General features: G+C 64.7%; 107 protein-coding genes (2 of these 107 running past the window's edge). 59 read left to right on the plus strand and 48 right to left on the minus strand.

Annotation, left to right across the window (positions count from 1 at the left end; genetic code table 11):
- The 9 genes from N2602_RS05590 to N2602_RS05630 form a co-directional block, all read right to left on the minus strand.
- Positions 1-19, minus strand: the 5' portion of a protein-coding gene (locus N2602_RS05590; protein WP_172784956.1) for an ABC transporter substrate-binding protein. Its footprint begins 1,211 nt before the window's first position; the window shows 19 of its 1,230 coding nt (coding positions 1-19); it begins with the start codon at positions 17-19; the stop codon falls past the left edge of the window.
- A gap of 182 nt (positions 20-201) precedes the next feature.
- Positions 202-1,428 (minus strand): ABC transporter substrate-binding protein, encoded by a 1,227-nt coding sequence (locus N2602_RS05595; protein ID WP_260382015.1) that lies wholly within the window; start codon positions 1,426-1,428, stop codon positions 202-204.
- A gap of 254 nt (positions 1,429-1,682) precedes the next feature.
- Positions 1,683-2,909 (minus strand): ABC transporter substrate-binding protein, encoded by a 1,227-nt coding sequence (locus tag N2602_RS05600; RefSeq protein WP_260382016.1) that lies wholly within the window; start codon positions 2,907-2,909, stop codon positions 1,683-1,685.
- Positions 2,910-3,026: 117 nt separating this feature from the next.
- Positions 3,027-4,262, minus strand: a complete 1,236-nt coding sequence (locus N2602_RS05605) for an ABC transporter substrate-binding protein (protein ID WP_260382017.1) — start codon at positions 4,260-4,262, stop codon at positions 3,027-3,029.
- 30 nt (positions 4,263-4,292) lie between these two features.
- A complete protein-coding gene (locus tag N2602_RS05610; protein WP_172784952.1) occupies positions 4,293-5,312 on the minus strand; it encodes a branched-chain amino acid ABC transporter permease in 1,020 nt (339 codons plus the stop codon).
- 2 nt (positions 5,313-5,314) lie between these two features.
- Positions 5,315-6,193, minus strand: coding sequence for a branched-chain amino acid ABC transporter permease (locus tag N2602_RS05615; RefSeq protein WP_172784951.1), 879 nt, complete (start codon positions 6,191-6,193; stop codon positions 5,315-5,317).
- Positions 6,194-6,206: 13 nt separating this feature from the next.
- The gene (locus N2602_RS05620; protein WP_035711291.1) at positions 6,207-6,920 is read right to left on the minus strand and encodes an ABC transporter ATP-binding protein; all 714 of its coding nucleotides are present in this window, start codon (positions 6,918-6,920) and stop codon (positions 6,207-6,209) included.
- On the minus strand, positions 6,917-7,714 hold the full coding sequence (locus N2602_RS05625; RefSeq protein ID WP_172784949.1) for an ABC transporter ATP-binding protein: 798 nt from the start codon (positions 7,712-7,714) through the stop codon (positions 6,917-6,919). Before N2602_RS05625 ends, N2602_RS05620 begins: the two co-directional genes overlap by 4 nt.
- 66 nt (positions 7,715-7,780) lie before the next feature.
- Positions 7,781-8,647 carry an IclR family transcriptional regulator gene (locus N2602_RS05630; RefSeq protein ID WP_172784948.1) on the minus strand — a complete coding sequence of 289 codons (867 nt, stop codon included), beginning with the start codon at positions 8,645-8,647 and terminating at the stop codon, positions 7,781-7,783.
- A 130-nt stretch (positions 8,648-8,777) separates the two neighbouring features.
- Here N2602_RS05630 and N2602_RS05635 point away from each other — a divergent pair, with 130 nt between their 5' ends.
- From N2602_RS05635 to N2602_RS05660, 6 genes are all read left to right on the plus strand, one after another.
- Entirely contained in the window at positions 8,778-10,874 is a 2,097-nt protein-coding gene (locus N2602_RS05635) for a 3-hydroxyacyl-CoA dehydrogenase NAD-binding domain-containing protein (protein WP_260382018.1), read from the plus strand.
- Between the two features lie 118 nt (positions 10,875-10,992).
- Entirely contained in the window at positions 10,993-12,675 is a 1,683-nt protein-coding gene (gene pimA / locus N2602_RS05640) for a dicarboxylate--CoA ligase PimA (RefSeq protein WP_260383613.1), read from the plus strand.
- The gene (locus tag N2602_RS05645; protein WP_260382019.1) at positions 12,672-13,859 is read left to right on the plus strand and encodes an acetyl-CoA C-acyltransferase; all 1,188 of its coding nucleotides are present in this window, start codon (positions 12,672-12,674) and stop codon (positions 13,857-13,859) included. Before pimA ends, N2602_RS05645 begins: the two co-directional genes overlap by 4 nt.
- Positions 13,860-13,875: 16 nt before the next feature.
- On the plus strand, positions 13,876-15,066 hold the full coding sequence (pimC, locus tag N2602_RS05650) for a pimeloyl-CoA dehydrogenase large subunit (protein ID WP_260382020.1): 1,191 nt from the start codon (positions 13,876-13,878) through the stop codon (positions 15,064-15,066).
- Positions 15,067-15,231: 165 nt separating this feature from the next.
- Positions 15,232-16,374, plus strand: a complete 1,143-nt coding sequence (pimD, locus tag N2602_RS05655; RefSeq protein WP_212254142.1) for a pimeloyl-CoA dehydrogenase small subunit — start codon at positions 15,232-15,234, stop codon at positions 16,372-16,374.
- A 169-nt stretch (positions 16,375-16,543) separates the two neighbouring features.
- A complete protein-coding gene (locus N2602_RS05660) occupies positions 16,544-17,317 on the plus strand; it encodes an SDR family NAD(P)-dependent oxidoreductase (protein WP_260382021.1) in 774 nt (257 codons plus the stop codon).
- On the opposite strand, the gene N2602_RS05665 is transcribed toward N2602_RS05660, so the two are convergent.
- Complete coding sequence (locus N2602_RS05665) at positions 17,298-18,182, minus strand: hypothetical protein (protein WP_260382022.1); 885 nt, start codon at positions 18,180-18,182, stop codon at positions 17,298-17,300. The two genes, N2602_RS05660 and N2602_RS05665, sit on opposite strands and share 20 nt — an antisense overlap.
- A gap of 15 nt (positions 18,183-18,197) precedes the next feature.
- Positions 18,198-19,604, minus strand: coding sequence for an MBOAT family protein (locus tag N2602_RS05670; protein ID WP_260382023.1), 1,407 nt, complete (start codon positions 19,602-19,604; stop codon positions 18,198-18,200).
- Between the two features lie 135 nt (positions 19,605-19,739).
- On the opposite strand from N2602_RS05670, the gene N2602_RS05675 reads away from it, so the two are divergent.
- The 3 genes from N2602_RS05675 (at position 19,740) to N2602_RS05685 (ending at position 22,617) form a co-directional block, all read left to right on the plus strand.
- Positions 19,740-20,132: an endonuclease domain-containing protein gene (locus N2602_RS05675; protein ID WP_260382024.1), complete on the plus strand. Its 393-nt coding sequence runs from the start codon at positions 19,740-19,742 to the stop codon at positions 20,130-20,132.
- 173 nt (positions 20,133-20,305) lie between these two features.
- Complete coding sequence (gene glpK, locus N2602_RS05680) at positions 20,306-21,811, plus strand: glycerol kinase GlpK (protein ID WP_260382025.1); 1,506 nt, start codon at positions 20,306-20,308, stop codon at positions 21,809-21,811.
- 212 nt (positions 21,812-22,023) lie between these two features.
- Complete coding sequence (locus tag N2602_RS05685) at positions 22,024-22,617, plus strand: N-acetyltransferase (protein WP_260382026.1); 594 nt, start codon at positions 22,024-22,026, stop codon at positions 22,615-22,617.
- A 222-nt stretch (positions 22,618-22,839) separates the two neighbouring features.
- On the opposite strand, the gene N2602_RS05690 is transcribed toward N2602_RS05685, so the two are convergent.
- Positions 22,840-23,274, minus strand: coding sequence for a DUF6636 domain-containing protein (locus N2602_RS05690; RefSeq protein ID WP_172784936.1), 435 nt, complete (start codon positions 23,272-23,274; stop codon positions 22,840-22,842).
- An 11-nt stretch (positions 23,275-23,285) separates the two neighbouring features.
- A complete protein-coding gene (locus N2602_RS05695) occupies positions 23,286-24,272 on the minus strand; it encodes a threonine/serine dehydratase (protein WP_260382027.1) in 987 nt (328 codons plus the stop codon).
- Between the two features lie 27 nt (positions 24,273-24,299).
- Here N2602_RS05695 and N2602_RS05700 point away from each other — a divergent pair, with 27 nt between their 5' ends.
- Positions 24,300-24,602, plus strand: coding sequence for a helix-turn-helix transcriptional regulator (locus tag N2602_RS05700; RefSeq protein WP_057028173.1), 303 nt, complete (start codon positions 24,300-24,302; stop codon positions 24,600-24,602).
- 129 nt (positions 24,603-24,731) lie between these two features.
- Complete coding sequence (locus N2602_RS05705; protein WP_260382028.1) at positions 24,732-25,361, plus strand: glutathione S-transferase family protein; 630 nt, start codon at positions 24,732-24,734, stop codon at positions 25,359-25,361.
- A 290-nt stretch (positions 25,362-25,651) separates the two neighbouring features.
- On the opposite strand, the gene metH is transcribed toward N2602_RS05705, so the two are convergent.
- Positions 25,652-29,494 carry a methionine synthase gene (metH, locus tag N2602_RS05710; protein WP_260382029.1) on the minus strand — a complete coding sequence of 1,281 codons (3,843 nt, stop codon included), beginning with the start codon at positions 29,492-29,494 and terminating at the stop codon, positions 25,652-25,654.
- Positions 29,495-29,500: 6 nt separating this feature from the next.
- A complete protein-coding gene (gene metF, locus N2602_RS05715; protein WP_212254154.1) occupies positions 29,501-30,421 on the minus strand; it encodes a methylenetetrahydrofolate reductase [NAD(P)H] in 921 nt (306 codons plus the stop codon).
- Positions 30,422-30,795: 374 nt separating this feature from the next.
- Between metF and N2602_RS05720 the strand changes: the two genes are divergently transcribed.
- Positions 30,796-31,815 carry an LLM class flavin-dependent oxidoreductase gene (locus N2602_RS05720; RefSeq protein WP_260382030.1) on the plus strand — a complete coding sequence of 340 codons (1,020 nt, stop codon included), beginning with the start codon at positions 30,796-30,798 and terminating at the stop codon, positions 31,813-31,815.
- A 154-nt stretch (positions 31,816-31,969) separates the two neighbouring features.
- On the opposite strand, the gene N2602_RS05725 is transcribed toward N2602_RS05720, so the two are convergent.
- Complete coding sequence (locus N2602_RS05725) at positions 31,970-32,827, minus strand: prephenate dehydratase (protein WP_212254156.1); 858 nt, start codon at positions 32,825-32,827, stop codon at positions 31,970-31,972.
- A gap of 21 nt (positions 32,828-32,848) precedes the next feature.
- Positions 32,849-33,589, minus strand: a complete 741-nt coding sequence (locus N2602_RS05730) for a 3-deoxy-manno-octulosonate cytidylyltransferase (protein ID WP_260382031.1) — start codon at positions 33,587-33,589, stop codon at positions 32,849-32,851.
- 233 nt (positions 33,590-33,822) lie between these two features.
- Between N2602_RS05730 and N2602_RS05735 the strand changes: the two genes are divergently transcribed.
- The 6 genes from N2602_RS05735 (at position 33,823) to N2602_RS05760 (ending at position 42,338) form a co-directional block, all read left to right on the plus strand.
- Positions 33,823-34,377 (plus strand): cytochrome c family protein, encoded by a 555-nt coding sequence (locus N2602_RS05735; RefSeq protein ID WP_172784928.1) that lies wholly within the window; start codon positions 33,823-33,825, stop codon positions 34,375-34,377.
- Positions 34,378-34,587: 210 nt separating this feature from the next.
- Positions 34,588-36,504, plus strand: a complete 1,917-nt coding sequence (locus N2602_RS05740) for an extracellular solute-binding protein (RefSeq protein ID WP_260382032.1) — start codon at positions 34,588-34,590, stop codon at positions 36,502-36,504.
- Positions 36,505-36,518: 14 nt separating this feature from the next.
- Complete coding sequence (locus N2602_RS05745) at positions 36,519-38,405, plus strand: extracellular solute-binding protein (protein ID WP_260382033.1); 1,887 nt, start codon at positions 36,519-36,521, stop codon at positions 38,403-38,405.
- Between the two features lie 2 nt (positions 38,406-38,407).
- Complete coding sequence (locus N2602_RS05750) at positions 38,408-39,517, plus strand: microcin C ABC transporter permease YejB (RefSeq protein ID WP_172784925.1); 1,110 nt, start codon at positions 38,408-38,410, stop codon at positions 39,515-39,517.
- Positions 39,517-40,695, plus strand: coding sequence for an ABC transporter permease (locus N2602_RS05755; RefSeq protein ID WP_172784924.1), 1,179 nt, complete (start codon positions 39,517-39,519; stop codon positions 40,693-40,695). The genes N2602_RS05750 and N2602_RS05755 overlap by 1 nt, the downstream gene beginning before the upstream one ends.
- A 5-nt stretch (positions 40,696-40,700) precedes the next feature.
- Positions 40,701-42,338 (plus strand): ABC transporter ATP-binding protein, encoded by a 1,638-nt coding sequence (locus tag N2602_RS05760; protein WP_260382034.1) that lies wholly within the window; start codon positions 40,701-40,703, stop codon positions 42,336-42,338.
- Positions 42,339-42,368: 30 nt separating this feature from the next.
- Here N2602_RS05760 and N2602_RS05765 read toward each other — a convergent pair whose 3' ends face one another.
- The gene (locus N2602_RS05765; RefSeq protein ID WP_260382035.1) at positions 42,369-43,211 is read right to left on the minus strand and encodes a C40 family peptidase; all 843 of its coding nucleotides are present in this window, start codon (positions 43,209-43,211) and stop codon (positions 42,369-42,371) included.
- The gene (locus tag N2602_RS05770) at positions 43,204-44,577 is read right to left on the minus strand and encodes a M17 family metallopeptidase (RefSeq protein WP_260382036.1); all 1,374 of its coding nucleotides are present in this window, start codon (positions 44,575-44,577) and stop codon (positions 43,204-43,206) included. Before N2602_RS05770 ends, N2602_RS05765 begins: the two co-directional genes overlap by 8 nt.
- Positions 44,578-44,776: 199 nt before the next feature.
- Here N2602_RS05770 and N2602_RS05775 point away from each other — a divergent pair, with 199 nt between their 5' ends.
- From N2602_RS05775 to N2602_RS05785, 3 genes are all read left to right on the plus strand, one after another.
- The gene (locus N2602_RS05775; protein ID WP_172784920.1) at positions 44,777-44,980 is read left to right on the plus strand and encodes a hypothetical protein; all 204 of its coding nucleotides are present in this window, start codon (positions 44,777-44,779) and stop codon (positions 44,978-44,980) included.
- Positions 44,981-45,249: 269 nt separating this feature from the next.
- Positions 45,250-46,773 (plus strand): metallophosphoesterase, encoded by a 1,524-nt coding sequence (locus N2602_RS05780; RefSeq protein WP_260382037.1) that lies wholly within the window; start codon positions 45,250-45,252, stop codon positions 46,771-46,773.
- Positions 46,774-46,853: 80 nt separating this feature from the next.
- A complete protein-coding gene (locus N2602_RS05785) occupies positions 46,854-47,681 on the plus strand; it encodes a tetratricopeptide repeat protein (RefSeq protein ID WP_172784918.1) in 828 nt (275 codons plus the stop codon).
- Positions 47,682-47,730: 49 nt separating this feature from the next.
- Here the strand turns inward: N2602_RS05785 and N2602_RS05790 are convergent, their stop codons facing one another.
- The 10 genes from N2602_RS05790 to N2602_RS05835 all read right to left on the minus strand — a co-directional run bounded on the left by N2602_RS05790 (position 47,731) and on the right by N2602_RS05835 (position 56,662).
- Entirely contained in the window at positions 47,731-48,705 is a 975-nt protein-coding gene (locus N2602_RS05790) for a type II secretion system F family protein (protein ID WP_260382038.1), read from the minus strand.
- 9 nt (positions 48,706-48,714) lie between these two features.
- Positions 48,715-49,692 (minus strand): type II secretion system F family protein, encoded by a 978-nt coding sequence (locus N2602_RS05795; RefSeq protein WP_260382039.1) that lies wholly within the window; start codon positions 49,690-49,692, stop codon positions 48,715-48,717.
- 16 nt (positions 49,693-49,708) lie between these two features.
- Positions 49,709-51,178 (minus strand): CpaF family protein, encoded by a 1,470-nt coding sequence (locus N2602_RS05800; protein ID WP_172784915.1) that lies wholly within the window; start codon positions 51,176-51,178, stop codon positions 49,709-49,711.
- Positions 51,179-51,199: 21 nt separating this feature from the next.
- Positions 51,200-52,468 carry an AAA family ATPase gene (locus N2602_RS05805; protein WP_172784914.1) on the minus strand — a complete coding sequence of 423 codons (1,269 nt, stop codon included), beginning with the start codon at positions 52,466-52,468 and terminating at the stop codon, positions 51,200-51,202.
- Positions 52,465-53,199, minus strand: coding sequence for a CpaD family pilus assembly protein (locus tag N2602_RS05810; protein WP_172784913.1), 735 nt, complete (start codon positions 53,197-53,199; stop codon positions 52,465-52,467). Before N2602_RS05810 ends, N2602_RS05805 begins: the two co-directional genes overlap by 4 nt.
- Positions 53,200-53,219: 20 nt before the next feature.
- Complete coding sequence (locus N2602_RS05815; RefSeq protein WP_172784912.1) at positions 53,220-54,710, minus strand: type II and III secretion system protein family protein; 1,491 nt, start codon at positions 54,708-54,710, stop codon at positions 53,220-53,222.
- Positions 54,707-55,504, minus strand: coding sequence for a Flp pilus assembly protein CpaB (gene cpaB, locus N2602_RS05820; protein WP_172784911.1), 798 nt, complete (start codon positions 55,502-55,504; stop codon positions 54,707-54,709). The genes N2602_RS05815 and cpaB overlap by 4 nt, the downstream gene beginning before the upstream one ends.
- Positions 55,505-55,633: 129 nt before the next feature.
- Positions 55,634-56,158 carry a prepilin peptidase gene (locus N2602_RS05825; protein WP_172784910.1) on the minus strand — a complete coding sequence of 175 codons (525 nt, stop codon included), beginning with the start codon at positions 56,156-56,158 and terminating at the stop codon, positions 55,634-55,636.
- 121 nt (positions 56,159-56,279) lie between these two features.
- Complete coding sequence (locus tag N2602_RS05830; protein ID WP_172784654.1) at positions 56,280-56,420, minus strand: hypothetical protein; 141 nt, start codon at positions 56,418-56,420, stop codon at positions 56,280-56,282.
- Between the two features lie 77 nt (positions 56,421-56,497).
- Positions 56,498-56,662, minus strand: a complete 165-nt coding sequence (locus tag N2602_RS05835) for a Flp family type IVb pilin (protein WP_106941836.1) — start codon at positions 56,660-56,662, stop codon at positions 56,498-56,500.
- 271 nt (positions 56,663-56,933) lie between these two features.
- Between N2602_RS05835 and N2602_RS05840 the strand changes: the two genes are divergently transcribed.
- The 4 genes from N2602_RS05840 to N2602_RS05855 all read left to right on the plus strand — a co-directional run bounded on the left by N2602_RS05840 (position 56,934) and on the right by N2602_RS05855 (position 59,843).
- Positions 56,934-57,761, plus strand: a complete 828-nt coding sequence (locus N2602_RS05840) for a sterol desaturase family protein (protein WP_212254167.1) — start codon at positions 56,934-56,936, stop codon at positions 57,759-57,761.
- 150 nt (positions 57,762-57,911) lie between these two features.
- Complete coding sequence (locus N2602_RS05845) at positions 57,912-58,415, plus strand: pilus assembly protein N-terminal domain-containing protein (RefSeq protein ID WP_172784908.1); 504 nt, start codon at positions 57,912-57,914, stop codon at positions 58,413-58,415.
- Between the two features lie 208 nt (positions 58,416-58,623).
- Entirely contained in the window at positions 58,624-59,205 is a 582-nt protein-coding gene (locus N2602_RS05850; protein ID WP_172784907.1) for a TadE/TadG family type IV pilus assembly protein, read from the plus strand.
- Positions 59,206-59,228: 23 nt separating this feature from the next.
- Complete coding sequence (locus N2602_RS05855) at positions 59,229-59,843, plus strand: TadE/TadG family type IV pilus assembly protein (RefSeq protein ID WP_172784906.1); 615 nt, start codon at positions 59,229-59,231, stop codon at positions 59,841-59,843.
- 87 nt (positions 59,844-59,930) lie between these two features.
- On the opposite strand, the gene N2602_RS05860 is transcribed toward N2602_RS05855, so the two are convergent.
- The 3 genes from N2602_RS05860 to N2602_RS05870 form a co-directional block, all read right to left on the minus strand.
- The gene (locus N2602_RS05860) at positions 59,931-60,143 is read right to left on the minus strand and encodes a cold-shock protein (protein ID WP_014439634.1); all 213 of its coding nucleotides are present in this window, start codon (positions 60,141-60,143) and stop codon (positions 59,931-59,933) included.
- A gap of 255 nt (positions 60,144-60,398) precedes the next feature.
- Positions 60,399-60,686 (minus strand): translation initiation factor IF-1, encoded by a 288-nt coding sequence (gene infA, locus N2602_RS05865; RefSeq protein ID WP_035998101.1) that lies wholly within the window; start codon positions 60,684-60,686, stop codon positions 60,399-60,401.
- 23 nt (positions 60,687-60,709) lie between these two features.
- Entirely contained in the window at positions 60,710-62,293 is a 1,584-nt protein-coding gene (locus tag N2602_RS05870; protein WP_260382040.1) for a DEAD/DEAH box helicase, read from the minus strand.
- 479 nt (positions 62,294-62,772) lie between these two features.
- Between N2602_RS05870 and urtA the strand changes: the two genes are divergently transcribed.
- The 16 genes from urtA (at position 62,773) to N2602_RS05950 (ending at position 77,876) form a co-directional block, all read left to right on the plus strand.
- On the plus strand, positions 62,773-64,095 hold the full coding sequence (gene urtA, locus N2602_RS05875; RefSeq protein ID WP_172784904.1) for an urea ABC transporter substrate-binding protein: 1,323 nt from the start codon (positions 62,773-62,775) through the stop codon (positions 64,093-64,095).
- Positions 64,096-64,179: 84 nt separating this feature from the next.
- The gene (urtB, locus tag N2602_RS05880; protein ID WP_260382041.1) at positions 64,180-65,787 is read left to right on the plus strand and encodes an urea ABC transporter permease subunit UrtB; all 1,608 of its coding nucleotides are present in this window, start codon (positions 64,180-64,182) and stop codon (positions 65,785-65,787) included.
- Positions 65,784-66,953 (plus strand): urea ABC transporter permease subunit UrtC, encoded by a 1,170-nt coding sequence (gene urtC / locus N2602_RS05885; RefSeq protein WP_172784902.1) that lies wholly within the window; start codon positions 65,784-65,786, stop codon positions 66,951-66,953. Before urtB ends, urtC begins: the two co-directional genes overlap by 4 nt.
- A 6-nt stretch (positions 66,954-66,959) precedes the next feature.
- Positions 66,960-67,721, plus strand: a complete 762-nt coding sequence (gene urtD, locus N2602_RS05890) for an urea ABC transporter ATP-binding protein UrtD (protein WP_212254171.1) — start codon at positions 66,960-66,962, stop codon at positions 67,719-67,721.
- A gap of 3 nt (positions 67,722-67,724) precedes the next feature.
- Complete coding sequence (gene urtE / locus N2602_RS05895) at positions 67,725-68,420, plus strand: urea ABC transporter ATP-binding subunit UrtE (RefSeq protein ID WP_036021619.1); 696 nt, start codon at positions 67,725-67,727, stop codon at positions 68,418-68,420.
- Positions 68,421-68,458: 38 nt separating this feature from the next.
- Positions 68,459-69,289 (plus strand): urease accessory protein UreD, encoded by an 831-nt coding sequence (locus tag N2602_RS05900; protein WP_260382042.1) that lies wholly within the window; start codon positions 68,459-68,461, stop codon positions 69,287-69,289.
- Positions 69,290-69,327: 38 nt separating this feature from the next.
- Positions 69,328-69,630: an urease subunit gamma gene (locus N2602_RS05905; RefSeq protein ID WP_007605424.1), complete on the plus strand. Its 303-nt coding sequence runs from the start codon at positions 69,328-69,330 to the stop codon at positions 69,628-69,630.
- A gap of 108 nt (positions 69,631-69,738) precedes the next feature.
- Positions 69,739-70,044, plus strand: coding sequence for an urease subunit beta (locus N2602_RS05910; protein ID WP_026202067.1), 306 nt, complete (start codon positions 69,739-69,741; stop codon positions 70,042-70,044).
- Positions 70,045-70,056: 12 nt separating this feature from the next.
- Positions 70,057-71,184: a patatin-like phospholipase family protein gene (locus N2602_RS05915; protein ID WP_260382043.1), complete on the plus strand. Its 1,128-nt coding sequence runs from the start codon at positions 70,057-70,059 to the stop codon at positions 71,182-71,184.
- Between the two features lie 13 nt (positions 71,185-71,197).
- Entirely contained in the window at positions 71,198-71,737 is a 540-nt protein-coding gene (locus N2602_RS05920) for an HD domain-containing protein (RefSeq protein ID WP_172784897.1), read from the plus strand.
- A 34-nt stretch (positions 71,738-71,771) separates the two neighbouring features.
- Positions 71,772-73,487, plus strand: a complete 1,716-nt coding sequence (gene ureC, locus N2602_RS05925; protein WP_212254174.1) for an urease subunit alpha — start codon at positions 71,772-71,774, stop codon at positions 73,485-73,487.
- A gap of 130 nt (positions 73,488-73,617) precedes the next feature.
- Positions 73,618-73,917: a putative quinol monooxygenase gene (locus N2602_RS05930; RefSeq protein ID WP_035998129.1), complete on the plus strand. Its 300-nt coding sequence runs from the start codon at positions 73,618-73,620 to the stop codon at positions 73,915-73,917.
- Between the two features lie 13 nt (positions 73,918-73,930).
- Entirely contained in the window at positions 73,931-74,542 is a 612-nt protein-coding gene (locus N2602_RS05935; RefSeq protein ID WP_260382044.1) for an urease accessory protein UreE, read from the plus strand.
- Positions 74,523-75,251, plus strand: a complete 729-nt coding sequence (locus N2602_RS05940) for an urease accessory protein UreF (protein WP_260383614.1) — start codon at positions 74,523-74,525, stop codon at positions 75,249-75,251. Before N2602_RS05935 ends, N2602_RS05940 begins: the two co-directional genes overlap by 20 nt.
- A 39-nt stretch (positions 75,252-75,290) precedes the next feature.
- Positions 75,291-75,914, plus strand: a complete 624-nt coding sequence (ureG, locus tag N2602_RS05945; RefSeq protein WP_025033975.1) for an urease accessory protein UreG — start codon at positions 75,291-75,293, stop codon at positions 75,912-75,914.
- A 300-nt stretch (positions 75,915-76,214) separates the two neighbouring features.
- Positions 76,215-77,876 (plus strand): HWE histidine kinase domain-containing protein, encoded by a 1,662-nt coding sequence (locus tag N2602_RS05950; protein ID WP_172784893.1) that lies wholly within the window; start codon positions 76,215-76,217, stop codon positions 77,874-77,876.
- Between the two features lie 211 nt (positions 77,877-78,087).
- On the opposite strand, the gene N2602_RS05955 is transcribed toward N2602_RS05950, so the two are convergent.
- The 5 genes from N2602_RS05955 to N2602_RS05975 form a co-directional block, all read right to left on the minus strand.
- A complete protein-coding gene (locus tag N2602_RS05955) occupies positions 78,088-78,696 on the minus strand; it encodes a TetR/AcrR family transcriptional regulator (RefSeq protein ID WP_172785225.1) in 609 nt (202 codons plus the stop codon).
- Between the two features lie 84 nt (positions 78,697-78,780).
- Positions 78,781-79,923, minus strand: a complete 1,143-nt coding sequence (locus N2602_RS05960) for an OpgC domain-containing protein (RefSeq protein WP_260382045.1) — start codon at positions 79,921-79,923, stop codon at positions 78,781-78,783.
- 188 nt (positions 79,924-80,111) lie between these two features.
- Positions 80,112-80,567 carry a hypothetical protein gene (locus tag N2602_RS05965; RefSeq protein WP_172784891.1) on the minus strand — a complete coding sequence of 152 codons (456 nt, stop codon included), beginning with the start codon at positions 80,565-80,567 and terminating at the stop codon, positions 80,112-80,114.
- Positions 80,568-80,655: 88 nt separating this feature from the next.
- Entirely contained in the window at positions 80,656-81,027 is a 372-nt protein-coding gene (locus tag N2602_RS05970) for a YqjD family protein (RefSeq protein ID WP_172784890.1), read from the minus strand.
- A 78-nt stretch (positions 81,028-81,105) separates the two neighbouring features.
- A complete protein-coding gene (locus N2602_RS05975) occupies positions 81,106-82,218 on the minus strand; it encodes an AI-2E family transporter (RefSeq protein ID WP_260382046.1) in 1,113 nt (370 codons plus the stop codon).
- A 206-nt stretch (positions 82,219-82,424) separates the two neighbouring features.
- Between N2602_RS05975 and N2602_RS05980 the strand changes: the two genes are divergently transcribed.
- Entirely contained in the window at positions 82,425-83,252 is an 828-nt protein-coding gene (locus N2602_RS05980) for a L,D-transpeptidase (protein ID WP_260382047.1), read from the plus strand.
- Positions 83,253-83,268: 16 nt separating this feature from the next.
- The gene (locus tag N2602_RS05985; protein WP_172784887.1) at positions 83,269-83,919 is read left to right on the plus strand and encodes a DUF2865 domain-containing protein; all 651 of its coding nucleotides are present in this window, start codon (positions 83,269-83,271) and stop codon (positions 83,917-83,919) included.
- 47 nt (positions 83,920-83,966) lie between these two features.
- Here the strand turns inward: N2602_RS05985 and N2602_RS05990 are convergent, their stop codons facing one another.
- Positions 83,967-86,060: a methyl-accepting chemotaxis protein gene (locus N2602_RS05990; protein ID WP_212254179.1), complete on the minus strand. Its 2,094-nt coding sequence runs from the start codon at positions 86,058-86,060 to the stop codon at positions 83,967-83,969.
- Between the two features lie 272 nt (positions 86,061-86,332).
- Between N2602_RS05990 and N2602_RS05995 the strand changes: the two genes are divergently transcribed.
- Positions 86,333-86,488 (plus strand): Thivi_2564 family membrane protein, encoded by a 156-nt coding sequence (locus tag N2602_RS05995; RefSeq protein WP_130363252.1) that lies wholly within the window; start codon positions 86,333-86,335, stop codon positions 86,486-86,488.
- A 61-nt stretch (positions 86,489-86,549) separates the two neighbouring features.
- Here N2602_RS05995 and N2602_RS06000 read toward each other — a convergent pair whose 3' ends face one another.
- The 4 genes from N2602_RS06000 to cysD form a co-directional block, all read right to left on the minus strand.
- Positions 86,550-86,750 (minus strand): CsbD family protein, encoded by a 201-nt coding sequence (locus N2602_RS06000; protein WP_008546815.1) that lies wholly within the window; start codon positions 86,748-86,750, stop codon positions 86,550-86,552.
- Positions 86,751-86,913: 163 nt separating this feature from the next.
- A complete protein-coding gene (locus tag N2602_RS06005) occupies positions 86,914-89,079 on the minus strand; it encodes a malate synthase G (RefSeq protein WP_260382048.1) in 2,166 nt (721 codons plus the stop codon).
- Positions 89,080-89,376: 297 nt separating this feature from the next.
- Positions 89,377-91,293, minus strand: coding sequence for an adenylyl-sulfate kinase (gene cysC, locus N2602_RS06010; RefSeq protein WP_260382049.1), 1,917 nt, complete (start codon positions 91,291-91,293; stop codon positions 89,377-89,379).
- A 19-nt stretch (positions 91,294-91,312) separates the two neighbouring features.
- Positions 91,313-92,107 carry a sulfate adenylyltransferase subunit CysD gene (gene cysD / locus N2602_RS06015; RefSeq protein ID WP_172784883.1) on the minus strand — a complete coding sequence of 265 codons (795 nt, stop codon included), beginning with the start codon at positions 92,105-92,107 and terminating at the stop codon, positions 91,313-91,315.
- Positions 92,108-92,342: 235 nt separating this feature from the next.
- Between cysD and cysG the strand changes: the two genes are divergently transcribed.
- From cysG to N2602_RS06075, 12 genes are all read left to right on the plus strand, one after another.
- On the plus strand, positions 92,343-93,767 hold the full coding sequence (gene cysG, locus N2602_RS06020) for a siroheme synthase CysG (protein WP_260382050.1): 1,425 nt from the start codon (positions 92,343-92,345) through the stop codon (positions 93,765-93,767).
- Positions 93,764-94,081: a DUF2849 domain-containing protein gene (locus N2602_RS06025; protein ID WP_172784881.1), complete on the plus strand. Its 318-nt coding sequence runs from the start codon at positions 93,764-93,766 to the stop codon at positions 94,079-94,081. The genes cysG and N2602_RS06025 overlap by 4 nt, the downstream gene beginning before the upstream one ends.
- Positions 94,082-94,092: 11 nt before the next feature.
- A complete protein-coding gene (locus N2602_RS06030; protein WP_260382051.1) occupies positions 94,093-95,748 on the plus strand; it encodes a nitrite/sulfite reductase in 1,656 nt (551 codons plus the stop codon).
- The gene (locus N2602_RS06035; protein WP_260382052.1) at positions 95,735-96,250 is read left to right on the plus strand and encodes a DUF934 domain-containing protein; all 516 of its coding nucleotides are present in this window, start codon (positions 95,735-95,737) and stop codon (positions 96,248-96,250) included. The genes N2602_RS06030 and N2602_RS06035 overlap by 14 nt, the downstream gene beginning before the upstream one ends.
- Positions 96,247-96,972: a phosphoadenylyl-sulfate reductase gene (locus tag N2602_RS06040; protein ID WP_260382053.1), complete on the plus strand. Its 726-nt coding sequence runs from the start codon at positions 96,247-96,249 to the stop codon at positions 96,970-96,972. Before N2602_RS06035 ends, N2602_RS06040 begins: the two co-directional genes overlap by 4 nt.
- A gap of 114 nt (positions 96,973-97,086) precedes the next feature.
- Positions 97,087-98,094, plus strand: coding sequence for a sulfate ABC transporter substrate-binding protein (locus N2602_RS06045; RefSeq protein WP_373569517.1), 1,008 nt, complete (start codon positions 97,087-97,089; stop codon positions 98,092-98,094).
- An 87-nt stretch (positions 98,095-98,181) separates the two neighbouring features.
- The gene (gene cysT, locus N2602_RS06050) at positions 98,182-98,967 is read left to right on the plus strand and encodes a sulfate ABC transporter permease subunit CysT (RefSeq protein WP_246570639.1); all 786 of its coding nucleotides are present in this window, start codon (positions 98,182-98,184) and stop codon (positions 98,965-98,967) included.
- Positions 98,968-98,976: 9 nt separating this feature from the next.
- Positions 98,977-99,888, plus strand: coding sequence for a sulfate ABC transporter permease subunit CysW (cysW, locus tag N2602_RS06055; protein ID WP_260382054.1), 912 nt, complete (start codon positions 98,977-98,979; stop codon positions 99,886-99,888).
- Complete coding sequence (locus tag N2602_RS06060) at positions 99,878-100,912, plus strand: sulfate/molybdate ABC transporter ATP-binding protein (protein WP_260382055.1); 1,035 nt, start codon at positions 99,878-99,880, stop codon at positions 100,910-100,912. Before cysW ends, N2602_RS06060 begins: the two co-directional genes overlap by 11 nt.
- A 107-nt stretch (positions 100,913-101,019) precedes the next feature.
- Positions 101,020-101,523, plus strand: a complete 504-nt coding sequence (locus tag N2602_RS06065) for a CAP domain-containing protein (protein ID WP_212254186.1) — start codon at positions 101,020-101,022, stop codon at positions 101,521-101,523.
- Between the two features lie 78 nt (positions 101,524-101,601).
- Positions 101,602-102,777 (plus strand): patatin-like phospholipase family protein, encoded by a 1,176-nt coding sequence (locus tag N2602_RS06070; RefSeq protein ID WP_260382056.1) that lies wholly within the window; start codon positions 101,602-101,604, stop codon positions 102,775-102,777.
- Between the two features lies 1 nt (position 102,778).
- A complete protein-coding gene (locus N2602_RS06075) occupies positions 102,779-103,567 on the plus strand; it encodes a 3-hydroxybutyrate dehydrogenase (RefSeq protein WP_260382057.1) in 789 nt (262 codons plus the stop codon).
- A gap of 114 nt (positions 103,568-103,681) precedes the next feature.
- On the opposite strand, the gene N2602_RS06080 is transcribed toward N2602_RS06075, so the two are convergent.
- Both N2602_RS06080 and N2602_RS06085 read right to left on the minus strand, forming a co-directional pair.
- Entirely contained in the window at positions 103,682-105,040 is a 1,359-nt protein-coding gene (locus N2602_RS06080) for a flippase (RefSeq protein ID WP_260382058.1), read from the minus strand.
- Positions 105,041-105,186: 146 nt separating this feature from the next.
- The gene (locus tag N2602_RS06085) at positions 105,187-106,026 is read right to left on the minus strand and encodes a protein-disulfide reductase DsbD domain-containing protein (protein WP_260382059.1); all 840 of its coding nucleotides are present in this window, start codon (positions 106,024-106,026) and stop codon (positions 105,187-105,189) included.
- 142 nt (positions 106,027-106,168) lie between these two features.
- On the opposite strand from N2602_RS06085, the gene N2602_RS06090 reads away from it, so the two are divergent.
- Positions 106,169-106,810 carry a YqgE/AlgH family protein gene (locus N2602_RS06090; RefSeq protein WP_172784868.1) on the plus strand — a complete coding sequence of 214 codons (642 nt, stop codon included), beginning with the start codon at positions 106,169-106,171 and terminating at the stop codon, positions 106,808-106,810.
- Positions 106,811-106,998: 188 nt separating this feature from the next.
- On the opposite strand, the gene N2602_RS06095 is transcribed toward N2602_RS06090, so the two are convergent.
- Positions 106,999-107,886 (minus strand): TauD/TfdA family dioxygenase, encoded by an 888-nt coding sequence (locus N2602_RS06095; RefSeq protein WP_172784867.1) that lies wholly within the window; start codon positions 107,884-107,886, stop codon positions 106,999-107,001.
- Positions 107,887-107,982: 96 nt separating this feature from the next.
- Positions 107,983-108,762 carry an SDR family NAD(P)-dependent oxidoreductase gene (locus N2602_RS06100; RefSeq protein ID WP_260382060.1) on the minus strand — a complete coding sequence of 260 codons (780 nt, stop codon included), beginning with the start codon at positions 108,760-108,762 and terminating at the stop codon, positions 107,983-107,985.
- Between the two features lie 100 nt (positions 108,763-108,862).
- On the opposite strand from N2602_RS06100, the gene N2602_RS06105 reads away from it, so the two are divergent.
- Together N2602_RS06105 and N2602_RS06110 are read left to right on the plus strand one after the other, a co-directional pair.
- Complete coding sequence (locus N2602_RS06105; protein ID WP_260382061.1) at positions 108,863-109,600, plus strand: SDR family NAD(P)-dependent oxidoreductase; 738 nt, start codon at positions 108,863-108,865, stop codon at positions 109,598-109,600.
- Between the two features lie 79 nt (positions 109,601-109,679).
- Complete coding sequence (locus N2602_RS06110; protein ID WP_172784864.1) at positions 109,680-110,054, plus strand: CsbD family protein; 375 nt, start codon at positions 109,680-109,682, stop codon at positions 110,052-110,054.
- 134 nt (positions 110,055-110,188) lie between these two features.
- On the opposite strand, the gene N2602_RS06115 is transcribed toward N2602_RS06110, so the two are convergent.
- Both N2602_RS06115 and N2602_RS06120 read right to left on the minus strand, forming a co-directional pair.
- Positions 110,189-111,901 (minus strand): SGNH family hydrolase, encoded by a 1,713-nt coding sequence (locus N2602_RS06115; protein ID WP_260382062.1) that lies wholly within the window; start codon positions 111,899-111,901, stop codon positions 110,189-110,191.
- A gap of 168 nt (positions 111,902-112,069) precedes the next feature.
- Positions 112,070-113,333 carry the 3' portion of a lytic murein transglycosylase gene (locus N2602_RS06120; RefSeq protein WP_260382063.1) on the minus strand. The gene runs 119 nt beyond the window's last position, so only the last 1,264 of its 1,383 coding nucleotides appear in the window; its start codon lies off the right edge, out of view; it ends in the stop codon at positions 112,070-112,072.

The following is a 113,333-nucleotide window of genomic DNA, read 5'->3' on the forward strand; positions in this document are numbered from 1 at the left end:
TGCCGGTGACAGCAGGCATTCCAATCTCCCTGTTTTTTTCTTGGTGTGCGCGTCCCTTTTCTTGGCTTGATTGTTTTTGGCGACGCCACCGCAATTCAATACGATTTGCCCAGAAGCTTCAAGGAAAAGCCCCTGCGGCAGGGCCGCAGGGGCTGCGTCTTTAGTCGATTGGGACTTACCTCTTTAGCGACTGGTTAATGGTCAGCCGCCGACGTCGCCGCTTAAGACCTCGCCAAATCGCTCCCAATGCTCGCCCTTGAACCGGATCAGTTGCAGCTGCGAAATCGGCGCGAAATCGGTGGCCGAGGTGTTGACCTTGATGCCCGGCAACAGGCCCGCCGGCTCGAAGTCCTTGATGTTGGCGGCCTGCTTCATGATGTTCTCGCGGGTCAGATTGTCGCCGCAGGCCTTGAGCACGTGAGCGAGGCCTTGGCTCACGATATAGCCATACATCACCGAGGCATCGGCGCGGTTCGCTTCCGGATAGTACTTGTCCAGGAATTCGTTCCACGCGATCATCGCCTTGTCGTCTTTCCACTGCGCGTCGGTCGGATCCTTGAAGTATTGCGACGAGATGATGTCCTGCGCGTTCTCGAAGCCGGCCGGCTTGATCACGCTGCCGATCGAGCCCGAGACGTTGTTGAGGAAGTGGAGCGGCTTCCAGCCGATCTCCGCGTTCTTCTTGATCGCCTGCGCCGCGAATTTCGGCGTCGTGATGTTGAAGAACACGTCGGCGCCGGTCGCCTTGAGCTTGACGATGTGGGAGTCGATGGTCGGTTCCGAGACCTCGTAGCTTTCCTCCATCACGATCATCGAGGTCTTGCCGCCGAGCCCGTCCTTGAAGCCCTTCAGATAGTCCTTGCCGTAATCGTCGTTCTGGTAGAGCACGGCGATCTTGGCGTTCGGATGGTTCTTCAGGATGTACTTGGCGTAGATGATCGACTCGCTCTGGTAGTTCGGCTGCCAGCCCATCGTCCACGGGAAGTTCTGCGGATCGTTCCACTTCGTTGCGCCGGTGGCGACGAACAGCTGCGGCACTTTCTTCTGGTTCATGTACTTCTGGATCGCCGAGTTCGGCGGCGTGCCGAGCGAGTTGAAGATCAGCAGCACCTCGTCGCTCTCGACCAGCTTGCGCGCCTGCTCCACCGTCTTCGGCGGCGAATAGGCGTCGTCGTAGGTGACGAAGTTGATCTTGCGGCCGTTGATGCCGCCTTCCGCGTTGATCTTGCGGAAATAGGCCTCTTCGGTCTTGCCGATCACGCCGTAGGCGGACGCGGGACCGCTGTAGGGCATGATGTTGCCGATCTTGATTTCGGTGTCGGATGCGCCGGTGTCGTATTTCTTCTGCGCGGACGCTGCCGTGGAAAGTGTGGCGGCCAGCACGAGGGCAGCCGAGACGGCCCCCAATCGCACATGCATTGCAGGCATCTTGCTCTCCCTAGGTGGGTTTGATTGTGTCGATTGTTCTTGTTGGGAGCGATCGTTGCTCGTCGCTCCGTCGTGTATTCAATACCTATCCACGGCCGTCAGCAAGACAAACGCCCCGCACGAGCATCGCGGGAGCGGAGATCTTTTCGAAGCCGACTCGGAATATTCCGGCGCGTGAGATTTTTGCGGGGCAAACTCACCGCGGGAGTTGCGTTGTGAAGAAGCAGCTATCTTGAATTGTGCCGCCCCGGCGCTCAGTGGCTCATCTCGCTCGAGATGATGTCGCCGAACAGCTCCCATTTCTTGCCCTTGAAGCGCATCATCTGCAGCTGCTCGATCGGGGCGAAATTGTCCGGCGCGGTGTTGATCTTGATGCCGGGCAGCAGCGTGTCGGGTTCGAAGTCCTTCAGGCTGGCGGCCTGCTTCATGACGTTCTCGCGGGTGAGATCGTCGCCGCACATCTGCAGCACCTTCACCATGGTCTGCGCGGCGGCGTAGCCGAACACGACGCCGGCATCGAGCTTGTTGGCCTTGGGCTGGTATTGGGCGAGGAAGTTGTAGAATTTCTTCATGCCGTCATCGGCATTCCACTGCGGGTCGGAGCCGTCCTTGGTGTAGGTCGCCGACAGGACGCCTTGCGAGATTTCGATGCCCGCCGGCTCCAAGACGCCGCTGATCGAAGCCGAGACGTTGGAGATGATCTGCATCGGATGCCAGTTGATCTCCGCCGCCTTCTTGATCCCCTGCACGGCGAATTTCGGGCTGGTGATGCTGATGAAGACGTCGGCGCCGGAGGCTTTCAACTTGACGACGTGCTCGTCGATCGCCGGTTCGGAGCTGTCATAGGCTTCTTCCAGCACGATCATCGAGGCCTTGGGCCCGAGGCCCTGTTTCAGCCCCTTCAGATAGTCCTTGCCGAAATCGTCGTTCTGGTAGAGCACGCCGATTTTCGCCTCCGGCTTCTCCTTCATGACGTATTTGGCGTAGATGCGCGCCTCGCTCGCGTAGCTCGGCTGCCAGCCCATGGTCCAGGGATATTGCCTGGGATCGTTCCATTTCGAGGCGCCGCTCGCCACGAACAATTGCGGCACCTTCTTCTCGTTCATGTATTTGCGGATGGCGCTGTTGGTGGAGGTGCCGAGCGAGCCGAAGATCAGCAGCACATTGTCGCTCTCGACCAGCTTGCGTGCCTGTTCCACCGTCTTCGGCGGCGAATAGCCGTCGTCATAGGAGATGAATTTGATCTTGCGGCCATTGATGCCGCCCTCGGCATTGATCTTGTTGAAATAGGCTTCCTCGATCTTGCCGATCGCGGCATAGGCGGAGGCCGGACCGCTATAGGGCATGATGTTACCGATCTTGATCTCGGTATCTGATGCGCCGCTGTCGTATTTCTTTTGCGCCAGCGCTCCGCTGCTCGTTGCGGTGCACAAGGCGAGCGCGGCCCAGAGGAGCGCAACCTGGGAACGAGCGGCGGCCATTGTTCTCCTACTCCGGGATGGATCGATCGCATTGAACAAGATTGACGCCTGTCGTCAACAAAAAGCCCCCGCGGCTGTCCGCGGGGGCTCCTCGTCTTGGATGATAGCGTCAGCCCGTCACTCGGAGGCGACGTCACCGCTGATGATTTCGCCGAACAGTTCCCACTTCTCGCCCTTGAAGCGCATCATCTGGAGCTGCGCGATCGGGGCGAAGTCGGTGGCGCCAGTGTTGATCTTGACGCCGGGCAGCAGCGTATCCGGCGCGAAGTCCTTCAGGCTCGCGGCCTGCTTCATGAGGTTGGCGCGGGTGAGATCGTCACCGCACATTTCCAGCACCTTGGCCAGGGTCGAGGCGGCGCCATAGCCATAGACCATGCTGGTGTCCGACTTGTCGGCGCCCGGCATGTACTTGTCGACGAACTCGTTCCACCTCTTCATGCCGGGATCGTTAGCCCATTGCGGGTCCGTCGAGTCCTTGGCATAGGCGGCCGACAGCACGCCCTGCGCGTTCTCGAAGCCGGCCGGCTTCATCACGCTGCCGACCGAGATCGACACGTTGGTGAGGATCTGGAGCGGCTTCCAGCTGAGCTCGGTGGTCTTCTTGATGGTCTGGGCGGCGAATTTCGGCGTCGCGTAGATCAGCAGCACGTCGGGATTGGCCGCCTTGATCTTGACGATGTGGCCGTCGATCGACGGCTCGGAAACCTCGTAGCTCTCCTCCAGGATGACCATGGACGAGGCCTTGGCGCCGAGACCGTCCTTGGTGCCCTTGAGGTAGTCTTTGCCGAAATCGTCGTTCTGATAGAGGATCGCGATCTTGGCGTCCGGCTTCTCCTTCATCAGCCATTTCGCGTAGATGTGGGCTTCGCTCTGGTAGGAGGGCTGCCAGCCGATGGTCCAGGGGAAGTTCTTCGGATCGTTCCACTTGGTGGCGCCGGTGGCGACGAACAGCTGCGGGATCTTCTTGGCGTTGAGATATTTCTGGATCGCACTGTTCGAAGGCGTGCCGAGCGGGTTGAAGACGGCCAGCACCTCGTCGCTCTCGACCAGCTTGCGGACCTGCTCGACGGCCTTCGGCGGCGAATAGCCGTCGTCATAGGTCACGAAGTTGATCTTGCGGCCGTTGATGCCGCCCTTGTCGTTGATCATCTTGAAATAGGCTTCTTCGGTCTTGCCGATGATGCCATAGGCCGACGCCGGACCGCTGTACGGCATGATGTTGCCGATCTTGATCTCGGTATCGGACGCGCCGGTGTCGTATTTCTTTTGGGCGAGTGCAGCGCCGGAGGTGAGAGTGATGGCCGCCGTTGCCGTGACCAGCGCGGCGGCTCGCAGTGTTCTTCCAAAATACAATTCGGTCTCCTTGGTTAATTCAACGGGTCTTCAGTTCTTCCTGAGCTTGCCGACGAGTTGCTGGCCCAGGATCGCGACCTGCCTTGCACCATGCGGCACGAGGTAGATGACGAGGAACAACAGCACGCCGAACACCGCGCCGGAGAGGCCCTTGGAGATGCTCTCGGCCATGTTCGGCACGAAGATGATGAAGGCCGCACCGACGAACGAGCCGGGCAGCCAGCCGACGCCGCCGACGACCATGCCGAGGAACAGCGAGATCGCGAGCGTGATGGTGTAGCTGTCGGGTGCGACGAACTGCACCGCGATGGCGCCGAGCGAGCCGGCAACGCCGGTGATGCCGGCGGACACGCCGAACGCCAGCGTCTTGTACAGCGCGACGTTGACGCCCATCGAGGAGGCCGCGATCTCGTTGTCGCGGATCGCCATGAAGGCGCGGCCGGAGCGGGAGCGCAACAGGTTCACCGAGAAGATGTAGATCAAGACCGTCACGATGAGCGTGAAATAATAGAGCCACATGTCCTGCGACATCGGCAGGCCGAACGGCGCGTCCGGCTTGGTGACGACGAGGCCCTGCACGCCGCCGGTCCAGTGCTCGAGGAAGTTCAGCTTGAGCAGCTGCGGCATCGCGGTCGCGAGCGCGAAGGTCGCGAGCGCGAGATAGACGCCGGACAGCCGCAGCGCCGGTTTGCCGAACAAATAGCCGAACGCGAAGCAGACCGCAGCGGAGATCGGAATGGTCAGCGCGTAGTTGATGTTGGCGTGCTCCATCAGCACGGCCGAGGTATAGGCGCCGACGGCGTAGAACGCGCTCTGGCCGAGCGAGAACTGGCCGCTTCCGCCGGTCAGGATGTTCAGCGCCAGCACCGCGAGGCCGTAGATCAGGAGCATCGTCATCTGGAAGATGATGAAGTTCTTGACGAACATCGGCACGATCAACAGCGCCGCCAGCACCACCAGCGAGGTGCCGGTGCCCAGCGTCATGGCCCGCTTCGGAACCGCCTCGACCGCCTCGTGGCCTTCGGCGACGACTTCTTCTGCTGCGCTCATGATCAAACTCGCTTGACGATGTGCCGGCCTAACAGACCAGCGGGTTTGACGACCAGGACGGAGATGATCAGCGCGAGCGCGATCGGGAGCTTCAGCTCGTTGCCGACGCCCGGGATGTAGGTGCCGGCGAGATTCTCGAAGACGCCGACCAGGAAGCCGCCGACCACGGCGCCCAACGGGCTCGACAGTCCGCCGAGCACCGCCGCGGCGAAGCCGTAGATCAGGACGCCGCCCATCATGTTGGGCTCGAGGAACACGACAGGGGCGATCAGCATGCCGGCGATCGAGCCGATCGCGGTCGCCATGCCCCAGCCGAGCGCGATCATCCAGCTCGTGTTGATGCCGACGAGGCGGGCCGATTCAGGCACCGAGGCGGCCGCGCGCATGGCAAGACCGATGCGGGTGTACTGGAAGAAGAAATAGAGCCCGAGCAACAGCAGCACGGTGACGCCAATCATGCCGGCCTGGTGGGTCGAGATCAGCTGGCTGCCGAGGAACGGCGCGGAGCCGAACGGCGTCGGATATTGCTTGATGGTGAAGTCCCAGATCAGGCCGGCCGACGAGTTGATGATCGCAAACAGCGCGATGAAGCCGGCGACGTTGGTGAGCACCGGTGCCTTGGCGAGCGGCTTGAACAGGATGCGCTCGATCGCGATGCCGGCAACGAAGGAAAATGCCAGCGTGATCAGGAAGGCGGCCCAATAGGACACGCCCCACTGCATCAGCTGCCACGAGATGAAGGTCGAGAACATCGCCATCTCGCCCTGCGCGAAGTTGAGATGGTCGATGGCCTGGTAGATCATGACCACGGCGAGCGCCATGCAGGCGTAGATCGCGCCCGTGGCGATGCCGGCCAGGACCTGGTTGGTGAACAGCTCCATTGTGCCGGCTCCCTCAGTAACCCAGATAGGATTTGCGGATTTCTTCGTTGTTCGCGATGTCCTTGGCCTTGCCGGACATCACGATGCGGCCGGTCTCGATCACATAGGCCTGGTCGGCGAGCTCGAGCGCCAGCTGGGCGTTCTGCTCGACCACCAGGATCGACACCTTGTCCTCGCGGTTGATCTTGCCGAGGATGCCGAACAGATCGCGCACCACCAGCGGCGCGAGGCCGAAGGAGGGCTCGTCGAGCAGCATCAGCCGCGGCCGCAGCATCAGGGCGCGGGCGACCGCGAGCATCTGCTGTTCGCCGCCGGAGAGCGTGCCGGCCTGCTGGGTGTGGCGCTGCTTCAAGACCGGGAAATGCGCATACATGCGCTCGATGTCGGAGACGATGCCGGCGCTGTCCTTGCGGGTGATCGCCCCGAGCTGGAGATTCTCCTCGACCGTCATGGTGGTGAAGGTGCCGCGACCCTGCGGCACATGGGCGATGCCGAACCGCACGATGCTCTCGGTGGAGCGGTTGTTGAGCGGCTTGCCGTCGAACTCGATTCCGCCGGTCGAGCGCACCATGTTGCAGATCGCGCGCAGCGTCGTGGTCTTGCCGGCGCCGTTGGCCCCGAGCAGCGTCGTCAGCGAACCCTCGTTGAGCGAGAACGACAGGCCATGGAGCGCCTGGACCTGACCGTAATAGGCGCGCAGGTCCTTGACGTTGAGCAGTGTCGTCATTGGTCCTTGCTCCCGAGATAGGCCTTGATGACGTCGGGGTCCGCCTGCACCTGGGCGGGGGTACCTTCTGCGAGCTTCTTGCCGAAATTCAGCGCGACGACGTGGTCGGCGATCGACATCACGAGGCCCATATGGTGCTCGACCAGCAGCACGGTCATGTGGCGCTCGTTGCGGATGCGGCGGATGAGGTCGCCGAGCACGTGAACTTCCTCGTGATTGAGGCCGCCGGCGGGCTCGTCGAGCAGCAGGATCTTCGGGTCCGCCGCCAGCGCGCGCGCCAGTTCGACCCGCTTCTGCGTGCCGAAGGGCAGGCCGGAGACGATGGTGTGCGCGACGTCCTCGAGGTCGAGATAGGCGAGGATCTCGTGGACCTTCTTGTTGACCGCGGTCTCGCTGCGGCGGACCCAGGCAAGCTTCAAGGAGTCGCTGATGATGTCGCTGGAGGTGCGGGCATGCGCGCCGACGCGGACGTTGTCCATCACCGACAGGTTCGGGAACAGAGCCACGTTCTGGAAGGTGCGGCCGATGCCGATCTCGGCGATCCGGTGCGGCGGCCGCGACAGGATGCTCACGCCCTCCATCAGGATGTCGCCGGACGATGGCTGGTACAGCCGCGACAGACAGTTGAACAGCGTGGTCTTGCCGGCGCCGTTCGGGCCGATCAAGCCGAGGATCTGGCCCTTGTGCATGTCGAAGGACACGCCGTTGAGCGCGACGATGCCGCCGAACACGACGCTGACGTCGCGAACCGCGAGCAGGGGCGATGTACCCTGCGCGAGCTGTGCCTGCGTCATCTCGTCTCGCTCACGTCGTTCAGTGAGCGATGGGGCGATCCGAGCCGCTCCCGGTGATGACAAAGGCTATCTGAATCCCTCGGCCACACGCGCAACTTTTCCTCCTGATTTCAGCTTTTTGCCGATGTCTTTTTTTGAATGCGGCATCAGACCCCCGAGCGCCGCTTCGATGTTCCTTACCATCGCTAGGAGACGCGGTCCAATGTCGTTGATCAAGCGCTCTTCCGTGAAACGGAATGCGGGCGCGCCGCAATTGAATGCGTATGGTCCGGTTCCGTCGTTGAGCTTGAGCGCGACACCGGCCGCGCCGATGTCGTCGTGCCAGTCGCCGACCGAAATCGCAAAGCCGTATTTCGCGACGGTCTCGCCGGAACGTTCCAATCCCTCGCGCATCTTCGGCCAGCGGCTGCCGTAATGTTCGCGCAGGATGCGCGACACGTCAGCGCGACCTTCGTCGTCGAGCGCCCAGAAATAGGCGCGGCCCATCGCGCTGGTTGCAATCGGCACGCGCGAGCCGACGTCGAGTTGAACGCCGACGGTCTCGCTGCCGCGGCTCTGCCCGAAATAGATCATGCTGTGGCGGTCACGGCCGCCGACGGCGACGGCGCCGCCGGTCGCGCGCATCACTTCCTCGCGGAACGGCTCGGACAAATGCCGAACGCCCAGATTGGCCAGCGCCGCGTAGCCGAGCGACATCGCTGCAGGTGCGAGCTGGTACTTCTCGAACCGCGGAACCGGCGTCAGATAGCCGAGCTTGGTCAGCGTGTAGGTCAGGCGCGACACGGTGGGCTTGGGCAGATTGGTGCGGGAGGCAATCTCCTGATTGCCGAGCAGGCCGTCATTGGGGTGGAACGCGCGCAATACTTCCAGTCCGCGGGAAAGCGCGACGACGAAATTCCGATCGGTCGCGGTCTTCTTTCCTGTACGCTTCATCCCTGATCTGCTTCTTGCGCGGAGTCGTTGACAACGTCCGTGCTTCAAAATAACCCTGCCGTCAAGATGCGGAATTAAATTCCGCACCGCGAAATCGAACAAAAGTAAATCCCCACCAAGGAGGGACACCGTGAGCGAAGTGGTCAAGCTTGAGCGTCATGACGAAGTCGGGATCGTCACGGTCAACAGCCCGCCGGTCAACGCGCTGAGTGCCGCAGTCCGCGGTGGGATTCTCGAGTGCATCAAGGCGGCGATCGCCGATCCCGCCATCAAGGGCATCGTGCTGACCTGCGCCGGCCGCACCTTCATCGCCGGGGCCGACATCACCGAGTTCGGCAAGCCGCCGAAGCCGCCCGCCCTCAACGACGTGCTGTCCGAGATCGAAAATTCGCCCAAGCCGGTCGTTGCCGCCATCCACGGCACCGCGCTCGGCGGCGGCCTCGAGGTCGCGCTGGCCTGCCATTTCCGCGTTGCAGTGAAAGAGGCCAAGCTCGGCCTGCCCGAGGTGAAACTCGGCCTGTTGCCCGGCGCCGGCGGCACGCAGCGCCTGCCGCGTGCGGTCGGGCCCGAGCTTGCGGTCAAGATGATCGTCGGCGGCGACCCGATCGGGGCGGCGGAAGCGCTGAAGAACGGCCTGATCGAGGAGATCATCGAGGGGCCGGCCTCCGGCGGCGAAGCCTTCGTGCGCAAGCTGCTGGCGGAGAAGCGCCCGCTGCGCCGTCTGCGCGACGACGATTCCAAGCTCGCGGCGGCCAAGGCCGACCGCTCGATCTTCACCAATGCGGTTGCGGCAATGACCAAGAAGTCGCGCGGCCTGGAGGCGCCGTTCGCGGCGGCCGATGCCGTCGGCTACGCCATTGACCTGCCCTTCGACGAAGGCCTGAAGAAGGAGCGCGAGGGCTTCCTCAAGCTCGTCGCCAGCGACCAGTCCAAGGCGCAGCGCTACGCCTTCTTCGCCGAGCGCGAGGCCAACAAGATCGCGGGCGTTCCTGAAGGCACCAAGCCGCGGCCCGTCAACCGCGTCGCCATTCTCGGCGCCGGCACCATGGGCGGCGGCATCGCGATGTCCTTTGCCAATGCCGGCGTGCCCGTCACCCTGATCGAGACCGGCGAAGAGCAGCTCAAGCGCGGATTGGGCATCATGCAGAAGAACTGGGAAGCGACCGCCGCGCGCGGCGGCATCCCGGCCGATGCGCCCGCCAAGCGCATGGCGCTGATCAACGGCGTCGTCGGTATCGAGAATGTCGGCGATGCCGACCTCGTCATCGAGGCCGTATTCGAGACCATGGCGGTGAAGAAGGAGGTGTTCGGCAAGCTCGACCAGTACGCCAAGCCCGGCGCCGTGCTCGCCTCCAACACCTCCTATCTGAACATCGACGAGATCGCCAAGTCGACCAAGCGTCCGCAGGACGTGCTCGGCATGCACTTCTTCTCGCCGGCAAACGTCATGAAGCTGTGCGAGATCGTGCGCGCCGACAAGACTGCGCCGGATGCGCTGGTGACTGCGGTGTCGATCGCGCGCAAGATCGCGAAGGTGCCGGCCGTGGTCGGCGTCTGCGACGGCTTCGTCGGCAACCGCATGCTGGCGCAGCGCGGCAAGCAGTCCGAGAAGCTCCTGTTCGAAGGCGCGTTGCCGCAGCAGGTCGACGCCGTCGTGACGAAGTTCGGCATGCCGATGGGGCCGTTCGCAATGGGCGACCTCGCCGGTCTCGACATCGGCTGGCGCTCGCGCAAGGATCGCGGCATCAAGTCGGAGATCGCGGACGCGCTCTGCGAAGCCGGCCGCTTCGGCCAGAAGACCGGCAAGGGTTACTACAAGTACGAGCAGGGTTCTCGCGCGCCGCTCCCTGACCCCGATGTCGAGAAGCTGATCGACGAGACCTTGCTGCGTCTCGGCCGCAAGAAGCGCGTCGTCAGCGACGAGGAGATCCTCGAGCGCATGATGTATCCGATGATCAACGAGGGCGCGAAGATCCTCGAAGAAGGCATCGCCGCGCGTCCCAGCGACATCGACGTGGTCTGGCTCTACGGCTACGGCTGGCCGATCTATCGCGGCGGCCCGATGTTCTGGGCCGACAGCGTCGGCCTGAAGCACATCGCCGATCGCCTGGCCTTCTACGCCAAGGAGACCAACGACCCCAGCCTCGAGCCCGCCCCGCTGCTGAAGAAGCTCGCGGCGGAGGGCAAGACGTTCGCCTCGCTCGCGGCCGAGTCGAAAGCGGCGTGATGGCCGCTTCGTCTCAACCTTTGTCATTCCGGGATGCGCCGCAAGGCGCAGGCCCGGAATCCGTAACCCCAGCTGGTGGCTATGGATTTCGCGAGTGCTCGCTCAAACAATCAAGAAAATGACCCATCCCGGCGAACAGTTTTATCCCGAGGGCGTGCGGTGGGACGACACCATCGTCCAGGGCACGCTGCCGGATCTCCTCTCGAAGGCCGCCGCCGATTATGGCACGCGCACCGCGCTGGAGTTCCGCGACCGACCGATCAGCTACACCGAACTCGCAGCTCAGGCCGATCGCGCCGCCGCGGCGTTCCTGCGCGCCGGGTGCGGCAAGAACAGCTCGGTCGCGCTGTTCCTCGGCAACACGCCCGATCACCCCGTCAACTTCTTCGGCGCGCTGAAGGCCGGCGGCCGCGTCGCGCATCTGTCGCCGCTCGACGGCGAGATCGCGCTGACGCACAAGATCACCGATTCCGGCTCGCGTGTGCTCGTCACCTCCAACCTCCAGGCCCTGCTGCCGACCGTGTTGAAATTCCTGGAGAAGGGCCTGATCGACAAGCTCGTCGTCTGCGAGGACGATCATTGGGGCAAGGTCGGCACGCCGCAGGCGGCGATCCCCGACGATCCCCGCATCGTCACCTTCAAGACCTTCGTCGAGGGAGCCGCCGCGCCTGCGCAATGGCCTGTTGTCGCGGCCGATGACGTCGCGCTGCTGCAATATACCGGCGGCACCACCGGCCTGCCCAAGGGCGCGATGCTCACCCACGGCAATCTCACCTCGGCGGTGTCGATCTACGACGTCTGGGGCAAGCCGGCGCGCGCCGCCCGCGGCGACGTGATCGAACGCGTGATCTGCGTGCTGCCGCTGTTCCACATCTACGCGCTGACCGTGGTGCTGTTGTCCTCGCTTCGGCGCGGCAATCTGATCTCGCTGCATCAGCGCTTCGACGTCGAAGCCGTGATGCGCGACATCGAGGTGAAGCGTGCGACCTATTTCCCGGGCGTTCCGACGATGTGGATCGCGATCGCCGCGCTGCCCGATCTCGACAAGCGCGACTTCTCCTCGCTCGTCACCATCGGCTCCGGCGGCGCGCCGCTGCCGGTGGAGATCGCGAGCTTCTTCGAGCGCAAGGTCGGCAAGAAGCTGCGCAGCGGCTGGGGCATGACCGAGACCTGCTCGCCCGGCACCGGCCATCCGCCCACGGGTCCCGAGAAGCCCGGCTCGATCGGCCTGATGCTGCCCGGCATCGAGCTCGACGTCGTCGCGCTCGACGATCCCAGACGCGTGCTGCCGCCGGGCGAGATCGGGGAGATCCGCATCAAGGGCCCGAATGTCACCAAAGGCTACTGGAACAAGCCGGCGGGATCGACCGAGGCCTTCGTCGACGGCCGCTTCCTCACCGGCGACATCGGCTATGTCGACACCGACGGCTACTTCTTCCTGGTCGACCGCAAGAAGGACATGATCATCTCCGGCGGCTTCAACGTCTATCCGCAGATGATCGAGCAGGCGATCTACACCATTCCGGGCGTGCACGAGGTGATCGTGCTCGGCATTCCCGACCCGTATCGGGGCGAAGCCGCAAAGGCCTTCATCAAGCTGAGGCCCGACGCAAAGCCGTTCTCGCTCGACGAATTGCGCGCGCAGCTTGCCGGCAAGCTCGGCAGGCACGAGCTGCCGGCCGCGGTCGAATTCGTCGATGACCTGCCGCGCACGCCGGTCGGGAAATTGTCGCGCCACGAATTGCGCCAGCAGCAGAAACCGTCACAATCCACGACAACCGCATCAGGAGGTCGCTCTTGACCGACGCCGTCATCGTTTCCACCGCCCGCACCCCGATCGGCAAGGCCTATCGCGGCGCGCTCAACGCCACCGAGGGCGCGACGCTGCTCGGCCACGCCATCGGCGAAGCGGTCGCCCGCGCCAAGATCGATCCGAAGGAGGTCGAGGACGTCGTGATGGGCGCAGCGCTGCAGCAGGGCGCGACTGGCGGCAACATCGCGCGCAAGGCGCTGCTGCGCGCCGGCCTTCCCGTCACCGTCGCCGGCACCACCATCGACCGGCAATGCGCCTCGGGCCTGCAGGCGATCGCGCTCGCGGCGCGCTCGGTGATCTTCGACGGCGTCGAGATCGCGGTCGGTGGCGGCGGCGAGTCGATCTCGCTCGTGCAGAACGACAAGATGAACGGCTTCCACGCCCAGGATCCGGCGCTGCTCAAGATCAAGGGCGAGGTCTACATGCCCATGATCGACACGGCGGAAGTCGTCGCCAAGCGCTACGGCATCTCGCGCGAGAAGCAGGACGAATATTCGCTGGAGAGCCAGCGCCGCACCGCGGCCGCACAGCAGGGCGGCAAGTTCAAGGACGAGCTCGCCCCGATCACGACGCAGATGGCGGTCACCGACAAGGCGACCGGCGCCGTCTCGATGAAGGAAGTCACGCTGTCGCAGGACGAGGGCCCGCGCCCCGAGACCACGATCGAAGGTCTCGCCGGCCTGAAGGCCGTGCGCGGGGAGGGTTTCACCATCACCGCCGGCAACGCCAGCCAGCTTTCCGACGGCGCCAGCGCCTCCGTGATCATGAGCGACAAGGAAGCCGCCAAGCGCGGCCTCAAGCCGCTCGGTATCTTCCGCGGCTTCGTTTCCGCCGGGTGCGAGCCGGACGAGATGGGCATCGGCCCGGTCTTCGCCGTGCCGCGCCTGCTCAAGCGTCACGGCCTCACCGTCGACGACATCGGCCTCTGGGAGCTGAACGAAGCCTTCGCGGTGCAGGTGCTCTATTGCCGTGACAAGCTCGGCATCGACCCCGAGAAGATCAACGTCAACGGCGGCGCGATCTCGGTCGGCCATCCCTATGGCATGTCCGGCGCGCGCCTCACCGGCCACGCTCTGATCGAAGGCCGCCGCCGCAAGGCCAAGTACGCGGTCGTCACCATGTGCGTCGGCGGGGGCATGGGCGCGGCCGGGCTGTTCGAAGTTTTGCAGTAATTCACAGGAGGATCCGATGGATCTCGCATTCACGAAAGAAGAGCAGGCGTTTCGCGACGAAGTGCGGCAGTTCTTCCGCGACAACGTGCCGCCGGATACGCGGCGCAAGCTGGTCGAGGGCCGTCATCTCTCCAAGGACGAGATGGTGACGTGGTGGCGCATCCTCAACAAGAAGGGCTGGGGCGTCAGCCATTGGCCGAAGGAATATGGCGGCACTGGCTGGAGCTCCGTGCAGCACTACATCTTCAACGAGGAGCTGCAGTCCTATCCGGCGCCGCAGCCGCTCGCCTTCGGCGTCAGCATGGTCGGCCCCGTCATCTACACCTTCGGCAACGAGGAGCAGAAGAAGAAGTACCTGCCGCGCATCGCCAATGTCGACGATTGGTGGTGCCAGGGTTTTTCGGAGCCCGGCTCCGGCTCCGACCTCGCTTCGCTGAAGACGAAGGCCGAGCGCCGTGGCGATAAGTGGATCATCAACGGCCAGAAGACCTGGACCACGCTCGCCCAGCACGCCGACATGATCTTCTGCCTCTGCCGCACCGACAACAACGCCAAGAAGCAGATGGGCATCTCCTTCATCGTGTTCTCGATGAAGTCGAAGGGCGTCACGGTGCGCCCGATCCAGACCATCGACGGCGGCCGTGAGGTCAACGAGGTCTTCTTCGACGACGTCGAAGTTCCTGTCGAGAACCTGATCGGCGAGGAGAACAAGGGTTGGGACTACGCAAAATTCCTGCTCGGCAATGAGCGCACCGGCATCGCCCGCGTCGGCGTCTCCAAGGAGCGCATCCGCCGCATCAAGGATCTGGCGTCGAAGGTCGAATCCGCCGGCAAGCCGATCATCCAGGATCCCGCCTTCCGCGAGAAGCTGGCGGCCTGCGAGATCGAGCTGAAGGCGCTCGAGCTGACCCAGCTGCGCGTCGTCGCCGATGAAGGCAAGCACGGCAAGGGCAAGCCCAATCCGGCCTCGTCGGTGCTGAAGATCAAGGGCTCCGAGATCCAGCAGACCACCACCGAGCTCTTGATGGAAGTGATCGGCCCGTTCGCCGCGCCCTACGACGTGCACGGCGACGACGGCTCCAATGAAGGCATGGACTGGACCGCCCAGATCGCGCCGAGCTACTTCAACAACCGCAAGGTCTCGATCTACGGCGGCTCCAACGAGATCCAGCGCAACATCATCGCCAAGGCGGTGCTGGGGCTGTGAATCAACAATGACGCTGTCGTCTCCCGCGAAGGTGGGGGGACCCAGTACGCCGCGGCGGTCGTGAGTACAGCCGGCGGCTACGTTTACTGGATCCCCGCCTTCGCGGGGATGACGTCTGAGGGTGAGGACGACGGCAGGACAATTCCCGCCGATTTGGAGAGAAACATGGATTTTGATCTGTCCGAGGAGCAGCGGCTTCTCAAGGAAAGCATCGACGGCCTGCTGACCGATTCCTACGATTTCGAGCAGCGCAAGAAGTACATGGCGGAGAAGGGCGGCTGGAGCAAAACGGTCTGGCTCAAGCTCGCCGAGCAGGGCCTTTTGGGCCTGCCCTTCAGCGAGGCCGACGGCGGCTTCGGCGGTGGCGGCGTCGAGACCATGATCGTGATGGAGGCACTCGGCAAGGCGCTGGTGCTGGAGCCGTATCTGGCCACGGTCGTGATCGGCGGCGGCTTCCTGCGTCATGCCGGCAGCGATGCGCAGAAGGCCGCGCACGTGCCGGGGATCATCGACGGCAGCAAGACGCTCGCCTTCGCCCAGCTCGAGAAGAACTCGCGCTACGATCTGTTCGACGTCACCACGACCGCGAAGAAGAAGGGCGACGGCTTTGTGATCGACGGCGAAAAGTTCGTCGTGCTCAACGGCGAGAACGCCGACACCCTGATCGTCACCGCACGCACCAAGGGCGACCGTCGCGACAAGTCAGGCATCGGCGTGTTCCTGGTCCCGGCCAATGCCAAGGGCGTCGCCAGGAAGTCCTATCCCACGCAAGACGGCCTGCACGCCGCCGACATCACCTTCACCGGTGTCGAGGTCGGCCTTGATGCCGTGCTCGGCAACCCCGAGGATTCGCTCGCGCTGATCGAGCGTGTCGTGGACGAGGCCCGCGTCGCGCTCTGCGCCGAAGCGGTCGGCCTGATGGACGAGTCGCTCAAGACCACGGTCGAGTACATCAAGACGCGCAAGCAGTTCGGCGTCGCGATCGGCTCGTTCCAGTCGCTGCAGCACCGCGCCTCCGACATGTTCGTCGCCACCGAGCAGGCGCGCTCGATGTCGATGTTCGCGACCATGGCTGGTGATTTCGAGGACGCCAAGGAGCGCAGCAACGCCATCGCCGCGGCCAAGGTGCAGATCGGCAAGTCGCTGAAGTTCGTCGGCCAGCAATCGATCCAGCTCCACGGCGGCATCGGCATGACCATGGAGGCGAAGATCGGCCACTACTTCAAGCGCCTCACCATGATCGAGAACACCTTTGGCGACACCGACTACCACCAGCGCCGCGTCGCCGATGCGGGCGGGTTGATCTGACGCCTTGGCGTCATCCCGGGGCATCAAGAGGCGATCGTCCCGGGATCTCTCCACATCGTCATTGCGAGCGAAGCAAGCAATCCAGGATCCTTCCGTTGAGGCAGTCTGGATTGCTTCGTCGCTTCGCTCCTCGCAATGACGGAAGCCGTTGAAGCATCGAGAACACCAAATGAAAAACACCCCGTTCGATCTCACCGGCAAGGTCGCCGTGGTCACCGGCTCCAGCCGCGGCATCGGCCGCTCCTCCGCCGAGCTGCTCGCCAGGCTCGGGGCCAAGGTCGTGGTCTCCTCGCGCAAGGCGGAGGCCTGCAAGGAGGTCGCCGACGGCATCAATGCGGCCGGCGGTGACGCCATCGTCATCCCCTGCAACATCGCGCGCAAGGCCGAGGTCGAGGCGCTGATCGCAGGCGCCACGAAGCATTACGGCAAGATCGACATCCTGGTCTGCAACGCCGCGGTCAACCCGTATTACGGCCCGCTGCTCGACATCACCGACGAAGCCTTCGACAAGATCATGGGAAGCAACGTCAAGAGCAACATCTGGCTCGCCGCGCTGGCGATCCCTGAGATGGCCGAGCGCGGCAAGGGCTCGGTGATCATCATCTCCTCGATCGGCGGCCTGCGCGGCTCCACCGTGATCGGCGCCTACGGCATCTCCAAGGCCGCCGACTTCGCGCTGTGCCGTTCGCTCGCCGGCGAATGGGGCCCGAAAGGCGTCCGCGTCAACTGCATCGCGCCTGGCCTCGTCAAGACCGACTTCGCCCGCGCGCTCTGGGAAGACGAAGCCAATTTGAAGCGCCGCACCGCCACCACGCCGCTGCGCCGCATCGGCGAGCCCGACGAGATCGCCGGCGCCGTCGCCTACCTCGCCTCCGACGCCTCGAGCTTCATGACCGGCCAGACCATCGTCATCGATGGCGGCGTCACGACCGCGGCGGTGTAGCCCCGCGCGCCGCCAGCGCGCCCTCGATGGCGCGCACCACGATCAGGGCGGACCGCTCGTCGAGATGCACGCCGTCGGCCCAGCGCAGCTCGCCGATCGGCGGATGGATCGGCAGCCAGCGCCCGCCATCCGGGAAGGCCGTGTGGACGATCGCCTTGCTCATCCTGACCAAGCGGGACTCCTCGATCTCCGCCGCGAAGGGAATCTCGAACAGCAAGGCGCGTGATCCCCGCCGCTCGATCTCGTCGATGAGCGCCTTGATGCGCACCACATTCACCCGCGCCGCAACCGTGGGGTCCTCGTCGTTCATCTGTTGCACGGCGCGGTCGAGATAGACCTTGTTGTCGAAAGTGCTCGGTGGCTCGCCGAGCAGGCGATCCCGCGCCGCGCGCGCCTCTGCGGGGCTTGGCGGGGTGTGATTCCAGGTCTCGTAGGCGGCCACCGCCGTTCGCACCGGGCGCAGGAACCGCGCATCGTTGTCCGCGCCGCCGGAGAATTTCTCGATCAGCGCGTCGTCCGGCAGGCGCGTGAGCACATTGGCCTCGATCAGGACGATCTTCGGCAGGCTTTTCTGCCTTGCGATGATCTCCAGGCTCGTCACCGGCGAGCCGCCGGCCAGCGCCAGGTTGCGGATTCGGGGCAACGAGAAATATTCCTCCTTCAGGCGCCACGCGACCGAGCTGCCGACCAGCACGATGTCAGGCGTGGGCTCCCGGACATAGCGGTTGAGGGTGACGAGGCTGCCGTCGCGCGTGGTGACGGCCGGCTGCTGCAGGGCCGAGCCGAAGCGCGCGGTGGCGAGGCCGCAGGCGAGCAGCAGCATCGCGGCGCCGCCGGCGCACCTGATCATCCACGAAAGTGTCATATCCTGCCGCATGGTTCAGAACTGGAAGTAGATGAAGGCGCTGTCGGGCCCGGCTTCGAGATAGGCCAGCGCCGCCAGCGCACCATAGAGATACGGCTCCCATCGCCGCAACCGACCGTCGACCAGCGCGCCGATGCCGACATGCTGGATGATCACCGGCAGCGCGTAGAGCAGGGCGAGATTATAGAACAGCTTCGGCGGATTGGGCGCGTCCGTCGCGATGAACATGCCCTTGAGGTAGCTGATCGCGTGGTCGAAATTCGGCAGCTTGAAGAAGATCCAGAGCATCGTGACGCAGAAGAACACGACGCTCATCCGGACGACGCGCAACGCAGGGCGGTCGCCGAGAAGCTTCAGGAACGGCCGCTCGATGGCGAGCAGCAGCCCGTGCGCCATGCCCCACAGCGCGTAGCTCAGGCTCGCGCCATGCCAGAGCCCGCCGAGCGTCATCACGATCATCAGGTTGAGATAGGTGCGCAAGCCCCCGTGCCGGTTGCCGCCGAGGGGAATGTAGAGATAGGTCCTGAGCCAGCTCGACAGCGAGATGTGCCAGCGCGTCCAGAACTCCGAGAACGATGTCGAGATGTAGGGCAGGTTGAAGTTCACCGGCAGCCGATAGCCGAACAAGAGGCCGAGGCCGAGCGCGATCGCGGAATAGCCAAAGAAGTCGGCGTAGATCTGGTAGCTGTAGAGGAACACGAGCAGCCAGCGGTCCTGCGTGCGCAGCGTCTCGTGGAGCGGGAAGTCCATGTAGGACGTCATCTCGTTGAGATTGTTCGCCACATACAGCTTGAAGAAATAGCCGACGAGAATCCATTTTGCGGCCTCGACGAAGGCGACGTCACTGATCCGCTTGGGCACGATCTGCGGCATGAACTGGGCCGCGCGCGTGATCGGGCCGGACACCAGCTGCGGGAAGAAGATGATGTAGAGGAAGACCTCGCGCAGGCTTGCGGTGCGTTTCTCGCGCGTCAGGTCGACCAGCAGGCTGATGTTGTGAAACACGAAGAACGAGATGCCGATCGGTAGCGGCAGCCGCAGCAGGAAGTCGAGCGGCGCGACGCCGGTCAGATGGCTTGCGGCGCCATCGACGAACAGGAACTTGTACTTGAAGAACGCCAGCAGGCCGAGGTTGAAGACGATGCCGGCCGGCATCCACACAGCCCGGTTCTCGAACGCCAGCACCAGGCAGACATGGGTACCGAGCACCGCGACCAGCAGCAGCGGCAGCAACTCGGGCTGGCCGAACCCGTAGAAGAACACGCTCGCGGCCACCAGCAGCTGCACCTGGAAGCCGCGCAGCGGCGGCAGGTAATAAGCGCCGAACACGGCCGCCACGAAGACGCCGAACTGAAAGGAGGTGAAAGTCATGCCGCCCCATTGGCCCGACATGGCATTTAGCATTTTGGTCGAGATGGTCATAGCCTTGTCGGCTCTGCCGGGACGCGACTTCTGGTTGCCGGCGTGACGGGCGTCGCTTACCCTCCCCTGGAGGGGGAGGGTCGTCCCAAGTTGCGCAGAGCGCAGCTTGGGACGGGGTGGGGTGAAGCCAAGGCAATGGTCTCAACATCAATCCGACGTAACGCCGCGAAAAAGCTGAGGGCGAATACAACCCCACATGAGCGCATCTTGTGGCGTGCCCTCAAAGAATTACCGATGGATGGCTCACACTTCCGCCGGCAAGCGCCGATCGGTCCGTACGTCGTGGACTTCTTCTGCCCTGCCAGGCGCCTGATCATCGAGCTCGATGGCGGCCACCACAATGAAGACCATACGGCCGCCCGCGATCTCGACCGCCAACGCTGGCTCGAACACGAAGGCTACCGCGTCATCCGGTTCTGGAATTTGGAGATCACGACCGATCTGACCGCGGTGATGGAGCGCATCTATGTCGAGCTGTACGGATCGAGCGACGCAGAGACGACACCCTTAAAGCACCGCCGAACCTAGCGGCTCGCGCGACCCTTCTCTTACCCTCCCCCTCCAGGGGAGGGTAAGTAAGCGTGGCACCCGACGCATCCAATCTTGACCTTCTGCCTCCAATCCGCTCCCTTTGGCCCGACACAACGACCCCTCCGGGAAACGCCAAGAACACATCCAAGAAAACATCAAGGTAAGCCGCCATGTCTTTCGTCCTCGCCATCGACCAGGGCACCACCTCTTCGCGCGCGATCGTGTTTCGCGGCGATATTTCCATCGCCGCCAAGGCGCAGGCCGAGTTTCCGCAGCATTTTCCGGCCTCCGGCTGGGTCGAGCACGAGCCCGAGGACATCTGGACCTCGACCGTGATGGTCTGCCGCGAGGCGATCGAGCACGCCGGCATCACCGCAAAGGACATCGCCGCGATTGGCATCACCAACCAGCGCGAGACCACCGTGGTGTGGGACCGCGCCACCGGCCAGGCCGTGCACCGCGCCATCGTCTGGCAGGACCGCCGCACCGCCGACATCTGCGCAAAATTGAAAGCAGAAGGCCGCGAGCCGGTGATCTCGCAGAAGACCGGCCTGATCATCGACCCCTATTTTTCCGGCACCAAGGTCGCCTGGATCCTCGACCACGTCCCGGGCGCCCGGGCGCGCGCCGCGCGCGGCGAATTGATGTTCGGGACCATCGATTGCTACCTGCTCTGGCGCCTCACTGGCGGCAAGGTGCACGCCACCGACGCCACCAATGCCTCGCGCACGCTGCTGTTCAACATCCACACCGGCGAATGGGACGACGAGCTCTTGGCGATCATCGGCGTGCCGCGCTCGATGCTGCCCGAGGTGAAGGACTCCTCCGCCCGCTTCGGCGAGAGCACGCCGGACCTGTTCGGCGGCGCCATCGCGATCTCCGGCATCGCCGGCGACCAGCAGGCCGCCACCATCGGCCAGGCTTGCTTCCGCCCGGGCATGATGAAGTCCACCTACGGCACCGGCTGCTTCGCGCTGCTCAACACCGGCACCACGCCCGTGGTCTCCAGGAACAAGCTGCTCACCACCGTCGCCTATCAGCTCGATGGCAAACGCACCTACGCGCTCGAAGGCTCGATCTTCGTCGCGGGCTCCGCCGTGCAATGGCTGCGCGACGGCCTCGGCATCATCAAGCATGCCGCCGAGACCGGGCCGCTTGCCGATCAATCGGATTCCATGCAGAGCGTTTATCTCGTCCCCGCCTTCGTCGGCATGGGCGCGCCCTACTGGAATCCGCGCGTCCGTGGCGCGCTGTTCGGCCTCACCCGCAACACCGGCCCCGCCGAGCTCGCCCATGCGGCGCTGGAGAGCGTCTGTTATCAGACCTTCGACCTCTGGGCCGCGATGCGCGCGGACTGGCCGAGCTCGGAAACCGCCAGCGTCGTGCTCCGCGTCGACGGCGGCATGACCGCCTCCGACTGGACCATGCAGCGCCTCGCCGATCTCCTGGATGCACCGGTTGATCGTCCCGTGATCCAGGAGACCACGGCGCTCGGCGCCGCCTATCTCGCCGGCCTCAATGCGGGCGTCTATCCCGAGCCGACCAAATTCGCCGACAATTGGCGTCTCGAGCACCGCTTCAAGCCGAACATGAGCCAGGCCACGCGCGAGCGGAAGCTCGCCGGCTGGGCGAGGGCAGTGAAGGGCGTGCTGGCAAGCGACGAGGGGGAGGGATAGGCGTAGGCACGGCCTCGCAGCTCGATGCCGCGAGGCGCGCTCAACTGCCTCCACGTCGTCATTGCGAGGAGCTCTTGCGACGAAGCAGTCCAGACTGCCTCTGCGGAAAGATCCTGGATTGCTTCGCTGCGCTCGCAATGACGGAGTGTGGCGCTGCTGTGGTGGCTCAAACGGCGCGGCCCGCTCGCCCATAACGAAAGAAGCAACGAAGCATGATCGTCCCCGACGGCCATTCCGACGTCCCGAACGGCAAGATCGCCGCCGTCGTCACTCATCTGGAGATAACCGCGCCTCCCGCGCGCCGCGACGATCCCCCGGGAAACTGGTCCCTGCGCAAGGTCGATGCCCCCGCGCTTGTCTGGTACCGCGATCTCTATCGCCGCGTCGGCGAGAACTGGCTCTGGCTGGCGCGGCCGCATCTGACCGACACCGAACTCGCCGCAATCATCCATGCGCCCGGCGTCGAGGTCTATGCCCTCGTCGAGGATGGGCGCGATGAAGGCTTTCTGGAGCTGGATTTCCGCGAACCCGGCCAGTGCGAGGTGGTCTATTTCGGCGTCACCGCCGGCCTGATCGGAACGGGTGCCGCCCGCTTCCTGATGAACCGCGCGCTGGAGATCGCATGGTCACGCGACCTCTGCCGCCTCTGGCTGCACACCTGCACTTTCGATCATCCCGGGGCGGTGGCCTTCTATCAGCGCACCGGCTTCCACCCCTTCCGCCGCCAGATCGAAATCGACGACGACCCACGCCTCGACGGGAGATCGCCGCGAGATGCGGCGAAGCACGTGCCGATCATCGAGTAGTGTGCGGCTGCCTCCTCACCGTCATTGCGAGGAGCCCTTGCGACGAAGCAATCCAGAATGTCTGCACGAAGAGTTTCTGGATTGCTTCGCTGCGCTCGCAATGACGAAGTGCTGCGCTGACGTCAATCTTCTGATTAGCACATCAAAGGGCGGCGGCGCCGTACTGGATGGCGCACAGCAAAGTCCGGGACCTGCTTTTCCGCATGCAATGGGCCTACGATCTCAAAACACCTCCTGCTTCCCCCGCGCCAGCGAAAACCCCCGCTGCATCGCATTGAAGCACGTCAGCCCGCTCTCCTCCGACCGGCACGTGAATCCCCCGCGCTGCCACACCTCGCCATAGGCCAGCACCGGCAGCGAGGGATCCATCACGGTGTCGCCGGCGCAGATGCGGCTTGCGGCGCCCTTCGCGCTCATCTCGAAGGCGTGGCCCCAGTCGAGCTCGCAATCGGCGGGCCGACGCGGGCGCGCGTCCATGTTCATGATGTCGCAGCGGAGCACGCCTTGTCCATTGTCGGTGAAGAACTGGCAGGCGATGTTCCTCGACGGTGTCAGAAAGCCGGTCGGGCGGTCGTCGATCTGGCGGTTCTGGGCGTGGGTGGCACCGATTATCGGCAGCAGGATCGCTATCAGGATCAGTCCGCGCGGTGCCGTCATGTCATTCCCACTCAGCTATCGAAATTCACCGCCGTCGTGTTGGCGCCGCAGACCAAAATCGCGAGACGCTCGGCAGGCGAAGGACGATAGCGGCCGGAGAGCACCGCGGCAAAGGCGGCGGCGCCGCCGCCGGGCTCGGCCACGAGGCGCAAGTGCGACCACAGCGCCGCCTGGGCCTGCCGGATCGCATCGTCGCTGACCAGGACGACGCGCTCGACATGGGCCCGCGCGACCGGAAACATCAGCTCGCCGACGCGCCGCGGCGCAAGGCTGTCGGCGGCGATGCCGCCGCCCGGCGCATCGACCGGCGCGCCCGCCTCGAACGCGGCGTGCAGGGTGGGCGATTGTTCCGGCTCGACCGCGACGATGCGCGTCCGGCCGGCGTACCACGCCGCAATGCCGCCGATCAGCCCGCCGCCGCCGACCGCCACCAGCAGCGTGTCGATGCCGGGCGCATCCTGCTCCAATTCCAGTCCGACGCTGCCCTGGCCGAGCAGGGTTTCGGCCTGATCGTAGGCATGGACGGCCAGCGCGCCGGTCTGGGCGACATGCGCCTCGCTCGCGGCGAGCGCATCGGCGTAGCGGCTGCCCGCGATCACGAGCTTTGCGCCATAAGCCCTGATCCGCTCGGCCTTGGCCGGCGAGGTGATGTCGGGCACGAAGATCGTGGCGGCAATGCCGAGCCGCTGCGCCGCATGGGCGACGGCCGCGCCGTGATTGCCGCCGGATGCGGCGACGACACCGGCCTGCGGCACCTGCCGCAGCAACAGATTGGCGAAGGCGCCGCGCGCCTTGAACGATCCGGAATGCTGCAGCATCTCGAGCTTGAAGGTGACGGGCGCTGCCGGCAGGCCGAAATCGGCGAGATCGGCCTGAACAAGCGGCGTGCGCCTGATATGCGGACGGATGACCGGCTCGGTCGCCGCAATCCGCTCCCGATTGATGTCCATTGTCGCTGTCATGATACCGTCCAGGATAGCCCAAGGGAGCGTTGACATCAATTAGGTAATTAGCAAAATGGCTAAATGAAATTTGCCGTCGCCTTGCGCGCGCTCGCCAACGAACGCCGCCTGCAGATCCTGGAATGGCTGCGGGATCCGCGGCGGCATTTTCGCGAGCAGGAAGATGGCGACCTGGTCGAGGACGGCGTCTGCGGATTGCTGATCGCCGAAAAGCTCGGGGTCAGCGCGCCGACATTGAGCGAGCACATGCGGGTGCTGACGGCAGCCAAGCTGGTGCGCGCCAAGCGCATCAAGCAATGGACGATGTACAAGCGCAACGAGACGGCCATCGCCGCGATCAAGCGCTCGATCCAGGACGGCCTTTGAGCGCAAGGCCGCCCGCGGACCTCGTTGCAGCCGGCGCAATGCTCCCTTTCCGAGATTTTTGTTGCGTCGCGCCGAGCCCGTCGTGGAGACTGATCGGCCGTTGTTCAATGATTGAGAAGAGCGAGAACCATGTTCCTGATCGGCCAATATGATTCCCCCTTCGTCCGCCGCGTCGCGATTGCGCTCCGGCTCTACGGGCTCGCCTTCGAGCACAAGCCATGGTCGACCTTCGGCGATGCCGACAAGATCGCGCCCTACAATCCGTTGCGCCGCGTGCCGACGCTGGTGCTCGACGACGACGAGGCGCTGATCGAGAGCATGATCATCCTGGATTATCTCGACGACCTCGTCGGGCCCGAGAAGGCCATGCTGCCGCGCGGCGGCACCGAGCGGCGCAGGCATTTGCGCATCTGCGCGCTCGCCTCCGGCCTCGGCGACAAGGCGGTCAGCCTGCTCTACGAGCGCGTGCTGCGGAAGGAGCAGCTCGCGCTGTGGGTCGAGCGCTGCCAGGCACAGATCGCGGACGTGCTGGAGGTGCTCGAGGCCGAGCGCGCCAGGGTGACGACGCCGTACTGGCTGGGGACGCGCATCGGCCACGCCGACATCGCGGTGGCCTGCGTCGTCCGCTTTACCCGCGAAGCGCATCCACAGCTGTTCGATGCGTCGCGCTATCCGGCGCTCGCGGCGCATAGCGCGCGTTGCGAGGCACTGGCCCCGTTCCAGGAGATCGTGCAGCCGCTGTCCCCGCCGAAGGGATGAGGTGCGCTCTGTCATTCCGGGGCGCGCGAAGCGCGAGCCCGGAATCCATCGTGCAGCGGGAGATGAGGACAAATGGATTCCGGGCTCGCGCCAAGAGGCGCGCCCCGGAATGACGGCGCTGGGCCTGGCGAGAGTGTCGGACCGCTACAGCAGCCCGATGATGCCACAATACCCCTGTTTTGCCCGACGCCGCAACGGGATTTCGGCAAGGCCGAAAATCCTCAAGCCTTTTCAACCCCATCGCTACTGTGCATGGGGTTGTTTTCTCTACTTTGTTTTGGACGCCCCGCTTACCCCGCGCCGGCGCGCTTTTTCTGCCACACGAGGTGCACCGCGCAGGTGCAGCCCGGCGGATGCGAGGCGAGGTCTTTCGGCATCTCGTCGTTCGCAGGCGTGGCGGCGAAGGCCTTGTCCTGCGACGGGATGTAGTTCAGCACCGGCGCGAGCCAGCGCTCGGCTTCCGCTACCGTCATGCCCTTGCGCGCCGCGTAGTCCTCGACCTGGTCGCGCTCGATCTTGCCGACGCCGAAATAATAGCTCTCGGGGCTCGCCAAATAGAGCCCCGACACGCTACTGCCCGGCCACATCGCAAAGCTCTCGGTCAGCTTCACGCCGGCGGTCGCCTCCGCATCGAGCAGCTCGAACAGTATCGCCTTCTCGGTGTGATCGGGCTGCGCGGGATAGCCGGGCGCGGGGCGGATGCCCTGGTATTTCTCCAGGATCAGCTCATCGTTGGAGAGCGCCTCGTCAGGTGCATAGGCCCAGAACTCGCGGCGGACGCGGGCATGCATGCGTTCGGCAAAGGCCTCGGCGAGGCGGTCGGCCAGTGCCTTGCACAGGATCGAGGAATAGTCGTCGTTGGCCATCTTGAAGCGGTCGGCAACGGCGTCCTCGCCGATCCCAGCGGTGACGACGAAGCCGCCGATGTAATCGGGCACGCCGGCCGGGGCGATGAAGTCGGACAGCGCCGCGTTGAAGCGGCCTTCGCGCTTCTCCAGCTGCTGGCGCAGCGTGTGCAGCGTCGCGATGCTCTTGGTCCGGCTTTCGTCGGCATAGAGCACGATGTCATCGCCTTGCGCATTCGCCGGCCAGAAGCCGATCGTCGCGCGCGCCCGGAACCACTTTTCCTTGACGATGGTGTTGAGCATCTTGCGCGCATCGTCATAGAGCGAGCGCGCGACCTCGCCGACCTTGGCGTCGTCGAGAATGGCAGGGAAGCGTCCGGCGAGCTCCCAGGTCTGGAAGAACGGCGTCCAGTCGATATAGGGCACGAGCTCGGCGAGATCATATTCGTCGAAGCTTTTGGTGCCGAGGAAGGTCGGCTTCACCGGCTTGTTCGCGGCAAAGTCGACCGGCACGCGGTTGGCGCGGGCATCAGCGAGCTTCAGCCGCTTCTTGTCGGCCTGCGCGCGCAGATGCGCCTCCGAGATCTTTGCGTATTCGGCGCGCACCTCGGCCGCATAGGTCTCGCGCTTCTCGGGCGAGAGCAGTGCGGAGGCGACCCCGACGGCGCGGCTGGCATCGTTGACATGCACGACGGGACCGGCGCGATAGCTCGGGTCGATCTTCACCGCCGTGTGCACGCGGCTGGTGGTGGCGCCGCCGATCAAGAGCGGCAGCCTCAAGCCTTCACGCTGCAATTCGCCGGCGAAGAACGCCATCTCGTCGAGCGAGGGCGTGATCAGGCCGGAGAGCCCGACGATGTCGGCCTTCTCCGCCTTCACGGTCTCGACGATCTTCGCCGCCGGCACCATCACGCCGAGGTCGATGACTTCGAAATTGTTGCACTGGAGCACGATGCCGACGATGTTCTTGCCGATGTCGTGGACGTCGCCCTTCACCGTCGCGAGCACGATCTTGCCGGCGGACGAGGAGCCCTCGGTGCCGATGCCGCTCGCAAGGTTGCGCGCCTTCTCCTCCTCCATGAACGGCATGAGGTAGGCAACGGCCTGCTTCATGACGCGCGCGGACTTCACCACCTGCGGCAAAAACATCTTGCCGTCGCCGAAGAGGTCGCCGACCACGTTCATGCCGGCCATCAGCGGGCCTTCGATGACATCGAGTGGGCGCGAGGACTTCTTGCGGGCTTCCTCGGTGTCCTGCTCGATGAACTCGGTGTTGCCATGCACCAGCGAATGTGACAGCCGCTTCTCCACCGGCCATTCGCGCCAGGCGAGATCGGCTTCCTTGCTTTCCGTCTTCTTGCCGCGGAATTTCTCGGCGAGCGCCAGCAGGCGTTCGCTCGCGCCGGGGTCGCGATTGAGGACGACGTCCTCGCAGGTCTGGCGCAGCTCCGGATCGATGTCGTCATAGACGATCATCTGACCGGCATTGACGATGCCCATGTCCATGCCGGCCTTGATGGCGTGATACAGGAACACCGAGTGCATGGCCTCGCGCACCGGCTCGTTGCCGCGGAACGAGAACGACAGATTGGAGACGCCGCCCGAGACATGCGCGCCCGGCAGGTTCTGCCGGATCCAGCGCGTCGCCTCGATGAAGTCGACGCCGTAATTGTTGTGCTCCTCGATGCCGGTCGCGATCGCGAAGATGTTCGGATCGAAGATGATGTCCTCGGGCGGGAAGCCGACCTTGTTCACCAGGATGTCGTAGGCGCGCTTGCAGATCTCGGTCTTGCGCGCGAACGTATCGGCCTGGCCGACCTCGTCGAACGCCATGACCACGACCGCCGCGCCGTGACGGCGGGCGATCTTCGCCTCGTGAATGAACTTCTCCTCGCCTTCCTTCATCGAGATCGAGTTCACGACCGGCTTGCCCTGAACGCATTTCAGGCCGGCTTCGATCACCGAGAATTTCGAGGAGTCCACCATCACGGGCACGCGTGCGATGTCGGGCTCGGCGGCGACGAGGTTGAGGAAGGTCACCATCGCCGCTTCTGAATCGAGCAGGCCCTCGTCCATGTTGACGTCGATGATTTGCGCGCCGTTTTCGACCTGGTCGCGCGCGACCTGGAGCGCGGCGGCGTAATCGCCGGCGGTGATCAGCTTGCGGAAACGCGCCGATCCCGTGACGTTGGTGCGCTCGCCGACATTGACGAAGGGGATCGCGTCCGTCAGCACGAAAGGCTCGAGGCCGGAGAGCCGCAGGCGCGGTGCGATCTCGGGCACGATGCGCGGCTTGTGCGGGGCGACGGCGGCCGCGATCGCGGCGATATGGTCCGGCGTCGTGCCGCAGCAGCCACCGACGATGTTGACGAGGCCGTCGCCTGCGAACTCGCCGACGAGGCGCGCCATGTAGTCGGGCGTTTCGTCATACTGGCCGAACTCGTTCGGCAGGCCGGCATTGGGATAGGCACACACGAGCGTGTCGGCGACGCGGCCGATGTCGGCGATGTGCGCGCGCAGATCTTCGGCGCCGAGCGCACAGTTGAAGCCGATGGTCACAGGCTTTGCATGCCGCACCGAATTCCAGAACGCTTCCGGCATCTGCCCCGACAGCAGGCGGCCGGACTTGTCGGTGATGGTGCCTGACACCATCACGGGCATGTCGATGCCGCGCTCTTCGGTGATCTCCGCGATCGCATAGAGCGCCGCCTTGGCGTTGAGCGTGTCGAAGATGGTCTCGACCAGCAAGAGATCGACGCCGCCGTCGATCAGGCCGCGGATCTGCTCGCCATAGGACTTGCGCAGATCGTCGAAGGTGACGGCGCGATAGCCGGGATTGGAAACGTCGGGCGAGATCGAGGCCGTGCGGTTGGTGGGACCGATTGCGCCGGCGACGAAGCGCGGCTTGCCGTCCTCGGCCGCGACGCGGCGGGCGGCATTGCCGGCTAGGCGGGCGCCTTCGCGCGCCATCTCGTAGACGATGTCGGTGAGGTCGTAATCGGCCTGCGCGATCGAGGTCGTCGAGAAGGTGTTGGTCGCGACGATGTCGGCGCCGGCGCGCAAGTAGGCCGCGTGGATGTCCTCGATCGCCTGCGGCTGCGTCAGGATCAACAAATCGTTGTTGCCGCGCAGGTCGCGATGGAAGTTCTTGAAGCGTTCGCCGCGGAAGGCTTTCTCGTCGAGCTGCAGGTTCTGGATCATCGTGCCCATGGCGCCGTCGAGCACGAGGATGCGCTCGCGCGCGGCGGCAAGGAGAGCAGTTCGCTTCGGAGAGACGGTCACGGTCATTTTCTCTTATGCCGCCTTCTGCGCGCTCTTGGCGCGAATGCCGAGCAAATGGCTGATCGCGAACACGAGATCGGCGCGGTTCATGGTGTAGAAATGGAAGGTGTCGACGCCGTGCTTGGCGAGCTTCTGCACCTGGCCGGCGGCGACGGTCGCGGCCACCAGCTTGCGCGTTTCGGCATCGTCATCGAGGCCCTCGAATTTCGCGGCGAGCCAGTCGGGCACGGAGGTGCCGTTCCGGGTGACGAAATTGCGCGCCTGCTTGAAATTGTGCATGGGCATGATGCCGGGCACGATCGGGATATCGATGCCGCGCGCACGCACGCGGTCGAGATAGCGGAAGTAGAGGTCGTTGTCGAAGAACACCTGGGTGATCGCGCGCGTCGCGCCCGCATCGACCTTGGCCTTGAGCGTGTCGATATCGGCGTCGAAGTCGCGCGATTCAGGATGCTTCTCGGGATAGGCCGAGACCGAGACTTCGATATCGCCGTGCCGCTTCTTGATCCCGGCGACGAGCCCGGCCGAGCTCTGATAACCCTCGGGATGGCTCGAATAGGGCGTGCCGATGCCGCCGACGGGATCGCCGCGCAAGGCCACGATGTGGCGGACGCCGACCTCGTGATAGCGGTCGACGATCTCGTCGATCTCGCCGCGCGAAGCACCGACGCAGGTCAGATGCGCCGCCGGCAGCAGCGCGGTCTCTTGCAGGATGCGCGCGATGGTCGAATGCGTGCGCTCGCGGGTCGAGCCGCCGGCGCCATAGGTCACCGAGACGAATTTCGGCTCGAGCGGGGCGAGCCGGTTGATCGTCTCCCAGAGATTGCGCTCCATCTCTTCCGTCTTGGGCGGAAAGAATTCGAAGGAGATCGCAGGCCGTTTCAGGTGCCCATCTTGCCGGTCGGCTGTCGCAGGCGTCGTCAGGTCAGTCATGGCGCCACTCACTCCAATGTAGGCCGGCGATCGGATCTAGCTTCGGAGACCTAAAATACGGCAAAGGCCCCCGGGTCGACAGCCCATCATTGATGGGAAGTTGCCCATTTAGGGGCCAATGTGCAGTTTCTTTGTTTGAATCGCGCATCTGGTGGGAAAGAGGATGGCCGGAACAATATACTGATTTAAAAAGAATTATTGTTCTTTGGCTTCGTTTCGCGGGCCTGATTTCGTGGTGGGCAGGATAAAAACTGTCTACAAACGAGCAGCAATTGGCCCAACCTGAGCCGCTGGCGGGCCCGCCCGTCCGTACGCGTCAGGCCTGCGCAGCCCGCCCATTGCCGCCGCGACGGCCTCCATTACGTTAACCGGCCATGATCCCGCTCTCCGTCCTCGACCTCTCCGTCGTCACAACAGGCACCAAGCCCGCCGCGGCGCTACGCAACAGCATCGATCTGGCGCGTCACGTCGATGGGCTCGGCTATGTCCGCTACTGGCTCGCTGAGCATCACAACCTCGCCTCTGTCGCGAGCCCGGCGCCCGATGTCATGATCGGGCAGATCGCGGCGGTGACGAAGCATCTCCGCGTCGGCTCCGGCGGCGTGATGCTGCCCAACCACGCGCCGCTGGTCGTCGCCGAGCGCTTCAAGATGCTGGAGGCGCTGTTTCCCGGCCGGATCGATCTCGGTCTCGGCCGCGCGCCCGGCACCGACGGTGCCACGGCCTACGCGCTCAGAAGCCGGCTCGACCGTCGCGAGGGCGACGATTTCCTGGAGCGCCTGCACGAATTGATCCTGTGGGAGACGCGCGAATTCCCCGCAGGGCACCCCTACAACAACGTCGTCGCCATGCCCGACGACACCAGGCTACCGCCGATCTGGCTGCTTGGCTCCAGCGATTATTCCTCGGAATTGGCCGCCCAGGTCGGCATGGGCTTCGCCTTCGCCCATCATTTCGCATCCCACGACGCGATCGATGCGATGGTGCATTACCGCAATCGATTTCAGCCCTCGGCGTGGCGCGCGAGCCCGCATGCCATTCTCGCGGTCGCCGTCATCGCGGCCGATACCGACGAGGAGGCCGAAAGGCTCGCCTCGTCCTTCGACCTCAACCGCCTTCGCCGCGACCGTGGTCAATATCTGCCGCTGCCGAGCGTCGAGGAGGCCATGGCCTATCCGTATACGGATGCCGAGCGCACCTCGATCCTGCGCAACCGTTCGCGCCTGTTCGTCGGCAGCCCCGCGACGGTGCAGAAGAAGCTGCAGCCCTTGATCTACGCGAGCAAACCGGACGAGCTGATGGTGATCACGGCGGTGTATGACCACGAGGCCCGAAAGAAGTCGTATTCGTTGCTGGCGGAGGCGTTCGGGCTGGCGAAAAGAGAAAGCGCGTAAACCCGCTCTCGTGCCCCGGACGCAGCGCAGCGCTTCCCCGGCGATGCGAAGCATCGTCCGGTGCAGCGGTGCGCTGCAGAGCCGGGGCCCATCTCGCGACTGGGTATCCTGTCCCTGGGTCCCGGCTCGCGCTTCGCGCGTCCGGGACACGCTATCAATCCTGCGCCTCGCTGAATGTCGCGCGGAACGGATGGCCCGGATACACGCCGACGATGCGGAATTCGCGCGAGAAGAATTTCAGCTCCTCGATGGCGAAGGCGAGGCCCTTGTCATCGGGGTGGCCGTCGACATCGGCATAAAACTGCGTGGCGAAGAAATTGCCGTCCACCATGTAGCTCTCGAGCTTGGTCATGTTGACGCCATTGGTGGCGAAGCCGCCGAGCGCCTTGTAGAGCGCCGCCGGCAAATTGCGCACGCGGAAAACAAAAGTCGTGACGAGCGGCGCGGTGCCTTGGGGCGCCCATTTCGGTTCGCGCGCCAGCACCACGAAGCGCGTGGTGTTGTGGGCCTCGTCCTCGATGTCCTCGGCGAGGATGTCTAGGCCGTAGATCTTTGCCGCCAGGCGCGAGGCGATCGCGGCCACCGTCTTGTCCTTGCGCTCCGAGATGTCGCGGGCGCTGCCGGCGGTGTCGGCGTGCACGATCGGCTTGATGCCGAGCTTGCGGATGATGCGCCGGCACTGGCCGAGCGCGTGCACGTGGCTCTCGACGCTCTTGATGTCCTCGAGCTTGGTCCCCTTCACCGCCATCAGTTGATGCCGCACCGGCAGGAACCATTCGCCGACGATGAAGAGGCCGGACGCCGGCAGCAAATGATGGATGTCGGCGACGCGGCCGGCGACCGAATTCTCGATCGGGATCATGCCGAGATCGGCCTCGCCCGACGAGATCGCCGACAGCGCGTCCTCAAACGTGGCGCAGGGCATCGGCTCGGCGTCGGGATAGGCCTCGACGATGGCGATGTGGGAATTGGCTCCGGGTTCGCCCTGGAATGCGATCTTCATCTTGCTCATGCTCGGCCTTGTAGCAGCGGCTCAGGATTTGGAAAGGATGCTGCGCGCAGTTTCGAGATCGGGCGGCGTGTCGACGCCGCGAGGCACGCTATCGACGATCATGATGTCGATCCGCATGCCGGCCTCCACCGCCCGGAGCTGCTCCAGGCTCTCCTGACGTTCCAGGGGCGACGGCGGCAGCGATACGAACCGCTCCAGCGCCGCGCGGCGATAGGCATAAAGCCCGATGTGATGGTATCGCGGTCCGTTGCCGTAAGGGGCTGTGGCGCGGGTGAAATAAAGTGCCCGCAACCGCTTCGGCCCGATCGGCGAACCGATCGCCTTCACCACGCTCGGCGCGAGGTCCTCCTCCTCGGTGTGGATCTGCGAGGCCAATGTGACGATGTCGACCGCGGGATCGTCGAAGGGTGGCAGCACCTCGCGGATGGTCTGCGGCGTGATGGTCGGGAAATCGCCCTGGAGATTGATCACGATCTCGGCCTTGCCCTCGGGATCGAGCTTCTGCATGGCTTCGTGGATGCGGTCGGAGCCGGAGGGGTGGTCGGAGCGGGTCATCACTGCCTCACCGCCATGGGCGGTCACGACCGAGGCGATTTCGTCGGTGTCGGTCGCGACCGCAACCCGGCCGATTGCAGCGGCCTCTGCGCGGCGCAGCACATGCACGATCATCGGCAGTCCCGCGATATCGGCGAGCGGCTTGCCGGGCAGGCGGGTGGCCGCCATGCGGGCCGGGATCAGAACCAGGATGCGGGGGTCGATCATTGGGTTCAAAGGTCTGGGGTCAAGAGCCTGAAAACGGAGCGTTTTCCGCACCGGGAAATGGGATGGGGACGGGCCTGAAGCCGGCTCGCTTATACGGGTTGCCAGACCCCGGGCAAACCGATATCTCAATGGCAAAACTCGGGGAAACAATAAGGAACGTTTGATTCTCCCGAGGCTCGTCCTGGCGGCCGCTTGGGCCGCTGTTTCCTTCTTGCGGTGGGGCCTGGCCGGAAATGGACTCTTTCGAACTCAATAAGATTCTCGGTGCCGTGCTCGGCACCTGTCTCTTCCTGCTGGTGACGAGCTTCACCGCGAGTGCACTGTTCTCCCCCAAGATGCCGGAAAAGCCGGGCTTCGAGATCGCGGTGAAGGAAGACGCTGGCCATGGCAAGGAAGGTGGCGCCGCCGCAGCCTCCTCCGAGCCGATCGAAAAGCTGCTCCAGACTGCCTCCGTCGAGAAGGGCGCTGCCGCCGCCAAGAAGTGCGGCGCCTGCCACACCTTCGAGAAGGGTGGCCCCAATCGTGTCGGTCCGAACCTCTATGGCGTGGTCGGCGAGAAGCGGGGTGAGGGCCGTGGCGGCTTCAACTTCTCGGCTGCCATGAAGGCCAAGGGCGGCACCTGGACCTTCGACGACCTCAACAAGTTCATTGCCAACCCGAAGGGCTTCATCCCGGGCACTGCCATGGGCTTCGCCGGCATTCCGAAGGATTCCGAGCGCGCCGACGTCATTGCCTATCTGAACTCGCTGTCGGAGCATCCGCAGCCGCTGCCGACCGCGTCGAAGTAAGACTTCCAGAGCATTTTTCGGATATGCGGCCAGGCTGAAAAGCCTGGCCGTTTCCTTATCCGGGCCTCGCAACGACGTTATCGGGGCGTTTGGCCGCATCCGATAGGCCGGCCGGGCTTCCAAGATGAGGAAAAAGCAACATACTCCGTCGAAACCTCGCCTATATTGGGAACTTAAAGGAGTAGCCTCCTTCAAGACAGGGATGTTGATTTGGCCATTACCCGACGCGATCTCCTGCTCACCGGCACTGCTGCGGCAGCGCTTCCAGCCCTTGGTTCCGTCGCGGGCGTTCCCGTCGCCGGCACGGCACAGGCGCAATCGGCAAGCGAGCTGCCTTCTAATGGGTTGCCTTGGCGCCACGCGCTGTCCCTGTTCGGAAAGGTCAAGTATCCCGCCGACTTCAAGCGCTTCGACTACGTCAATCCGGACGCGCCCAAAGGCGGCGTGGCGCGCCAGATCGCCGTCGGCACGTTCGACAATTTCAACATCGTCGTCTCGGGCGTGAAGGGCCAGGTCGCCGGCGCCGTCGCATTCATCTACGAATCGCTCCTGACCCAGGCGCTTGACGAGGTCTCGACCGAATACGGCGCGCTGGCCGAAGCGGTCAGCCATCCCGACGATTTTTCCTTCGTCACCTATCGCCTGCGGCCGCAGGCGAAATGGCACGACGGCAAGCCCGTCACGCCGGAGGACGTGATCTTCTCGCTCGATTCCTTCAAGAAGCACCATCCGATGTACTCGGCCTATTACAGCCATGTGGTGAAGGCCGAGAAGGTCGGCGAGCGCGAGGTGAAGTTCGTGTTCGACGCGCCCGGCAATCGCGAACTGCCGCAGATCGTCGGGCAGCTCATCGTGCTGCCGAAGCATTGGTGGGAGGGGACCGATGCGCAGGGCCGCAAGCGCGATGTGTCCACCACCACGCTCGAAGTGCCGCTCGGGTCCGGTCCCTACAAGATCAAGGATTTCGTTGCAGGACGGTCGATCGCGCTGGAGCGCGTCAAGGACTATTGGGGTCGCGATCTGCCCATAAATGTGGGCCGCAACAATTTCGACGAGCTGCGCTACGAATATTTTCGCGACGGCACCGTTGCGATCGAGGCCTTCAAGGCCGACCAGGTGGATTGGCGTACCGAGAACAGCGCGAAGAGCTGGGCGACCGCCTACGATTTCCCGGCCGTGACCGAAAAGCGGGTAATCCTCGAGGAGTTCGCCAATCGCAGCTCGGGCGTGATGCAGGCCTTCGTGCCGAACCTGCGCCGCGCCAAGTTCAGCGATCCGCGTGTTCGTCGTGCGCTCAACTACGCGTTCGACTTCGAGGAGATGAACAAGCAGATCTTCTTCGGTCAGTACAAGCGCATCAGCAGCTATTTCGACGGCATCGACGAGCTGATGGCAACCGGATTGCCGCAGGGAAAAGAGCTCGAGATCCTCGAGACGATTCGCGCCCAGGTGCCGCCCGAAGTCTTCACGACGGCCTATACCAATCCGGTAGGAGGCAACCCGGAAGCGGTGCGTGACAATCTGCGTGAGGCGCTGCGCCTGTTCAAGGAGGCCGGCTACGAGGTGCGCGACCGCAAGCTGATCGACGTCAAGACCGGCGCCCAGTTCTCGCTGGAACTGCTCAACTCGGATCCCAGCTTCGAACGAATTACGCTGTTCTACAAGCCGTCGCTGGAGCGGCTCGGTATTGCCGTGAGCGTGCGGACGGTCGATCCGACCCAATACGAGAACAGGACGCGCGAGTGGGACTTCGACATCGTCACGAACTCTTGGGGCGAATCGCAATCGCCGGGCAACGAGCAGCGCGAGTTCTGGTCTTCCAAGTCGGCCGACATCGCCGGCTCGCGCAACATCGCCGGCATCAAGAATCCGGCCGTCGACAAGCTGATCGAGCGGGTGATCTACGCCACTGATCGCGACGATCTCGTCGCGGCCACCAAGGCACTCGACCGCGTGCTGTTGTGGAATCACTACGTCGTTCCGCAATGGACCTACAACAAGGTCCGCACCGCACGCTGGGATCGCTTTGGCCGGCCGGCGGAACTGCCCAAATACGGTCAGTCGGGCTTCCCGTTCATCTGGTGGTACGACGCAGACAAGGCGGCGCGGATCGCAAAGAAGTCGTGAAGGACAATTCCCGCATGACGCAGATGTCACGCCGCCATGTGCTGGTCTTGGGTGTTGGCGGCGCCCTCGGGGCGTCGCTGGGTGCGCAGCCGTTGCGCGGCGCACGAGCATCGGAAGCGGCGATCGAGGCGCACGGCATGTCGGCGTTCGGCGATCTCAAATATCCCGCCGACTTCCATCATTTCGACTATGTCAATGTCGATGCGCCGAAAGGCGGCACGTTCTCGCTGATCCCGTCGGTGCGCGCCTACAATCAGTCCTACCAGACCTTCAACTCGCTCAACGCCTTCATCCTGAAAGGCGACGGCGCACAAGGTATGGACATGACGTTTTCGCCGCTGATGGTCCGGGCAAGTGACGAGCCTGACGCAATGTACGGGCTGGCCGCCAAATCCGTGCAAATATCGCCGGACAAGCTGGTCTATCGCTTCACGATGCGGCCCGAGGCGAAATTCCACGACGGGACCAGGCTCACGGCCCACGATGCAGCTTTTTCGCTGACGACGCTGAAGACCAAGGGGCATCCGCTGATCATCGTGCAGATGCGCGACATGGTCGGCGCGGAAGCCCTCGACGATGCGACGTTCGTGGTCACCTTTGCCAAGGGGCGTGCGCGCGACGTGCCGCTCTATGTCGCCAGCCTGCCGATCTTCTCGAAGGCGTACTACGCGTCCCGCCCGTTCGATGAATCGTCGCTGGAGATTCCGCTCGGCTCGGGCCCGTACAGGGTCGGCAGGTTCGAGGTCAATCGCTACATCGAGTTCGAGCGCGTGAAGGACTGGTGGGCCGCTGATCTCCCGCCCTGCCGCGGCAGCTACAACTTCGATGTCGTCCGCTACGAATTCTACCGCGACCGCGACGTCGCCTTCGAGGGCTTTACCGGCAAGAGCTATCTCTACCGCGAGGAGTTCACTTCGCGCATCTGGGCGACGCGCTATGACTTCCCCGCGGTCAAGGACGGCCGTGTCAAGATGGAGGTCGTGCCCGACGATACGCCCTCCGGTGCGCAAGGCTGGTTCATCAATACGCGGCGCGACAAATTCAAAGACCCCCGCGTGCGCGAGGCCCTGATCAATGCTTTCGATTTCGAGTGGACCAACAAGACCATCATGTACGGCGCTTATGCCCGTACGGTCTCGCCGTTCCAGAACTCGGACCTCATGGCGGGCAATGCGCCGCCTTCGCCGGAAGAGCTGAAGCTGCTGGAGCCGTTTCGCGGCCAGGTTCCCGACGAGGTGTTTGCGGCGCCGTTCACGCCGCCGACCTCTGACGGCTCCGGTCAGGATCGCAGCCTTCTCCGCAAGGCGCAGCAATTGCTGACCGAGGCCGGCGTTCCCATCAAGGACGGCAAGCGGGTACTGCCGAACGGCGAGGTGTTCAAGATCGAGTTCCTGCTGGACGAGCCCTCGTTTCAGCCGCACCACGCGCCCTACATCAAGAATCTGGCGACGCTCGGTATCGAAGCGAGCGTGCGCCTCGTCGATGCCGTACAGCACAAGGCCCGGCAGGAAGATTTTGATTTCGACCTGACGATCCAGCGCTTCAGCATGTCGGCGACGCCAGGCGATGCCATGCGCGCATTCTTCTCCTCGCAGGTCGCAAACACCAAGGGCTCGTACAATCTCGCCGGCGTCGCCAGTCCGGCGATCGATGCCATGATCGACAAGATCATGGCGGCCGACAGCCGCGAAGAGCTGACCGTCGCCTGCCGCGCCTTCGATCGCCTGTTCCGCGCCGGTCGCTATTGGATACCGCAATGGTACAACAAGACGCACCGGCTGGCCTATTGGGATCAGTTCGGCCATCCGCAGAAGCTGCCGCGCTATGCCAATGGCGTCGGCGCGCCGGAGATCTGGTGGTATGAGCCCGCCAAGGCGGCCAAGCTCGAGCAGGCAAAATAGCCATGAGCGCCTATATCGCCCGCCGCATCCTGCTGATGATTCCGACGCTGCTCGGAATCCTCTTCGTGTCCTTCGTCGTCGTGCAGTTCGCGCCGGGCGGCCCGGTCGAGCGCGTAATCGCGCAGCTCTCGGGTGCCGATACCGGCGGGACCTCGCGTATTTCCGGCGGCAGCGATTTTGCGCAGCGCGCGCCCGGACAGGTCGGTGCCGGCGGCGATGCCATCAACTCGAAATATCGCGGCGCGCAGGGCCTCGACCCTGATTTCATCAAGAAGCTGGAGGTGCAGTTCGGCTTCGACAAGCCCGCGCCGGAACGCTTCCTGCTGATGGTGTGGAACTTCGCCCGCTTCGATTTCGGCAAGAGCTATTTTCGCGACGTCAGCGTGCTCCAGCTCATCAAGGAGAAGCTGCCCGTCTCGATCTCGCTTGGCCTCTGGCTGACGCTTGTGACGTATCTGATCTCGATCCCGCTCGGCATTCGCAAGGCCGTGAACGACGGGGCGCGCTTCGACACCTGGACCTCGACGGTACTCGTGCTCGGCTACGCCATCCCCGGTTTTCTGTTCGCCATCCTCCTCATCATCCTGTTTGCCGGCGGCTCCTTCTTCAACTGGTTCCCGCTGCGCGGACTCACTTCGGACGGCTGGTCGCAGTTTCCCTGGTATTGGAAGATCATCGATTATTTCTGGCATCTGACGCTGCCGCTGATCGCCATGGGGCTGGGTGCCTTCACCACCATGACGTTCCTGACCAAGAACTCGTTCCTGGACGAGATCCGCAAGCAATACGTCATGACCGCCCGCGCCAAGGGCTGTAGCGAGAACCGGGTGCTCTACGGCCACGTCTTCCGCAACGCGATGCTGATCGTGATCGCCGGCTTCCCCGGCACTTTCATCCACGCCTTCTTTTCCGGCTCGCTGCTGATCGAGACCATCTTCTCGCTGGACGGGCTCGGGCTGCTCAGCTTCGAGAGCGTGCTCAACCGCGACTACCCCGTGGTGTTCGGCACGCTCTACATCTTTTCGCTGGTCGGCCTCGTCATCAACCTGATCTCCGACCTGACCTATATGTGGATCGACCCCCGGATCGATTTCGAAGCGCGGGAGGTCTGATGACGATCACCGCGCCGACGCCGATCGAGACCACAGCGAAGTCGCCGCTCGGCGATGTCGTTCCGATCACGCGCAAGCCGTTCGCTCCGTCGCCGCTCAACCGGCGGCGCTGGCAGAACTTCAAGGCGAACCGCCGCGGCTACTGGTCCTTCTGGATCTTCATCGGCCTGTTCGTGATTTCGCTGTTCGCCGAGCTGATTGCCAATGATCGGCCCTTCCTGATCAAGTTCGATGGCCGTCTCTATTGGCCGGCCTTCGTCACCTATTCGGAGACGACGTTCGGCGGCGATTTCGAGACGGCGGCCGATTATCGCGACCCGTACTTGCAGAAGCTGATCAAGGAAAAGGGCGGCAGCATCGTCTGGCCGCTGATCCGCTACTCCTACGACACCCATAATCTCGATTTGCCGACGCCGGCGCCGTCGCCGCCGACCTGGATGCTGACGGAGAAGCAGTGCAAGCCGGTGGTCGAGAAGAAGGGGCTGAAGAGCTGCCGCGATCTCGAATACAACTGGCTCGGGACCGACGATCAGGGTCGCGACGTGGTGGCGCGGCTGATCTACGGCTTCCGCATCTCCGTGCTGTTCGGCCTTTGTCTCACCATCGTCTCGTCCGTCATCGGCATCGCGGCGGGCGCGGTGCAGGGCTATTTCGGCGGGTGGGTCGATCTGATCTTCCAGCGCTTCATCGAGATCTGGACCGCGATTCCATCGCTCTATCTACTCCTGATCCTGTCCTCGGTGCTCGTACCCGGCTTCTTCGTGCTGCTCGGCATCCTGCTGCTGTTCTCCTGGGTCTCGCTGGTCGGTCTCGTGCGAGCCGAGTTCCTGCGCGGGCGCAATTTCGAATACATCCAGGCGGCGCGGGCGCTCGGCGTCTCCAATCCCGTGATCATGTTCCGTCACCTGCTGCCGAACGCGATGGTCGCGACCATGACGTTCCTGCCGTTCATCGTGTCGAGCTCGGTGATGACGCTGACGGCGCTCGATTTCCTCGGCTTCGGCCTGCCACCGGGGTCGCCTTCCCTTGGCGAGCTGCTGTCGCAGGCCAAGGCCAATGTGCAGGCGCCGTGGCTCGGCTTCTCCGGCTTCTTCTCGGTCGCGATCATGCTGTCGCTCCTGATCTTCATCGGCGAAGCCGTGCGCGACGCCTTCGATCCGCGCAAGACGTTCAGGTAAGGCACATGGACGCGATCAACCAGCCTCTGCTCAGCGTGCGCGATCTCTCGGTGGCTTTCCATCAGGGGGGCGCCACCACGCTCGCGGTCGACAAGGTCTCGTTCCAGATCAAGCGCGGCGAATGCGTCGCGCTGGTCGGCGAATCCGGTTCCGGCAAGTCGGTCAGCGCGCTCTCGATCCTGAAGCTGCTGCCCTATCCGAACGCCTCCCACCCCTCCGGCAGCATCCGCTTCAAGGGGCAGGAGCTGATCGACCAATCCGAGCAGCAGATGCGCGAGCTCAGGGGCAGCGACATCTCCATCATCTTCCAGGAGCCGATGACCTCGCTCAATCCGCTGCACACGATCGAGGCCCAGATCGGCGAGATCATCCAGCTGCACAATCCGACCAGCAATGCGCAGGCGCGCAAGCGGACGCTGGAGCTGCTGACCCAGGTCGGCATTCCCGATCCGGAGACGCGGCTGAACAGCTATCCGCACCAGCTCTCCGGCGGCCAGCGCCAGCGCGTGATGATCGCGATGGCGCTCGCCAACGAGCCGGACCTTCTGATCGCGGACGAGCCGACCACCGCGCTCGACGTCACCGTGCAGGCGCAGATCTTGGCGCTGCTCGCCGAGATCCGCTCGCGGCTGGGCATGAGCCTGTTGTTCATCACCCACGATCTCGGCATCGTGCGCCGCATCGCCGACACCGTCTGTGTCATGAAGGGCGGCGCGATCGTCGAGCAGGGGCCGGTCGAGCAGGTCTTCAAGACCCCGAAACACCCCTATACGCGCGACCTGCTCGCGGCCGAGCCCAAGCCCGATCCGGCGCCGCCGCAGCCGGATGCGCCGGTGGTGATGTCGGCCGATGATCTCAAAGTCTGGTTCCCGATCAAGCGCGGCCTGATGCGCAAGACGGTCGGCCACATCAAGGCGGTCGACGGCGTCAGCGTCGCCGTACGCAAGGGCGAGACGCTCGGCGTGGTCGGTGAAAGCGGCTCGGGCAAGACGACGCTGGGACTGGCGCTGCTGCGGCTGATCTCCTCGAACGGGCGCATCGTGTTCTTAGGGAACGACATCCAGGGCCTGCGTTTCCAGGAGATGCGTCCCTTCCGGCGCGACATGCAGATCGTGTTCCAGGATCCGTTCGGCTCGCTCTCACCGCGTATGTCGGTCGCCGACATCATCGCCGAAGGCCTGTCCGTGCATCAGCCGAAGCTCTCGCGCGAAGAACGCGAGGCGCGCGTCGTCAAGGCGCTCGAGGATGTCGGGCTCAATCCGGAGACGCGCTTCCGCTATCCGCACGAATTCTCCGGCGGCCAGCGTCAGCGCATCTCGATCGCGCGCGCGATCGTGCTGGAGCCGGATTTTGTCGTGCTCGACGAGCCGACCAGCGCACTCGACATGCTGTTCCAGGCGCAGATGGTCGATCTGTTGCGCGAGCTGCAGCGCAAGCGCGAGCTCACCTACATGTTCATCTCGCACGATTTGCGCGTCGTCGCCTCGCTCGCCAGCCACCTCATCGTGATGCGCGGCGGCAAGGTGGTCGAGGAAGGTCAGGCGGCCGAGCTGTTCAGGAATCCGAAGACGGATTACACGCGCGCGCTGTTTGCGGCCGCGTTCCGGCTGGAAACGGCCGGGAATGGGGCGGTGGCGACGTAGCTGCGCTCTACCCATCTACAAGGTGCGCGGCTACAGCCGCTTGATCGCAACGACCTCGCTGCCGGCCGCCTTGATCCGCGCGATCGCCGGCTCGATCGGCTCGATCACCGTTGCCATGTGATGCGCATTGGCGTGAACCATGGTGGCGGCATCGCGCACGATCGCGACATGACCTTTCCAGAAGATCAGATCGCCGCGCTGCAAGCTGCTCCATTCATGCGGCTCCAGCGCACGGCCGAGACCGGCGAGCTGCATGTCGCTGTCGCGCGGGCAGCCGATCCCGGTCGATGCCAGCGAGACCTGGACGAGGCCGGAGCAATCGATGCCAAAGCTGCTCTTGCCGCCCCAGAGATAGGGCGTGCCGAGGAAGCGCTCGGCGACCGCGACGAAATCCGCTTCGCGGTGATCGAGCGGAGCGAGATGCGATCTCGGCAGATATCTGCCGTCGTGCGTCACGGCGAAGCCGCCGTCCTGGCGCGCCACGGCGAGCCTCGATCCCATCACGAGCGTGTCGGCCGGTGGGAGCTTGATCGAGGGTCCGGGGAACGCAAACGTCCGCAGCGCGCTGACCAAGTGAGTTGGGGCGGCCGCCGGCTTTGCGAGCGCCGCATCCGGCAGCCAGCCGACATAGCCATCGCCATTGAGCTGGCCCCACGCCCAACCCTCGCCGTTGCGGTCGTAGACCGTGACACGTTCGCCGCGCAGGGCCTCCGTCATCAGCATCGCGTTCGAAGACGGCTGCTCGCGCAACGGCGCGATCGCTTCGACCACCTCGAATTCCTCGCCGGCGACGTAGCGATCCGCCTGCACCTTGCCTTCGAGATATTTGGCGGCGAGGTCGCCGCGCGCCGGTGTCAGCCGCGGGTCATGCATAGCGCTCGCTCAGCAGTGCGTAGATGGCGCGCGCGGCCTGGCACTCGCCGCCTTCGGGCCGTGCCGGCTTCGCCGACGGCGTCCAGCCAAAGATATCGACATGCAGCCAGCTCTTGGCGCGCTCGACGAAGCGTTGCAGGAACAGGGCGCAGGTGATCGAGCCGGCAAAACCGCCCGATGGTGCATTGGTGATGGTGGCGGTCTTGGAGTCCAGCCAGGCATCGTAAGGCGGCCACAGCGGCATGCGCCACAACGGATCGTTCTCCTTCACCGCGCAGCGCGCGACGTCGGAGGCCAGCGTCTCATCATTGGTGTAGAAGGGCGGCAGATCCGGTCCCAGCGCGACGCGGGCCGCGCCGGTCAGCGTACCCAGGTCGATCAGCAGATCGGGCGTCTCCTCGTCGGCCAGCGCCAGCGCGTCGGCGAGCACGAGGCGGCCTTCGGCGTCGGTGTTTCCGATCTCGACCGTGATCCCCTTGCGCGAGGTGAAGATATCGAGCGGGCGGAAGGCATTGCCGGCGACGGCGTTCTCGACCGCCGGGATCAGCACGCGCAGCCGCACCTTCAGCTTCGCATCTATCACCATGCGCGCCAGCGCCAGCACGTTGGCGGCGCCGCCCATGTCCTTCTTCATGATCAGCATGCCGCTCGACGGCTTCAGGTCCAGGCCGCCGGTGTCGAAGCACACGCCTTTGCCGACCAGCGTCACCTTGGGATGATCAGGATCGCCCCAGACGATGTCGATCAGCCGCGGCGCGCGACTGGAGGCCATGCCGACGGCGTGGATCAGCGGAAAGCTCTTCGCCAGCTCTTCGCCGATGGTGCAGGCGAAGCTCGCGCCGAACTCGGCGGCGAGCGCTTGCGCCGCTGCGGCGAGCTCGTCCGGGCCCATGTCGTTGGAGGGCGTGTTGATGAGGTCGCGCGCGAGCATTGCGGCATCGGCAATCCGCTCGATCTCGGCCGCATCGACACCGTCAGGCGGCACCAGCCGGACGTTGGGCCTGTCGGCCTTGCGGTAGCGGGCGAAGCGATAGCATCCCAGCGCGAACGCGAGCGCCGCGAGCCGTGCGTCGTGCGGTGCATTCGCAAACCGATAGGTGCCCGGCGGCAAAAGGCCGGGCAGGGCGCCGGGCCGAAACAGGTCGCGCGATCTTGCACTCTCCTCCTCGAGCCCGAACAGCACCTGTGCAATGGCGCCGTCGGTCGCGGGCAGGGCAAGATAGCCGCCCGGCTTTGCGGCAAAGGCGCTGGCGCTCGCGAACTGGCGTTGCGCCGGCGGCAGCGTCTCGGCGACCTGATCCCAGCTCGATTTGGTGACGAAGGTGATCGGGGTGGCGGTGGATGACGTCTCGAAGACAGAAGGCATTGGCGGGTCCGGATCGTCAGTTCAGGCGAGTCATGCGAACGGACGAGACTTCGCAGAGTTTGGCCGCGGCTGCAATCGGCTTTGCCGTCACCGTTCGGCGAGCCGCTACTCGCCTCAAGGGGGCCATGGTAGGTTCCGGCAACGGTCGCCAGAATGAAATCGGGGGCGACCGACGACAAACGCGCCGGGAGGACATGCAATGGAGTTTGTGTGGAGCGTGGTTACGTTCATCGGCCAGGCTATCGAGGTGATCTTCGGTTATGTCGAGCACCACCATTGGATATTCGCGTTCCTTGCCGGCGGCTACCTCTTCTATCTCCACGACCGCTCCGTCCACGCGCGCTTCGATGCGCTCGACAGGCGCGTCGACGAGATCCGCAAGCGGATTGCCATCGAATATTGAGCGGACGAGACGAAACCCTCCTCGGACAAATCTCGTATCTGACGCCGAGAGCTGCCGTTCGCGACGCCGCGGCCGCAGGGCTTTACTAGCGCTTTGGTTGTGGCATTATCTGCGAATATTCTAGATTGTGCCGCTCGCTCTGCGTGACCCGAACGCAGACACGCAGCAGCACGGTGCCTGCCCAGGTTAGGTCGATACGGCTGAATCCGTTCGTCGAAGCATTCTTCTTGCTGTTTGGGCGGCGCAGCATTGCAGATGAGCGGCGCAAAATGGATAGATCGTTCGTTGTTGCGCAGATTTCCGACCTGCATCTGGACGGGTCGGGCCGGCTGCTTCCGGCCATCGAGACGCTCAGGGCCGCGATTTGCGAGAAGATGGCGGCTGTCGCGAATGTTCCCGATCGCATCCTGCTGATCACGGGCGACCTGGTGGACGACCCGACGCCGCGCGCGCTCGACGAGGCGCTCGCCGTCATCGCATCCTTCCGGCAGACCGGGCTGTTCACCGACATCCAGGCTGTGGCCGGCAATCACGACGTCAAGCGGCCGAGCCAGCGTGCGGGCCGTCACGACGCCTACGATTACCTGCACCTGCCGCGGAGCGCGAAGAGCGTCTATTACCGTCAGGCCGGCCTCGACCTGGTGCTGCTCGATTCCAATCGCGCAAGCCTCATGGCGCTCGCGAGCGGCAAGATCGGCGAGAGCGCCTACAAGGCGATGGTCGCCGATTCCGCCCGGCTGAGCGCCGAGCTCGCGGGGAGCATCGGTTCTTCCGGGCGCACCGACTATGCCGAGCCCGTGGACAACTTGGTCCGCGTGCTGGCCCTGCACCATCATCCGCTGCCGCAGGCGACCGGCGAAGGAAAGCGCTTTCTCGGCGTGCCCGACGAGCCGCTGATGTATCTCGCCGCACCCGCGACCTTCCTCGAGGCCGCCACCTCGCTCAACGTCGATCTGGTTCTGCACGGTCATCGCCATGTCGAGGGGCTGACCCGTTATTCCATCCCCGATCCGCGTGCGACGTCGAGCGACAGCGGTGAGGCGTTCTGGCGCACGATCTACGTGCTCTCCTGTCCGTCCTCGACCGGGCAGGCCGGTGACGATGCCGGCTTCAACCTCGTCCATTTCGGCCCCGCGTCCCATGCCGGCCGCACGGAGCACCGCTTCGCGATCACCCGCTATTCGAGGCTCCGCAACGATGCGGCCTTCAGGCCACTCGATTCCAACCTGCCGGGCGGCGTCATCAGGCTGCCCGCGGGACGCGACTTTTCCCGTGATCCGGCCCTCCAGTCGGCGATCACGGCCGCCTCATCCGGCGCGCTGACACGCGACCAGGTCGCGGCGATCGTCCGCCGGCTGTTCATGCGTGGCAGCTTCTACGATGAGGCGGAGCCGAACTGGGCGAATGCGCTCTACGCCTACGTCGTCTCGGCCCATGCCTGGGCGGAGCTCGAGCGCAAGGCCGCGAGATCCGGGCCGGGATTCGATGTCGACGTGCTCGCCGCGGTGAGAACGCTGCTCGGTCGATTGATCGAGCAATCCGCCGACGTGCTCGGCATCGATCGCGCTCAGCTCGATGAGCTCTACGGGAGAGGCCTGATCAACCGTCACGACTTCCTGCGCCAGGTGCCGCGGCTGCCTCGCGAGGGGATCGACGTTCGACGGCGGGCGCGGCAGAGACTGCAATTGCTGCGGGAGCTGGACCAGCAGGTGAAGGCGCTCGGCCCCGATCTCGGCCTCGGCGGAGGCGCGCCTCCGCAACAACCGCCGGCGCGAGAGGAGCACGTCGGATAGCGCCGTTAACCGGCCGTTAGGGTTAACATTCTATTGCTGACGCGTTCGGCTCGATCGAGCAGCTCGAGAGTCAAAGCGTCATGCGTCAACGGATCAGGCTTACCCGGCTACTTGCTTCCACGTCGCTGGTCGCGACGGTTGCGATGGGCCTCGGCGGCTGCACGGCCATGTCGAAGCTCTCCGAGGTGACGGGCTCGGTCGGCCCCCGGGCGGATGCGGCCTCCGCCGATCGCGCGCCGACCGATCCGGCGCGTGCGGTCGAAGCCTATGGCGAGCGCTACCGCGCCAATCCCCGGGATGCCGACGCCGCACTCGCCTATGGACAGGCCTTGCGCGCCAACGGCCAACGCGCCCAGGCGGCCGCCGTGCTCGAGCAGGCGACCATCGCCAACCCCGGCAACAAGGCGCTGCTCGCTCAATACGGCCGCGCACTCGCCGACAACGGCAATTTCCAGCAGGCCTTCGACGTGCTGTCGAAGGCGCATTCGCCCGACAATCCGGACTGGCGCCTGCTCTCTGTGCAGGGCACCGCGCTGGACCAGATGGGCCGTCATGAGGAGGCGCGATCCTATTACGCGAGCGCGCTGAAGATCGCACCGGGTGATCCCGGCGTGCTCTCAAACCTCGGCCTGTCCTACATGCTGTCGAAAGAGCTGCCGAAGGCGGAAGAGGCGCTACGGCAGGCCCATGCCTCGCCGCGTGCCGGCGCCCGGGTGCGGCAGAACCTCGGCTTGGTCGTCGGTCTGCAGGGCCGCTTCGCGGAAGCGGAGGCCATCGTCAAGGCGGACCTGCCGCCGGACCAGGCTGCGGCCAATGTCGCCTATCTTAAGGAAATGCTGAGCCGCAGCGACGCCCCGCGCGGCGCGCCGAAGCGGACGCCGATCGCTTCGCTGAGCCAGCCCGACTGATCATCTGACTTCCTGGCCTTGGTGGCAGAGCGTATGGGCCCAGCCCGGCTCACTGCATCTCGGTGACCTTGATGGCGGTGGGTCCGAGAATGACCACGAACAGCACCGGCAGGAAGAACAGGATCATCGGCACCGTGAGCTTCGGCGGCAGCGCGGCCGCCTTCTTCTCGGCCTCGTTCATGCGCATGTCGCGGTTCTCCTGCGCCATGACGCGCAAGGAATGGCCGAGCGGGGTGCCGTAACGTTCCGCCTGCTGCAGCGCCAGACACACCGACTTGACGCCCTCGAGCCCGGTACGCCGTGCCAGGTTCTCGTAGGCGACCTTGCGATCCTGCAAATAGGACAGCTCGGCGGTGGTCAGGGTGAACTCCTCCGACAGCGCGATCGACTGGCCCACGATTTCGTTCGCAACCTTCCGGAATGCCATCTCGACCGACATGCCGGATTCGATGCAGATCAGGAGCAGGTCGAGCGCGTCGGGAAACGCACGCTTGATCGAGAGTTGGCGCTTGGAGATCGCATTCCTGAGGAACAGCATCGGCGCCTGGAGGCCGAGATAGGCGGCGCCGAGGCAGATGCCGATCTTGATCGGCAGCGCCTGTTGCATGTTTCCGATCACGAACACGTAGAGGGCCGAGCCGATCAGGAACACGATCGGGGCGACCATGCGGGCAAACAGGAAGGTGATATAGGGTGCCTGGCCGCGGTAACCTGCCATGATGAGCTTGTCCCGCGCAGCTTCCTGCGCGAGCCATTTCGTCAGGTTGAAGTCCTCGACCACCCTGGAGACGAGTTGCTTCGGTGTCTGGCGCAGCGAAACCTTCTCGTTCTTGTTGAGACGCTCACGCTCGCGCTGCCGTATGCGCTCACGCTCGCTCGCCACCGCCTTCATGCGCTTGGAGAGGCCCTCGCCGGCGAACAACGGCATCACCAGCGTATAGACCGTGGCACTCGCGGCGATGGCCGCGAGCAGCATGGTCATGAAACGGACGTCGTGCAGTTTCGAGACGAGGAATTCGACCATACGCCACCGTCAGAAATCGAAGTTGATCATCTTCTTCATCACCAGGATGCCGATCGACATCCAGACGACGCAGCCGACCAGCATCAGCTGGCCGGTGGGATGAGTCCAAAGCACCGAGATGTATTGCGGCGTCGTGAGATAGACCAGGAACATCACGATCGGCGGCAGCGATCCGATGATGCCGGCCGAGGCCTTGGCTTCCATCGACATCGCCTGGATCTTTTCCTTCATCTTCTTGCGGTCGCGCAGCACCTTGGAGAGGTTACCGAGCGCTTCGGAGAGGTTGCCGCCCGACTTCTGCTGGATCGACACCACGATGCCGAAGAAATTGGCCTCCGGCAGCGGCATGCGCTCGTAGAGCCGCGCGCAGGCCTCGCCCAGCGGCATGCCGATCGCCTGCGTCTCGATGATGGCCAGGAACTCGCTGCGCAGCGGCTCGGGCGCATCGGCGGCCACGACCTTGATCGATTCGAACAAGGGCAGGCCCGCCTTGATGCCGCGGACGATCACGTCGACCGCATCGGGCAGTGCAGCCAGGAACTTGGTTTCGCGGCGTTTCTTGAGGAAGCCGAGTGCCCAGCGCGGCAGGCCGAAGCCGCCGGCAAAGGCAAGACCGGCGGCGCCGATCAGTCCGCCGCCCGCGAACACAGCGGCCGCGAAAAATACGCCCGCCACGACGGCGGACACGATCCAGAATTTCTGGGGCGTCCAGTCGAGCCCGGCCTGCGACAGGCGGACGCTGAGCGGGACGCTCTTCTCCTGGGCGCGCCGCGCCTCGAGGTCCTTGAGCGTGGTCTCGACCTGCTCGCGGCGCGAGCGCTGGGTCTTCTCGGCCTGACGGGCCGTGGGCGCCTCGGCGCGCGCGACCGAGGCGCGGCGGCTTTCCGCCTTTCGCTCCCCGGACAGCAGCGGATAGAGAAAGACCCAGGCGATGCCACCGACCGCTGCGGTGGCGAGGAAGGCGAGGGCGAGGACCTGAATGTTCATGGCGCTGCTGACCTGCTCACGTCTTCGGCGCGACTTCCGCCGCGTCGAGCGCCGCAGCGAGGCGCTTCTCTTCGCCGTAGTAGCGGGCGCGTTCCCAGAACTTCGGACGGCCAATGCCGGTCGAGCGGTGCTGGCCGATGATCTTGCCGTTGGCGTCCTCGCCGACCATGTCGTAGAGGAAGATGTCCTGGGTGATGATGGTGTCGCCTTCCATGCCCATCACCTCCGTGATGTGGGTGATGCGGCGGGAACCGTCGCGCAGGCGCGCGGCCTGGATGATGACGTCGATCGAGGCGCAGATCATCTCGCGGATGGTACGCGAGGGCAGCGAGAACCCGCCCATCGTGATCATGGATTCGCAGCGCGACAGTGCCTCGCGCGGGTTGTTGGCGTGCAGCGTGCCCATCGAGCCGTCGTGGCCGGTGTTCATGGCCTGCAGCAGGTCGAAGGCTTCGGGTCCGCGGACCTCGCCGACGATGATGCGTTCGGGGCGCATACGCAGGCAGTTGCGCACCAGTTCGCGCATCGTGACCTGGCCCTCGCCCTCGATGTTGGGCGGGCGGGTTTCCAGCCGCACCACGTGGGGCTGCTGCAGCTGGAGCTCGGCGGCGTCCTCGCAGGTGATGACGCGCTCGTCGTGCTCGATGTAGTTGGTGAGGCAGTTGAGCAGGGTGGTCTTGCCCGAGCCGGTACCGCCGGAAATCAGTACGTTGCAGCGGACGCGACCGATGATCTGGAGGATCTCGGCACCTTCCGGCGTGATCGCGCCGAACTTGACGAGCTGATCAAGCGTCAGCTTGTCCTTCTTGAATTTGCGGATGGTGAGCGCGGGACCGTCGATCGACAGCGGCGGCACGATGGCGTTGACGCGGGAGCCATCGGCGAGGCGCGCGTCGCAGATCGGCGAGGACTCGTCGACGCGCCGGCCGACCTGGCTGACGATGCGCTGGCAGATGTTGAGAAGCTGTTGGTTGTCGCGGAAGCGGATGCCGGTGCGCTGGATCTTGCCGCCGACCTCGATGTAGACGGTGTTGGCGCCGTTGACCATGATGTCGGCGATGTCGTCGCGCGACAGCAGCGGCTCGAGCGGACCGTAGCCGAGGACGTCGTTGCAGATGTCGTCGAGCAGCTCCTCCTGCTCGGCGATCGACATCACGATGTTCTTGATCGCGATGATCTCGTTGACGATGTCGCGGATTTCCTCGCGCGCGGACTCCGAATCGAGCTTGGCGAGCTGGGCGAGGTCGATGGCCTCGATCAGCGCGCCGAAGATGGTCGCCTTGACCTCGTAATAATTGTCCGAACGCCGGCTCTCCATGGCCGGAGGCGGCGGAGCTTTGGCGGGCGCAAGCGGCGGCGAGGCGACGGCCGGCGGAGGCGGGGCGCGCGACACCGTCGGCGCCTGAGCCGGGGCAGGCTCGAGCGACACGGCGCCGGGCTTGGGCGCCCGAAAGTCGGTGTCTGTTCCGCTACGCTTACCGAACACTTAACAACTCCATGCGGCGGCTTATCTTCCCCGCAACTTCTCAATCAGAGGTGAAAGCAGGGACGACTTTTGCTTCTTGGTCTCGCTGCGGCCGGTCAGGCGCTGGGCGATCTGCAGGAACATCTCGATCGATCTGTGGTTGGCGGAGATCTCCGCGATCATCTGGCCGTTGTTGGCGGCCGAGCCGAAGATCTGCGGTTCGAACGGGATCGAGACGACCGGCTGGCTCTCGATCGCCTTGGCGAACTCCGCGGCGGCGATTTCGGGCCGTTTCGGTACGCCGACCTGGTTCAGGCAGTACAGCGGCGGCCGGTCGTTGGGACGGGCGGCCTTCAACAGGTCGAACAGGTTCTTGGTATTGCGCAGATTGGCGAGGTCCGGGGCGGCCACGATCAGGATGTCGTCCGCACCGATCAGGGCGCGCTTGGTCCAGCCCGACCATTGATGCGGAATGTCGAGCACGATGCAGGGCATGGTGGAGCGCAGCGTGTCGAACACGGCATCGAAGGCGTCGGTGCCGAAATCATAGACCCGGTCGAGCGTCGCAGGCGCCGCCAGCAGGCTGAGATGGTCGGTGCACTTCGACAGCAGGCGGTCGATGAAGGCGGTGTCGACGCGGTCGGGCGAGAACACGGCGTCGGCGATGCCCTGCGGCGGATCCTGGTTGTAGTCGAGGCCAGCGGTGCCGAAGGCGAGATCGAGGTCGGCGACGACGGCATCCATTGCGAGGTCGCGCGCGATCGCCCAGGCGACGTTATGGGAGATGGTGGAGGCGCCGACGCCCCCTTTGGCGCCGACCACGGCGATGATGCGGCCGACCGCCTTGGCTTCCGGCGCCGAGAACAGGTTGCAGATCGAGCGCACGACGTCGATCGCGCCGACCGGCGCGAGCACGTAATCGCTGACGCCGCGGCGCACCAGCTCGCGGTAGAGCGTGACGTCGTTGATGCGGCCGATCACGACCACGCGGGTGCCGGCATCGCAGACGGTGGCGAGCTGGTCGAGCCCGCCCAGCAGGTCGTTGCGGCCATCGCTCTCGAGCACGATCACGTTCGGCGTGGGAGCCGAGCGGTAGGCTTCGATCGCGGCCGCCATGCCGCCCATCTGGATCTTCAGGTGAGCCTTGCCGAGACGGCGATCCTCGCCGGCCGACTGTACCGCGGCGGCCGTCTCCACGGTTTCGCAGAAGGCCTGGACCGAGACGCGCGGCGCGGGCGCAATATGCTCCTCGACCGGCGGAGGAGCTGCTGCCGGCTGCTCTTCGTGTGTCTGGCGCGCGTAACTGATCATTTGCCTGTGTCGCTGAGTTTGGCCTTGTCGGCATCGGGATAGGCGACACCCGTCGGCATTCCCTTACGATACTTCTCGAAGGCGGCGGTGCGCCGTATCGTGTAGGAAGGTGTCTCGGGCCGCGGCTGCTCGAGGTCGGATGGATTGTCGACCATGGCCGCGAGGTTGCGCTGATAGGCGCAGCCGTAATTGTAATAGTCCTTGTTCTCGAACCAGCTCTTGTTCTTCATCGAAGGCCCGATGTCGTCCGGCCACAGGCCGCAGGGACCGGCGACCGCGGCGATCTTGGAATAAGTGAGCCGGATCGGCGGCAGGAACCGCTTGTCCTCGGGCTGATAGGGACGAATGGTGACGCCGCGCGGCGGAACGCCTGCCCCTGCCAGCATGGCCTGGATCTCGCGCATCGTATCCGCGACCGGACGCGCATTGGGCGTGCCGGACGGCACGTCGATGTGAATGGCACCGGTACCTTCGTGCAACCATGCCGATGCGACGCCCATCACGTCCGCGCGTTGGGCGGCGGTCAATCCGCCGCGGGCATGACCGACGAAGACGACGATCGAGCGGTTCTGCTCCTCGATCGCGATCGGATGGCGCTGCTTGTAGTCGTCGGGAATGGAGGCGGTAACGACCTCGTTGTGCTGGCAGCCGCCGAGCGCGAGCGTCAGGCCGACGAGCGCGCCGCCGAGGCGGACGGCGCGTTTGCGAAGCTGGGGTGGTCTTGTGGTCATCGTAGAGTCCCCGTTCCGCCTCAGTCGGTGATGAAGCCGTAGGTGCCGCGGTAGTTCTTGGCCGGTTCGGTGCGTCCGGGCACGCCGTAGAGCCGGTTGATGTTGCCGATCAGCTGGGCTTGCGGATCGGCAGGCGGGGCGAAGCCGTCATCCGGCCGCGACAGGTCCTTCGGCGCCACCGCGCGGACGACATAGGGCGTCACGATCACGACCAGCTCGGTCGCGTTGTTGACGAAGTCGCGGCTGCGGAACAGCGTGCCCAGGATCGGCAGCTGCATCAGCCCCGGCAATCCGCTGATTGCCTGCTTGGTCTGCTGCTGGATCAGGCCGGCCATCGCCATCGCGCCGCCGGAGGGAATTTCCAGCGAGGTCTCGGCCCGGCGGGTCCTGATCGAGGGGACCGTCAGCGAGTTCACCGTGTTCGTGGTCACCGCCTGCGACAGCGTGATCGCATTCTCGTTCGACAGCTCCGAGACCTCGGTCATCACCCGCAGGCTGATCTTGCCCTCGCTCAGCACGACGGGGGTGAAGTTCAGCGAGATGCCGAACTTCTTGAAGCTGATCTGGGTGGTACAGACATGCGTGGTGGGATCGCAGGCATAGCCTGCCGGAACCGGGAATTCACCGCCGGCGATGAACGTCGCCGATTCACCGGAGATCGCAGTCAAATTCGGTTCGGCCAGCGTGCGGATCACGCCGGCGGTTTCCATCGCGCGCAGCGTGGCCTGCACCGACGGGGCGGCGCCGAACTTCGTGGTCAGGTTGTTGCCGTCCACGAGGTTCTTGCCGAGCGCCGTGAACGGGTTCGAATTGGTGAAGCTCACCACCGACGTGCCGTAGTTCAGGTTGGCGGTGAGGTCGATGCCGAGCTGCTTGACGATGTTGCGCTGGACCTCGGCCACCGTCACCTTGAGCATGATCTGGTCGCGGCCGCGTACCACGATCGAGTTCACCACCTTGTCGGCGCCGCCAGCCAGGCGCGCGGCGAGGTCGTTGGCCTGCTGCGCTTCCAGCGGATTGGCAGCGGTGCCGGTCAGGACGATGCCGTCGCCGAGGCCGTCGATCTGGATGTCCGAATTGGGCAGGACCTGCTTCAGCGCGGCCCGCACGCCGTTGAGGTCGCGCTTCACCGCGATGTCATAGGCCGCAATCTGCTGCCCGGCGGAATCGAAGAACACGATGTTGGTCTGGCCGACCGCGGCGCCGATGATATAGGCGCGCTGCGCCGAACGGACCACCGCGTTGGCGATCTTGGGATCGGCGACCAGCACGTCCTTGATGTCGCGCGGCAGGTCGATGACGATGGACTTGCCGACGCCGAGCGAAAGGAAACGCGCATTGATCTGGCCGTCCGCCGCGGCCGGCGCCACGGGGCGGTAATCGGCTGCGACCGCCGGGGCGATCGCCGGATTGACCCCCAGCGCGAGGGCGGCCGAAAACGACAGGGCGCGGACCAGTGAGGTCCGCATCGTCGCCGAATCTGCCCTGCAATTGATGTCGACTGTCTTCATCGTGCCTTAGCCGTCTGACTTGGAATGCCGTAGCGAATGATCGAGACCCCCTCGCGCTTCTGCGCGGAGTCATCGAGCGTGATCTCGCTCATCTTGACGTCGACGATGCTGCGCAGCGCCAGCGACAGCGTGCCGCTCTGACGCGCCGCGGAGAGCGTTGCGGTCTGCGCGGGATTGAGCTCGAGGGTGACGGTCTTGCCGACCACCGCGTTCTGCCCGTCTTTTTCCTTGGGCGCCTGGTCGATGGCGAGGACGCGGATATTGGCCAGGATGATCTCGGAGGTGACGATGTCGGGAGCGCCGCTGCTCTGGTCCGGGTTCTTGAGCCGGCGCGTGAGCAGGACGTCGACGCGGTCGTTGGGCAGGATGAAGCCGCCTGCGCCGGTCTCCGGCGAGATCTCGGTCGAGATCGCCCGCATGCCGGTGGGCAGGATTGCCGCCATGAAGCCGGAACCTTCGGCCTTGACCAGCTTCTGGTCCCGGATCGGCTCACCCTGAATGAAGGGCGCGCGCGCGATCGAGCCGGTCACCTGGGTCGCGCCATCGGGGCGCTCGTTGCGTCGGATGAAGGTGGCGCTGGCGGTCGCGGTCGGCCAGGTCTGCCATTGCACGTCTTCGGGCTTCACGGTCTGGCCGAGGCCGATGTCGTTCTTCGCGACGAGGACGTCGACCGTCGGCAGCTGCGCGACCGGAACCGGAGGCGGCGCAGAATTGTCGGTGCCGCTCGCCAGGTACGCGGCGACGCCGCCGGCGCAGATCGCGGCCGTCAGGACGACAATGCGTGCCCTATTCATACGCTTCAACTTTCCAACAATACGCCGCGACGCTGCCGCCGCCGTCATCGGCAGTTGACCAGCTATTCGTCAAAGCATGGTTAATGAGGCGTATCTAAATCGCCTTAACGCCGGGTTTACCCTGGGCGTTCAGCGCAGTGCGAGGTGAGCGAGGTCGATCGCCTTCACCCATTCGGTCTCCGGGTAGACCATCAGCGCGCTCAGCGCGAGCGCGATGCCGTAGGGAATGCCGCTCTCCTTGGCGTGCAGCCGAGCGAGCCAGGCCTGTCCTGCCAGCCCGTACGGCAGCGGCCACTGCCGGAACTGGAGCAGAAGCAGCGTCAGCGCACCGCCGAACAGCGAGGCGTAGAGCAGGAAGTTCATCAGATGTGGGAAGCCGAACCAGAGCGCGACGGAAGCCGCGACCTTGGCGTCGCCGCCGCCCACCCAGCCCATGGCGAAGCAGGTGAAGGCCACGACCAGGAGAAGCGCACCGGCGCCGACATGGCTCAGCATCTCGTAAGGTGCCATGCCACCGGCGAGGGCGAGCGCGAAGAAGCCTGCCACCAGCGCCAGCGACACGCGGTTCGAGATCGTCATCGTGAAGAGATCGCTCGCCGCGGCGAACGCCATCAGGGCCGGGAAGAGCAGAAGGCGCGCAAGGTCGAGGATCATGGGCTGCGTCTTGGGGCCTGGGTTTGTCGCGGGAGCTGGCGTCGGGCGATGCTAGCGCGCGATGCTAAACAAACCGACAACGGGGCACGGGCGCGCGGGCCCTCGGCCGCCGAACGCGCCTTCACCAGAAGCTGGCGATGCGTGCGGCGAGCGCGACCGTCGCAACCAGCAGCGCAAGGCAGATCCAATAGACCGGCGAGCCGGCCTGCGCCGCTTCCGCCTCGCGCGCCGCAACCGCGGCATCGGTTCTTACCTTGTGCAACGCCACTGGAACTCGCCGTCTTCAGAAAAACAAACGCCCCGGAGGTCCGGGGCTTTTGTCGTCGTTCGTGGACCCGCTTACTTCAGCGAGGTGCTGATCGAGGTGAACTTGGCGTTCAGCGTGGTGCCGAGATTGTTGACGACGGTGATGATGGCCAGCGCGATGCCGGCGGCGATCAGGCCGTATTCGATGGCGGTGGCGCCGGATTCATCCTTCGCGAAACGCGCAATCAAGTTCTTCATGAACAAAACTCCGTCTGGGTGGGGACCGCCTCGTTCGGCGCTGTCGTTGACGTGACGACCATGAGAGCCGAGCTCTTTCGGGGGAGTTAATTCGATCGGGTAAACCCAGCTCCGGCGCGATGCTTTTGCCCAGAGTGAATTTCGCCTTAAGACGGCCTCTGCAATTCGTTCCGGTTCCGGATGCCTCGCCAACGCGGCGCCTGCTTCACCCTCCCTTAAATTTCGCGGAGTAGGCGTAAGGCTACAGCGGAATTCGCGGAGAGAGGCGACGATGTCGAGCCTGCCCATGCAAGTCGCCTTGATGCTCGGCGAGACCATCGTGAAGGTGATCCCGGTCACCTTCCTGCTCGCGGCGGTCTTCACCGTGCTGGAGCATTTCTGGGCCTGCAATCCCGGCGCGCCGTGGTGGCGCAAGCGGGAGATCGTCACCGACATCTGCTACTGGTTCTTCGTCCCGGTGTTCGCCCGCACCATGCGGATCGGGCTGCTGGTCGTCGGCGCCAGCGTCGTCTTCAACATCCACGATGCCGACGAGCTCATCGCCTTCTACGACAACGGCCACGGTCCGCTGGCGCAGCTGCCGCTGTGGCTGCAGGCCCTGCTGTTCCTGGTGCTGTCCGATTTCATGCTGTACTGGCTGCACCGGCTATTCCACGACGGCGGCTTCTGGAAATATCACGCGGTCCATCATTCGTCGGAGGAGATCGGCTGGATCTCCGCGGCCCGTTTTCATCCGGTCAATCTCTTGCTCGGGACGATCAGCGTCGACGTCCTGCTGCTGATGGCAGGCATCTCCCCGAACGTCATGGTCTGGGTTGGCCCGTTCACCACGTTCCATTCGGCCTTCGTGCACGCCAACCTGAACTGGACCTTCGGACCGTTCAAATACGTGCTGGCGACGCCGGTCTTCCATCGCTGGCACCACACCTCGCTCGAAGAGGGCGGGGACACCAATTTCGCCGGAACGTTCCCGATCTGGGACGTGCTGTTCGGCACCTTCCGCATGCCGGAGGGCAGGCTGCCGCAGGATTACGGCAAGGACGAAGCGAGCATGCCCAAGGAGATCGGAGGCCAGCTCGCCTATCCGTTTCGGCACTAGGGGGCGGGCCCCGCAAATATCCGTCCGTTCAAACAATACGCGGCGAGTTTGCGGAACGTTCACGAATTAAAGGCAGGTTAGCCGGGTCGGGCACCGGCTCCGCTGTATTCGGTCGTTTCTGCCGGTTTGTGACGTCCCGGGGGTAAGAGTATGCGTAAAGAAATGCTGCGCCGTCATGTGCGCGTCTGTCTTCTGGTTGCCGCTGCGATGCTGGCAACGCCGGCCGCAGGCCTCGCCGAGCCCGTCGCCGATACCATCGCGGTCAATGTCGACCAGGCCAAGCTGGTGCGACTGCCCGGCAAGGTGGCGACCATCGTGGTCGGCAATCCCCTGATCGCCGACGTCACGCTCCAGCCCGGCGGCATGATCGTCGTGACCGGAAAGGGCTACGGGGCCACCAACTTCATCGCGCTCGACCGCGGCGGCGAGATTCTGGTGGACCGCCAGATCCAGGTCGAAGGTCCGAGCGACCGGCTCGTCACCGTCTATCGCGGCATCGAGCGCGAGTCCTACAGCTGCGTACCGCTTTGCCAGCGCCGCGTGACGCTCGGCGACAGCGATGCCTACTTCAACAACGCGATGAGCCAGGCCGGTACGCTGAGCAGCAGCGCCAGCGGCGGTGCGGGTGCCGGCGCGGCTGCCAAGCCAAACTAGCCGACCGGCCGGCCTGCACCCCGCGAGGCCGCTCGCCGCTTCGCCGGCGTCTCTCCGCGCGCCGTATTTCAGCGCGCTTCGGGACGCGCCTGGTTAACGCAGTCTTAACGGCGCGGTCCGCCGGCTGCGGATCGTCTGAAACACTTAGACAATCAGTTTCCGCTATTGAACGGGCAGATGATCGCCGGTCGCTGGGGAATTTGACGAGATGCCATCGCCTGCACCTACGAGGTTCACGCTGCGGAAGGCGCTGCTCCGGTTTCGCGGCAACCGCCGCGGCTCCGCAGCCGTCGAGTTTGCGCTGGTCGCACCGATGTTCTTCGCGCTGCTGTTCGCCATCATCGAGACGGCGCTCATGTTCTTCTCGAGCCAGGTGCTTGAGACCATCGCGCAGGACTCCGCGCGCGCGATTTTGACCGGCCAGGCCCAGGCACAAGGCGGCTCGGTGGCGGCCTGTCAGACCGCGCCCAACACCGTCTCCGCGTGCGATCAGACGACGTTCAAGGCCTTTGTCTGCACCAAGATCCCGGCGCTGTTCGATTGCAGCAAGCTTTATGTCGACGTTGTCAGCACCAGCTCCTTCGGGACGCTCAGCCTCACCAACTTCGGCACTTCCTGCACCTTCAATCCCTCCGGCATGCAGTACAGTGCCGGAAGCTCCGGACAGGTCGTCGTGGTGCGCCTGTTCTATCAGTGGCCGCTCATCGTCACCGGTCTCGGCTACAACATGGGATGCAACAACAAGCGGCTGATGGTGGCGACGGCGGCGTTCAAGAACGAACCCTTCTGAGGCAGATGGACCTGGGCGGACCGATGCGGGCGATTGCGAACATCTGGAGGAATGCACGCGGCTCCGTGCGCGGCTTCGTCGCCGACAAGCGCGCGCTGGCGGCGACCGAATTCGCGATCATCGTACCGCTGATGCTGGTGATGTTCTTCGGCACCGTCGAATTTTCGTCGGCCGTGGCGATCGACCGCAAAATCACGTTGATCGCGCGGACATTGTCCGATCTGACGTCGCAGTCGACGACGCTCGACGATGCCAGCATGAAGGATTCGTTCACGGCAAGCATCTCGGTCGTCATGCCCTACGACGCGACGCTTGTGAAGGGCACGATCTCGCAGATCTACATCGACGCCAACAGCGTCGCCAAGGTCCAGTGGAGCAAGGCCGGCACGATTGCGAGCGGCGCGACGCAAGCTACGCTTGCGACCTCGACTCGGACCGCCGGCGACACGGTCACCACGATGATTCCCCCGACGCTCCTGATTCCGTCGAGTTATCTCATTCTGAGCGAGGTCAAGTACACTTACACGCCGACCATCGGCTACGTGTTGAAGTCGAGCGTGACGCTGAGCGATCTCTCCTACACGCGGCCGCGTCAGGTCGTCTGCGTGCCCTACAACAACGTGCCCTCGACCTGTTGAGACTTGCCAGCCGCCCGTGATGAAAAAGGCCGTGCGTCACGCACGGCCTTTTTGCTTTGGCTCGATCGGGCCACCGGCCCGGTGGGCTCAGCCCGCAGCGCGCAGGTTGTCGGCTGCCGACTTGCCGGAACGGCGGTCGGCCACGATCTCGTAGGAGATCTTCTGGCCCTCGCGCAGCGAGCCGAGGCCGGCGCGCTCGACGGCGCTGATGTGAACGAACACGTCCTGGCCGCCGTCGTCGGGCTGAATGAAGCCGAAACCCTTGGTCGCGTTAAACCACTTCACGGTTCCCATGCTCATGGGGTAGTCCTTCTCAGATAACACAATGTCGGAGCCCGCTCGCGCGGGCAGGGTTAGATCGAATTTCTGGAAGGGTCGTCAGCGTGTCTGAACCGGCTGTACCGGTGGATGCCAATGTCGTCCGGCCGAAAATCGATTAATTCATTTTATCGGAAACGAGGGTCCGAAACAATCCGGACGCGCACGATTTTTGATCCGCCGTGATGCCAACGGCGGATCAATCTACAGATCGGAATTCGAACTCGACGCAGCCGACTAGCGGCGGCGGAACTGGCCGCCGCGTTGTCCGGGACGGGGCGGTCCGCCCGGCGTGCTGGGACGTTCGTCCTTGTGGCGGAAAATCAGCCGGCCCTTCTCAAGGTCATAGGGCGACATCTCCACCGTCACGCGGTCGCCCGCGAGCGTCTTGATGCGGTTCTTCTTCATCTTGCCGGCGGTATAGGCAACGATCTCGTGTCCGGCGTCGAGCTGCACGCGGTAGCGGGCATCGGGGAGGATTTCGGTGACCAGTCCTTCGAACTGGATCAGCTCTTCCTTAGCCATGAATGTCTCCAGGTCGTGGACGGCTAGTGCGAATAGGGTTTGCGGTTCGGTTGGCTGTTTGGCCGACTCTGGCGGCGCAAAAAGGCAACGCCTTGTATCCCATCAGCGGTCCCGGCGCTATGCGCGGAACGCTGTTCCGGACGGTCGACAGGCGATGAATGCATCTTACCACCGGAGCGGCGGCGGCGAGAACCCTTGGAGGCATTCTGCCCACTGCCGGGCCGTCCGTCGGCATGCCTTGCCTCCGCATGCCGTCCTTCACCGTGCCTTCCGTCGCCGTGCTTGCCGGCACCATGGTGGCGCCCGTCGGCATGCCGTTCGTCGGCACGACGCCCGTCACCGTGCCGTGCGCCTTGCGGGCGCTGGCCGGGGCGGCCGCCTGGCCGGCCCTGTCGTTGCTGCGACGGAGCGGGACCGGGATCGCGGCGGCCGGCGTCGGTGCGGTGGTCCTCCCGCGCCAGGGCGACGCGAATCAGCCGCTCGATGTCGCGCAGATAGCCGAGTTCCTCGCCGCCCGCGACCAGCGAGATCGCGGTGCCGTCGGCGCCGGCACGCGCGGTGCGGCCGATGCGATGGACGTAGGTTTCCGGCACGTTCGGCAGGTCGAAGTTGATGACGTGACTGATGCCATCGACGTCGATGCCGCGGGCGGCGATGTCGGTGGCGACCAGTGTGCGGATCTCGCCCGAGCGGAACTGGGCGAGCGTGCGCTCGCGATGGTTCTGCGACTTGTTGCCGTGGATGGCGTTGGCAGCGATGCCGGCCTTGGCCAGCGTCTTCACCACCTTGTCGGCGCCGTGCTTGGTGCGGGTGAAGACCAGCGCGCGGTTGATCGCCTCGTCCTGCAGCAGCTTGGTCAGGAAGGCGGGCTTGGCCGCGAAATCGACCTGGAGGATGCGCTGGTTGATCCGCTCGGCGGTCGAGGACACCGGCGTCACCGCGACGCGGGCGGGGTCGCGCAGCATGGAATCGGCGAGCTCGGCGATGTCCTTCGGCATGGTGGCCGAGAAGAACAGCGTCTGCCGCTTGATCGGCAGCTTGGCGACGATTTTGCGGATGTCGTTGATGAAGCCCATGTCGAGCATGCGGTCGGCTTCGTCGAGCACGAGGAACTCGACGCTTGAAAGCTTCAAGCCGTTGCTCTGCACGAGGTCGAGCAGGCGGCCGGGGGTGGCGACGAGCACGTCGACGCCCGGCATCAGCGCGCGGACCTGACGGCCCATCGGCACGCCGCCGATCGCAAGCGTCGAGGACAGGCGGATGTGGCGGCCATAGGCGTTGAAGCTGTCGAGGATCTGGCCGGACAGCTCGCGGGTCGGCGACAGCACCAGCACGCGGGCGGTCTTGGGCTGCGGCTTGATGCGGTTATCGAGCAGACGATGCAGGATCGGCAGCGCGAAGGACGCGGTCTTGCCGGTACCGGTCTGGGCGATGCCGACGACGTCGCGGCCGGTCAATGCCAGCGGGATGGTTTGGGCCTGGATCGGGGTTGGGGTGACGTAATTCTCTTCACGAAGAGCGCGCGCGATGGGTTCGGCGAGGCCGAAGTCCTGAAACGAAGTCAAAAGAGGGGTTCTTTCCATGTCAAAAGCGAACGCCCGGCGCATCAGCGCGGCGCGCGCAAAAGGGTGTCGAGAAGACACCTGCGTGTTTGGGGTGTCGGATGGCTTGGATGATATGGGGCAAGCCAGAGGCCCGTAGAGGGCTTAAGAACACGCGGCTCGCAACGACCCCTTGATTCGCAAGAGGTCTCGGACGTTCATATGGAACATCGACGGGGCGCTTTCAAGGCAGGTGCGCCCGAAACAGCGGGTGCGGTGCAAAAATACTGTTGCCGGAAATTTAGCCAGAACTGGCGATTTGCTTAGAAAATAGTCCGACTGCCGCTTTCGCATACATTCAGATTGCCTAAGATTTGGGCTGTCTGACTGCGGCGAAACTTTGAATTATGACGATTAAATCAATAGATTCAATGGGTTGATGGGTGCTCAGCCCATGGCATGGTTCTTGCGATTCCGTTAATCGCAGGCGGCCGTGGGGCCGTTTCGCAGCGTTTTCACGTCTGCGTCAGGGAGATGAGGCACTCATGTTTAACAAATCCACTCACGATATAGCGGCGTCATTTAGCCGCCGCGGCGTGCTCGCCGCGACCGCCGGACTGATGCTCGGTCTGGCTTCATTGACTGGCGCGAAGGCCGCGGACGGCACCATCAAGGTCGGTGTGCTGCACTCCCTGTCCGGCACCATGGCGATCAGCGAAACCACGCTGAAGGACACCATCCTCTTCCTGATCGACGAGCAGAACAAGAAGGGCGGCGTGCTCGGCAAGAAGCTGGAAGCCGTCGTCGTCGACCCCGCTTCGAACTGGCCGCTGTTCGCCGAAAAGGCGCGCGAGCTGATCACCAAGGACAAGGTCTCGGTCGTGTTCGGCTGCTGGACCTCGGTGTCGCGCAAGTCGGTGCTCCCCGTCTTCAAGGAGCTGAACAGCATCCTGTTCTACCCCGTGCAGTACGAGGGTGAGGAGAGCGAGCGCAACGTCTTCTACACGGGTGCTGCGCCGAACCAGCAGGCGATCCCCGCCGTCGACTATCTGATGAAGGAAGAGAAGGTGAAGCGCTGGGTGCTCGCGGGCACCGACTACGTCTATCCGCGCACCACCAACAAGATCCTGGAAGCCTATCTGAAGTCGAAGGGTGTCGCCCAGGAAGACATCATGATCAACTACACGCCGTTCGGTCATTCCGACTGGCAGACGATCGTGGCCGACATCAAGAAGTTCGGCTCGGCCGGCAAGAAGACCGCGGTGGTCTCGACCATCAACGGCGACGCCAACGTTCCCTTCTACAAGGAGCTCGGCAACCAGGGCATCAAGGCGAAGGACATCCCGGTGGTCGCGTTCTCGGTGGGTGAGGAAGAGCTCGCCGGCATCGACACCAAGCCGCTGGTCGGTCACCTCGCCGCCTGGAACTACTTCCAGTCGATCAAGTCGCCGGAGAACGAGAAGTTCATCAAGGCGTGGCAGACCTACACCAAGAATCCGAAGCGCGTGACCAACGATCCGATGGAAGCGCACGTGATCGGCTTCGACATGTGGGTCAAGGCGGTCGAGAAGGCGAAGTCGACCGATCCCGACAAGGTGATCGACGCTCTCCCGGGCATCGAAGCCAAGAACCTGACCGGCGGCACCTCCAAGATGCTCCCGAACCACCATATCACCAAGCCGGTGTTCATCGGCGAGATCAAGGGCAACGGCCAGTTCGACGTGGTCTGGAAGACCCCGAGCCTCGTCCCCGGCGATGCCTGGTCGAAGGAGCTCGACGGCTCCAAGGACCTGATCGGCGATTGGGTCGGCAAGAAGTGCGGCAACTTCAACACCAAGACCAACAAGTGCCTCGGCTCGGGCTCCTGATCCCGATCTGACGCTCCATTGCAAGACCGGAGAGGGCGGCGATCCCGCCGCCTTCTCCACTCATTTCTGCCGGGGTCATTCACAGTGCCAGCCCATTTGTCCGCCCGTCTCTGTTCGCTTGCACTCTCGTTGTTTCTGATTGCGTTCGCGCTGCCGGCCTTCGCCGGTCCGTTCGAGGACGCGGTCGCCAAATTCGCCAATGATGATTTTTCCGACACGGAAGAGGCGATCGGTGCGATCGCGGGCAGCGGCAGCAAGCTGGCTTTTCCGATCATCAGTGCGCTCCAGGACGGCCGTCTCATGGCCGATCCCGACAGCAAGAAGGTCTACGTCACCGGTGCCGACGGCAAGTCGATCGACGCTGCGACCGGCGAGGCCGTCGCCAGCGTTCCCGACAGTGCGAGCGCGGTTCGCCTCAACAACCGCCTGCGCCGCAGCGTCGATGCCGCGCTCGGCAGCCTGACGCTGCAGTCGCCGGATCTGGGAGCGCGCCTGCAGGCGGCGCAGTCCGTCTTCAAGTCGCACGAGGAGACCGCGCTTGAGGCGGTCGATGCCGCGCTTGCCAAGGAAACCAACAAATCCGTCAAGGCGGCGCTCGGCGAGGCCCGCGCTGCGATCCTGCTGTTCAAGTCCGACGCCACCGAGGTCGAGAAGCTCGAAGCGGTCGCAACCATCAAGGCGCGTGGCGACCAGGATGCGCTGGCGCTGCTCACCGGCATGGGCGAGCAGCCCGCCTCGGTGACCAAGGCCGCCGCGAGCGCGATCGGCTCGATCCAGAATTCGCTCGCAGTCTGGTCGATGGTGCAGAATGCCTGGTACGGCCTCTCGCTCGGCTCGGTCTTGCTGCTCGCCGCGATCGGGCTCGCCATCACCTTCGGCGTGATGGGCGTCATCAACATGGCGCATGGCGAGATGGTGATGATCGGGGCCTACACCACCTTCGTGGTGCAGGAGGTGATCCGCACCCGCTATCCCGGCCTGTTCGACTATTCGCTCTTGATCGCCGTGCCGCTTGCCTTCCTCGTCGCAGGCGCGATCGGCGTCTTGATCGAGCGCAGCATCATCCGCTTCCTCTACGGGCGCCCGCTCGAGACGCTGCTCGCGACCTGGGGCCTGTCGCTGGTGCTGCAACAGGCGGTGCGCACCATGTTCGGCCCGACCAACCGCGAGGTCGGCAACCCCTCCTGGATGAGCGGCGCGTTCGAGCTCGGCCAGATCACCATCACCTACAACCGGCTCTGGATCCTTGTCTTCACGCTCGCCGTGTTCGCGATTCTGCTTGCGATGCTGCGCTACAGCGCGATCGGCCTCGAAATGCGCGCGGTGACGCAGAACCGCCGCATGGCGGCCTCGATGGGCATCGCCACCTCGCGCGTCGACGCGCTCACATTCGGCCTCGGCTCGGGCATTGCCGGCATCGCCGGCGTGGCGCTGTCGCAGATCGACAATGTCAGCCCCAATCTCGGCCAGAGCTACATCATCGACAGCTTCATGGTCGTGGTGTTCGGCGGCGTCGGCAATCTCTGGGGCACGCTGGTCGGCGCCTTCACGCTCGGCATCGCGAACAAGTTCCTGGAGCCGGTCGCCGGCGCAGTGCTCGGTAAGATCGCGATCCTGGTTCTCATCATCCTGTTCATTCAAAAGCGGCCGCGCGGCCTGTTCGCGCTCAAGGGCCGTGCGGTGGAAGCATGACCCCTCACATGCTGACGCGATCGCTGGATCGCGGCGCGACGATCTTCCTCTTGGTTGTCGCCGGGCTGGGCGTGCTGATCCCGCTGTCCAACCTGCTGCTGCCCGCCGGCTCGTTCCTGCAAGTGCCGACCTATCTCGTGGCGCTCTGGGGCAAATATGTCTGCTACGCCATCCTGGCGCTCGCGATCGATCTGATCTGGGGCTATTGCGGCATCCTCTCGCTCGGCCACGGCGCCTTCTTCGCGCTCGGCGGCTACGCCATGGGCATGTATCTGATGCGGCAGATCGGCACCCGCGGCGTCTACGGCAACCCGATCCTGCCCGACTTCATGGTGTTCCTGAACTGGCAGAAGCTGCCCTGGTACTGGTACGGCTTCGACATGTTCTGGTTCGCCGCGCTGATGGTGCTGGTCGTGCCAGGCCTGCTCGCCTTCTGCTTCGGCTGGCTCGCCTTCCGCTCCCGCGTCACCGGCGTCTATCTGTCGATCATCACGCAGGCGATGACATATGCGCTGCTGCTCGCCTTCTTCCGCAACGATTTCGGCTTCGGCGGCAACAACGGCCTGACCGACTTCAAGGACATCCTGGGCTTCAACGTGCAGGCGGAGGGAACGCGCGCCGCGCTGTTCGCGCTGAGCTGCCTGGCACTGATCGTCGGTTTCCTGATCTGCCGCGCCATCGTCTCCTCCAAGCTCGGCAAGGTCTTGATCGCGGTGCGTGACGCGGAATCGCGCACGCGCTTCCTCGGCTACCGCGTCGAATCCTACAAGCTGTTCGTGTTCACGGTGTCGGCCTGCATGGCCGGCGTCGCCGGCGCGCTCTATGTGCCGCAGGTCGGCATCATCAACCCCAGCGAATTCGCGCCGGGCAATTCGATCGAGGCGGTGATCTGGGTCGCGGTCGGCGGCCGCGGCACGCTGGTCGGCGCCGCGCTCGGCGCCGTCGTCGTCAACTACGCCAAGACGTTCTTCACCTCCGGCGTGCTGGCGCCGTACTGGCTGTTCATGCTGGGTGCGCTGTTCATCCTGGTGACGCTGCTGCTGCCCAAGGGCATCGTTGGCACCTTCAACGCCTGGTGGGATCAGTCGAAGGAAAAACGCACCGCCGCGACCACCGCGAGCGCCGCGGCCGAAGACGGCGTCACCGAACCCAAGATGGCGGAGTAAGCGGTCATGAACGTCATGGACACCCGCGCGACCTCCGCGATGCTCTATCTGGACGGCGTGCACGTCTCCTTCGACGGCTTCCACGCCATCAACAATCTGTCGCTGACGCTCGAGCCCGGCGAGATGCGCGCCATCATCGGCCCGAACGGCGCCGGCAAGACAACGATGATGGACATCATCACCGGCAAGACCAAGCCGGACGAAGGTACCGTGCTGTTCGACGGCATCACCGACCTGACGCGCCTCGACGAGACCCGTATCGCCGAGCTCGGCATCGGCCGCAAATTCCAGAAGCCGACGGTGTTCGAGAGCCAGACCGTGCAGGACAATCTGCTGCTGGCGCTCAATGTCGATCACTCGGTCCGCGGCACGCTGTTCTGGCGCGGCAGCAAGGCGGAGTCCGAGCGCATCGACAAGGTGCTGGAGACGATCCGTCTCACCGAGGCGCGCAACCGCCTCGCCGGCAGCCTCAGCCATGGCCAGAAGCAATGGCTCGAGATCGGCATGCTGCTGGCGCAGGATCCGAAACTGCTGCTGGTCGACGAACCCGTCGCGGGGATGACCGACGTCGAGACGCACCTCACCGCCGAGCTGCTGAAGGAAATCAACAAGACCCACACCGTCATGGTGGTCGAGCACGACATGACCTTCGTGCGCGAGCTCGGCGTCAAGGTCACCTGCCTGCACGAAGGCACGGTGCTCGCGGAAGGGACCATCGACCAGGTCTCGTCCAACGAGCGGGTCATCGAAGTCTATCTGGGACGCTGAGCGATGCTTGAGGTCAAGGACATCAACCTGTTCTACGGCGCGGCGCAGGCGCTGCGCGGCGTCTCGATCTCGGCCGAGCCCGGCAAGGTCACGTGCGTGCTCGGGCGCAACGGCGTCGGCAAGACCTCGCTCTTGCGCGCCATGGTCGGGCAATATCCGATCTCCTCGGGCGCAATCGTGTTCGACGGCAGCGATATCACCGGCCTCAAGCCGTATGAGCGGGCGCGCAAGGGTATTGGCTTCGTGCCGCAGGGCCGCGAGATATTTCCGCTGCTGACGGTCGAGGAGAACCTCAAGACCGGCTTCGGTCCGCTCAAGCGCGAGGACAAGCACATTCCGGACGACGTGTTCTCGCTGTTTCCCGTGCTGCAATCCATGCTCGGCCGGCGTGGCGGCGACCTCTCCGGCGGCCAGCAGCAGCAGCTCGCGATCGGCCGCGCGCTGGTGATGCGGCCAAAATTGCTCTTGCTCGACGAGCCCACCGAAGGCATCCAGCCCTCGATCATCAAGGACATCGGCCGCGCCATCTCTTACTTGCGCAATCTCGGCAACATCGCCATCGTGCTGGTCGAACAATATCTCGACTTTGCCTGCGAACTCGGCGACAGTTTCGCGGTGATGGATCGCGGTGCGGTGAAGTTCACCTGCGACCGCTCCAATCTCGATCCGGGCGAGATCAGCCGCCAGATGGCGCTGTAAGCCGGCAAAGACCTGCCGCGACCGGCTGGGGGAGACGGATGCGCAGCGAATTGTCAGCCACATCCACGCTGTTCGAGGCCAACCGCGCCCGCGGCGCGGTGCGCTTCGACGTGCATGCGCGCGCCGGCGTGACGCGTCGCGGCGCCTTGCATGAATCCGGTTCGCTCCGCGTCCGCTTTCCCTCGCCGGAAGATCAGGGTCTGTCCGGCGTGTTCGTCAATACGGCCGGCGGAGTTGCTGGTGGCGATCGCTTCGATGTCGAGATAGCGGCGGCGGATGGAGCGCGGCTGACGCTGACCACAGCGGCCGCCGAAAAGGTCTATCGCACGCCCGGAGCTGCGGCGCAGCTCAACATCGCCCTGAAGGTCGGCGCGGGCGCGCATCTTGCCTGGCTGCCTCAGGAGACGATTCTGTTCGACCGCGCCCGCGTGCAGCGCCGCTTCGACATCGATCTCGACGAGGCAGCCTCGCTCCTGCTCTGCGAAATCGTGGTGTTCGGCCGCACCGCCATGGGCGAGCGGATGGAGCAGGGCGAGTTCATCGACCGTTGGCGGCTGCGCCGTGGCGGCCGGCTGGTGTTCGCAGAGACGGTCCGGCTCGACGGCGACATCGGCGGCAAGCTTGCACGGCCCGCGGTCGCCAAGGGTGGCGCGGCGATCGGCACAGCCCTGATCGTGCCCGGCGACGAGGCCCTGGTCGAGCGCATCCGGGAGTCGTCGGAATCGTTCTCCGCCGAGGTCGGAATCTCGGCCTGGAATGGCTTTGCAATGGCGCGGTTCTGTGCCCAAGATGCGGCGCGCTTGCGCGCCGACATGATGACGGTGCTGGCACGCACCGGTGCGGCCCTGCCGCGGCTCTGGTTGAACTAGACTGGTTGAATTGACGTGCTGAACGGAAGAGATGTCGCATGAACCTGTCTCCCCGCGAAAAGGACAAGCTTTTGATCTCGATGGCGGCAATCGTGGCCCGGCGCCGGCTGGACCGCGGCGTCAAGCTCAACCATCCCGAGGCGATCGCGATCATCTCCGATTTCATCCTCGAAGGCGCCCGCGACGGCCGCACCGTCGCCGAGCTGATGCAGTCCGGCGCGCAGGTGCTGACCCGCGACCAGGTGATGCCAGGCATCCCCGAGATGATCCACGACATCCAGGTCGAGGCGACCTTTCCTGACGGCACCAAGCTCGTCACGGTGCACGAGCCGATCCGCTAAGTGTCATTCCGGGGCGCCCGCAGGGCGAACCCGGAATCCAGAGATTGTTGACCGAGATTCCGGTTTCGGCCCTTCGGGCCGCCCCGGAATGACAGAGGAATGCAAAACATGATCCCCGGTGAACTCTTCATCCAAGACGGCGAGATCGAGCTCAATGCCGGCCGCAAGACCGTGACGTTGACTGTGGCCAATACCGGCGACCGCCCGATCCAGGTCGGCTCGCACTATCATTTCTTCGAGACCAACCCGGCGCTGAAGTTCGACCGCAAGAAGGCCCGCGGCATGCGCCTCGACATCGCCGCCGGGACCGCCGTCCGCTTCGAGCCCGGCCAGACCCGCGACGTGCAACTCGTCGCCATGGCGGGGAAGAAGACGATCTACGGTTTCCGCGGGGATGTGATGGGGAAGCTGTAGGGCAGGCCTGCCATGAATACCGTCCTCAAGGACAAGGTCGAGATTGGACTCGTGCTCCAGGGCGGCGGTGCGCTCGGGGCCTATGAGTTCGGTGCGATCGAGGCGCTTCTGGAATTGATGGATGCCATCCATGCCGAGGGCAGGACCGTTACGCTGGCCGCGGTCACCGGAGTTTCCATTGGCGCGATAAATGCGGCCTGCGTGGTTGGCGCGACCGATCGGGCCGATGCCAAAAGGCGCCTGCAATTGCTGTGGTCGGAGCTTTCGCTGGAGTCGCGGAATTATTGGTGGGGTATCGCCAGCCAGGATTTCGCTTTGTTCGGCGTGCACGGTTTCTACAAGCCTCGTTATGACTACTGGAATGTCTTCCGCTGGACCAATTTCTACAACACCGAGCCCATGCTCGGGACGTTGGCGAGACACGTGAATTTCACGGCGCTGAACAACAGCCCGACCACCTTCGTCGTCACCGCAGTCGACGTGTCGTCCGGCGAGTTGGTGCGTTTCTGCAACCATCCGCACAAGGGCGAGAAGCGGACCGAGATCGGTCCTCGCCATGTGCTGGCAAGCGGCAGCCTTCCGCCCGGATTTCCGGCGACGCCAATCGGCGACGCGAATTTCTGGGACGGCGGCATCGTCGACAACACGCCGCTCGGCGATGCGATTGATGCGTTTTCCGGATCGGACGACGTCGATCGCATCCTGGTCGTGATGAACTTGTTTCGAAGCAAGCGTGCGGCGCCAAAGAACATGATCGAGGTCAATGATCGCTTGAGCGAGCTGCGTTATGGCAACCGCCTGCGCCAGGACGGTGCGAACGCAGCGGTCATCAATGAATTGTTGCAGACCGTGGAGGCGCTCTACGCCGCCGTTCCCGTAGAGGCGCGGGATCCGCAGCTCGTTGACAAGGTCTCGCGTGCGCAGCGTTTCAAGACCCTGGGCGCCATCACCAACATCGACCTGGCCGATACGGGTCTCATGAAGGAAGCCGGTCTTTCCGCGGAGTCCCGGGACTCCGGCGCTTTTCGCGATTTTTCGGCCGCGGGAATTCAGCGGCGTCGCGAGGCCGGATACAAGCTTGCGCAATTGAAGCTGCAGGACGTATTCAGGACGCGCGGTCTGCTGCCGGTGCTTCATTGACCAGGAGGCTCCAGTGATTTCCCCGATCCGCCTCGTCTCAGAAGCTGCCGAGCTCGCTGCGCATCGTCATAACGGCATGGCGCGCAAGGGCCGCGGCAATGAGCCCTATATCAATCATCTCGCCGAGGTCGCGAACCTGCTCGCGACCGCGACCGACGGTGCCGATGCCGAGCTCGTTGCGGCCGGCTGGCTGCACGATTCGATCGAGGACACTGACACCACGCGCGAGGAGCTCGCGCAGAGATTTTCCGAGCGTGTCGCCTCGCTGGTTGCCGAGTGCACCGACGACATGAGCTTGCCGAAGGCAAAGCGGCGGCAGAAGCAGATCGACGACGCGCCCCACAAATCGCCGGGCGCCAAGCTGATCAAGATCGCCGACAAGATCAGCAATACGGGCGCGCGCATTCAAACCGATCCGAGCGCCGAGGAGCGCGAGGAACTCGCCGACTATATCGGCTGGGCCACGCAGGTCGTGGCGGGGTGCCGCGGCGGCAATGCATGGCTCGACGAAAAATTCGACGATGCCGTGAAGGCAGCAAAGGCCTTGCTGTGACCAACCAGACATTCAATCGCAAACGGGGCTTGTGATGTCCGTCAAGATGAAGCGTTCCGTCTATGCCGACATGTTCGGCCCGACCACCGGCGACAAGGTGCGGCTGGCCGACACCGACCTCGTCATCGAGGTCGAGAAGGATTTCACCACCTATGGCGAGGAGGTGAAGTTCGGCGGCGGCAAGGTGATCCGCGACGGCATGGGGCAGTCGCAGGTCACCAACAAGCAGGGCGCGGCCGACACGGTCATCACCAACGCGCTGATCGTCGACCATTGGGGCATCGTGAAGGCCGACGTTGCCATCAAGGACGGCCTGATCGCAGGCATAGGCAAGGCCGGCAATCCCGACATCCAGCCCGGCGTCACCATCATCATCGGACCCGGCACCGACGTGATCGCGGGCGAAGGCAAGATCCTCACGGCCGGCGGCTTCGACAGCCACATCCATTTCATCTGCCCACAGCAGATCGAGCACGCGCTGATGTCAGGCGTTACCTCGATGCTGGGCGGCGGCACCGGCCCCTCGCACGGGACGTTCGCGACCACCTGCACGCCGGGGCCCTGGCACATCGCGCGGATGATCCAGTCGTTCGACGCCTTCCCGGTCAATCTCGGCATTTCCGGCAAGGGCAACGCCTCGCGCCCCGCGGCGCTGGTCGAGATGATCAGGGCCGGTGCCTGTGCGCTGAAGCTACACGAGGATTGGGGCACCACGCCGGCCGCGATCGACAATTGCCTGTCGGTGGCGGACGATCACGATATCCAGGTGATGATCCACACCGACACGCTGAACGAATCCGGCTTCGTCGAGGACACGATCAAGGCCTTCAAGGGCCGCACCATCCACGCCTTCCACACCGAAGGCGCCGGCGGCGGCCACGCTCCTGACATCATCAAGGTCGCCGGCCTGAAGAACGTGCTGCCGTCCTCGACCAATCCGACGCGCCCCTTCACCCGCAACACCATCGACGAGCATCTGGACATGCTGATGGTGTGCCACCACCTCGATCCCTCGATCGCGGAAGATCTGGCGTTCGCCGAAAGCCGCATCCGCAAGGAGACCATCGCGGCCGAAGACATCCTGCACGACCTCGGCGCGCTCTCGATGATGTCCTCGGACTCGCAGGCCATGGGCCGGCTCGGCGAGGTCATCATCCGGACCTGGCAGACCGCCGACAAGATGAAGAAGCAGCGCGGAGCCTTGCCGCAGGACAACGGCAAGGACAACGACAATTTCCGCGTCAAGCGCTACATCGCCAAATACACCATCAACCCCGCGATCGCGCATGGCGTGTCGAAGCTGATCGGCTCGGTGGAGAAGGGCAAGCTCGCCGATCTCGTGCTGTGGTCGCCGGCCTTCTTCGGCGTCAAGCCGGACTGCATCGTCAAGGGCGGCACCATCGTCGCGGCGCCGATGGGTGATCCCAACGCCTCGATCCCGACGCCGCAGCCGGTGCACTACCAGCCGATGTTCGGCGCGTTCGGCAAGGCGCGTACGGCATCCTCGGTGGTGTTCACCTCCAAGGCCGCTATCACAGGTGGCCTCGCGCGAAAGCTCGGCATCGAGAAGAAGCTCTATGCCGTCCAGAATACCCGCGGCAGGATCTCCAAGAAGAGCATGATCCACAACGACGCGACGCCCAAGATCGAGGTCGATCCTGAGACCTATGAAGTGCGCGCCGACGGCGAGCTCCTGACCTGCGCTCCGGCGGAGGTGCTGCCGATGGCGCAGCGATATTTCATGTACTGAAATAGCGCCTCAACGCATGTCCCCGGCGGTGTCCGGGGATGGCTTTTTGCGGTTTTGCGTTCGGTCCCGCCTGGTCTAATGTCCCGCCCGGTATCGTAACCCTTTAGAAGAAAAGCCGGGAGGATTTCTCGTGATCTACGTCGTTGCCACCCTGACCATCAAGCCCGAGACGCGCGCCGAGTTCATCGCGGCCGCCACCGCCTGCATCAAGGAGACGCGGAAGGAGCCCGGCAATATCGCCTATGATCTGCATGAGAGCGTCACGGACCCTGCCAAGATGGTGTTCGTCGAGCAGTGGGAGAATATGGAAGCGCTGGGGCCGCATCGTGCTGCCGAGCACATGAAGACGTTCGGCCGCGTTGCGGTGAAATGCTTCACGGCGCCGCCGAAGATCGAATACATCACGCCCGAGAAGGTCGAGACACGGTAAAGAGGGACGACGCATGATCCGGGCGACGCAGGTCAGGGGACAGCACCTCTTCACGGAAGCACCCGAGGACACGGTCGTGCTCGACTTCGACGATCGGCACCGTCGTCGCATGGCGATGACGGGAACGCGGGGCCTCGAATTCCTGCTCGACCTGGAGCATGCCGTCGCGCTGCGCGGCGGCGATGCGCTGGTGCTTGAGGATGGAAGGCTGATCGAGGTGGTCGCGGCGCCCGAGCCGCTGCTGGAAATCCGCGGCCGCGATCCGCACCACCTCGTCCGCGTCGGCTGGCATCTCGGCAACCGTCACCTGCCGACGCAGATCTTGGCCAAGGCCCTGCGCATCCGCCGCGATCACGTCATCGAGGCGATGGTGAAGGGCCTCGGCGCGCGTGTGATCGAGATCGAAGCGCCGTTCGATCCCGAAGGCGGCGCCTATGCCGATGCCGGCCATGCGCATGGACACGACCATGCGCATCACGATCACGGCCATCATCACCATGACCATGGCCACCACCATGATCATGCCGCGCACGACCATGGCCATGAGCACCACCATCACCACGACGAGCATTGCGATCATCCCGATCATCACCACGGCCACAAGCATGCTCATGACCACAAATGAGCCGGTCGGCGCCGGTGGTCTTGCCGAGGGCGAGGCGGCGGCGCTGTACCGGCTGATGACCTGGCTCTCGCCGGCGTTCCCGGTCGGCGGTTTCTCCTATTCCAGCGGCATCGAATGGGCGGTCGAAGCCGGCGACGTCACCGACACGACGACGCTGGCGGATTGGCTCGATGCGATGCTCGCTGACGGCTCGGGCTTCTGTGACGCGACGTTTCTGGTCCACGCCTATCGCGCCACGGAATCGGGCGAGACGGCCGCTTTGAACGAGATCGCCGAGCTTGCAAGCGCCTTCGTGCCGTCGCGCGAGCGGCAGCTGGAGACGACCTCGCAGGGCCGCGCCTTCATCGACATTGCCCGCGCCGCGTGGGATGCCGACGGACTGGATGCCACGGTCGCGGCATGCAGCGCGCCACTGATCTATCCGGTCGCGGTCGGCGTCGTTGCCGCGATGCACGCCGTGCCGTTGGCGCCGACGCTGCACGCCTTCCTGCATGCGCTGGTCTCGAACTGGATTTCCGCGGCCAGTCGGCTCATTCCGCTCGGCCAGACCGATAGCCAGCGTGTGCTGGTGAAGCTGGAAGCCGCCGTCGCCGCCACCGCCAATCGCGCGCTGGCTGCAACCTTGGACGATCTCGGCAGCGCGACGTTCCGGGCCGACCTCGCCAGCTTGCGGCACGAGACGCAATATACCCGGTTGTTTCGGTCGTGAGAGGCGCGGCCTTCAAGTCATCAGGAGAGAACAAGTCACATGGCGAAATCTCACGGTCCCTTGCGTGTCGGCGTCGGCGGTCCGGTCGGATCGGGCAAGACCGCGCTGATGGACCTGCTCTGCAAGACCATGCGCGAGCGCTATGACATTGCGGCGATCACCAACGACATCTACACCAAATGGGATGCGGAGTTCCTGGTGCGTTCGGGATCGTTGACGCCGGATCGCATCGCGGGCGTCGAGACCGGCGGCTGCCCGCACACGGCGATCCGCGAGGATGCCTCGATGAATCTCGCTGCGGTCGCGGACATGCGCGCCAAGTTTCCCGGACTTGACCTCGTGCTGATCGAATCCGGTGGCGATAATCTTGCTGCCACTTTTTCCCCGGAGCTGGCCGACCTCACCATCTACGTCATCGACGTCGCCGCCGGCGACAAGATCCCGTCCAAGGGCGGCCCCGGCATCACCCGGTCCGACCTCCTGGTCATCAACAAGACCGACCTCGCGCCCCATGTCGGCGCCTCCCTGGAGAAGATGGAGACGGACGCCAGGCGCATGCGCGGCGAGCGGCCCTTCGTCATGACCAACCTCAAGAAAAGCGAGGGGCTCGACCGCATCGTCGGCTTCATCGAGGCCAAAGGCGGCCTGAAACGGGCGGGCTGACCGGACGCGACCAGTTGGCGCAGGTGTTTTTCGCCGTTAACGAGCTGGGCCACGCCGCAACCCGCGGAACAAATTTGGGACATGGGGATTAACTACCTCCGGCGCCCGGGGCGAATTCATCCCGGCCAGACCATCGGCCGGACGGATTAAGCTTTTCAGGCGACCCAAGTTGCGTACTGATGTCTCCTCCTTCATTATCTCCGCCACTGGGGTTTACCCTGCTTCGGCCCATGGCCGTTCGAGCGGCGTTCATGTGCTCCGTGTTCATTGCCGACCTCCTGCTTTCGCCTGAGTAATCGCGTGGTCAGGCTGGGTTTCATCATCGGCTTCATCGCTCTGCTCGGGGCCTTGCTCTCCGGGCTTGCGGCTTATCGCGTCCACGACCAGGAGCTGGCGCTGGACCGGATCGCGCTGGCGCGTGCGATCGATGTGCATGCGAGCCTGGTCCAGGACCGCCTGACCGAGCGGGAGCTGCTCGCGCGTGTCGCCTCAGGCTTGTTCCGCGCGCCGTCGGTGATCAAGCCGAACATGCTGGAGCCGCTACGCTCGGCGATCTACGCCTTCAAGACCGACTTCGTGGTGGCTGGGTGGGTCGCCCGGCTGAAGCCGGACGAGCTTGCGGCGGCGCAGGCCGCCCTCGCTGGCGCCGGCTTCCCCACTCCGCAGATCCGCTCGTATGACGACAAGCCGATCAACCCTGCCGATGTCACCCAGCCGATCGACGTACTGTTGGATCTCGAGCCGCGCAGCAACGAGACCAGGATGTTGCCCGGCCGCAGCTACGATCAGGATCCGGTTCGCAGCGCGATGCTGACGCGCGCGCGCACCGAGAAGAGGTCGGTTGCCTCGGACCCGGTGCCGTTGATCCGCGGAAACGGAGCGATCGGCATCATCGTGGCTGCGCCCGTCATTCCCGAGGGAGCGACCGAGCCCGCCGGGTTCGTGACGTTTTCCTACGAGCTCGCCTCGCTGATGCTGGCCAATGACGACATGTCGCTGTTCGCGGTGGCGCTCAGGGATCCGCGCAAGGACGGCGGCGAGCTGATCGCCAACGATCAGGGCGTGGTCTCGACGCGGATGGCGGCGGCGGACGGGCCGGCGCCGTCGGCGACGCGCACGGTGAGCTTCGGCGGCCGCGATTGGCAGCTCGGCTACTACGCGAAGACCAATTCGGTGCGCCGCGCCGAGCAGACCGCGATCATCGTGGCGGCGATCGGCTTTGCCATCACCGCAATGGTGTGCGGCCTGTTCGGTTATGTCGCCTACAACAATCTGCGGCTTAGCCGGGAGATCCAGGTCAGGATCGGCTTCGAGCGCCGGCTGACCGCGGTCATCGACGAGCTCAACCACCGCGTCAAGAACATCCTGGCGGTGATCCAGTCGATCGTGACGCGCACCTTGCGCCACGGTTCGGACATCGACAGCGCGCGCGAGCTCCTGATCGGACGCATCCACGCCATGTCCAACGTGGTGTCGCTGCTTAGCGAGAGCCAGTGGCAGGGCGTCAAGTTGAAGGGCCTGTTCGAGGCGCGCGCGATTCCGCATGCCGATCGCATCGCGGTCACCGGCCCCGACATCGCGGTCAGCGCGCGAGCGGCGCAGAGCCTGTCGCTGCTGTTCTTCGAGCTCGCCTCGCATTCCGACGAGGGCCTGTCATTGGTCGGCAAGCACCCCCACATCACAGCCAACTGGACGGTGACGGGCGAAGATGGCCACGAGGTCTTCCATTTTCGCTGGGAGGAGTTCAACACCAGCGAGGCGACGCGGCGGCCCGATTCCGATTTCGGCCTGATCCTGCTCGACCGCGTCGCGCCCGAGGCGCTGGGGGGGACCGCCAAGCGCTTCTTCACGGACGTCTCCTACGTCTATGAATTGACCGCGCCGATGGAGACGGTGGTCGACATGACCGAGCGCGACCGCACGGACAAGATCTCGGCGCCGGTCAGGCCGGCGCGAAGTTAGAGCGGAATGGCTTTAGGTCGAATCGATTGCCGCGGCTCGTTCACCTCTCCCGCTTGCGGGAGAGGTCGCGCCGTAGACGCGGGTGAGGGCTTTCTCCTCTAGGGGACTGTCCCATTGCGGAAACACCCTCTCCCCAACCCTCTCCCGCAAGCAAGCGGGAGAGGGAGCCCAGCTCCGTCGTTGGAGCGATCAAGCCTCATCGCATCGCGCTTTAGCTCTTCGGTCGCAACACCAGCTCGACGAGGTTGCGGGCGTAGCCAGGTGTGATCGGCGCGATGCCGAAGATGTAGCGGTAGAACAGGCTGCCATAGATCGCGTCGTAGAGATTCTCAGGGGGACCCTCGGCCTGAATGCTGCCGTCCTTCTGGCCGGCGGCGATCATGTCCACCAGCGCGTCGCGGCGGAATTGCAAGTAGCGGGCGTAGAACAGCTCGGCCGAGCCGGTCTTGGAAATGCATTCTGAGATCACGGCGAGCTGCACCTTGCCGAATTCGCCCTGGAGCGCCTCGGCATAGGCGGTGGCGTGGCGCCGCGCGCGCGCCGCGGGCGTGCCGGCGCTCGCAGGCGGCAGCGGCAGCATCTGCGCGGCATGGTGGAGGAATGCGTCGATCAGCAGCGCTTCCCGCGACGGCCACCATTTGTAGATCGTCATCTTCGACACGCTGGAGTGGCGCGCGATCGCATCGATGGTGGTGGCGGCAAGGCCGGTGGTCGCCATCAGTGCATAGGCGCTTTCGAGGATGGCGTTGGTGGTCTCGATCGACCTTGGCCGGCCGCGCCGGGGCGCGCTCTCCGCCTCTTCACGCCCGTCTTTCGCCATCGCCACGCCCGGTCTCCTCACGCAGAGTCCCGGCATAGCGCAGGGGCGGCTTTCGGCCTAGCAGAATCGCACGCTTTTTTGGCTCTACGCCTGCCGCCGCAGGGCTGCCGGCAGATCCTGCCGTTTCGACCAGGCGATGTAGTAGGCGAGCCCGGTCATCGCGGCGAAGCCGGTGATGCTCACCGCCACCTGCATCACCACCAGGTTCGGCCCGGTGATCAGGATGAGGTGGCCGGCGAAGGACAGGAACACGGCGACACAGAATACCGCGAGCCATTCCTCACCGCATGCGATCACCGCTTGCAGCGGTCTCCATCTCAGGCCGGGGTGATCGGCCGGAATGAGATGGGTCGCAATGAACGCGAGGGCCAGGAAATGGACCACGCGATAGGGCGCGAGGTTTTCCTTGTCGGTCGGCGCGATGCTGTTGAGGAGGAGATCCGGCAGGTAAGCGGATAGCGTCGGCGAATGGCGCATCAAGGTGACGGCCATCGCGAAGATCAAATAGGCGCCTGCGAGGATCCGCAGCCAGGACATGCCGCGCAGCGCCCGCCCCGGCGCACCCGTCACGGCGAACCAGCCGCCCAGCACCATCAGCAGCTGCCAGCACAGCGGATTGAAGGTCCATTCCCCGTCCGGATAGATCCGAAAATTCCAGCCGAACCAGCGCGCAGCAAGATACAGCGCGACCGATGCCGCCAGCGTCAGGTTCGGCCCCCGCAATAGGCCCCACAGCACGAGCGGAAAGAACGCCATCAGCGGGATCATCAGCTGCAGCAGGTCGAGATTCAGCGGCTCTTCCTGGAGCACGAGACCGCGGACCAGGATGCGCAGCGGGTGCTCGAGAATTCCGGAGATGTTGTATTCGTGGATGATCTCCGGCGCCATCGATTGCGAGGCGACATAGGCGATGGCGTCGATATAGATCACGAACAGCACGACATAGGCGGCATAGAGCCGCCAGACCCGGCGAAAGATGCGCGTCGCTGCGACCACATAGCCGCGCTCCAGCGCCATCCTGCCGTGGATGATGGCAACGCCGTAGCCCACCACGAACACGAACAGGTCCGCCGCGCCGCTGAAGCCGAAATTGCGGAGCGTCAGCAGGTTGACGACGTTGTTCGGAATATGGTCGACGAAGATGGACCAATTGGCGATGCCGAGCGTCAGATAGAGCCTGGCGTCGTGCTGGAATGCGGCGAGGTTCGCCTTGACGGACGGTTTCATTAAGTAAAATAGCTTTGGGAATCAGGATGATGCTTTTAGCGGCAATCGCCTGCCCATCCGAGTAGCGTTTGCGTGAGCGGCAAGGCAATCGCGCCGAACGGCGCAGAAATGCGGCCCTCGCCCTCTATCGAATTGGGATAGATGCGCCCAAAGGACTTACGACGAAATTTTCTAACCCGCTCCGATCGCTACTCGGCAGGCTCCGCCGACACCTCGTCGGCCACGCCGGCGCGGCTCGCCAGGATGCCGAGGGCGACGCCCCCGATGGCCAGGATCGGCAACAGCCGCTTGACGCCAATGGCGCGAACGATCTGTAGCCCGGTGGCGAGGAGCATCGGATCTGCAAGCATGCTCTGTGCGGCTGATTTCGCGGCGCGTTCGGCCGCGATCTGGGCGCGCTTCTGCACCTCGCGCTTGTAGCCCCAATAGGAGCCTGCCGCGGCCAGGGTCAGCAGGAAGAAGATGCCGGCGCCGGCAAGACAAGCCTGCACCGGGCCATATTTCTGCAGCACCCAGATGAAGACGGCGGCACAGAGGAAGCCTGTCGTCACGAGCAGCGCGAAGGCAGCGCCCGCGGCCAGGGAGGTCAGCCGAACAGTCGTGCCGGTGGATGCACTGATGCTGTCGATGATGCGCTGAAACATGGCCTTGCTCCTCAATCCCCGCCAGCCGAATCGTCACGGGCCGACAGCGGCCGCGTGTCGCTGCCGTCTCAAATGAACGGCGGCATCCTTAGCGGCGCCAGGCGGCGCCGATCAGGAAGCCGATGCCGAGCGCCAGCCCGACGGTCGCCAGCGGCCGCTGCGTGATCGCATCTTCCAGCGTCTCTTCGATCGAGCCGTAGGCGTCTTGTGCGGCTTCCATCATCGCGCTGCCGCGCTCGGACATGTCGTCCATCGCGGAATCCATGTTCTCGCGCGCCTGGCGATAGCCGCGGCGAGCCTGCTTGCTGGTGGAGTTGGCGAAAGTATTGAGCGCGTCGGTGATCTGGTCGGTGAGGGCGGCGATATCGCTTTTCACGGCTGCTACATCCTTTTCGAGGCGGTCTCGGGTGGCTTTGTCGGTCCAGTCTCTCATCCCGGTTTCGGCATTGGGCGTGGACATCGGGAGCTCCGAACTGTTGACGGCTGAGATGGGCGGAGAACGTTTCGTCGCCGGGTAAGTTCCGTTCGCTGAAACCGGTCAGGCTTGCGGAAGCTGCGGCGAATTCTCCGGCAACAGGTGGTCCTTCAGGATCAGCGCGACGATCAGGAGCGGCGACGACAGGAACGCACCCATCGGCCCCCACAGCCAGGTCCAGAATGCGAGCGCGAGCAGCACGGCGAGCGCGTTCAGGGCGAGCCGCCGGCCAATGATCGTCGGTGTGATGAAGTGCCCCTCCAGAAAGGTGAGGCCGCCGAAGGCGAGCGCGGCCATCAGGCCGCCGCCGATGGTGGGAAAGGCGATCAGCCCCACCACCACCAGCACCGCGAACATCGCCACGGGCCCGATGATGGGGATGAAATTGAGCGTGGCCGCCAGCGCGCCGAGCCCGGCCGGATTGGGCATTCCGGTGAGCGCGCAGATCAGGCCGGTGGCGACGCCCACGCCGACATTGATGAGGGTGACGGTGAGCAGATAATTGCCGAGATGGACCTCGATCTCGTTGAGGATCCGGAGCGTGCGCAGCCGCGCGTCGCGATCGCTGAAGGTCATGATCATGGCTCGCCGCAGGTCGCGCCAGCTTGCGATGAACAGGATCAGGGTGACGAAGAACAGCAGAAATTCGGTAAAGGTCGGTGACAGGAATTCCAGCGTCGGCTGCACCCACTCGACCTTGGGCATGTGGATGCTCGGCAATCCCTCCGAGCCGCCGAGCATGGCTTGCATCTCCCGCCAGAGCGCAAGCGGCCGATCGAACACGTGCAGCTTGTCCCGCAGTTGCGCGCCGAGCTCCGGCAGGCGCGTGCTCCATGCCATGACCGGCGAAGCGATCAGCGCCACGACGAAAGCGACCACCGCGGTCACCGCGACCACGATCAGAACGGCGCCAAGGCTGCGTGGGACCTTGCTCCGCTCCAGGAAGGTGGCCGCCGGAGACAGCATGGTCCCGGTGACGAACGCCATCACGACCGGCAGGAAGAACGCCTTGCCGACATAAAGCACGGCGACGATGGCAATCAGCAACAGGCCGGCCAGCGCGAACGCGACGAATTCAGTGCGGCGGATCACCGGCGGCAGCTCGACATGGCTCTCGGGGAGCGGTTCGCTTTCGCCGTTGCCGGAAATCAAACGGTCACTGGGTAGGACGCGCACAATATCTCTCCCGCACGGAATCCGCGATCCGCGCGCCCATTGATGACCTCACAACGCGTGGGCGGTATGCCGGTTCCATCGCGGCTTCGTGAACGATGGCTCGCTTGACTGTGACGTCGCTGCCGCACGCGGCAACGGAACTTCGATCCAGCCGGCGGAGTTTGTTGGGCAGCGCATCACCTGATGCACATCCAACGGGGCAGCTCATGACAAAGTTGTTTGCAGTCCGTCGCAGCTTCTCGCCGCGCGCCGTCGGCGCATTCGCTTTCGCAACCGCTCTGCTCATGGCGCCCATGGGCACCGCGAGCGCGCAAACCTTCGGCTATGCGCCGATGCAGCGGGTGTACCCGCAGGACCTGTACTCGCAGGGTCAATACTCGCAGGGCCAAGGCTATTCGCAGCAAGCCTATTCGCAGGATGACCTCAACGAGGCGCCGCAAGTCGCCGACGAAGATGCTCAGTTGCCCGACCGGCTGCGCAGGCAGATCGTCAGCTTCGATAGGAGCGAGGCGGCTGGTACCATCGTCATCGATACCAACAGCACCTATCTCTACTACGTGCTCGGAGGCGGCCGCGCGATCCGCTACGGCGTTGGCGTCGGCCGCGAGGGCTTTACCTGGTCGGGCGTGCAGAGCGTCAGTCGCAAGGCCGAGTGGCCGGACTGGCATCCGCCGGCCGAGATGATCGCGCGCCAGCCCTATCTGCCGCGCTTCGTCGCCGGCGGCCCCGGCAACCCGCTCGGTGCGCGTGCGATGTATCTCGGCTCGAGCCAATACCGCATCCACGGTACCAATGATCCCTCCACCATCGGAAAGTTCGTCTCCTCCGGCTGCATCCGCATGACCAACGAGGGCGTCATTGACCTGTTCAATCGCGTTAATGTCGGCGCCAAGGTCGTGGTGCTACCGAAGAACGCGCCCTTGATGGCCAGAGGAGGCGACAAGGCCGGCGAGCCCGTGCGCAGGCGGCCGGCCGTGACGACGCTGCCCTCGGGTCGGCAGGCGTTGAACATCACGTCGTCGGCCGTGAATTAAGCGTGAGCGAGGTCATATGAGCAGACGCCTGATTGGCAAATGGACTGGCGGAACGGTGATCCTGATCGCGATCTCCGCCGGTCTTGCATCGGCGCCGTCGGCGCATGCGGAGGATTTCTTCTCGGCATTGTTCGGCGGCTTCCGGATGCGGCCGCCGCCGGAAATCCGCATGCCGTTCCCCAATGACGATGGGCCGCGCTACGATGGGCCGCGTCAGCGGGCCTCCTATGGCGGCGGCGCGGCCTATTGCGTGCGCGGCTGTGACGGCCGCTATTTCCCGGCGCAGGGCAGCGATTCCGAGAGCAAGGCGCAATCCTGCAAGAGCTTCTGCCCAGCCGCGGAAACCTCGCTGGTCTACGGCAGCAATATCGACGACGCCTCTACGGAGAACGGAAAGTCCTATTCCGACCTGCCGAACGCGTTCCGCTTCCGCAACGAGATCGTCGCGGGCTGTACCTGCAACGGCAAGGACCCGGTCGGGCTCGCATCGGTCAAGGTCGAGGACGATCCGACCCTGCGCAAGGGCGACATCGTCGCCGGAGCCGGCGGCCTCGTGGTCGCCAGCCGCAACGCCAATGACCGCCGCGGTGTCGCGATGAATTTCTCGCCGCTGCCGGAATCGGTGCGCGCCAGATTCCGCCAGGTCCCCGTAGTGGCGAAGGAGTAGCTTCGGCTTCCGAACGGCGTCCTCGCGACGCGCGGAGCCGGCGTGCCCTACGCCGCGCGGATCTTGCCCAGGAAATCGCTGACCTGCTGACCGAGCTGGCGGCTTTGCGTCTCCAGCATCTCGGAGGCCTGCTTCACGTTCTCCGCGGCACCGGCTGCGGTGTCGGCATCGGCCTTCACGCCGGTGATGTTGTCCGAGACATTCTTGGTTCCCTGCGCCGCGTATTGCGTGCTGCGGGTGATCTCCTGCGTAGCGGCGCCTTGCTCCTGCACTGCGGCCGCGATGGCGGTAGCAACTTCGTTGACTTCGCCGATGATGCCGCCGATCGCCTGGATCGCGTTGATGGCATCGCCCGCAACCTTCTGGATGTCGGCGATCTGCTCGGAAATCTCCTCGGTCGCCTTCGCGGTCTGACTCGCGAGTGACTTCACCTCGGAGGCGACCACGGCAAAGCCGCGGCCGGCATCACCGGCGCGCGCCGCCTCGATCGTGGCGTTGAGCGCGAGCAGGTTGGTCTGCGCCGCGATGGTGTTGATGAGGCCGACGACCTCGCCGATGCGCCCCGCCGACTGCGCCAAGCCCTGCACGGTGCCGTCGGTTTCGCGCGCCTGGGTGACGGCGCGGCTGGCGATGCCCGCGGCATGCGCGGCCTGCTGGCTGATGTCGTTGATGGAGGCCGAGAGCTCCTCGGCCGCTGCCGCGACGCTTTCGACACTCGTGGAGGCCTCGTTCGAGGCCTTGCCGGCAATCTCGACGCGTTCATTGCTCTGGCGCGAGACGGCCGACAGGTCGCCCGAGGTCTTGCGCATCTCGCCGGAGGCCTCGCTCAGCTCGCCCAACGACTTGCGCACGGCGCTCTCGAACTCGCCGACATGGGCCTCGACCACGCGCTGGCGGGCGGCGGCGCCCGCATTGCGTTCACGCTCCTGCTCTTCGATCTTGAGCTTCTCGGCCGCCTGCTGCTTGAAGGTCTCCAGTGCGCCGGCCAGTGCGCCGATCTCGTCATGACGGTCGAGATAGCCGCTGTCGACGGCGAGGTCGCCGCCGGCGACCTTGAGCATGGCGTCGCGGATGGTGTTGAGCGGGGTGATGACGCGGCGGCTGACCAGCATGGTCGCGCCGACGGCAAGCCCAATGGCGAGCGCCAGGAGCCCAAGCTGCACGATCAGCGCGCGCTGCGCGGCGCCGTGTTGCTCCAGCGTATGGACCTTGGCGGCGTCGAGGGCGGCTTCTGCCACTGCGACGGCATTGGACAGGCGACCGACCGTGACCGGGGTCCATTGATTGGCTGTCATCTCGGCCTTGTCGCCCTTCACCAGCGTCTCCGCGAGGCGGTCGCGCAGGGCGAGATATTGCGGATCGAAATAGGCGGACTTGACCGCGGTCATGGCGGATGACAGTGCGGACGGCAGCTGCATGCCCGATGCCGACAATTCCAGCGCCTTCCACATCGCGGCCGTGCCGCCGACATATTGGGTGTAGGACTGGTGAGCCTCGGGCGTGATCTTGCCGGCGTTAAGGCCGGTCGAGACGATGAGCGAGGCTTCGCCGGCAGTGTTGCGCAAGAGCCATGCGTTCTGCTTGATCGACAGCAGCTGATCGATCGCCGCGTCCTGGTGATTGACGGTCCCGGCCAGGACGCTCGAGAGCTTGTCGAGCGTGTCGAGCAGGCCTTGCGTCGTCTCCATGTATTCCTTCGGCAGGCCGGCGCGGCGCTGATCCTTGGGCTTGGCGACGTCCTCCCAGAACTGCTTCTGCTGCTCGCTCGCGGATTTGTAGAGGCGCGCGAGCTCCGGCACCAGCGTGCCGGATTGCGGAAAGTCGATGGCCGGCAACAGCTCGAGCGCATGCGCCATCGCCGGCATCTCGGCGTCGCGGATCGCGCGCAGATATTTCTCGATGTCGGCGTCCATTGGCGTGGTCGCGTTCAGCAGCCTGTTGCTGGTGGAGCGATCGGTCCGCAGATTGTGCATCGCCTTGAACAGGTCGGCGGACGCGTCCGCGATCTGCGAGATCCGGCTGGCGGTCCTCAGCCGATCCCAGGATGCGTAGGCGGTGAGCGAGAGCGCAACGACCACGCAGACCGACGTGATCGCGATCACGGCCTTGAGCAGCGCGGATACGGTCAGACGATTCAGCATCGAGGTCCCCCAATTTCCATGTCGAGTTCGCGGAGGGCGCCCGGCAACAATCGAAAAGGAGGAGCCCTGTGGCATCGGCAATCACATGCCGTTGGCGCCTCATGGCCAGACGGTTTCTGCATGTGAGAGGAAAAGGGTAAAGTTTTAGGCAGCCAAGCTACCGGTAAAAATACGCATTTACTAGAAGTTGCAATGGGTTGCGTTGATGGAACCAGCGCGCGAGGCCAGCGTTAGGACATCGTTAGCAATTTGCCAGAAGGGGGGTCCCTGCAATGCTGATCGGCGTCCTCGTCACCTTTCTCGTCGTCATTCTCGTGCTTTATCTGATCAATATGCTGCCGATGGACGGCCGCGCCAAGCAGATCGCGCGCGTGATCGTCATCATCATCGGCGTCGTGTCGCTGCTGAAATATCTGACAGTATTCTAGCGGGGGCTACTGCTCCCAAACAAAAAGCCCCGGCCTGAGCCGGGGCTTCGTTCATGCTGCGCTAGTGCAGCGACTTCAGCCAGTCGTCGACGTCCTGACGAACCTGGTCCTTGGCCTTGCCGTAGCGTTCCTGCAGCCGGCCCTCGAGCTGCTCGCGGCGGCCCTCGATCAGTTGGAGGTCGTCATCGGTGAGCTTGCCCCATTTCTCCTTGGCCGATCCCTTGAACTGCTTCCAGTTTCCTTCGATCCGATTCCAGTCCATGACCATCTCCCATGGGTTGATGGCCCGACAACGCGAGGCGCACGCAGCCTGTTCCGCGCCAAGCCGCGACGTTTCGCGCAAGAAAAAAGCCCCGGCGCGGGCCGGGGCTTTTGACGGTTCCGTGACTTCGTTCAGCCCAGCGCCTCTTTATCCAAGAGCCTCTTTATCCAAGAGCCTTGGCCTCGCGGCGGCGCGCGGTGAGGATGTATTCGGTGTAGCCGTTCGGCTGCTCGCGCCCCTTGAAGACGAGTTCGCAGGCCGCCTTGAAGGCGACGCCGTCGAAGGCGGGCGCCATCGGCTTGTAGATCGGATCGCCGGCGTTCTGCTTGTCGACGACGACCGCCATGCGCTTGAGCGATTCCATCACCTGCGCCTCGGTGATGACGCCCTGGTGCAGCCAGTTGGCGAGGTGCTGGCTGGAGATGCGCAAGGTGGCGCGGTCTTCCATCAGGCCGACATCGTGGATGTCGGGCACCTTGGAACAGCCGACGCCCTGGTCGATCCAGCGCACGACATAGCCCAGAATGCCCTGGCAATTGTTGTCGATCTCCTGCCTGACGTCATCGGGCGCCCAGTTCGACTTCGACACCGGAATGGTCAGGATGTCGGACAGTTTTGCCCGCGGTCCGCCCTTGGCGAGTTCTTCCTGGCGCGCGATCACGTTGACCTGGTGGTAGTGCAGCGCGTGCAGCGTCGCCGCTGTGGGCGAGGGCACCCAGGCGGTGGTGGCGCCGGCCTGCGGATGGCCGAGCTTCTGCGCCAGCATGTCCGCCATCTTGTCGGGGGCGGCCCACATGCCCTTGCCGATCTGGGCGTGGCCCGGCAGGCCACAGGTCAGGCCCATGTCGACGTTCCAGTCCTCGTAGGCCTTGATCCAGGCCTGCGCCTTCATCTCGTTCTTGCGGATCATCGGGCCCGCTTCCATCGAGGTGTGGATCTCGTCGCCGGTGCGGTCGAGGAAGCCGGTGTTGATGAACATGATGCGCTTGGAGGCGCGCTGGATGCAGGCCTTGAGGTTGACGGTGGTGCGCCGCTCCTCGTCCATGATGCCGACCTTGAGCGTGTTCTCGGGCAGGCCCAGCATCTTCTCGACGCGGTCGAAGATCTCGCAGGTCAGCGAGACCTCGTCCGGGCCGTGCATCTTCGGCTTGACGATATAGGCCGATCCCGTGCGGCTGTTCTTGACCTTCGAATGGCCCTTGAGGTCGTGGATCGCGAGCAGGCCCGAGACGGCGGCATCGAGCAGGCCTTCCGGAACCTCTTCGCCCTTCTCGTCCAGCACCGCGTCGGTGAACATGTGGTGACCGCAATTGCGCATCAACAGCAGGCTGCGGCCGTGCAGCTTGACCTCGCCCTTGCCGTCAGGCGTCTTGTAGAGGCGGTCGGAATTGAGCGAACGCGTCAGCGTCTTGCCGCCCTTCTCGAAATCGGCCGACAGCGTGCCGTTCATCAGGCCGAGTGTGTTGCGGTAGACCAGCACCTTGTCCTCGGCATCGACCGCGGCGACCGAGTCCTCCATGTCGAGGATGGTCGAGACCGCGGCCTCCATGATCATGTCGGCGACACCGGCCGGATCGTCCTTGCCGATCGCGCTGCTGCGGTCGATCTTGACCTCGATATGCAGGCCGTTGTTGACGAGCAGCACGGCGCTCGGCGCGGCGGCATCGCCCTGGAAGCCGGCGAACTGTGCGGCGTGCTTCAGCGCGGTGGCGTTGCCGCTCTTCAGCTTCACTGCGAGCTGGCCCGCGACGACGCTGTAGGCGGTGACGTCGGTGTGGCTGCCGGTCGCGAGCGGCACGGCGTTGTCGAGGAACGCCTTGGCCTTGGCGATCACCTTGTCGCCGCGCGCCTTGTTGTAGCCCTTGCCGCTCTCGGACGGGTCGTGCGGGATCGCGTCGGTGCCGTAGAAGGCGTCATAGAGCGAGCCCCAGCGCGCATTCGCCGCGTTCAGCGCGTAGCGCGCATTGGTGAGCGGCACGACCAGCTGCGGGCCGCAGATCTTGCCGATCTCCTCGTCGACATTGGCGGTCTCGACCTTCTGCGTCGCCGGCTCCGGCACGAGATAGCCGATCTCCTTCAGGAAGGCGGTATAGGCATCGAGGTCGAACGCCTTGCCCTTGTTGGCGCGGTGCCAGTCGTCGATCTTGGCCTGCAGATTGTCGCGAAACCCGAGCAGCTCGCGATTCTTCGGTCCCAGCTCCTTGATGATGCCGGCAAGCCCGGCCCAGAACGCATCCGGCGCGATTCCCGTTGTCGGGGCGGCTTCCTTGGCGATGAAGTCAAACAGAACAGGGGCGATCTTCAATCCGTGGGCGTCGACGCGTTTCATGATGGGCTTTCTTGTTGGAAATGGCTGTTTTTGGCTGCTTTTGACTCGACAGCAGCAAAATGCGCCCACGCGGGGCGGCTTTCCGGACCTATTAGCCCCAAAATCAGGGCGGTGAGAAGACCCCCGGGGGCTTGTCAAAATGTCAAGAGGAGGTGGGAGAAGCCCCACGCACCGGTGTCGTTCCCCGCGAAAGCGGAGAATCCAGTACGCCGCGGCTTCTCCGTATCCCAACGCTGTCTCTGGAATATTGGGTCGCCCGGTTCACACCGGGCGACGACAGCGGAGACTGGGGCGACCTCAAATGTTCGCAGCGAGGTCCACGAGCTCGTCGAACAGCACGCCTGATGTCTTCAGCATCTGCTCGATCTCGTCAGCCGCCTCGGCCACGGTCCGCTTCGACGTGTCGATCACGAGCTCGGCAGCCTCAGGCTTCTCGTAATCGTTGCCGATGCCGGTGAACGAGGCGAGCGCGCCGGCGCGGGCTTTCTTGTAATGGCCCTTGGGATCGCGCTCCTCGCACACTTCGGCCGGCGTCGCGACATGGATCTCGCGGAACGCGGTATCGGCGATGCGGCGCGCGGCGGCGCGATCTTCGCGCGCGGGCGAGACCGCCGCGACGATCGCGATGTGCCCGTTGCGGGCGAGATGTGTCGCGACCTCGGCGAGGCGGCGGATGTTCTCGCTGCGATCGGTGGCGGAGAAGCCGAGATCGCTGTTGAGCCCGGCGCGCAGCGTGTCGCCGTCGAGCAGGATCGGCGAGCCGCCATTGGTGAAGAGACGCCGCTCCAGCGCCCGCGCCAGCGTCGACTTGCCGGAGGCGGGCAGGCCGGTGAGCCAGACCACGGCACCGTTATGGCGATAGCGCGCCGAGCGCTCGTCGCTGCGCAGCGCCGATTCCACCGGCACGATGTCGACCGGCACGGCACGCTGGCCGGCATCGACCGACAGCACCAGGCCGCCGCCGGCGATGCGTCCGGACACCTCTATGACGAGGCGGCCGGTGCGCGGATTTTCGGTGTAGGGATCGGTCGCGATCGGATTGGACAGGGAGATGTCGATCTCGCCGACATGGTTGCGGCCGATCGCCTTGTTCTCGCTGCTCGAGAGCTCACCGGGATCGACCGCCTTCTCGATGGCGACAACGGTGGCGCGGCTTTCCTTCGGTCCGCAGCGCACCAGCAATTGGTCGCCCTTGGCGAGCGGCTTGTCGTGCAGCCAGAAGATGCGCGCGCGCAGCCGCCGCGTCTCGCGCGGGGCGCTGCCCACATGCGCGATGATGTCGCCGCGCTCGATGAACAATTCGCGGTCGAGCGTGATGCCGACCGAGCGGCCCGCGCCTTGCCGGCTGGCGACCGGCGTCACCGGCCAGCTCTCGACCGTCTTGATCTTCGCGATCTTGCCCGCGGGCATGATCACGATCTCGTCGCCGGCAATCAGGCTGCCGGATTCGATGCGGCCGGCAACGATGCGACGGTCGTCGAACTTGTAGATCGCCTGCACCGGCAGCCGCAGCGCCAGCGCTTCCAGCGGACGCGCCGGCTCGAGGCGATCGAGCGCCTCGACCACGGTCGGCCCCTTGTACCAGCCGATGCGGTCGGTACGCTCGGCGACGCCGTCGCCGTCGCGCGCGGAAATCGGGATCACGGCCGTGGGCGTCACGCCGAGGCCGTTCAGATGCGCGGAAATCTCGTCGCTGATGTCCTTGAAGCGTGCGGCGGAGAAATCGACGCGGTCCATCTTGTTGACGACGACGGCGACCTGCTTCACGCCGAGCAGATGCAGGAGATAGCCATGCCGCCTGGTCTGGTCGCGCACGCCCTCCAGCGCATCGATGATCAGCACCGCACCGTCGGCCTGCGAGGCGCCGGTGATCATGTTGCGCAGGAATTCGGCGTGGCCGGGCGCGTCGATCAGCACGATGTCGCGCGAATTGGTGCGGAAGCGGATCTGCGTGGTGTCGATGGTGATGCCCTGGTCGCGCTCGGTCTGCAGCGCGTCGAGCAGGAACGACCATTCGAACGGCATGCCGCGCCGCGCGCTGACAGCTTTCAGCATTTCGAGCTTGCCGTCGGGCAGGCTGCCGGTTTCATGCAAGAGGCGGCCGACCAGCGTCGACTTGCCGTGGTCGACATGGCCGACGATGACGATGCGCACTTGCGGACGCGTGGTGCCGCTCGGGGTCGCAGGCGAAGCGGGAGTGACGATCATGTTCATAGCCGCAAAGCGTCCTTGATCAGAGATAGCCGGCGACGCGCAGACGCTCGAAGGCGTCCTCGGTCTCGTGGTCGAGCGCGCGCCCCGAGCGCTCCGGCACCTTGGTCTGCTCGAGCTCGATCAGGATCTCGTCGATGCTGGACGCCGTCGAATTCACGGGGTTGGTGATGTCCTGATCGCCGAGCGAGCGATAGCGCTTGCCGTCCTTGGCGAGGTACAGGGGGATGATCGGAATGTTCTCGCGCTTGGTGTAGGCCCAGATATCGGCCTCGGTCCAATGCAGGATCGGATGGATGCGCAAATGCGCGCCTTGCGGCGGCGAGGCGTTGAAATGGTCCCAGAACTCCGGCGGCTGGTCGCGCACGTCCCAATTGCCTTCGAGCCCGCGCGGCGAGAACACGCGCTCCTTGGCGCGGGTCGCTTCCTCGTCGCGGCGGATGCCGGCGATCAGGCCGTCGAAGCCATACTTTGCGAGAGCCATCTTGAGGCCCTCGGTCTTGCGCGCGGCGGAACGGGCGGCCGGCGGCAGCGTCGGGTCGACCGCATCGATCGGCGGGCAGGGCTCGACGCGCAGATCGAGATCCCATTCCTTCCCGTAATGATCGCGGAAGCGATACATCTCCGGAAACTTCTTGCCGGTGTCGACGTGAAGGGCCGGAAACGGCATCTTGCCGAAGAAGGCTTTCCGCGCCAGCCAGATCATGACGTTGGAGTCCTTGCCGAGCGACCACAACAGGGCAATCTTCTTCAGCCGGGCAAAGGCCTCACGGAAGATGTAGATGCTCTGCGCTTCGAGCTGATCGAGATGATCCATGCTCGGGGCGGTCAGCCCGACTGGAATTTGCTCAGAAATGGGCGCGCGAAAGTTCTGCCCATCTGCACCGGAATCCGTCCTGAGAAGATGCATCTCTGCCACTTTGCGTTTGGAGGCGAAAATTCTATAGTTGCGGTGCAGAAGAGAAGAAAAAAATTTCTCTTTGCGCGCTCGAAACGAGACATATATAGAAAATAATTCCAGTCAACCCCGTTTGTGGGGAAGCGAGTATCGCATGCGGTTCTTGCCGGTGTTTCTCGATCTCAAGGCCGGCCCGGTGATTCTCATCGGCGCGGGCGAGCTTTTGCGCGCCAAGCTGCGCGTGCTCGCCGCTGCCGGCGCGCGGCTGCGCGTGCATGCGATCGACGGCAATCATGACCTCGGCCTGGGCTCCGAAGATGCGGCGCGCATCGAGATCGCGGCGAGCGATCCGCTCACGGCCGATCTTTCAGGCGTCATCGCTGTCGTCTGCGCGGGCGCGGGCGATGTCGGTGTGGCCATGTCGGCTCGCGCCAAGTCGCTCGGCCTTCCCGTCAACGTCATGGACGACCTCGAGCATTCCAGCTTCATCTTTCCGGCCATCGTCGATCGCGGCGATGTCGTGGTCGCGGTCGGCACCGGCGGCACCTCCCCGGTGGTGGCGCGGCGCGTGCGCGAGAAGATCGAGGCGCTGCTGCCGGCGCGCATCGGCGAACTCGCCGAGTTCATCGGCACCTTCCGCAAGTCCATCAACGAGCGCATCGCCGAGTTTCCGCTGCGCCGCCGCTTCTGGGAGCGCGTCATCGACGGTCCGATTGGCGCCGCCGTGCTCGCCGGACGCAAGGCTGAGGCGGACGCTTCGCTCAAGGCCATCTCCGATCCCTCCGCCTTCGCGCGCGCCGACAAGCCGGAAGGCTCGGTCGCGCTGGTCGGCGCCGGCCCCGGCGATCCGGATCTGCTCACCATCAAGGCGCTGCGCGCGCTCCAGGACGCCGACATCGTCTTCCATGACGAGCTGGTCTCGCCCGAGATTCTCGATCGCATTCGCCGCGATACCACGCGCGTTGCGGTCGGCCGCCGCGTCGGCAAGCCCGGCATCGGCCAGGACGCCATCAACAAGCGCATGATCGAGGCCGCGCAATCGGGCCAGCGCGTCGTGCGGCTGAAGGGCGGCGATCCCTTCGTGTTCGGCCGCGGCGGCGAAGAAGTGGAAGCGCTGCGCGCCGCCGGCGTCGCCTATTCGATCATTCCCGGCATCACTGCAGGCCTAGGCGCCGCTGCCGATTTCGAGGTGCCGCTCACTTATCGTCACGAAGCGACCCGCATCACCTTTCTCACCGCGCACAAGTCGCGCGATGCCGAGAACGTGGATTGGTCGACGCTGACCGACACGAAGATGACCGTCGTGGTCTACATGGGCGTGACCGCAGCGCCCGCCGTGCGCGCCGGCCTGTTCGCGGCCGGTCGCTCGCCGGAGACGCCGGTCGGCGTGTTCGCCCGCGTCACGCGACCCGAGGCCCAAGGCGCGATCGGCCCGCTGCGCGACCTGCCGGAACTGGTGCGGCGGATCCATGGCGGTCCCGCCATCCTCATCATCGGCGACGTGGTCCGGCATGCCGGTTCGCTTCGCCGCCAGACTCCCAAGCAAATCATCTCTGACCTATTGGATGCAGCCGAATGACCTCTCCGCTCGAACAGAAGAAGATCAAGATCGCCGGCCCCTCGGTCGTGACGGCCAATCGCACCTGGGACGGCATCGTGGTCTACCGCACCGCCGCCAAAAGCTGGTCCGCCGAGCTATCGGAAGCCGCCATCGTGCGCAACTCCGACGAGGCCAAGGCGTTGCTTGCGGAAGCCGTGGCCGATGACGTCGGCGCCATCGGCCCCTATATCGCGCCGGTGGAGATCGGCGACGATGGCAAGGTCCTGCCCGGCAATCTGCGCGAACAGATTCGCCGCACCGGCGTCACAATCGGACAGCCGGCCCAGGTTTAAGGCACGCACTTATGTACGCTTACGACGAAATCGACCGCACGCTCGTCAACGAGCGCGTCTCGGAGTTCCGCGACCAGGTGAAGCGGCGCCTGTCCGGAGAGCTCACCGAGGACGAGTTCAAGATTCTGCGTCTGCAGAATGGCGTCTATCTGCAGCTGCACGCTTACATGTTCCGCGTCGCGATTCCCTACGGCACGCTGGCGACGAACCAGATGCGGGCGCTTGCCCATGTCGCGCGCAAATACGACCGCGGCTATGGCCACTTCACCACGCGGCAGAACATCCAGTTCAACTGGATCAAGCTCGCCGAGCTGCCGGATGCGCTCGAAGACCTCGCCAAGGTCGGCATCCACGCGATGCAGACCTCCGGCAACAACATGCGCAACGTCACCTCGGATCAATGGGCCGGCGTCGCGCCGGGCGAGATCGAGGATCCGCGCATCTGGTCTGAGCTGATCCGTCAGCACACCACGCTGCATCCGGAATTCTCGTTCCTGCCGCGCAAGTTCAAGATCGCGATCACCGCCTCGGACCACGACCGCGCCGCGATCAAGATCCACGACATCGGCCTGCGCCTGATCAAGAACGAGAAGAACGAGACCGGCTTCGAGGTTCTCGTCGGCGGCGGTCTCGGCCGCACGCCGTTCATCGCCAAGACCATCAAGCACTTCGTGCACGGACGCGACATCCTCAGCTACATCGAGGCTATCTTGCGCGTCTACAACCAGTACGGCCGCCGCGACAACATCTACAAGGCGCGCATTAAGATCCTGGTGCACGAGCTCGGGATCGAGAAGTTTTCGCGCGAGGTCGAGGACGAGTGGCAGCACATTCGTAACTCCTCGCTCCAGATCGACGACGAGGTGATCGAGGACATCCGCTCGCGCTTCACCTATCCTCCTTACGAGAAGCTGCCGCACATGCCGGACGAGCTGCGCCAGGCCGCGGCCGATCCGGACTTCGAGGCGTGGCGCAAGAACTCGGTGGCGCCGCACAAGGTGCAGGGCTATTCGATCGTCACGATCTCGCTGAAGCCGACTGGCGGGCCTCCGGGCGACGCCACGGCCGAGCAGATGGATGCGCTGGCCGATCTCGCCGACAAATATTCCTTCGGCGAGATCCGCGTCGGCCATGAGCAGAACCTGGCGCTGCCGCACGTCGCCAAGCGCGATTTGCCGGCGCTGTGGAAGGCGCTCGACAAGCTCGGGCTCGCGACGCCCAACGTCAATCTGATCACCGACATCATCGCGTGCCCGGGGCTCGATTATTGCTCGCTGGCGAATGCGCGCTCGATTCCGATCGCGCAGGAGCTGACGCGGCGCTTCGCCAACCACGAGCTGGCCAACCTGATCGGCCGTCTCCACATCAACATCTCCGGCTGCATCAATGCCTGCGGCCATCACCATGTCGGCCATATCGGCATTCTCGGCGTCGAGAAGAACGGCGAGGAGGTTTACCAGATCACCATCGGCGGCCGTGCGGACGAGAATGCGGCGCTCGGCACCCTGATCGGTCCCGGCGTGAAGTTCAACGAGGTTGCCGACGTCGTCGAGGACATCGTGGAAGCTTATCTCGCGCTGCGCGAGCGGCCGGAAGAGCTGTTCATGGACGCGGTGAAGCGCCTCGGCGTCGAACCCTTCAAGGAGCGCGTCTATGCCACTCGTTAACGGCGGAAAGATCGTCGATGACAGCTTTGTCAAGCTCGCCGTCGACACGCCGCTGCCCGAGGGCGGCGACATCCTGGTGCCCGCCGAGCGCTTCCTCGGCGAGGCCGAGGGCTTGCTCAAGCGTTCGGGCAAGGTCGGCGTGATCTGGCCCAACAGTCGCGACATCAGCGAGCTCGTGCCGTATCTCGGCAAGATCGCCGCCGTCGCGCTGGTGTTCCCGACCTTCCGTGACGGACGGGCCTACAGCCAGGCGCGGCTGCTGCGCGAACGCTACAATTACCGCGGCGAATTGCGCGCGACCGGTCAGGTGCTGCGCGACCAGTTCGTGTTCATGCTGCGGGCCGGCTTCGATGCCTTCGAGGTCAAGAAGCAGGCCGACGCCGAAGCCTTCATGCAGACCGCCAAGCGCTATTCGGTGTTCTACCAGCCGACCGGCGATGGCCGCATCACCGCGCTGCACCGGCGCATGCAGCTGCGCCACTCCGAAGGGGTCAGCACGTGAACGCGATCGCGCCACAGGTTTCGCCCGTGTCTGCGCTGCCTTCGGCGGACGAGCTCGATCGCGCCCTGCGCGATGCCTCGCCCGCGGAGGTCATTGCCGCGGCGCTGAAAACGGTCGGGCGCGAGAAGCTTGCGCTGGTGTCCTCCTTCGGCACGGAATCGGCGACGCTGTTGAAGGTGATGGCGGACGTCGATCCGGCGATCCCCGTGATCTTTCTCGACACCGGCTGGCTGTTCGAGGAGACGCTGGCCTATCGCGATACCCTCATTGCGACGCTGGGCCTGAAGGACGTCCGCTCGATCAAGCCCGCCGAGGAGACGCTGTTGCGCGAAGATCCCGACCGCGACCTCTGGTTCTCCGATCCCGACGCCTGCTGCCGCATCCGCAAGGTCGAGCCGCTGGCGCGTGCGCTGAAACCATTCGACGCCTGGCTCAACGGCCGCAAGCGTTTCCAGGGCAATGCGCGCGCCGACATTCCGGTCGTCGAGGACGATGGCGCGCGGCTGAAGTTCAATCCCTTCGCCAACGTCTCGCGCGAGGAGATCGAGGCGATCTTCTCCCGCGCCAAATTGCCGCGACACCCTCTGGCTGCGTCAGGATTCCTGTCGGTTGGGTGTATGCCTTGCACCAGCCGAACGGCTGAGGGCGAGGATGCACGCGCCGGCCGCTGGCGTGGCAGAGCCAAGACAGAATGCGGCATCCACACGATGAAGACTTCGTAGCACAGTCGCGCTGCCACGCTGCGAACAAGAAAATCAGGTTCCGTTGACACAAGAGCGTTTCGCCGCGAGTTATGCCTGCCGTCGATGACGCCGATGTCGTCGAGGTGAATGGAGATGGACATGATGCGCCGTATCGTTCCGCTCGCCGCGGGATTGCTCGCGACGGGGTTCTGGGCAGGCTCGGCTCTGGCCGCTGACATCAATTTGCTGAACGTGTCGTACGATCCGACGCGTGAGCTCTATGTCGAGTTCAACAAGGCGTTCGCGACCGCCTATCAGAAGGAAACCGGCAAGAGCGTCGAGATCAAGCAGTCGCACGGCGGCAGCGGCTCGCAGGCACGCGCGGTGATCGACGGCTTGCAGGCCGATGTGGTGACGCTTGCGCTGGCCTATGACATCGACGCGATCGCGAACAAGGGTCTCACCGCGGCGGATTGGCAGAAGCGGCTGCCGCAGAATTCATCACCCTATACGTCGACCATCGTCTTCCTGGTGCGCAAGGGCAATCCCAAGGGCATCAAGGACTGGGACGATCTGCTCAAGCCGGGCGTTGCCGTCATCACGCCGAACCCGAAAACGTCGGGCGGTGCACGCTGGAATTATCTGGCGGCCTGGGGCTTTGCGCAGAAGAAGTACGGCTCGACCGACAAGGCCAAGGACTTTATTGGAAAACTTTACCAGCAGGTGCCGGTGCTGGATACCGGTGCGCGCGGCGCTACGGTGACCTTCGTGGAGCGCGGCGTCGGCGACGTGCTGCTCGCCTGGGAGAACGAGGCTTATCTTGCGCTCAAGGAGTTTGGTCCCGAAAAATTCCAGATCATCGCACCGCCGCAGTCGATCCTCGCCGAGCCGCCGGTCGCGATCGTGGACAAGGTTGCCGACAAAAAGGGCACCCGCAACGCGGCCGACGCCTACCTTCAATACTGGTACACCAAGGAAGGGCAGGAGATCGCCGCGCGCAATTTCTACCGTCCGCGCGATGCCGAGACCGCCAAAAAGTACGAAAATTCCTTCGCCAAGGTCGAGCTGTTCACGATCGACGACGTCTTCGGCGGCTGGACCAAGGCACAGAAGGAACATTTTGCAGACGGCGGCGTTTTCGATCAGATTTACAAGAACTGATCGGGCGCTGTCGTAGAGGCTTTAGCAGGGGGCCTGGTGAGCGCACTCGCAGCACGACGCCGCACATTGCCGGGCTTCGGTCTCACCATGGGACTGACGCTTTCCTGGCTGTCCGTGATCATCCTGATTCCGCTCGCCGGCCTGTTCCTGAGATCGCTCGAGCTCAGCCCCGAGCAGTTCTGGAATATCCTCTCCAGCCGCCGCACCCTGAACGCGCTCCGCGTCTCGTTCGGCCTCGCCTTTGCGGCGGCCTGCGTCAACCTGGTGATGGGCAGCATCATCGTCTGGGCGCTGGTGCGCTACCGCTTCCCCGGCCGTCGCATCTTCGATGCCATCGTCGACGTGCCGTTTGCGCTGCCGACGGCGGTGGCCGGCGTCGCGCTGACGGCGCTGTTCGCCGAGAAAGGTTGGCTGGGAGCGCCGCTCGCCGCGCTCGGCATCAAGGTGGCGTTCACGCCGGTCGGCATCTTCGTCGCCATGATCTTCATCGGCATTCCCTTTGTTGTCCGCACCGTGCAGCCGGTGCTCCAGGATCTCGACCCTGAAATCGAGGAGGCAGCCGGCAGCTTGGGGGCCAGCCGCTGGCAGACCATCGTCCGCGTGATCCTGCCCTCGCTCGCACCGGCGCTGCTCACGGGCCTCGCGCTCGCCTTCGCCCGCGCGGTCGGTGAATACGGCTCGGTGATCTTCATCGCCGGCAATCTGCCCAACGTCTCCGAGATCGCGCCGCTCTTGATCGTGATACGCCTGTCCGAATTCCGCTACGCCGATGCGACCGCGATTGCGGTGGTCATGCTGGTCGTCTCCTTCGTCATCATCTTCACGGTCAATCGGCTCCAGCGCTGGGCGCGGAGCCGGATTCCGGCGCGCTGAGGGCGGATCATGACGATGCAGATCGCAGATTCCGTGTCGCTCTCGGCCTCCGACTCGAAGGCACGCGCTCACGCGGCGGCAGCGCGGAACAATTTGCGCACCGAGCCGCGCACTGTCCGCATCGCCATCATCACGCTGGCGGTGCTGTTTCTCACCGTTTTCGTCGTGCTGCCGCTCGTCGTCGTGTTCGCGCAGGCATTCTCCCGCGGCATCCTCGCCTATTTCGCCGCGCTCGCCGAGCCGGAAGCGATGGCGGCGATCAAGCTGACGTTGATCGTCGCGGCGATTTCCGTCGGACTCAATCTGGTGTTCGGCCTCGTCGCCGCCTGGGCGATCGCGAAATTCGAGTTCCCGGGCAAGACCTTCCTGATCACGCTGATCGACCTGCCGTTCTCGGTCAGCCCGGTGATATCGGGCCTGGTCTTCGTGCTGCTGTTCGGCGCGCAAGGTTTTTTCGGAAGCTGGCTGCGCGAGCACGACATCCAGATCCTGTTCGCGGTTCCCGGCATCGCGCTCGCCACCACCTTCGTGACCTTCCCCTTTGTGGCGCGCGCGCTGATTCCCCTGATGCAGGAGCAGGGCACGCAGGAGGAGGAGGCCGCGATCTCGCTCGGCGCCTCGGGCCTGCAGACCTTCTTCCGCGTCACCCTGCCCAACATCAAATGGGGCGTGCTCTACGGCGTCCTGCTCTGCAACGCGCGCGCGATGGGCGAGTTCGGAGCGGTCTCGGTCGTCTCCGGCCACATCCGCGGCGAGACCAACACCATGCCGCTTCTGGTCGAGATCCTCTACAACGAATACCAGTTCGTCGCCGCTTTCGCGATCGCCTCGCTGCTCGCAATGCTTGCGCTGATCACGCTCATCGCAAAAACAATTCTCGAACGTCATCTCGACGAAGGACAAGACGCCAGTGACGATTGAAGTCAGGAATCTCGTCAAGAAATTCGGCAGCTTTGCCGCTCTCGACGGCGTCGACCTCAAGGTCGACAACGGCGAACTGCTGGCGCTGCTCGGCCCCTCCGGATCCGGCAAGACCACCTTGCTGCGGATCATCGCCGGCCTCGACTGGCCGGACTCGGGCGAAGTCTTCTTCAACGGTGAGGACGCGCTGGCGCAAGGCGCCCGCGAGCGTCACGTCGGCTTCGTCTTCCAGCACTATGCGCTGTTCCGCCACATGTCGGTGTTCGAGAACGTTGCCTTCGGCCTCCGCGTGCAGCCGCGCGCGGTCCGAAAGGACGAGGCCGCGATCCGCTCGCGCGTCAAGGAGCTGCTCGATCTGGTGCAGCTCGACTGGCTCGCCGACCGCTATCCCAGCCAGCTCTCCGGCGGCCAGCGCCAGCGCATCGCGCTCGCCCGCGCGCTCGCGATCGAGCCGCGCATCCTCCTGCTCGACGAGCCCTTCGGCGCGCTGGATGCCAAGGTCCGGAAAGAGCTGCGCAAATGGTTGCGCTCGCTGCATCACGAGATCAACGTCACCTCGATCTTCGTCACCCACGACCAGGAGGAGGCGCTGGAAGTCGCCAATCGCGTCGTGGTGATGGACAAGGGCCGGATCGAGCAGGTCGGCTCGCCTGACGATGTCTACGAAACGCCGGCGAGCGCCTTCGTTCACGGCTTTATCGGCGAGTCCATCGAGTTGCCGGTCCAGGTCGAAGGCGGCGTGATCAGGCTCGGCGACCGGCCGCTTCAGCTCGCCGCGGAGGGCCTGACGCCTGGCGCGTCAAAGCTTTTCGTACGGCGACATGACATGCTGGTCGGCCCGCCCGGCAGCGGGGCCTTCGAGGGCGCGGTCCAGCATGTCCGCAATTTCGGCCCGGTGCAGCGGGCGGAGGTGGCCCTGTCCGGCGGCGAGACGATCGAGATCGACGCCCCCCGCGACAAGGAACTACGCGCCGGCGACACGATCGGTCTCAATCCGCGTCGCTACCGGATATTTGCGGGCTAAGTCTACCGTCATTCCGCCCCGGAATGACGGCTCAAATTCTCTTCAATATTCACCTTTCAGCCATTGTTGGTATGCAACAACGGCCCCTCATTTGGGGGCCCCGATTCATGCGCGCTGCGGCCGCAATTCTCATCATGTTGCTGCTCGCCGGCTGCGCCGGCAACGAAGCACCGGTCCAGCAGCCGTCGATGTATGCCGACATGGCGGTCCCGGGCTCGAAGCTCGACGTCCAGGCGGCTGCGATCATGATCTCGCAATACCGCCAGAACAACGGGCTCGGCACGGTCGTGGTCGACCCGGATTTGACCAGGCTCGCCGAATCCCAGTCGGGCGCGATGGCGGCGGCCAACAAGATGGACCACGACGTCCGCGCGCCGCTGGCCAAGCGTCTGGCCTCTGGCGCCTATCCTGCCACCGTGGCGGTCGAGAACATTTCGGCCGGCTATCATACGCTGGCGGAAGCGTTTTCCGGCTGGCGCGACTCGCCTCCGCACCGCGCCAACATGCTCAAGGGCGGTGTCACAAAATTAGGCATCGCGGCGAGCTATGCTCCAGGCACCAAGTACAAGGTGTTCTGGACCATGATCCTGGCCTCGACGGAGCCGCGATAAGCCAGACTTGATCCCGGGATGCATTGACGCCGCGGCGGAGTGTCGCCACGGTGGCCAGCCTTTTGCTATTGTTCCCATATGACCGATCATAGCCCGGAATCCGCCAGCGTCCCCGCGAATGCGCAACGCGTCCTGGTCCTCCAGGGCGGCGGTGCGCTCGGCTCGTACCAGGCCGGCGCCTTTCAGGCGCTGTGCGGCTACGGCTTCGATCCGGAATGGGTGGCCGGCATCTCGATCGGCGCGGTCAACGCCGCCATCATCGCCGGCAACGAGGGTCGCACCCGCGTCGAGCGGCTCAAGGAATTCTGGGAAATGGTGTCGGCCCCGGTGCCGTGGAAGCCGGTCGGCAAGAGCGACCACAGCCGCGAGCTGTTCAATTCCACCAGTGCTGCGCTGATCGCGACCTTCGGCGTGCCCGGCTTCTTCACGCCGCGCATTCCGCCGGCGCCGCTGTGGCCGCCGGGGCATCCCGAAGCGGAAAGCTATTACGACACCGCGCCGCTGAAGAAGACGCTGGAGCGTCTCGTCGATTTCGACCGCATCAACGATCTGAAGACACGCCTGTCGGTCGGCGCGGTCGGCGTCACCTCGGGCAATTTCAAATATTTCGACAATTACGAGTTCAAGAAGCTCGGCAAGAAGATCGGCCCCGAACACATCATGGCCTCCGGCGCGCTGCCGCCGGGATTTCCTTCCGTCGTCATCGATGGCGAGCATTATTGGGACGGCGGCATCGCCTCCAACACCCCGCTCGACTACGTGCTCGATGCCGAGGTCGCACGCGACATGCTGATCTTCCAGGTCGATCTGTTTTCCGCGCGTGGCGACCTGCCGAATTCGCTGCTGGAGGCCGCCGAGCGCGAGAAGGACATCCGCTATTCCAGCCGCACGCGGATGAACACCGACAAGAACAAGCAGCTGCACAACGCCCGCAGGGCCGTGCGCGATCTGATCGGCAAATTGCCGGACTATCTCAGGAACGATCCTTCCGTCGAATTCCTGGCGAAAGTGTCGCGCGAAAGCACCGTCACCGTGGTGCATTTGATCTATCGCAGCAAGAACTACGAATCCTCGTCCAAGGATTACGATTTCTCGCACGTCGCCATGGTCGAGCATTGGGAAGCCGGCGTACGCGACGTGCACCTGTCGATGCGCCACAAGGATTGGCTGGAGCGGCCGCAGTCCGGCGAGACCATGGTGACCTACGATCTCACGGGGGACGTCACCGCGCCCCCGGCAAAAAGGAGTGAATAGAATGGGTACTCTGTCAGGCAAGAACGCCGTCGTGACCGGATCGACCAGCGGCATCGGGCTCGCTTACGCACGCGCCTTCGCCGCCGCCGGTGCCAATGTCGTCATCAATGGTTTCGGCGCGCCGGAGGACATCGAGAAGGAGCGCGCCAAGATCGAGTCCGATTTCGGCGTGAAGGCGGTCTACTCGCCCGCCGACATGACCAAGCCCGCGGAGATCGCCGGCATGATCGCGCTCGGCGAGAAGTCGTTCGGATCGGTCGACGTCCTCGTCAACAACGCCGGAATCCAGTTCGTCTCGCCGATCGAGGAATTCCCGCCGGAGAAATGGGACCAGATCATCGCAATCAATTTGTCCTCGGCGTTCCACGCCATCCGCGCCGCGGTGCCCGGCATGAAGAAGAAGGGGTGGGGCCGCATCATCAACACGGCGTCGGCGCATTCGCTGGTGGCCTCGCCCTTCAAGTCGGCCTACGTCTCGGCCAAGCACGGCATCGCCGGTCTCACCAAGACCGTGGCGCTGGAAGTCGCGACCCACAAGATCACCTGCAACTGCATCAGCCCGGGCTATGTCTGGACCCCGCTGGTCGAGAAGCAGATCCCCGACACCATGAAGGCGCGCAATCTGACGCGCGAGCAGGTCATCAACGATGTCTTGCTCGATGCGCAGCCGACCAAGGAGTTCGTCACCTCCGAGCAGGTCGCCGCGCTCGCGCTGTTCCTGTGCAGCGACGACGCCGCCCAGATCACCGGCACCAACCTCTCGATCGACGGCGGCTGGACCGCGGAGTAAGAGGCGAGGCCGTAGGGTGGGCAAAGGCGCGTAAGCGCCGTGCCCACCATTTTTCCGCGATTGAGAAAGAGCGGTGGGCACGCTTCGCTTTGCCCACCTCACGAATTGCGATCGCTATTTCCCGAACGCCAGCACGTGCAGCCCCAGCCGCTGCCGGACGATCCAGAACAGCAGCACGGTCTCGAAGCTCAGTGAGATCGAGGTCGCAGCCGCCGCGCCGTGGCCGCCGTAGCGCGGCACCAGCGCGATGCAGAGCACGACATTCATCACGAAGGCCAGCGCGTAGGCCAGCGCGCAGATCTTCTGCTGGCCGAGCATGTTGAGCAGCCGTTCCACCGGGCCGATGGCGGCGCGGACCACGAGGCCGATCGCGGCCACGAACATGATGTCGTAGCCGATCATGAATTGCGGTCCGAACAGCCACAGCAGCGGCTTGCCGAGCGCGAGCAGCACGATCGTCGCGGCCAGCGACGGCCAGAACGTCCAGTTGATGGCGTGCGCGACGTAAGCCGACAGGCGCGCCTTGTCGCCGCTGGCATTGTATTCGGCGAAGCGATGCGCCGTCGTCGCCGACATCGCGTAATGGATGAACGAGACCAGCGCCAGCGTCTTCACCACGGCGAAATAGACGCCGACCTCGTCGGAGGGACGGAATTGCTGCAGCACCAGCACGTCGGTGTAGGACAACAGCAGGTAGAAGCTCTCGACCAGCAGAATCGGCAGCGAGACGGTGAGCCAGCCCTTGACGTCATAGACCTTCGGTCCCGGTGTGACGTGATCGGCGAGCTTGCGGTTCAGCACCACCATCTGCCCGGCCATCGCGATCCACACCGCGCCCAGGCTCGCTACCATCGCGGCGACCGCGCCAAGGTGATAGCCGAGCAGAAAGGCGAGCGCGGTGATGCCGATGATCAGCGCCTGGCGGATGATGAATTGCGGCATCAGGCCGAGCTGCATCCAGTCGTGCGAGCGCGCGATGCCGTCCTGGGTGTTGGCGACGACGAAGGCGGGCAGCGTCATGCAGCCGATATAGAGCGGCAGCACCTCGGCCGGATCGATCCAGGGCGACAGCAATCTGACGATGCCGGCAAGGCCGAGCGACACCAGCGTGGACACGGCAAAGGTCAGCCAGCGGCTGCCGGAGAGAAAGCCGCGCAGCAGCGCTTGCGCGCCGCTGGCGCGGTACTCCGGAATGATTTTTTGCGCCGAGGCCGAGATGCCGAAATCCATCATGCTGCCGAGCAGCAGCACCCAGGTCCAGACATAGACGTAGATGCCGTAATCGGACGTGCCCATCCAGCGCGCGAGCAGGACCTGCGAGACATAAGCGAGGCCGGCGCTGATGACGCGGATGACGAAGATGGTGCCGGCGAGCCGCCGCGTCAGCGACGCCTCGCTCGATCCGCCCGCGAGCTTGGCGCGCAGCCGCGCAATCAGGCCGGCCGGTCCGGTCGTTGCGGGTGGTGCATCCATCACGGCCAATTCGAAGAATCCCCAGGGCGACCTGCAGCGGCAGGTGAGGGACTAGCAACGATTCGTTAAGATTCGGTTGGGCGGTGTGCGGTGGCCCACTCTCGGCTGGAGCGGGAGCTCGGCAACGTACTCGCGTTGACCTGGCCTCACTCCAAATTCGTATTGAACTCGTACGCCTTCTCCGGCCCGACCAGCGTGAACTTCAGCGCGGCGCCCTCGGGCTTGGCGCCCGGCGGCAGTCCGTCGAGCTCGAACGAGAAGCGTATCACCCCCGGCGGGCCGTGCTGCACCGGCGCCGGAATCGGCAGCGCCCAATCGGGTGTCGGGCCTTCCACGAACAGATTGACCTTGCGGCCGTCCGGCGTCACCACGTCGACCACCACGTTCTTGGGCCCGTCACGCTTGACGTCGCGAATGGTGAGCGGATTGGGGTCGCCGATATTGGCGGGCTTCGGCACGGTGTCGAGCGCGGCGCGCAAGTTCGCATCCTCGGTCGAGGCGACGCTGTTGAAGCCGAGCTCGGCGCTGGCCTCCACGGGAATGCAGAGCTTCTCGCACACCGCGTAGTTGATCTCGGCGCGCAAGGTCACCGGCTTGTCCGCGGCCTTGGCGACGATGCGCAGGGGCAGCACGACCTGGTCGCGATAGCCGATCGAATGGCCGCCCGCGCCGTCGTCGAATTTCAGCGGTGCCGGCCACATCACCGTCACCGCTTCGACATTATCGGACTTCGAGAAGTCGAACCGGGGTGGAACGCCGGAATCGCCGGGCGACCGCCAGTAGGTCTTCCAGCCGGGCTGCAGCTGGAAGGCAATACCGCCGAGCAAAACCGCGCCGCTGCGCGATCCCGCCAGCAGCCGCACCGCGGAATGTCCGTCGCGCTGCCAAGGCGAGGCGTCATCGGCACGGGCGGCGGTGGCCAGCGCCGACGCGAGCAGGGTTGTTGCGACGCCAATCGCCGCACGCAGGGGAACTCTCGTAAGCATAGCACGTCTTTACAGGGTGGCCCCGGGCCAAACCATTGAATTGCGTGTGATGGATGCACTTGAATCAAGTCGCCGCAAGCCTTGATTTGACAGCCGACCGGCCCGACATCAGGATAGGAATTGAAACCGGAGTGCTTGAGCGATGGCTCCCACAGGCAAGAGGACGGGCGAAAGCACCCGCAGCTCGGGCGCCGCGTTGCCCAGTTCCGGCTATCTCGACGGCCGGCTCCTGATCGCAATGCCCGTGATGGGCGATTCCCGCTTCGAGCGCTCGGTGATCTATCTCTGCGCCCATTCGGCGGAAGGTGCGATGGGCATCATCGTGAACCATCCCGCCGGCAGCATCGATTTCCCCGAGCTCTTGCAGCAGCTCGGCATCATCAAGAAGGGCGAGCACATCAAGCTGCCGGAGAACGCCGAAAGCATGAAGGTGCTGCGCGGCGGCCCGGTCGACACCGGGCGTGGCTTCGTGCTGCATTCCAGCGACTTCTACATCGAGAACGCGACGCTGCGGATCGATGACGGCGTCTGCCTGACTGCGACGGTCGACATTCTGCGCGCGATCGCCAACGGCTCCGGCCCCAAGCACGCCATCCTCGCGCTCGGCTATGCCGGCTGGGCGCCGGGCCAGCTCGAGACGGAGATCCAGAGCAACGGCTGGCTGCATTGCGACGCGGATGCGGATCTGATCTTCGGCGACGACGTCGACGACAAGTACAACCGCGCCTTGCAGAAGATCGGCATCGATCCCGGCATGCTCTCGAACGAGGCCGGGCACGCGTAGCTGGCGCTGAGTGTAGCTGGCCTCCCACCACGTCATTGCGAGGAGCGAAGCGACGAAGCAATCCAGAAACCCGACGCGGAGGGATTCTGGATTGCTTCGCTTCGCTCGCAATGACGGAGTGTGTTGAAACGCCCGCGCCCTGTCGTCTGCAACTCTGTCGTTGCTGCCTTCACCACGACGACAGCGCCTTACTCCGCCGCCTGCTGCTGCACCGTCGGCTCCGTCCCCGCCACCGTCGCGCGGCGCATGTCGCGGGGCTGGGACTGGTCGTAGCGGCGGACCCGGTGCATGGTCTGGCGGTTGTCCCACATCACGAGGTCATGCAGCTTCCATTTGTGCACGTAGACGAACTCAGGCTGCGTGGCGTGCTCGTTCAGATCGCGCAGCAACAGCCGCCCCTCGGGCACGCTCATGCCGACGATCTTGCCGGCATGCGATGACAGATACAGCGACTTGCGGCGATGCACGGGATGCGTGCGCACCAGCCGCTGCAGCACCGGCTTGAACATCTCCTTCTCTTCGTCGGTGTATTCGGTGAAGCCGAGCGATCCCCGCGAATACATCAGCGAATGCTCGCAGACGAGGTCCTCGATCTCCGCCTTGGTCTCGTCGTCGAGCGCGTCATAGGCCGCGCGCATGTCGGCGAATTCGGTGTTGCCGCCCTTCGGGTTCACCACGCGCGCCGACAGCAGCGAGAACTTTGCGGGGATGGGACGGAACGAGCTGTCGGAGTGCCACAGGCAATTGCCGAGGTTGAACAGATTGGCGCGGCTGTCCTTCGGCAGCGGCTTGCCGTCCTTGCCGAGGTTGGAGACGTCGTTCAGGCCCGAGGTGAGGCGGTGTTCATCCGCCTTGGTGATGTTGCCGCCGCGCGCTTCCTCGCGCTGGCCGAAGTTCAGCGCGAACGCCATCTGCTGCTCGTCGGTGATGTCCTGATCGTGGAAGACGAGCACGGCGTACTTGTCCATGGCGGCCTCGATCTCGCGCGCCTGATCCGGCGTGAGCGGCTTGCGCAGATCGAGGCCGGATACCTCGCCGACGAAATGTTTCTGAAGCTGCCGGATGGCGATGGTCATGGCGTTCCTCCCGCATTGACGAGCGGTTTTCCCGCTCTGTTTGTGGAAAAAATGACTCCCGCATCCGGCGATGTCAACGCGCCGCGCGCATGGCTCTCACGCGTTCCGCGCCATCAGCCCGCCGTCGACCGGGATCACCGCGCCGGTGAGGAAGGACGCCGCGGGCAGGCACAGGCTCAGCGTCATATGCGCGACCTCTTCAGGGTCGCCGTAACGGCCGAGTGCGGTGCGGCGCTTGGCGTAGATGGTCTTGTGCTCCTCCGGGATGCGGTCGGTGATTCCCGTGCGGATCGGTCCGGGACAGATGCAGTTGACGGTGATGCCCTCGCGGCCGAGCTCCACGGCAAGCGAGCGGGTGAGGCTCACAACGCCACCCTTCGCGGCCGAATACGGACTGTGCAAGGCGGTAGCGCCGAGCGCCTCGGTCGAGGCGATGTTGACGATGCGCGGGCTCTTCGACTTGCGCAGATGCGGCAGCGCGGCGCGGATGATGCGCGGATGCGCCGTCAGCATCACGGCGATGCCCTTTGCCCAGGCGTCCTCATAGGTCTCATCGTCGATCGCGACACGCACCGAGATTCCGGCATTGTTGACGACGATGTCGAGACCGCTGAAATGCGCGGCGACATCGCTGACCACACGCTGGATCTCGCCGCCGTCGGCGACATCGAGCTTCCACGCCCTTGCCGCGCCACCGCTCGCCGCAATCTCCTTGGCGACGTCATGCGCGCCTTGCTCGTCGAAATCAGTGACGGCGACATTCGCACCTTCGTTAGCGAATATGCGCGCGGTGGCGCGTCCCATGCCGCTGGCTGCGCCGGTGACGAGCACGGTGAGGCCCTTCACGGACCGGCTGAGCTCCCTGAAGTCGGACATGCTGTTTCCTTGCGCCGAGCTGGTTCTTGTTATGATTGACAAGGCTGGCATCGATCCGCAGACAGGTCAAACAAGCAGAAAACACCAGGGGAGGCCGCGAATGGCAAACGAGCTCGATTTCTCAGGCAAGCAGGTGCTGGTGGTCGGCGGTTCCAGCGGCATCGGCAACGGCATCGCGCAGGCCTTTCGCGCCAAGGGCGCAACAATTGCGGTCTGCGGCACGCGTGCTCACGCAACGGAATATTCGGCCGAGGAAGGCTCCGATCTCGAAGGTCTTGCTTACGCGCAGCTCGACGTCAGCAATCCCAATGCCATCGAAGCGTTCAAGCCGTCGTTCGAACGTCTCGACGTCCTGGTGCTCGCGCAGGGCGCGGTGATCTACCGCCGCGGCGAATTCGAGATGGCGGGTTTCCGCAAGGTCGTCGAGGTCAATCTGATGAGTCTGATGGCCTGCGCGACGCGCTTTCATTCCATGTTGCGGGATGCGAAGGGCGCCCTGATCATCGTGTCCTCGACTGCGGCCTATCATTCCACCATGGGCAATCCCGCCTACAATGCCTCGAAGACCGGTGCGGTCGGATTGACGCGCACGCTGGGCGAGGCCTGGGCCGAGGACGGCATCCGCGTCAACGGCATCGCGCCAGGGCTCGTCGATACCAAGATGACGAAGGTGACGACCGAAAATCCGAAGCGGCTGGAAGGCGCACTCGCACGCATCCCGCTGCGGCGATTGGGCACGCCGGCCGACATGGCGGGCGCGGCGCTGTTCCTGGCTTCGCCGCTGTCGTCCTACATCATCGGCCAGACGCTGGTCGTCGATGGCGGCCTGATTCTGTAGGCCAAGATTCTGTAGGCCAAGCCAAGGAACCGCGCTGCGTCTGATCGGTTACTTCGGCTGACCACCGAGGAGGATCATCATGGACACGGATCGGATTGTTGGATCGGCGAAGGAATATGCCGGGCGCGCGGAAGGCGCGATCGGCGACATGGCAGGCGATGCCAAGACGCAGGCGTCGGGCAAGGCGCGGGAAGCTGCGGGCACGGTGCAAAATCTCTACGGCCAGGCCAAGGATGCCGTGCGCGAGGCCACGGACACGGCCGCGGGCTATGCCAAGGACGCCTATGAGAACAGTGGCGAGACTTTCCGCGACGGCTCGAAGGCCATCGCGCAGAAGGTGCAGGACAACCCGCTCGGCGCGCTGCTGGTTGCCGGCGGCATCGGCTTCGCGCTGGCGCTTCTGATGTCGCGTCCCGCCCGTCGCCCGCCGTCACGCTGGCGCTATTACGGCTGATTGTCGTGCGTCATTCCGGGGCGCGCCTCTTGGCGCGAGCCCGGAATCCATTCAGCAACATTGCCGGTGGCACGATGGATTCCGGGTTCGCGCTATGCGCGCCCCGGAATGACATCTGAAATCGTCAGAGACGATTACCGGAACATCTCGGCCGAGCGGCCAACGTTGCCCGGCGGACGCGGGACCCCAGGATTGGGATTCGGATTGCGCGGTCCGGGTGCCGGCGTCAGCTGGCGCGGAGCCGGCGGGGGCTGCGGCGAGCCGAAGCCGAAGAAATCCCTGAACGAGGGCGTTGCCTGGGCCGGCTGCTGTGGCGGGAGCGGCGGCTTCTTCGGCGCGAGCTTTGGCGGCGCGATCGCGGCGGCCGCGCCCGGTGCGCCCTGAGCCGCCCCGCCGTCCGGCGTCGTTGCCGCCATCGGCGTATCGCCCTTGGCCTGCTCGCGGCCGACTTCCCGGCGCGGCCAGGCATAATCGTCGGCACGGCCGGCGGGAGCTGCCAGCGGCTCACCCTTCACCATGGTCTTGGCCGCGAGCGCATCGACGGCGGCGGGACGCGTGCCTGGTCCGCCCAGCAATTGATCGGTCGAGATCGAGGCTGCAACCAGCGGCACGATTGGCCCGGCCAGCGGCCGCGGCGCGGGCTTGCCCGGCTCGGCGCTGGTGTCGGGGGTCGCAGGCTCGCTCGGCAGCGCGATCGGGCCGGAGCGTCCTGCAAGCAGGCGCGTGATCTCGCGCTCGACATAATGCGCGAGTTTTCGCGCGCCCGGCTTTGTGAAGTAGACGCCGTCCGAGCTGCGGAGTTGGCGGATCTGGCCTTCGAAGTCCGGGCCCTTCTGCAGGAAGCGGCCGGCCTCGTCGACGAAGCCGTCCCAGACGTCGACATAGGTGATGCCGGCCTTGGCCGCGCCCTCACGATACAGCGAATCCAGGAACAGTGTGTCCGCGGTGCCCTTCGGTCCGCGAACTGCGGGCAGGCCGACCCAGAGCACCGGCACGCCCTTGGCCTTGAGCACGCCCGCGAGCTCCTCGATCTTCTTGCCGTAGAGCTCGACCCAGCGCTCGTCGCGGAATTCATAGAGGCCGTTCGGGTTGCGCGCAGTCTTTTCCGGCGCGGCCGCCGGCGTGTCGGCGTTGTCGGCGTCGTCCTGCGGCAGGTCGGCATCGGCAGGCTTGTCGTCCGGCTTGGCGGCGCCGTCGGGCTTGGCATCGCCGGGCTTCGCCGGTGGCTTGGCGCGTGCGCCCTTGTCGTTCTTCTTGTCCTTGTCTTTTTCCGCGGCTGCCTTGTCGGATTTGTCGGCGGCCGGCTCGCGGATCGCGACGCGGTCGTTGAGGCCGAGCATGACGACGATCACGTCGGGCTTCTCGGTCTCGAGAATGCCCTTGGCCGCCGCGGCCCAGTCCGCGGGCTCGCCCTTGGGCTGGTACTTGATCAGGCCGGACGTGGTCTTGTGCTTGCGGATCACGCCCATGTCGGGCTGCTCGGCGTAGGCGTCTTCGAGGCCATAGGCGAGCCAGTCGGCCATGGCATCACCGATCACCAGCACGTTCTTCTCAGGAATGGTGTCGCGCTTGGCCGGTGCCGGCGCGCGCGAAAAATCCTGGCGCGGCGCTTGCTGCGGCTGCTGCTGGAATGGTGCGAAGAAGTCGCCGCCGAACCAGCCGCCACCTCCGCCGCCCCGGGGTGGCGGTGGTGGGGCCGAACGCTGCGGCGGCCCGCCGAAGCCGGGGAAGTTGAAGAACTGTGCCGAAGCCGGTGCCGCCACCGACACCAGGATCGCAAGCGCCGTCCCCAGCGCGATCAACGGGCCGGTCTCGGTCAGCGCCTTGAACAGGGACTTCTTCGACATGCGATCTCGGGCGCGCAATGGAGGATCGGAGTTAGCTTCATATAATAACGGAATCAGGCGCCAAACGGGCAAATTCCATCGCAGATTCTTGTCCATAGACCGGGGAACACCAGTCCCGGTCAAGGTTTTCAGGCAAAATCCGCCTTCAAGGTTACTTCAGGCGCGATATTACCGCCCGCGCAGCCGGTCCAGCACGTCGGACGAGGCAAAACCGTCGGCGGGGGCCCCGATCGAGGCCTGGAAGTTGCGCAAGGCTTCCCTGGTCTGGCCGCCGAACTGGCCGTCCGGGGTGCCCTTGTAGAAACCGCGCTGGGCCAGCAGCTGCTGCAGCTCCAGCCGCTCGGTCCGCGATAGCTCGCGCTCCTGGCGCGGCCAGGGCTGCACGAAAGGCTGTCCCCCGCGCAGCCGGTCGGCGAAATGGCCGATCGCCAGCGCATAGGCCTCGGCCGGGTTGTACTTCATGATGACGCGGTAATTCTGCAGCATCAGAAAGCCCGGTCCCTGCGCGCCGGCCGGCGCCAGCAGGTAAGCTTTCTCCGCCGGCTGCGGGAAGGGTTGGTTGTTTGGACGCTTGAGCCCGAGCTTCTCCCATTGCGCGATCGGCATCGCCTTGGCGCGGTCGGCCAGCATGTAGTTGAAGCCTTGCGGCACCACGACCTCGTAGCCCCAGGTCTGGCCGGGCTGCCAGCCGTCCTTCTTCAGATTGTTGGCGGTCGAGGCAATCAGGTCGGTCGGATTGTCGACGACGTCGCGCCGGCCGTCGCCGTCTCCGTCCACCGCGAAGCGCTTGAACGCGGTCGGCATGAACTGGGTCGGGCCGAAGGCGCCGGCCCAGGAGCCGCGCAGCTGCTCCGGACGCAGATCGCCGCGGTTGAGGATCTCCAGCGCGGAGAGGAATTCGTCCTTGAAATAGGCCTGGCGGCGGCCGATGCAGGCGAGCGTCGCGGTCGATTGCAGCACGCTGCGATCGCCCATCTGCGTCGAGTAATTGGACTCGATGCCCCAGATCGAAGCGATGATGGTGCGGTCGACACCGGTGGCTTTCTCAGTCGCGTCGAACTGCGCCTTGTATTTGGCGAGGACCTCGCGGCCCTTGGCGAGGCGGTTGTCGTTCACCAGGATGTCGAGATAGTCCCAGATCGACTTGGTGAATTCCGGCTGCGAGTCCATGAGGTCCATGATGCGCAGGTCGGGCGAGAGTCCGGCGGTGAAGCGCTGAAAGTTCTCCTGCGTGACGCCGCGCCGTGCAGCATCGGGCCACATCGCAGCGACGCAATTGTTGAAGTTGCCGGCGGCCTCGCGGATCGCGGCGGCCGTCATCAAGGGATGGCCGGAGGCGCCGTCCTCGCCGCTCCAGGGCAATGCTCCCGTCGGCGCGCCGCTCGGGCCAGGTGTGGGTTGCGCCGGTGCCGGGTTCGATCCCGAGAAGATG

The organism is Bradyrhizobium sp. NC92 (genome assembly GCF_025200865.1).
Taxonomy (GTDB): domain Bacteria; phylum Pseudomonadota; class Alphaproteobacteria; order Rhizobiales; family Xanthobacteraceae; genus Bradyrhizobium.

What these genes read in the sequence shown, in the direction of transcription:
- N2602_RS05595 (WP_260382015.1), bottom strand. Translation starts at nt 1,428, where the DNA reads ATGCCTGCAATGCATGTGCGATTGGGGGCCGTCTCGGCTGCCCTCGTG.
- N2602_RS05600 (WP_260382016.1), bottom strand. Translation starts at nt 2,909, where the DNA reads ATGGCCGCCGCTCGTTCCCAGGTTGCGCTCCTCTGGGCCGCGCTCGCC.
- N2602_RS05610 (WP_172784952.1), bottom strand. Translation starts at nt 5,312, where the DNA reads ATGAGCGCAGCAGAAGAAGTCGTCGCCGAAGGCCACGAGGCGGTCGAG.
- N2602_RS05615 (WP_172784951.1), bottom strand. Translation starts at nt 6,193, where the DNA reads ATGGAGCTGTTCACCAACCAGGTCCTGGCCGGCATCGCCACGGGCGCG.
- N2602_RS05620 (WP_035711291.1), bottom strand. Translation starts at nt 6,920, where the DNA reads ATGACGACACTGCTCAACGTCAAGGACCTGCGCGCCTATTACGGTCAG.
- N2602_RS05625 (WP_172784949.1), bottom strand. Translation starts at nt 7,714, where the DNA reads ATGACGCAGGCACAGCTCGCGCAGGGTACATCGCCCCTGCTCGCGGTT.
- N2602_RS05630 (WP_172784948.1), bottom strand. Translation starts at nt 8,647, where the DNA reads ATGAAGCGTACAGGAAAGAAGACCGCGACCGATCGGAATTTCGTCGTC.
- pimA (WP_260383613.1), top strand. Translation starts at nt 10,993, where the DNA reads ATGACCCATCCCGGCGAACAGTTTTATCCCGAGGGCGTGCGGTGGGAC.
- pimC (WP_260382020.1), top strand. Translation starts at nt 13,876, where the DNA reads ATGGATCTCGCATTCACGAAAGAAGAGCAGGCGTTTCGCGACGAAGTG.
- pimD (WP_212254142.1), top strand. Translation starts at nt 15,232, where the DNA reads ATGGATTTTGATCTGTCCGAGGAGCAGCGGCTTCTCAAGGAAAGCATC.
- N2602_RS05660 (WP_260382021.1), top strand. Translation starts at nt 16,544, where the DNA reads ATGAAAAACACCCCGTTCGATCTCACCGGCAAGGTCGCCGTGGTCACC.
- N2602_RS05665 (WP_260382022.1), bottom strand. Translation starts at nt 18,182, where the DNA reads ATGACACTTTCGTGGATGATCAGGTGCGCCGGCGGCGCCGCGATGCTG.
- N2602_RS05670 (WP_260382023.1), bottom strand. Translation starts at nt 19,604, where the DNA reads ATGACCATCTCGACCAAAATGCTAAATGCCATGTCGGGCCAATGGGGC.
- N2602_RS05675 (WP_260382024.1), top strand. Translation starts at nt 19,740, where the DNA reads ATGGTCTCAACATCAATCCGACGTAACGCCGCGAAAAAGCTGAGGGCG.
- glpK (WP_260382025.1), top strand. Translation starts at nt 20,306, where the DNA reads ATGTCTTTCGTCCTCGCCATCGACCAGGGCACCACCTCTTCGCGCGCG.
- N2602_RS05685 (WP_260382026.1), top strand. Translation starts at nt 22,024, where the DNA reads ATGATCGTCCCCGACGGCCATTCCGACGTCCCGAACGGCAAGATCGCC.
- N2602_RS05690 (WP_172784936.1), bottom strand. Translation starts at nt 23,274, where the DNA reads ATGACGGCACCGCGCGGACTGATCCTGATAGCGATCCTGCTGCCGATA.
- N2602_RS05695 (WP_260382027.1), bottom strand. Translation starts at nt 24,272, where the DNA reads ATGTCAACGCTCCCTTGGGCTATCCTGGACGGTATCATGACAGCGACA.
- N2602_RS05700 (WP_057028173.1), top strand. Translation starts at nt 24,300, where the DNA reads ATGAAATTTGCCGTCGCCTTGCGCGCGCTCGCCAACGAACGCCGCCTG.
- N2602_RS05705 (WP_260382028.1), top strand. Translation starts at nt 24,732, where the DNA reads ATGTTCCTGATCGGCCAATATGATTCCCCCTTCGTCCGCCGCGTCGCG.
- metH (WP_260382029.1), bottom strand. Translation starts at nt 29,494, where the DNA reads ATGACCGTGACCGTCTCTCCGAAGCGAACTGCTCTCCTTGCCGCCGCG.
- metF (WP_212254154.1), bottom strand. Translation starts at nt 30,421, where the DNA reads ATGACTGACCTGACGACGCCTGCGACAGCCGACCGGCAAGATGGGCAC.
- N2602_RS05720 (WP_260382030.1), top strand. Translation starts at nt 30,796, where the DNA reads ATGATCCCGCTCTCCGTCCTCGACCTCTCCGTCGTCACAACAGGCACC.
- N2602_RS05725 (WP_212254156.1), bottom strand. Translation starts at nt 32,827, where the DNA reads ATGAGCAAGATGAAGATCGCATTCCAGGGCGAACCCGGAGCCAATTCC.
- N2602_RS05730 (WP_260382031.1), bottom strand. Translation starts at nt 33,589, where the DNA reads ATGATCGACCCCCGCATCCTGGTTCTGATCCCGGCCCGCATGGCGGCC.
- N2602_RS05735 (WP_172784928.1), top strand. Translation starts at nt 33,823, where the DNA reads ATGGACTCTTTCGAACTCAATAAGATTCTCGGTGCCGTGCTCGGCACC.
- N2602_RS05745 (WP_260382033.1), top strand. Translation starts at nt 36,519, where the DNA reads ATGACGCAGATGTCACGCCGCCATGTGCTGGTCTTGGGTGTTGGCGGC.
- N2602_RS05750 (WP_172784925.1), top strand. Translation starts at nt 38,408, where the DNA reads ATGAGCGCCTATATCGCCCGCCGCATCCTGCTGATGATTCCGACGCTG.
- N2602_RS05755 (WP_172784924.1), top strand. Translation starts at nt 39,517, where the DNA reads ATGACGATCACCGCGCCGACGCCGATCGAGACCACAGCGAAGTCGCCG.
- N2602_RS05760 (WP_260382034.1), top strand. Translation starts at nt 40,701, where the DNA reads ATGGACGCGATCAACCAGCCTCTGCTCAGCGTGCGCGATCTCTCGGTG.
- N2602_RS05765 (WP_260382035.1), bottom strand. Translation starts at nt 43,211, where the DNA reads ATGCATGACCCGCGGCTGACACCGGCGCGCGGCGACCTCGCCGCCAAA.
- N2602_RS05770 (WP_260382036.1), bottom strand. Translation starts at nt 44,577, where the DNA reads ATGCCTTCTGTCTTCGAGACGTCATCCACCGCCACCCCGATCACCTTC.
- N2602_RS05775 (WP_172784920.1), top strand. Translation starts at nt 44,777, where the DNA reads ATGGAGTTTGTGTGGAGCGTGGTTACGTTCATCGGCCAGGCTATCGAG.
- N2602_RS05780 (WP_260382037.1), top strand. Translation starts at nt 45,250, where the DNA reads ATGGATAGATCGTTCGTTGTTGCGCAGATTTCCGACCTGCATCTGGAC.
- N2602_RS05785 (WP_172784918.1), top strand. Translation starts at nt 46,854, where the DNA reads ATGCGTCAACGGATCAGGCTTACCCGGCTACTTGCTTCCACGTCGCTG.
- N2602_RS05790 (WP_260382038.1), bottom strand. Translation starts at nt 48,705, where the DNA reads ATGGTCGAATTCCTCGTCTCGAAACTGCACGACGTCCGTTTCATGACC.
- N2602_RS05795 (WP_260382039.1), bottom strand. Translation starts at nt 49,692, where the DNA reads ATGAACATTCAGGTCCTCGCCCTCGCCTTCCTCGCCACCGCAGCGGTC.
- N2602_RS05805 (WP_172784914.1), bottom strand. Translation starts at nt 52,468, where the DNA reads ATGATCAGTTACGCGCGCCAGACACACGAAGAGCAGCCGGCAGCAGCT.
- N2602_RS05810 (WP_172784913.1), bottom strand. Translation starts at nt 53,199, where the DNA reads ATGACCACAAGACCACCCCAGCTTCGCAAACGCGCCGTCCGCCTCGGC.
- N2602_RS05815 (WP_172784912.1), bottom strand. Translation starts at nt 54,710, where the DNA reads ATGAAGACAGTCGACATCAATTGCAGGGCAGATTCGGCGACGATGCGG.
- cpaB (WP_172784911.1), bottom strand. Translation starts at nt 55,504, where the DNA reads ATGAATAGGGCACGCATTGTCGTCCTGACGGCCGCGATCTGCGCCGGC.
- N2602_RS05825 (WP_172784910.1), bottom strand. Translation starts at nt 56,158, where the DNA reads ATGATCCTCGACCTTGCGCGCCTTCTGCTCTTCCCGGCCCTGATGGCG.
- N2602_RS05835 (WP_106941836.1), bottom strand. Translation starts at nt 56,662, where the DNA reads ATGAAGAACTTGATTGCGCGTTTCGCGAAGGATGAATCCGGCGCCACC.
- N2602_RS05840 (WP_212254167.1), top strand. Translation starts at nt 56,934, where the DNA reads ATGTCGAGCCTGCCCATGCAAGTCGCCTTGATGCTCGGCGAGACCATC.
- N2602_RS05845 (WP_172784908.1), top strand. Translation starts at nt 57,912, where the DNA reads ATGCGTAAAGAAATGCTGCGCCGTCATGTGCGCGTCTGTCTTCTGGTT.
- N2602_RS05850 (WP_172784907.1), top strand. Translation starts at nt 58,624, where the DNA reads ATGCCATCGCCTGCACCTACGAGGTTCACGCTGCGGAAGGCGCTGCTC.
- N2602_RS05855 (WP_172784906.1), top strand. Translation starts at nt 59,229, where the DNA reads ATGCGGGCGATTGCGAACATCTGGAGGAATGCACGCGGCTCCGTGCGC.
- N2602_RS05860 (WP_014439634.1), bottom strand. Translation starts at nt 60,143, where the DNA reads ATGAGCATGGGAACCGTGAAGTGGTTTAACGCGACCAAGGGTTTCGGC.
- infA (WP_035998101.1), bottom strand. Translation starts at nt 60,686, where the DNA reads ATGGCTAAGGAAGAGCTGATCCAGTTCGAAGGACTGGTCACCGAAATC.
- N2602_RS05870 (WP_260382040.1), bottom strand. Translation starts at nt 62,293, where the DNA reads ATGCGCCGGGCGTTCGCTTTTGACATGGAAAGAACCCCTCTTTTGACT.
- urtA (WP_172784904.1), top strand. Translation starts at nt 62,773, where the DNA reads ATGTTTAACAAATCCACTCACGATATAGCGGCGTCATTTAGCCGCCGC.
- urtC (WP_172784902.1), top strand. Translation starts at nt 65,784, where the DNA reads ATGACCCCTCACATGCTGACGCGATCGCTGGATCGCGGCGCGACGATC.
- urtD (WP_212254171.1), top strand. Translation starts at nt 66,960, where the DNA reads ATGAACGTCATGGACACCCGCGCGACCTCCGCGATGCTCTATCTGGAC.
- urtE (WP_036021619.1), top strand. Translation starts at nt 67,725, where the DNA reads ATGCTTGAGGTCAAGGACATCAACCTGTTCTACGGCGCGGCGCAGGCG.
- N2602_RS05900 (WP_260382042.1), top strand. Translation starts at nt 68,459, where the DNA reads ATGCGCAGCGAATTGTCAGCCACATCCACGCTGTTCGAGGCCAACCGC.
- N2602_RS05905 (WP_007605424.1), top strand. Translation starts at nt 69,328, where the DNA reads ATGAACCTGTCTCCCCGCGAAAAGGACAAGCTTTTGATCTCGATGGCG.
- N2602_RS05910 (WP_026202067.1), top strand. Translation starts at nt 69,739, where the DNA reads ATGATCCCCGGTGAACTCTTCATCCAAGACGGCGAGATCGAGCTCAAT.
- N2602_RS05915 (WP_260382043.1), top strand. Translation starts at nt 70,057, where the DNA reads ATGAATACCGTCCTCAAGGACAAGGTCGAGATTGGACTCGTGCTCCAG.
- ureC (WP_212254174.1), top strand. Translation starts at nt 71,772, where the DNA reads ATGTCCGTCAAGATGAAGCGTTCCGTCTATGCCGACATGTTCGGCCCG.
- N2602_RS05935 (WP_260382044.1), top strand. Translation starts at nt 73,931, where the DNA reads ATGATCCGGGCGACGCAGGTCAGGGGACAGCACCTCTTCACGGAAGCA.
- N2602_RS05940 (WP_260383614.1), top strand. Translation starts at nt 74,523, where the DNA reads ATGCTCATGACCACAAATGAGCCGGTCGGCGCCGGTGGTCTTGCCGAG.
- ureG (WP_025033975.1), top strand. Translation starts at nt 75,291, where the DNA reads ATGGCGAAATCTCACGGTCCCTTGCGTGTCGGCGTCGGCGGTCCGGTC.
- N2602_RS05955 (WP_172785225.1), bottom strand. Translation starts at nt 78,696, where the DNA reads ATGGCGAAAGACGGGCGTGAAGAGGCGGAGAGCGCGCCCCGGCGCGGC.
- N2602_RS05960 (WP_260382045.1), bottom strand. Translation starts at nt 79,923, where the DNA reads ATGAAACCGTCCGTCAAGGCGAACCTCGCCGCATTCCAGCACGACGCC.
- N2602_RS05965 (WP_172784891.1), bottom strand. Translation starts at nt 80,567, where the DNA reads ATGTTTCAGCGCATCATCGACAGCATCAGTGCATCCACCGGCACGACT.
- N2602_RS05970 (WP_172784890.1), bottom strand. Translation starts at nt 81,027, where the DNA reads ATGTCCACGCCCAATGCCGAAACCGGGATGAGAGACTGGACCGACAAA.
- N2602_RS05980 (WP_260382047.1), top strand. Translation starts at nt 82,425, where the DNA reads ATGACAAAGTTGTTTGCAGTCCGTCGCAGCTTCTCGCCGCGCGCCGTC.
- N2602_RS05985 (WP_172784887.1), top strand. Translation starts at nt 83,269, where the DNA reads ATGAGCAGACGCCTGATTGGCAAATGGACTGGCGGAACGGTGATCCTG.
- N2602_RS05990 (WP_212254179.1), bottom strand. Translation starts at nt 86,060, where the DNA reads ATGCTGAATCGTCTGACCGTATCCGCGCTGCTCAAGGCCGTGATCGCG.
- N2602_RS05995 (WP_130363252.1), top strand. Translation starts at nt 86,333, where the DNA reads ATGCTGATCGGCGTCCTCGTCACCTTTCTCGTCGTCATTCTCGTGCTT.
- N2602_RS06000 (WP_008546815.1), bottom strand. Translation starts at nt 86,750, where the DNA reads ATGGACTGGAATCGGATCGAAGGAAACTGGAAGCAGTTCAAGGGATCG.
- N2602_RS06005 (WP_260382048.1), bottom strand. Translation starts at nt 89,079, where the DNA reads ATGAAACGCGTCGACGCCCACGGATTGAAGATCGCCCCTGTTCTGTTT.
- cysC (WP_260382049.1), bottom strand. Translation starts at nt 91,293, where the DNA reads ATGAACATGATCGTCACTCCCGCTTCGCCTGCGACCCCGAGCGGCACC.
- cysD (WP_172784883.1), bottom strand. Translation starts at nt 92,107, where the DNA reads ATGGATCATCTCGATCAGCTCGAAGCGCAGAGCATCTACATCTTCCGT.
- cysG (WP_260382050.1), top strand. Translation starts at nt 92,343, where the DNA reads ATGCGGTTCTTGCCGGTGTTTCTCGATCTCAAGGCCGGCCCGGTGATT.
- N2602_RS06025 (WP_172784881.1), top strand. Translation starts at nt 93,764, where the DNA reads ATGACCTCTCCGCTCGAACAGAAGAAGATCAAGATCGCCGGCCCCTCG.
- N2602_RS06030 (WP_260382051.1), top strand. Translation starts at nt 94,093, where the DNA reads ATGTACGCTTACGACGAAATCGACCGCACGCTCGTCAACGAGCGCGTC.
- N2602_RS06035 (WP_260382052.1), top strand. Translation starts at nt 95,735, where the DNA reads ATGCCACTCGTTAACGGCGGAAAGATCGTCGATGACAGCTTTGTCAAG.
- N2602_RS06045 (WP_373569517.1), top strand. Translation starts at nt 97,087, where the DNA reads ATGGACATGATGCGCCGTATCGTTCCGCTCGCCGCGGGATTGCTCGCG.
- cysT (WP_246570639.1), top strand. Translation starts at nt 98,182, where the DNA reads ATGGGACTGACGCTTTCCTGGCTGTCCGTGATCATCCTGATTCCGCTC.
- cysW (WP_260382054.1), top strand. Translation starts at nt 98,977, where the DNA reads ATGACGATGCAGATCGCAGATTCCGTGTCGCTCTCGGCCTCCGACTCG.
- N2602_RS06065 (WP_212254186.1), top strand. Translation starts at nt 101,020, where the DNA reads ATGCGCGCTGCGGCCGCAATTCTCATCATGTTGCTGCTCGCCGGCTGC.
- N2602_RS06070 (WP_260382056.1), top strand. Translation starts at nt 101,602, where the DNA reads ATGACCGATCATAGCCCGGAATCCGCCAGCGTCCCCGCGAATGCGCAA.
- N2602_RS06075 (WP_260382057.1), top strand. Translation starts at nt 102,779, where the DNA reads ATGGGTACTCTGTCAGGCAAGAACGCCGTCGTGACCGGATCGACCAGC.
- N2602_RS06080 (WP_260382058.1), bottom strand. Translation starts at nt 105,040, where the DNA reads ATGGATGCACCACCCGCAACGACCGGACCGGCCGGCCTGATTGCGCGG.
- N2602_RS06085 (WP_260382059.1), bottom strand. Translation starts at nt 106,026, where the DNA reads ATGCTTACGAGAGTTCCCCTGCGTGCGGCGATTGGCGTCGCAACAACC.
- N2602_RS06090 (WP_172784868.1), top strand. Translation starts at nt 106,169, where the DNA reads ATGGCTCCCACAGGCAAGAGGACGGGCGAAAGCACCCGCAGCTCGGGC.
- N2602_RS06095 (WP_172784867.1), bottom strand. Translation starts at nt 107,886, where the DNA reads ATGACCATCGCCATCCGGCAGCTTCAGAAACATTTCGTCGGCGAGGTA.
- N2602_RS06100 (WP_260382060.1), bottom strand. Translation starts at nt 108,762, where the DNA reads ATGTCCGACTTCAGGGAGCTCAGCCGGTCCGTGAAGGGCCTCACCGTG.
- N2602_RS06105 (WP_260382061.1), top strand. Translation starts at nt 108,863, where the DNA reads ATGGCAAACGAGCTCGATTTCTCAGGCAAGCAGGTGCTGGTGGTCGGC.
- N2602_RS06110 (WP_172784864.1), top strand. Translation starts at nt 109,680, where the DNA reads ATGGACACGGATCGGATTGTTGGATCGGCGAAGGAATATGCCGGGCGC.
- N2602_RS06115 (WP_260382062.1), bottom strand. Translation starts at nt 111,901, where the DNA reads ATGTCGAAGAAGTCCCTGTTCAAGGCGCTGACCGAGACCGGCCCGTTG.